Genomic DNA, 115,343 nt, shown 5'->3' with positions numbered 1-115,343 from the left:
AGCCCCTGAACAAAACACAATCTGCGGGCAGGAATTAACCGGGTAACGGCATTTTCAGGCAGGTGACAGAAGTGCGGAAGAACCAGAAAGGGAGAACGGACAGGACAGCGCCTGCCCGTTTTAGGCGATTGAGATTAGCGACGCGCCAGCAGCAGGCCTAATACCAGCCCTGCAGTAGCACCGATGCCAATGCCCTGCCACGGTTTTTCATGGACGTAATCATCAGCACGGTACGCGGCCTGTTTGGCACGGTAGTAATAGCTATCTGAGGCCTGGCTGACACGTGATTTAACATCTTCCAGCGCGCGTTCAGCTTTGGTTTTCAGTTCGATATATTTCTGATCGGCCGGATCACCTGATGACTTCAGCACTTCTTCCAGCGTTTCAGTCAGCAGTGCGATATCGTCGTCATAGCCCGTGTCGAAAGATTCAGTCTGTTTTACCATCATTTCCTCCATGTGAATTGCAATGCACCTGGTTAACTATAGCCATAAATGAGGGCTTTGCGCGGCCCCTTACCAGGAATCACCTGAAAATCGGCGCAAGGAAAGCGCACGCGCGTCAACTTATGGCAGGCTGTGATTACGCAAAGAAGTGTAAGAGATGACTTGCTTACAGCAATTTCGCTTCGTTTATTTGATTTATCTGATAAATTTTCAGCGAACTGAATTTTTCTCTAAGCCGACTGTCGTACCCTGCTGTTGCCTGTAATAATCAGGCTCTGTGCTTCGACACGACAGTCACAACAAACTCGAAAAGCTAAGGAATGATCTCCGGCATGAATCGAAGAATGTTTATGAAAGCGTCAATGGCCTTCTCCGCGGTGAGCGGTATGACAGGCTTATCAACGCTATTCGCGCAATCCGCCTGGGCAGATGATGGCATTGCTGACGGAATCGCAGTGCGCTTCGATTTCGACGAGTTAAAAAAGAACGCGGCCGCACTGGCCAAAAAGCCGTGGGGTGGTCCACCGGGCCCGCTGCCGCAAACGCTGGCTAACCTGACGCCGCAGGCTTACAACGATATTCAGTACGATGCTAATCACTCGCTGTGGAACAACATTCCGAATCGCGAGCTTGATGTGCAGTTTTTCCACGTCGGCATGGGCTTTAAACGCCGCATCCGCATGTTTTCCGTCGACAGTGCCAGCCGTGAGGCACGCGAAATCCACTTCCGCACCGAGCTGTTTAACTACAACGATGCGAAAGTCGACACTAAGCAGCTGGAAGGCAAAACCGATCTGGGGTTTGCGGGCTTCCGTGCCTTTAAAAAACCCGAACTGGCCCGCCGCGATATCGTCTCCTTTCTCGGTGCCAGCTACTTCCGTGCTGTCGATGATACTTACCAGTACGGGCTGTCCGCGCGTGGCGTCGCCATTAACACCTTCAGTAATGGCCAGGAAGAGTTTCCGGACTTTACGGCGTTCTGGTTTGAAACGCCGAAAGCCGAAGACACGACCTTCACCTGCTATGCCTTACTGGATGGGGCCAGCATCACCGGCGCATACAAGTTTGTGATTCACTGCGAAGCCGAACGCGTGGTGATGGACATTGAGAATCATCTCTTTGCCCGCAAGGATATTCGTCAGTTAGGCATTTCGCCGATGACCAGTATGTTCAGCTGCGGCACCAACGAGCGTCGGATGTGTAACACCTACCATCCCCAGATTCACGACTCCGATCGTCTGGCAATGTGGAGCGGGAAAGGGGAATGGATTGCCCGTCCGCTGAATAACCCTCAGCGCCTGCAGTTCAACGCCTACGAAGATGAAAACCCGCGTGGTTTTGGTCTGCTTCAGCTTGATCATGACTTTGAGAATTATCAGGACGTGATTGGCTGGTATAACAAGCGGCCAAGCCTGTGGGTGGAACCGGTTGGTAAGTGGGGTAAAGGTGCCATCAACCTGATGGAAATCCCCACGACCGGTGAAACGCTCGATAACATCGTCTGCTTCTGGCAGCCCGCCGAACCGATCAAAGCGGGCAACGCGTTCAGCTTTTCGTACAAACTCTACTGGAGCGCACTGCCGCCCGTACAGAGCCAACTGGCGCGTGTGGATGCAACCCGCACCGGCATCGGTGGCTTCCCCGAAGGCTGGGCGCCAGGCGAGCACTTCCCGGATGTGTGGTGCCGTCGTTTTGCTGTCGACTTTATCGGCGGCGATTTGCAGGCCGCCGCACCAAAGGGCATTGAACCGGTGATTACCGTGTCCTCCGGCACCTTTAAGCAGGTTGAGATTCTGTATGTTGAGCCGATCAAAGGGTACCGTATCCTCTTTGACTGGTATCCTGACAGCGACAGCGTACAGCCCGTTGAGATGCGTCTGTTCCTGCGCACCAAAGACGAAACGCTGAGCGAAACGTGGCTCTATCAGTATGTGCCGCCCCCGCCAGACCAGCGTAAATACGTTGACGATCGCCAGATGACCGTCAGCTAACACGGCCATCTCACGACATAATGCATCTCAGGCCTGGCGCCGGGATGCATTTTTTTTGCGTACGTGAAAAGAACACGCGACAGGCTGAGGGAGGAATAAAACCGTCAGGCCGTTAGCGCGGTTTATTTCCCCCTGCTCTGCGCATATCAATATGGGGAATACCGTCCTCAAGGTAGCTGTCGCTGACCGCCAAAAAACCGTGACGCTGATAAAACCCCGCAAGATGCGCCTGGGCAGAAAGAAACTGTGCATGCCCTGGCCAGTGCTGTTCACAGCTGGCTATCGCCTGCATCATCAACTGGTTACCTAAATTCAGGCCACGGGCTTTGCTGGAGATGATGACGCGCCCAATTTTTACCTCTGTCTCGGCGCGCCGGGGCGACAGGATGCGCGCATAGGCCAGCAGGTCATCCTGCGCCATGCCGAGGAGGTGACGATTCTCGCCCTGCAAATCCTGACCATCCACATCCAGATAGGCGCACTGCTGCTCCACGACGAAGACTTCACAGCGCAACGCCAGTACTGCATAAAGCTGCGGGACGCTTAATGCCTGCTGGTGCAGATCCAGCCAACTGATATGCATGTCTCATCCTCATTCAATAACCGCCCCCTCACTGTAGCCTGCTAGCGGCTTTGCAGCCAGTGTTGATAACGCGCAGGCCAGGCCATGGTGGGTGTGCCGGGTTTCCCCATACCAAAACCGTGCCCGCCGGTTGGGTAGCGGATCATCTCCACATTTACGTGATGTTGCTGACAGGCTCGCGCCATGATCAGCGTGTTGTGGGGATCGGATATCGGGTCATCTTCGGCCTGCACCAGAAAAAAAGGCGGTGATGCTGCTGTCACCGTATTCTGCACCGACCAGGCGGCGTCTTCTGCCGCCGTAGGATGCGCCCCCAGCAAAACGCGGTGAGTGGATGTGTGCGTATAAGGCGCTTCCAGCGTAATGACGGGATAAATCAGCGCGGCACCGTCAACCTGAACAGGTGCGCTGTCCTGTGCCTCTGTCACCGCCCCCATGCGCGCGCCCATCGGGCTGATGGCCATCCCGAGCAAATGCGCACCGGCCGAAAACCCCAGCACCGTTAACCCTGTTGCCTGTGCTTTGACCAGTTGCAGGGCACGCAGCGCATCCTGCAGGGCAACCCGGTTACCATCGCCCCAGTGTTCAGACGGCAGACGATAACGTAATATCGCCGCAGTGTAGCCGCGCGCCGTTAACCAGCGAGCCGCGGGCCAGGCTTCTTTTGCCATTTCTATCCGTTTATAGCCGCCACCGCCGGCGATCAGGACAACATGACCGTTCCCCATGCCCGGTCGTAAGACGGTTAAGGTGGGTACGGCGATATGACGCTCTGCACCACCCGGCGATGTCTCAACCGGCCCCTCTGGCCCGCCACCGCCGGGTGGCGGGCCGGGCCAGAGGGGAATAACGGTTTGGGCGACAGCGGCCTGCGCGGCGAATGACAGTGTGCTTTTTGCCGTCAGCAGCGTTGCGGTACACCCCAGCAGAAAATGTCGGCGATCCATAAGCAATGCTCCCCCTTATCTGTTCGCCCCATTTCAGCACGAAACTGTGGAAACAGAATGAAGATGCAGAATGAAAACGAAGAGAAAAGCGGACGCGACGTGATATTGCGAAGGCTATGCAAAAAACACCTGTGTCGATTTTCAGACAAAAAAAATCAGGCCCGAAGGCCTGATTGATCGCAACAGCGTGACATTACATCAGCGGCTGGGCCATCTGCACCAGTCTGATTAACGGCTGCGGATAAACGCCCAGCACCAACACCAGAATCGCGGAGATCAAGACAACCACGCCACCGGCGGTGAAGGCCCAGTTGGCTGGCGTATCGCGGCTCAGCAATTCAGGCGGGCTGAGATAAAGACTGACGGTAACGCGCAGATAGTAGTAAAGACCAATCGCACTGCCGACCACCACCGCACCGGTCAACCACCACAGGTTGGCGCTCACGCCAGAGGCAATCACGTAGAATTTACCGATAAAGCCCAGCGTCATGGGGATACCCGCCAGCGACAGCATCATCACGGTCATCACGGCCGACAGAATCGGACGGTGCCAGAACAGCCCGCGATAGGAGTAAAGCGAATCGGCATCCGGGCCACGATAAGGACTGGACATCAGGCTTACCACACCAAACGCGCCGAGGCTGCTGAACAGGTAACCGGCCAGGTAAACCCCTGCGGTTTCCAGCGACAGCTGATGATCTTTCACCGCAATCAGCGCGACCAGCAGATACCCCAGATGCGCAATAGAAGAGTAACCCAGCAGGCGCTTGATATTGCTTTGCGAAATCGCCATCAGGTTACCGAACAGGATGGAGACAAAGGCAATCACGGCCAGTACCGTCCGTACGGCTTCGCTGTCGGTCACCGGCGCGTACATAAACAGGCGCATGATAACGCCGAAGATCGCAATTTTGCTGGCGGTGGCAAGGAAAGTAGAAACCGGTGCGGGTGCGCCCTGATAAACGTCCGGCGTCCACAGATGGAATGGCACCAGTGACAGTTTAAAGCCCAGACCGATAATCAACATGCCCAGACCGACCAGCAGCAGCGGCTCCTGAATCATGCTGTCCGTCAGACTTTTCCCCAGGCTGACGAAGCCCAGGTTGCCCGAGTCAGCGTAAATCAGCGCGATACCAAACAGCAGGAAAGACGATGCCGCCGCCGACAGGATGGTGTATTTCAGGGCCGCTTCCAGCGAACGTTTCTGACGGAAGGCGTAACCAATCAAACCAAACAACGGCAGTGACAGCAGTTCAATCCCGATAAACAGTGATGCAAGGTGGTTAGACGCTGACAACACGATACCGCCCAGTGCAGCAATCAGAACCAGCAGATAAAACTCGTCCTTGTTGTCCGGGAACGTGGCCAGCCACGGATAGGCAAAAGTACAGGTTGCCAGGCTGGCGAGCATCACCAGGGCGGTATAGAACATCGAATACGCGTCTACACGCAGCAGCGGCGTGACATCCATCGCGCCAACCTGACCGACAAAATACAGTGACAGCAGTGCCAGGTTCAGGCCAACCACTGTTAGCGTGGCGTTAACAAAGTGGTTGCGTCGCCAGGCAATGGACAGCATCACAACCACCACCGTCAATCCGACGATTAACAGCGGCAGCAACGCGATCAATTGTTGAGGAGTTATTGTCATGGCGAATTACGGCCTTGTAGTTGAAATTGAAGCGGTAAACCACTGCTGAATATTGCTCATTGCAGCATGTGAGGTATCCAGAATCGGCTGAGGATAAACACCCAGCAGCACCAGCAGGACCACGAGCACCCCAATGGTCAGGAATTCACGCGCCGACATGCCCGGCAGCGGATCTTTCGATTTCGCTTCACCGTAGTAGGCACGTTGCATCATCACCAGCGAATAGACCGAGGCGAAAACCAGGCCAAAGGTCGCAATCACGATAATGACCGGAACGATCTGGAAACTGCCGGTCAGGATCATGAATTCCCCGACGAAGTTACCCGTACCTGGCATACCCAGATTGGCGACAGCAAAGAACAGGGATAACCCTGGAATCCATTTGATGCGCGACCACAAACCGCCCATCTGACGCATATCACGGGTATGCAGACGTTCGTACAGCTGTCCGCACAGGATAAACAGCGCCGCTGCTGACAGGCCGTGCGCGATCATCTGTACAACCGCGCCCTGGAAGGCCAACTGGCTACCGGTGTAAATCGCAATCAGGACAAAGCCCATGTGCGAAATCGAGGTGTAAGCAATCAGGCGTTTGATATCCGTCTGCGAGAACGCCATCCAGGCACCGTAGAAAATCCCGATGATCCCTAACCACATCGCGATCGGTGCAAACTCTGCCGAGGCGTTTGGAAACAGCGGCAGGCTGAAGCGCAGTAAGCCGTAGGCGGCGGTTTTCAGCAGGATACCCGCCAGGTCAACTGAACCTGCGGTCGGAGCCTGACTGTGCGCATCAGGCAGCCAGCCATGAAGCGGGACAACCGGCATTTTCACCGCAAACGCGATGAAGAAGCCCAGCATCAGCAGGTACTCCACGGTGTGCGACATTGGCGTCTTCAGCAACTGCTCGTAGTTGAACGTCCAGACGCCCGTGGCGTTGTAGTGAACAAACACCAGCGCCAGAATCGCAATCAACATCACCAGACCGGATGCCTGAGTATAAATAAAGAATTTGGTCGCGGCGGTAATACGGGTTTTACCGTCCGATGCTTTATGTCCCCACAGCGCGATGAGGAAGTACATCGGCACCAGCATCATTTCCCAGAAGAAGAAGAACAGGAACATGTCAATGGCGAGGAACACGCCGATAACGCCGCCCAGGATCCACATCAGGTTCAGATGAAAGAAGCCCTGATACTTTTCAATTTCGTTCCAGGAACACAGCACTGCCATCAGGCCGAGCAGTCCGGTCAGCACCACCATTAACAGCGAAAGGCCATCAAGCGCTAAATGGAAATTAATGCCGAAACGGGGAATCCAGGGTACTGAGAAGCTCGATTGCCACTGCGGAATACCCGCTGCCTGCGTCAGTGAATAGCCCCCCTGCAACCAGAGTTGCAGCGAGAGCGCCAACGTCAGCCCCATGGTGATCAGTGCGATCCAGCGAGGCACCTTCGCGCCGAAGCGCTCGGTGAGCCAGCAGACGAAACCACCGAAGAAGGGTATGAAAATTAGCCAAGGTAATAACACGGCATACTTCCCTTTTTTTTGTCCTGGCTCGGGCTATCTCACTTGCCCGTTTCGCCCCCGGCAGTGCTCGCAATCCTCACGTACTTCAGTACGCTCCGGTTGCTGTGCGCTGGCGGTGGCAAAACGGACTGCGCCGATTACGCCCTTACATCAGACAATCTTTGACATTCTTAATGGGTAAGTTTTCACACCTACCCGCTCATCAATCTTTAAATTACCAGCAGCAGCGCCAGCACAACGACGGCACCAACGCTCATCGACGCGACATACCAGCGCAAATACCCGTTTTCACTGACCACCAGACCTTTATTGGCGATACGTGAAAGCAACGCAGGCAGGTTCATCAGGCCGTTAAGAGGATCGCGTTTTAACAACCACGCAATGCCCAGATACGGTTTGACAAAGACTTTGTCGTAGAGCCAGTCAAAGCCCCAGGCGGCGAACCACCAGGTGCCGAAGAAACGGCCCGGCGCACTGTTGGCCACGCTGCTGACCAGCTGACGCTTGCCCAGCCAGAGGGCAGCGGCGATAACGATGCCCGCAACCGCGACCAGGCCGGACGCGATCTCCAGCGTGACTTTACCGTTCTCACCAAACTCATTGGCCGGTAAAACGCCCGCCAGCGGTGGGGTAATTAATGCCCCCACAAACGTTGAGAGCACCAGCAACACAATCAGTGGCAGATGATGGGTAATGCCTTTGCCCGCGTGTGCATGGATTTTCTCTTCGCCGTGGAAGACGATAAAGATCATGCGGAAGGTGTAGATTGAGGTCAGGAACGCCCCTACCAGACCCGCGACCATCAGGTTCAAATGGCCGTTCGCCAGTGCACCAAACAGGATTTCATCTTTACTGTAGAAACCGGCGGTAATCAGCGGCAATGCGGCCAGGGCAGCACCGCCGACCAGGAAGCAGGTGTACACCAGTGGGATGCTTTTACGCAGTCCGCCCATCTTAAAGATGTTCTGCTCGTGGTGGCAGGCCAGGATAACCGAACCTGAGGACAGGAACAGCAAGGCTTTAAAGAAGGCATGGGTCATCAGGTGGAAAATGGCGGCATCCCACGCCTGCACACCCAGCGCCAGGAACATGTAGCCGATCTGACTCATGGTGGAGTAAGCCAGTACACGTTTGATATCCGTCTGGACCAGAGCAGCAAAACCCGCCAGTACCAGCGTAATCGCACCGATAATGCCGACCAGATGCAGCACTTCAGGCGTCAACAGGAACAGGCCGTGGGTGCGGGCAATCAGGTAAACCCCTGCCGTCACCATGGTGGCGGCGTGAATCAGCGCGGAAACCGGCGTCGGACCTGCCATCGCATCGGCCAGCCAGGTCTGAAGCGGCAGCTGCGCAGACTTACCTACTGCGCCACCCAACAGCATCAGCGTGGCCCATTGCAGCATGTGGTTGTCCGCCGCAAAGTGTGCCGGAGCCAGCTCCGCCATTTCGCGGAAGTTGAGCGTACCCAGTTCGTTGTAAAGGATGAACAACGCAAATGCCAGGAAGACATCACCGACGCGCGTGATGATGAATGCCTTCATCGCCGCCTTGCCGTTTTCCGGATTGCTGTAATAGAAGCCGATCAGAAGATAGGAGCACAGCCCTACCCCTTCCCAACCCAGATACATCAGCATCAGGTTATCCGCCAGAACCAGAACAACCATGCTGGCGATAAACAGGTTGGTATAAGCGAAGAAGCGTGAATATCCCTCTTCTCCACGCATATACCACGAGGCGAACATATGGATCAGGAAGCCGACACCGGTCACCACCGACAGCATGGTGAGCGACAGGCCATCCAGCGTCAGATTGACCTGAATATTAAAATTGCCGACATGAATCCAGGTCCACAGCGCCTGAGTGAAGACCTGCTGCCCGTGGGCAAAGAAGTCGAAACCCACAAACACCGTGGTGAGCGCAGCCAGCCCGACCGATCCCATGCCCACGGTCGCGGACAAGTTTTCTGACCAGCGGCCACGGGAGAACGCTAACAGCAGAAAGCCGATTAGCGGAAATAAGACAGTTAAATAGAGAAGGTTCATCCGCGCATCTCGCTCACAGTATCAATGTTCAGCGTCTGACGACGACGATAGAGCTGAAGCAGCAGGGCCAGCCCAATACTGGCTTCCGCTGCGGCGAGACTGATAGCCAGAATATACATCACCTGACCGTCAGCCTGTCCCCAGTAGCTGCCTGCAACAACCAGCGCCAGCGCCGCGGCATTGATCATGATTTCCAGGCTTATCAGCATAAACAGCAGATTACGGCGCAACACCAGCGAGGTCAGCCCCAGCACAAACAGCACCGCCGCCAGAATCAATCCATGTTGTAAGGGAATCATGCTTGCTCCTTATTCGCCTGCGCGGCATCGTTTGAACGGTTGCTCAGGACTTCGCCCTGGCGCTCTTCGCGGCCGAGGTGGAAAGCCACAACCAGGCCGGCCAGCAGCAGCATTGATGCCAGTTCAACCGCCAGCACATACGGGCCAAACAGACTGATGCCCACCGCTTTCGCATCGATAATTTTGCCGTCAATGCCCTGGTCATGTGCCGTCATGATGGCGTAGATCATCACTGCCAGCAGCAGCAACGAAACCAGGCCCGGACCAATCCACAACGACGGACTTAACCATTCACGCTCCTGTTTCTGTGTGGCTTTGCCCAGGTTAAGCATCATCACAACGAACACGAACAGCACCATGATGGCACCGGCATACACAATAATTTCCAGCGCACCTGCAAAGTAGGCACCCAGAGAGAAGAAGACGCCAGCCACCGATAACAGCGAAACGATCAGGTACAGCAACGCATGTACCGGATTAGTGTGGGTGATCACGCGCAACGTCGTCACCACCGCCACCAGTCCGCAAAGATAAAACGCAAATTCCATGCCCTGCTCCTTAAGGTAGTAAGCCTTTGACGTCGATAGGTTTCGCTTCGTTCTCTGCGTCACCCTTATCTTTACCGTCAATTGCCATACCTGCCATACGGTAGAAGTTGTACTCCGGATATTTACCCGGCCCCGAGATCAACAGGTCTTCTTTTTCGTATACCAGATCCTGACGCTTGAACTCGCCCAGTTCGAAATCCGGCGTCAGCTGGATAGCGGTGGTTGGGCAGGCCTCTTCGCACAGGCCGCAGAAAATGCAGCGTGAGAAGTTGATACGGAAGAACTCTGGATACCAGCGGCCGTCTTTGGTTTCCGCTTTTTGCAGCGAAATACAGCCTACCGGACAGGCTACCGCACACAGGTTACAGGCAACACAACGCTCTGCACCATCAGGATCGCGGGTCAACACAATACGGCCACGGTAACGCGGTGGCAGGTAGACCGGCTCTTCTGGATACATCTGGGTTTCGCGTTTCGCGAAGGCGTGCATGCCAATCATCCAGATACTGCGCACTGTCGTGCCGAAGCCTACGACAATATCTTTTAACGTCATTTGTTACCCCTTACTGCGCTGTATAAAGAATCACTGCGGCGGTCGCCAGCAGGTTCAACAGCGTCAACGGCAGACACACTTTCCAGCCGAACGACAGCACCTGGTCATAGCGTGGACGCGGAAGCGCAGCACGAATCAGGATGAACATCATCATAAAGAACGCCGTTTTCAGGGCGAACCAGATGAACGGCGGCAGGAAAGGCCCGTGCCAGCCACCAAAGAACAGCGTCACAATCAGCGCTGAAACGGTGGTAATCGCGACATATTCGCCGACAAAGAACAGACCAAATTTCATACCGGCATATTCAATGTGGTAACCGTCAGCCAGTTCCTGCTCGGCTTCGGGCTGGTCAAACGGATGGCGGTGACAAACGGCCACGCCCGCGATACAGAAGGTCACAAACCCAAAGAACTGCGGGATGATGTTCCACAGATGCGTCTGACTGTTGACGATATCGGTCATGTTGAACGAGCCCGCCTGCGCTACCACGCCCATCAGTGACAGACCCAGGAACACTTCGTAACTCAAGGTCTGCGCAGAGGCACGCATCGCACCTAACAGCGAGTATTTGTTATTACTCGACCAGCCCGCAAACAGCACGGCATACACAGCCAGGCCCGCCATCATCAGGAAGAACAGCAACCCGATATTGAGATCGGTCACCACCCAGGTCGGTGAAACCGGGACGATAGCAAAGGCCAGCAGCAGGGAAACAAACGCGATGACCGGCGCCAGCGTAAAGATAAAGCGATCGGTGAACGGGGGAACCCAGTCCTCTTTAAAGAACATCTTGATCATGTCAGCAACCAGCTGCAACGATCCGCCCCAGCCCACACGGTTTGGCCCATAGCGGTTCTGAAACAGGCCGAGCAAACGACGCTCGGCGAAGCTCATAAACGCACCGCAGGCCACCACGACCAGCAAAATCACCAGCGCTTTACCAATGGCGATCAGAATGTCGATAACATCCGGTGTTAACCAGCTCATTGCGCCGCCTCCTGCAGAGAATCAATTTTTGCATTCGCCAGGAAGGGCGGGACACCCGGCATACCGAGTGGAAGCCCAACCTGCCCTGCCTGCAAAGAAGCCGAGAAACGCACTGGCAAACGTACGGTTTCACCTGCACAGGTTAATTCCACTGCTGCACCGTTATTCACGCCCAGCTTCGCGGCATCTTCCGGGTTCAGAACCAGGGTTGGTGCCGACATGCGCTGCTGGATAACCGGCGCACGCTGCGTCATTTCTTCACTTCCGAATAACTGGTAGTAAGGCGCGACGCGGAACTGACCTTGCGTGGCATAGGCTTCTGGCACGCTGCTGAACCAGGCAAGCTGCGCATCGCTGGCTTCGAACAAACGCACACCGGGATCGCCATGACGCAGTTTCCCGCCCACTTCATCCTGGAATTTGTTCCACGCCTGCGGTGAGTTCCAGCCTGGTGCCCACGCAAACGGAATTTGCGAACGCGGTGCGCTCGGCTGGTTGTTCCCTTCCATCGAGAAGGCAAACATGGTGTCCTGATCCTGCGGCTGACGCGGCTCATGCACGCTGATATTCGCGCGCGCAGCAGTACGCCCACTGGCACGATGCGGAGAACGCGCCAGCTTCTGACCACGAATACGGAAGCTGGCATCCGGCGCCGCATCCTTGATCCCTTTCAGCTGTGGCAGACTTGCCACAACGGCATCAATGACATGGTCCAGTTGCGTCCAGTCAACGTGACGGCTTTCCAGCGCGCTGTGCAGCGAGTGCAACCAGCGCCAGCTTTCCAGCATCACAATGCTGTTATCGTAGTAGGCAGGATCGTACACCTGGAAGAAGCGCTGTGCGCGGCCCTCATGGTTAATTGACGTACCGTCGCTTTCGGCAAAACTGGCGGCGGAAAGCACCAGTCCGGCTTTTTCCACCGTGGCGGTGCGCTGATGATCGACCACAATCACGTTAGCCGCATGGTTCAGCGCCGCATCGACCTGCGCTTTTGGCGCATGGCGATACAAATCGTTTTCCAGCACCACGACCGCATCGGCTTCGCCGTTCTGCAGTTGTTCCAGTGCCTGATCCAGCGTATTGCCACCCATCAGGCCCAGGCCCATGCTGTTAGCATGACCAGCCAGCAGGGTGATACCGACGTCTGCACCGCGCGCTTTCAGGGCTTTGGCCACGTTCGCGGCCGCTTCGATCATGGCACTGCTGCCTGAATGCACACCGGAAATGATTAGCGGTTTTTTGGCACCGGCCAGCGCCTGTACCACCACATCCAGCTTACCGTTCAGCGCACTGTCGAAATCGCTGACGGCTGGCGCACTGTCGTCCAGCGCGTGGGCAATCGCAAAGCCAAGACGCGCCTGTTCTTCAACCGGGGCACGGTAGCTCCACGCCGCGATGTCGTCCAGACGGGTTTCATCGACGTTGGTGACAAATAACGGATGCTTAGCGTGCTGACCGATATTGAGGATCGCGGCGATCTGCCAGTCTGCGACTTTCTGCGCAGCGGCCATTTCGCGGGCTTTGCCTTTTACTGCCTGACGCACTGACAGGGCCACGCGTGCGCCAACCTGTGTCAGGTCTTCGCCTAACACCAGCACCGCGTCGTAGCTCTCGATCTCGCGCAGTGAAGGCGTATAAATGCCGCCTTCACGCAGCACTTTCAGCAGCAGTTCAAGACGCGCCTGTTCGCCCGCGGGCATACCGGTAGAGAAGTTTTCCGCACCGACCAGTTCGCGCAGAGCAAAGTTACTTTCGATGCTGGCACGCGGCGAACCAATACCAATGACGCGCTTCGCCTGACGCAGGACATCGGCTCCGGCGTTAACGGCCTGCTCGGCATTCAGTTTCACGCTGTCGTTGCCACGCAACTGGACCGGATGGCGAGGACGATCTTTCAGATTGACATAACCGTAGCCAAAGCGACCACGATCGCACAGGAAGTAGTGGTTAACGCTGCCGTTATAGCGGTTTTCGATACGACGCAGTTCGCCGTAGCGCTCACCGGGGCTGGTGTTACAGCCTACGCTGCACTGCTGACAGATGCTTGGCGCGAACTGCATATCCCATTTACGGTTATAGCGTTCGGAGTGGGTTTTATCGGTGAACACGCCGGTCGGGCAGATTTCGACCAGGTTACCGGAAAACTCGCTTTCCAGCGTGCCGTCTTCCGGACGACCAAAATACACGTTGTCGTGCGCACCATACACGCCCAGATCTTTACCGTCGGCATAATCTTTGTAGTAACGCACGCAGCGGTAGCAGGCGATACAGCGGTTCATTTCGTGCGAGATGAACGGACCGAGATCCTGATTGCGGTGAGTACGTTTGGTGAAGCGATAGCGGCGGAAGCTGTGGCCTGTCATGACCGTCATATCCTGAAGATGACAGTTACCGCCCTCTTCACATACCGGACAGTCATGCGGGTGGTTAGTCATTAACCACTCCACCACGCTTTCACGGAACTCTTTCGCTTCGCCATCATCAATTGAGATGAAGGTGCCATCGGACGCCGGTGTCATACAGGACATGACAAGGCGGCCGCGGGTGTCTTCAGCGTTCTGGAATTGCTTCACCGCACACTGGCGGCAGGCACCCACGCTTCCCAGCGCCGGATGCCAGCAAAAATAAGGAATATCAAGGCCCAGAGACAGACATGCCTGTAGCAGGTTGTCCGCTCCGTTCACATCATATTCTTTACCGTCTACATGGATTGTAGCCATAGTGACATGCTTCCGTCAGGCTCGTCAGAAACGAGCGTTAATCAAATTCTTGCCCCTGCACACTGCAACAGGGACGGCGGCACAGGGCCAGCTCCCGTGGATAACGGCGAATTACCAGCGCGCTTTCAGCAGGTTTGGCTGAATACCGCCGATAGATCGGGTATTGCCAAACACCTGCGGCGCAATGCCGGCTTCAAACTCTTCACGGAAATATTTAATGGCGCTCTGCAGCGGCTCGACCGCACCCGGCGCGTGGGCACAGAAGGTTTTGCCCGGGCCAAGCTGGCGGCAAAGCTGCTCCAGGGTCTCAATGTCCCCCGGCTGGCCTTTTTTCTGCTCCAGCGCGCGCAGAATCTTCACGCTCCACGGCAGGCCATCACGGCATGGCGTACACCAACCGCAGGATTCGCGGGCAAAGAACTCTTCCAGGTTACGCACCAGTGAAACCATGTTGATTTCATGGTCCACGGCCATTGCCAGAGCGGTACCCAGACGGCTGCCGGCTTTACCAATGCTGGCAAATTCCATGGGCAGATCGAGGTGCTGCTCCGTTAAAAAGTCGGTCCCCGCGCCGCCCGGCTGCCAGGCTTTAAAACGCAGGCCGTCGCGCATACCGCCGGCATAATCCTCAAGGATTTCGCGTGCGGTGATACCAAATGGCAGTTCCCACACGCCAGGGTTTTTCACCCGGCCGGAGAAGCCCATCAGTTTCGTACCGGCGTCGTCGCTTTTTGACAGACCTTTGTACCACTCGACGCCGTTGGCCAGAATAGCCGGCACGTTCGACAGCGTTTCAACGTTGTTCACGCAGGTCGGCTTGCCCCACACGCCCGCGCTTGCCGGGAAAGGCGGCTTGGAACGTGGGTTGGCACGGCGACCTTCCAGGGAGTTAATCAGTGCCGTTTCTTCACCGCAGATATAACGTCCCGCACCGGTGTGGACGAACAGTTCAAAATCAAAACCGGTACCCAGAATGTTTTTGCCCAACAGGCCTGCTTCAGTGGCTTCCGCAATCGCACGACGCAGATGCACTGCGGCTTCAATGTATTCGCCGCGCAAAAAGATGTAGCCCCGGTAAGCTTTCAGGGCAAACGCACTGATTAGCATGCCTTCCACCAGCTGATGCGGCATCTGTTCCATCAACAGGCGGTCTTTATACGTGCCAGGCTCCATTTCATCGGCGTTACACAGCAGGTAACGGATGTTCATGGATTCATCTTTCGGCATCAGGCTCCACTTCAGGCCCGTCGAGAACCCGGCACCGCCGCGCCCTTTCAGGCCGGAATCTTTTACCAGTGAGACGATTTCGTCAGGTGCCATCCCTTTCAGGGCTTTTTCCGCACCGGCATAGCCGTTTTTGCTGCGATACTCATCAAGCCATACCGGCTGCTGATCCTCGCGCATGCGCCAGGTCAGGGGATGGGTTTCAGCAGTACGAATGATCTGTTTGATTGTCATTGATACTGCTCCAGCAAAGAGGCGATGCCTTCCGGCGTCAGATGAACGTGGGTATCTTCATCCACCATCATGGTTGGACCTTTATCACAGTTACCCAGGCAACAGGTCGGCAGTAAGGTAAAGCGACCGTCGGTTGTCGTCTGGCCAGGCTTAATATTCAGGTTTTCTTCCAGTGCCGCCTGAATCCCCTGAAAACCGGTGATGTGGCACACCACGCTGTCGCAGTAGCGAATCACGTGACGGCCAACAGGCTGACGGAAAATCTGACTATAGAACGTTGCCACGCCTTCTACGTCGCTTGCAGGAATCCCTAACACTTCTGCAATCGCATGGATCGCACCGTCAGGCACCCAGCCGCGCTGCTTCTGCACAATTTTCAGTGCTTCAATGGAAGCAGCGCGCGCATCTTCGTAATGGTGTTTTTCGTGCTCAATCGCATGGTGCTCTTCCGCACTCAGCACGAAGACCTCGTTAGGGTCGATCGTTTTAATAGCAATGTGTTGATCGTGCATAATTAGCGGTCCACGTCTGACATAACAAAGTCGATACTACCGAGGTATACGATCAGGTCGGATACCAGGCTGCCACGGATTACCGATGGAATCTGCTGCAGGTGCGGGAAGCTCGGTGTACGCACACGCGTGCGGTAACTCATCGTGCTGCCGTCGCTGGTCAGGTAGTAACTGTTGATCCCTTTGGTCGCCTCAATCATCTGGAAAGATTCGTTGGCCGGCATGACCGGGCCCCAGGAAACCTGCAGGAAGTGGGTGATCAGGGTTTCAATGTGCTGCAGCGTACGCTCTTTCGGTGGCGGCGTGGTTAACGGATGATCCGCCTTAAACGGCCCTTCCGGCATGTTGTTCAGGCACTGCTCCAGGATACGCAGCGACTGCCACATCTCTTCCATTTTCAGTTGTACGCGCGTATAGGCATCACTGATGCCGGCGCCCACAGGAACCTCAAAATCGAAGTTTTCATAGCCTGAATAGGGGCGCCATTTACGCACGTCAAAATCGAGACCCGTTGCACGTAGTGCGGCACCGGTTGTGCCCCAGGCCAGCGCTTCTTCCATGTTATAGGCAGCTACGCCCTGCGAACGGCCCATCAGTACGGTGTTGCGCAGCGCCGCTTTGTCATACTCTTTCAGACGTTTTGGCATCCAGTCCAGGAAGTCACGCAGCAGGCGTTCCCAGCCTTTCGGCAGGTCATGTGCGACGCCGCCAATACGGAACCAGGCCGGATGCATACGGAAACCAGTAATCGCCTCCACCACGTCATAAATTTTCTGACGGTCGGTAAAGGCAAAGAACACCGGCGTCATGGCCCCGACGTCCTGAATAAAGGTGGAGATGTACAGCAGGTGACTGTTGATGCGGAACAGCTCTGAAAGCATCACGCGGATTACGTTAACGCGATCGGGCACCACGATGCCGGCCAGTTTCTCTACCGCCAGCACATAAGGCATTTCGTTGACGCAGCCACCGAGGTATTCGATGCGGTCAGTGTAGGGAATATAGCTGTGCCAGGACTGACGCTCGCCCATCTTCTCGGCACCACGGTGGTGATAACCAATATCCGGAACGCAGTCGACAATCTCTTCACCATCCAGCTGCAAAATGATGCGGAACGCACCGTGCGCGGAGGGGTGGTTAGGACCCAGGTTAAGGAACATGAAGTCTTCACTGGCAGTACTGCGTTTCATGCCCCAGTCTTCTGGCTTGAACGTCAGCGCTTCCATTTCCAGATCTTCTTTCTGTTTGGTCAGCGTGAAAGGATCGAATTCGGTGGCGCGCGCAGGGTAATCCTTACGCAGCGGGTGCCCTTCCCACGTCTGCGGCATCATGATGCGGGTCAGGTGCGGGTGACCGTCAAAAGTGATGCCGAACATCTCCCAGGTTTCGCGCTCATACCAGTTCGCATTGGCGAAAATTTTCGTGATGGTCGGCACGTGCATATCGTTTTCAGACAATGCCACCTTGAGCATGATGTCGCGATTGCGTTCAATCGAAAGCAGGTGGTAGAAAACGGAAAAATCCGCGGCAGGTAACCCGGCGCGGTGGGTGCGTAAACGTTCGTCCATACCATGCAGGTCATAGAGCATGACGTAAGGCTTGGGTAATTTACGCAGGAAAGTGATGATTTCCAGTAGCTGTTCACGCTTAACCCATACCACCGGAATCCCGGTACGTGTTGCCTGAACAGTAAAGGCATCCGGCCCAAAACGATTACGCAATTCGCCAATTACCGGGTCATCCAGATGATCCCGGGTTTGCCATAGCGGCTGAGCGAGATCTTGCGTGGTCAAATCTGTCATACGTTACTCACCATTCCGGCCTGCTAACAGGCGCTCAAATGAAGGCGTCAGGATGGTGCCATGCATTAATTTGTGTATTGTCGCTGCAGGCACTGATTCCATCCATACGGTTAACTTAAACTTCGTCTGGTGTACGCAGGTTGGTTACTGCAATACGCTCGCCACGCTTACGTTCACGCTCAGACTGCATATTGGCACGGTAAACGCCCTGATCGCCGACCACCCAGGACAGAGGACGACGCTCTTTACCAATCGACTCCTGCAGTAACAGCAGAGCCTGCATGTAGGCTTCAGGACGCGGTGGGCAACCTGGAATGTAAACGTCAACCGGCAGGAATTTATCCACGCCCTGCACGACAGAATAGATATCGTACATGCCGCCTGAGTTAGCACAGGCCCCCATGGAAATGACCCATTTCGGCTCCAGCATCTGATCGTACAAACGCTGAATCACCGGGGCCATTTTAGTGAACGGCGTACCGGCAATAACCATAAAGTCGGCCTGACGCGGTGAGGCACGCATAACCTCAGCACCAAAACGCGCCACATCGTGCACGGCGGTGAAGGAGGTGGTCATCTCAACGTAGCAGCAGGAAAGACCAAAGTTGTAGGGCCACAGGGAATTTTTACGTCCCCAGTTCACCATGTCGTGCAGGGCATGTTCGAGCTTGCCCATGTAAACGCTGCGATGAACGTGCTGCTCCAGCGGATCGCTGACGATTTCCTGCTTTTGCAGAGGGTAACGGTCGTTCTCACCACCGTTCGGGTCTATGCGGGTGAGCGTATAGTCCATCTTATTGCCTCTCTTTTACTGCTTGTGAGGATTGGTGTGACTTACCGTGGGAGTTTTAACCACGATTCGGCGGCGTGCAGGAGTCCAGTCCAACGCGCCAATGCGCACCAGATAAACCAGGCCCGCCAGGAGCACCAAAATGAAAATTGCGGCTTCCACAAAGCCGACCCATCCACTTTCACGGATTGAGGTCGCCCATGCGTATAAAAAGAGAGCTTCGACGTCGAAAATAACGAAGAACATCGCCACCAGGTAGAATTTGGCGGATAAGCGGATGTGAGTATCACCCACGGATTCAATGCCGGATTCGAAAGGCGTGTCTTTATGACGGGCACGAGCTCTGCCGCCTAACAGCCATCCTCCGGTCAACATAAACGCACAGAGGCCAAATGCGATGACGATAAAAACGATGAATGCCCAATGCTGAGCGATGATTTCGGTGGTAGTTGACATACTCATTGCTTACTCATCAAAAGTGGCGCTGGCATCCTGCTCTGGTTCTGGCAGCAAACTCACCACATCGATTCAAAGGGAAGGATAAAAACCTTACAAATTTTGCTGTTACTGTGCAATAAGCAGCAATTTTATGTGGTTTTTTACTCCTTTCTATAACCTTTTGTCAACTTTGACAAAAGTATCCAAACATTATTTTACACCTGCATCATATTATTAACATATGACGCGCGTGTTTCCAGCTAAATCGCTTCAGTCTGTAGGGGTAATTTCAGTGTAGCGGGTATTTCAACGTGTGGATCGCGTTATCAACGCGCATAGTTTGACAGGATTCGGCGGGATTGCCTTGCTTTTAGAAGGGCTATTTTGTTGATCCAGAACACAGAATTATCATTTTTGTGTTAAATTTAATCAGTTATCAGCCTGATTCGCATCAACAAATCTCCACTTCGTGCTTTCCCTTCCCCACTCGCCCTGTTGACCAGAGTATGAACAGGTAATTGACAGAACAGGACTGAAAAAGAAAACCACGGGTCAGAAAAGCAGCAAAAAAAAGCCTCTTGTTCCGGTTACAGAACAAAAGGCGCATTTACTCAGATTAACGTGCCGGCAGATTTCGCATTTTTTGCGAAAGAAGACGGGATTTACTCTTCGTCGTCCAGCAGTAAGGCACCATCGGCATTGCCGATCATGTTGTAGGGATCGTGGGTAGACTGCATGGCGTTGAAAATGGCCAGCGCCAGTTCGTTGTCGTTGTCCGCGTTGCGGCACAGCAGATACTGAGTATCTGGCAGCACCGGTAATCCTTCTGCTGCACCCATTACGCGCAGTTCAGGGCTCATCATCTCCACCGGACGCGCGGTCACGCCTAAACCAGCTTTAACGGCAGCACGCACCGCTGCCAGCGTTGAAGCGACGTAAGAGATGCGCCAGGGAATGCCTGCTTCGTTCAGATGGTCAATCGCCATATCACGATAAGGGCTGGGTTCATCCAGCAATACCAGAGGGATCGCTTCCCCACGCTGGAACACATAGTCCGCTGCGCAATACCACAGGGTTGGCGATGTCCGCAGTACCTGATGTGTAAAGTTACCCGGACTGGAGGTGGTAACAACCAGATCGACTTCGCCCTGATTCAGCATTTCCATCATAAATGGATTGCGTTTCACACGAACGTCAATGGCCAGTTTGGGATAAACAGAGGTAACGCGGTTTAACAGGAACGGCAGAATGGTATCGGACGTATCGTCTGACGCACCGATTGTCAGAACGCCCTGAATATTGCTGTACATCAGCGATGTGCAGGCTTCATCGTTAAAACGCAGAATTTTTCTGGCATAACCCAGAAGCTGAATGCCATGTTCTGTTAATAATTTGTTGCGGCCATGCCTGGCAAACAACTCTTTACCGACCAGTTGTTCCAGACGCTGCATCTGCTGACTTACTGCCGATTGCGTTCTGCATACCGCAGCAGCCGCGGCTGCAAAGGTGTTTAAATCCGCAACAGCAACAAAAGTTCGAAGCAGATCGAGATCGAGATTAAGTATCGGACGATTTGCATTAGTCATGTTTTTCTTCACTTATTAGAGTTTTAAGAACTACTATCCTGGTGTTATTACAAGCTTATCAAAGCGATAAGCGGTAATGATGCTTCATGCCGTCCCAACACAGGGCCGACATAAAATTTACTTACGAAGGCGCACGGCACGTTCCTGTAAAACACGGAAGCCGTGACCTGAAGACAGAGACAACTTCTGTACCGAAGGCACTGGATGCAAAATTGCGGGAAGCTGTGTAGTTGTCTTTTTCAACCCCAAAAAAGTCATTACGCCGGGGTAAATGGGTCTGTCATACACACACGCTGTATCGCGTTTAATCACATCAAATAGTAAATTATACTTAATCATTTTTGACCGCAAAATGGAAATGTTTTTATGAAAAGCATTGCAAATTTTGATCGGATCGCATTTTCCAACACATCCCGCACGTCCTGTGCGCATTCAACCCGCCCAAAAACAGTGAATAAGACTTTTAGACAGGTAAACCTGTACTAAAGATGCTCTCTGTTTTTTAGCCTGGCTTCAAAAAACGAAAAAAAGTCCTTAGAGATAAAATAGTTAACCGTATTAACGATTAATGCACGGCTGTCACACCCTACTTACGCTATGCACTATCGTGCAAAATTTATGCATCAATAAAGCATAATTAAACTATTTCATTTATGACGCATTAGGCCTGTTCTGATTTCACTATGTCGATTACGTTCCCTGTCGGCATAAAAAAAACAGCAACGCGCCAAACAAAGCCTTTTTATCAGGCAGCATAAAAAACCATTAATGATGACTCAAGCAGACTTTTAAACCATACAGGGTCATAAGCAATATGCATTACGTCGTCTGGACGGAGACAAAGATGCTGAAGACGCCAAAACCACCTCGCGCCCTTCTTTTGTGTTCGTGAGGAGAGTACATTGTGCAGGTTTGTTTTCAGCGGCAGGCAAAAGGATTCTGCATATTAAGGCGGCCAAAAATGACTTTTCAAATTGATAAATCCGGCAAACTGGACAATGTGTGTTATGACATTCGTGGGCCGGTTTTAAAAGAGGCCAAGCGCCTGGAAGAAGAAGGTAATAAAGTTCTCAAGTTGAACATCGGTAACCCCGCGCCGTTTGGCTTTGAAGCGCCCGATGAAATTCTGGTGGATGTGATCCGTAACCTGCCCAGTGCACAAGGTTATTGCGATTCCAAAGGGCTCTATTCCGCCCGAAAGGCCATCATGCAGCATTATCAGGCGCGGGATATGCGCGATGTCACAGTAGAAGATATCTACATTGGAAACGGTGTCTCAGAACTGATCGTTCAGGCGATGCAGGCGCTGCTGAACAGCGGAGATGAAATGCTGGTTCCGGCACCGGACTATCCGCTCTGGACGGCAGCCGTGTCGCTGTCGAGCGGAAAAGCCGTGCACTATTTGTGTGATGAGTCCGCTGGCTGGTTCCCGGATCTGGATGATATTCGTAGCAAAATTACGCCACGCACTCGCGGCATTGTTATCATCAACCCCAACAACCCCACCGGTGCGGTTTACAGCAAAGAGCTGCTGATGGACGTGGTTGAGATAGCCCGTCAGCATAACCTGATTATATTTGCTGACGAGATCTACGATAAGATTCTCTACGATGCCGCACAGCACCACTCTATTGCCGCACTGGCACCGGACTTGTTAACGGTCACGTTTAACGGCCTGTCAAAAACCTACCGCGTGGCGGGCTTCCGTCAGGGCTGGATGGTGCTGAATGGCCCGAAAAAGCACGCAAAAGGCTATATAGAAGGGCTGGAAATGCTGGCTTCCATGCGCCTGTGCGCCAACGTTCCGGCGCAGCACGCAATTCAGACCGCCCTGGGGGGATATCAGAGCATCAGTGAGTTCATCGCACCGGGTGGTCGTCTCTACGAACAGCGTCAGCGTGCCTGGGAACTGATCAACGATATTCCCGGCGTCAGCTGTGTGAAGCCGGAGGGAGCGCTGTACATGTTCCCGAAAATTGATGCCAAAAAATTCAATATTCAGGACGACCAGAAGATGGTGCTGGACTTCCTGTTACAGGAAAAAGTGCTGCTGGTGCAGGGCACCGCGTTTAACTGGCCGTGGCCCGATCATCTGCGTATCGTAACCCTGCCGCGCGTCGATGACCTGGAAATGGCCATCAATAAGTTTGGCCGTTTCCTGCAAGGCTACCGCCAGTAGTCCTGTTGCATCTATACTGATGTCATTTTGGGGAGAGTTAACCTCTCCCCTGTCGTAAACAGGAATGACCATGACTCAAAGCCATTTCTTCGCCCACCTCTCACGCCTCAAACTGATTAACCGCTGGCCACTGATGCGTAACGTGCGGACCGAAAACGTCTCTGAACACAGTTTACAGGTGGCGATGGTCGCCCATGCGCTGGCCATCATCAAGAACAAAAAGTTTAACGGTAACCTGAATGCCGAGCGCATCGCGATGATGGCGCTGTACCATGATGCCAGTGAAGTGCTCACGGGCGATTTGCCTACCCCGGTGAAGTATTACAACGCGCAAATTGCCCATGAATACAAAAAGATTGAGAAAATCGCGCAGCAGAAGTTGATTGAGATGCTGCCCGAGGAGTTGCAGGACGTTTATCGCCCGCTGATTGATGAACATCTGCACAGTGAAGATGAGAAAGCGGTAGTGAAGCAGGCCGACGCACTCTGCGCCTACGTTAAATGCCTGGAAGAGTTGTCGGCAGGCAACAATGAATTCTTACTCGCCAAGGCGCGGCTGGAAAAAACCCTGACTCAGCGTCGCTCGCCTGAAATGAGCTATTTTGTTGAGGTGTTTATCCCAAGCTTTAGCCTGTCTCTGGACGAAATCTCGCAAGATACACCGCTCTGATTCGGGCGGCCCGATGCCGCCACTCTGCACTTAAGGCTGGCTGTGAAAGGCAAACTTACCCGCTGGCTGTCTGGTAATGATTAGTGACGTCAGTGAAGTCAGGCGCAGCGCCACGTCATCCAGTCGCGGTGTCTCGTCTGGCGCATTGACAGCAATGACGGCACAGCCCGCCGACAGCCCGGCGATCACGCCAGCAGGCGCATCTTCAACCACAACACAGTCGGCTGGAGACAGTTTCAGCCTTTCGGCACCCAGCAGGTAGGGATCGGGTTCAGGCTTACCCTTTGCTACCTGCTCAGCCGTAATGAAGACCGCAGGCAGAGGCAGGCCCGCCGCTTTGTGGCGGGCATGAGCCACTGGCACAGAACCTGAAGTAACAATCGCCCAGGGGATCTGCAGTTCATTAAGCTGAGTGAGCAGCGCCAGAGCACCTGGTAACGCCTTCACACCGTCCGTATCTTCCGCTTCCGTTTTTTCCAGTGCCAGGAACTCGGCCTGAATCGCGGCCTCTGACTGGCCGGCCATAAAATGACGCAGTGAGGTGATTGCCTGTTTACCGTGAATGAAGTCCAGAATTTCATCAGCCGCAATGCCATGACGTGCGCCCCAGTTAGACCAGGCACGTTCAACCGCCGGTAATGAATCCACTAAGGTGCCGTCTAAATCAAACAAAAAACCACTGTACTCCACACGTCACTCCTCATCAGGCGTTAATGATTTGCGCAATCTCGTTTACGCTTAAATGGTACTGGCGGGGACAAGTCTGCCATAAAGCCAGCATGCGTTGATACTTTTCCCACATCGGTGTTTGTGCATTGAAGCCGTGCGTGCCGGAATCAAAATGCGTGTAGCGCCCTTCCGTATTCACCATAAAGCGCACATAGCCAAGGTAGCGGGATTCCGTAGCCGCATCAAATCCCAGAAACGCCAGGCGCCGGGTATCGATCTCTCCTTCGGTTTTCAGATTAGACCAGGAAATCTGTAGCGCATGGTGCATTTCCATGATGTCGATGAGCGTACGGCAGGTGGCTTCAGAGAGTTCGCCGAACTCTTTATCCAGTTCACGCATCTGCAGGCTGTAGCCGCGCTCAATAATGGTCTGATAACGCCGAAAGCGCTCCGCATTCTCAGGCTCCAGCATCGCCATCATTTTGTACTGGTTCGCCAGAATTAAGCGTTGTGCGTGGGTCATTTCCATCTTTCTCTCCCTCAGCCCAGAGGCTGTTCAGGTTTTATACGATGGAAGGATGATGACACAGGGGGAGCGATGCGGAGGTTGCCACATCGCTTTTCATTGATTTAACCACAGATTCACATGCAATATTTCGGCACGCTGCAGGTTAGAGATCGTCCAGAAAAGTCCGGTCCAGTTGCTTAAAGGCGCGCTTCAGCAGATCGGCAAGCGCCTGATAGGTTGGCGTGCCTTCAACCGGCGCAATCGCCTGCCCTGCGGCTTCCAGTTTGGTGCGCACGTCATGAAACCAGCGCAGAAGCGTCGGCGGCAGCGGCGTGACCGAACGTTTGCCCAGCCACCACAATCCCTGCATCGGTAAACTGCAGGCGAAAAGCGCTGTCGCGACGGCAGGGCCCAGTTGCCCACCCATCGCGATCTGCCAGGTCAGTGTAAACACCGCCAGCGGGGGCATAAAGCGAATGGCAAAGCGCGTGGCCGTTGATACCCGGTTTTCGGGAAAGACCGGTGCCAGACGTTTATCATTGGGCCACGTCTTCATATAATGCTGTCCGCGCTGAAACATCCGGAACCAGCCCGTGTTAGATTGATTCGCCATGGCTCGCCTCAACTAATGCTGTATTTTTTGAAAAATAACTATAACGACACAACTTTACGCAACATCCTTCAAATCTTTTTGTCTTTAAAGGTGACTCCGGCTATTCTGACGCCGTTTTAGTCGCGTCAGTGTCGCAACCTTCTTTGTCACAGAGGCGATAAGACCCGTTTTAAGCGTGATTTAAAATTTATGCGTAAAAACTCAACTTTTTTTGCGTATAACGCATTATTTTGACCCGGGTATGACTTTAGTCATTAATCTGGCAGCTTCAATAGGCTACGCTGTATGTCTGATTGCGTTTTTTTTAGCCACTTTTAACAAATAGGTACTTCCATGTCGAGTAAGTTAGTACTGGTCCTGAACTGCGGCAGCTCATCCCTTAAGTTTGCCATTCTGAATCCCACCACCGGAGACGAATTTCTGTCAGGTCTGGCTGAATGTTTTCACCTGCCCGAAGCGCGGATCAAGTGGAAGCTTGACGGCCAAAAACAGGAAGCACCTTTAGGTGCTGGCGCTGCCCACAGCGAAGCACTGAATTTCATTGTTAAAACAATTCTGGCACAAAAACCAGAGCTTTCGGCACAAATCGCTGCAATAGGTCATCGCATCGTCCACGGCGGTGAAAAATTGACGCAATCGGTCGTGATCTCTGACGCTGTCGTTCAGGGTATCAAAGATGCCGCTTCTTTTGCACCGCTGCATAATCCTGCTGGCCTGATCGGCATTGATGAAGCGATGAAAAACTTCCCCCATTTGTCTGACAAGAATGTGGCGGTTTTTGACACCGCTTTCCATCAGACAATGCCGGAAGAATCCTATCTCTATGCGCTGCCCTATGCGCTCTATAAAGATCACGGCGTGCGTCGCTACGGTGCGCACGGTACCAGCCACTACTATGTGACCCACGAAGCGGCAAAAATGCTGAATAAGCCGCTGGAAACCCTGAATATCATCACCTGTCACCTCGGTAACGGTGGATCGGTTTCTGCCATCCGTAACGGCGAATGTGTGGATACCTCCATGGGGCTGACGCCGCTGGAAGGCCTGGTGATGGGCACCCGCAGCGGTGATATTGATCCGGCCATCATCTTCTTCCTGCACGATACATTGGGCATGAACGTGGATGCTATCAACAAGATGCTGACCAAAGAGTCCGGTCTGTTAGGGCTGACCGAAGTCACCAGCGACTGCCGCTACGTTGAAGATAATTACGCCACGAAAGACGATGCCAAACGCGCAATGGACGTATTCTGCCATCGCCTCGCCAAATACATCGGCAGCTATACTGCGCTGATGGACGGCCGTCTTGATGGCGTGATCTTCACCGGTGGTATCGGTGAAAATGCGGCGATGGTCCGCGAGTTAACGCTGAAGAAACTGGCTCTGCTGGGCTTTGAACTCGATCATGACCGCAACCTGGCCGCGCGTTTTGGTAAAGCGGGCTTCATCAACAAAGAGGGCACGCGTCCGGCACTGGTTATCCCAACGAATGAAGAGTTAGTCATCGCCAGGGACGCCGCGCGTCTTACCGCCTGATATCCTTTCTCCGTCAGCTCAGGCTGACGGTGTTATTTTGACACCCAGTGAACTCTGAGAGGTGCAATCGTGTCACGTACAATTATGCTCATTCCGACCGGCACCAGCGTCGGCTTGACCAGCGTTAGCCTTGGCGTTATTCGCGCCATGGAACGTAAAGGCGTTCGACTGAGCGTTTTCAAACCCATTGCTCAACCACGCGCCGGTGGCAATGCGCCCGACCAAACCACCAGCATCGTACGCAAAAATTCCGGTATTCCTGCGGCAGAACCGCTGCCCATGTCACGCGTTGAATCCTTGCTGGGATCCAATCAGCAGGACGTGCTGATGGAAGAAATCATTGCCCGCTATCATGCAAATACGCAGGATGCAGAAGTGGTGCTGGTGGAGGGCCTGGTGCCCACGCGCAAACATCAGTTTGCCAGCGCCCTTAACTACGAAATTGCTAAAACGCTGAACGCTGAAATTGTGTTTGTGACCGCGCTGGGTAATGACTCGCCGGCCCAGCTTAAAGAACGTATCGAACTGACGCAAAGCAGCTTTGGCGGTGCGAAGAATAAAAACATCACCGGCGTCATTATTAACAAGCTGAACGCGCCGGTCGACGAACAGGGCCGGACGCGTCCCGACCTGTCTGAAATCTTCGATGATTCCACGAAGGCCAGCATTGCCAATATCAATCCCGACCAATTGTTTGCCAACAGCCCGTTGCCCATCCTGGGTTGCGTGCCGTGGAGCTTTGATCTGATCGCGACCCGCGCGATTGATATGTGCCGCCACCTGAACGCGCGCATCATTAATGAAGGTGAAATTCAGACGCGCCGCGTGAAGTCGGTAACCTTCTGTGCCCGCAGCATTCCTCATATGCTTGAGCACTTCCGTCCAGGCTCGCTGCTGGTCACCTCCGCAGATCGTCCGGATGTACTGGTTGCCGCCTGTCTGGCCGCCATGAACGGCGTAGAGATTGGGGCTATTCTGTTAACCGGTAACTACGAGATCGACGAGCGGATCGCCAAACTGTGCGAACGCGCGTTCCAGACCGGTCTGCCGGTCTTTATGGTCAAAACCAATACCTGGCAGACATCACTGAGTCTGCAAAGCTTCAATCTGGAAGTGCCGGTAGACGACACACAGCGCATTGAGAAAGTGCAGGAATATGTCGCAGGCTACATCAATGCAGACTGGATTGAGTCGCTGACCGCCACCTCTGAACGCAGCCGTCGTCTGTCCCCGCCGGCATTCCGTTATCAGTTGACCGAGCTGGCACGTAAAGCCGGTAAACGCATCGTCCTGCCAGAAGGTGATGAGCCTCGCACCGTGAAAGCGGCCGCGATCTGTGCCGATCGCGGCATTGCGACCTGCGTGCTGTTAGGTAACCCGGATGAAATTCAGCGCGTGGCCGCAGTACAGGGCGTTGAGCTGGGTAAAGGCATTGAGATTGTTGACCCTGAAGTGGTTCGCCAGAACTACGTTCCGCGTCTGGTTGAACTGCGTAAAAACAAAGGTATGACCGAAGTGGTGGCGCAGGAACAGCTGGAAGACAACGTGGTGCTCGGTACCATGATGCTGGAGCGTGGCGAGGTAGACGGCCTGGTTTCAGGTGCGGTGCATACCACGGCCAATACCATTCGTCCGCCGTTACAGCTGATTAAAACCGCCCCGAACAGCTCTCTGGTCTCGTCGGTATTCTTTATGCTGCTGCCGGAGCAGGTGCTGGTCTATGGCGACTGCGCGATTAACCCGGATCCTACCGCTGAACAGCTGGCTGAAATTGCTATCCAGTCTGCCGATTCCGCCAAAGCCTTCGGTATTGATCCGCGCGTGGCGATGATCTCCTACTCGACCGGTAACTCCGGGGCAGGAAGCGACGTCGAAAAAGTGCGCGAAGCTACCCGTCTGGCACAGGAAAAACGCCCGGATTTGGTCATTGACGGTCCGCTGCAGTATGACGCGGCGATTATGGAAGACGTCGCGAAATCGAAAGCGCCAAACTCGCAGGTCGCGGGTCGCGCAACGGTATTTATCTTCCCGGATCTGAATACCGGTAACACCACCTATAAAGCGGTGCAGCGCTCAGCCGATCTGATTTCTATCGGGCCGATGCTGCAAGGGATGCGTAAACCCGTTAACGACTTGTCGCGCGGTGCGCTGGTGGACGACATCGTCTATACCATTGCCCTGACAGCAATTCAGTCACTCCAGGCGGAAGGCCAGTAACAAACCGCCTGACCGGTAGTGAGAACAAAGAGCATGCAGCCCGCATGCTCTTTTTTATTGCAATGTCACATCCAGCGCACGTAAATGCTGTGGCTGCCAGGAAAGCATAACCTCGCTCCCCGGTTTCCACTCAGGCGCGACATCGGATGAGGCCAGTTTCACCATAAAATTCCCCTGCCCGGCCACGTCGGTCAGCATGCGGACATGATCACCCAGATAGATAAACTGTTGAATGGTAGCCTGCACAGACTGGTCGCCCGGTTTTGGTGCGTTCACGTTGATGCGTTCGGGCCGGATGCTGAGCTGGATACGTTTGCCAGGCGAACTGGGTCGGACTTTCAGCGCGTCCAGATGAACGCCATTATCCAGTGCCACCTGATAATACTCGCCCTTTTGACCCGATTGTGTGGCTAACAGGCAGTTATTTTCGCCGATAAACTGTGCAACAAAGGCATTATCTGGCTGCTCATAAAGCTTACTCGGGCTGTCCATCTGCTGAATCATGCCATCATTAAACACCGCGACCCGGTCTGACATGGTCATTGCTTCGCTCTGGTCATGCGTGACGTAAACGATGGTCAGCCCAAGCAGGTTGTGCAGTTGCTTGATTTCCATCTGCATATGCTCACGCAGCTGTTTATCCAGTGCCCCTAACGGTTCATCCATCAGGATCAGCCTGGGTTCAAAAACCAGTGCCCGCGCCAGCGCTACACGTTGCTGCTGACCACCCGACATCTGGGCAGGATAGCGATCGGCCAGCGACGTCAGTTTAATCATATCCAGCACGCGCTTAACCCGTACTTTGATATCCGCTTTGCTCAGGCGACGTATGGATAGGGGAAATGCCAGATTCTCCGCCACGGTCATATGGGGAAACAGCGCATAATTCTGAAACACCATCCCGATATCACGCTGATGGGGCGGCAGCGTGTGCAGGGGTTTATCACGCAGCAGAATCTCGCCATCGGTGGGCGTTTCAAAGCCCGCCAGCATCATCAGGCTGGTGGTTTTCCCCGATCCTGAGGGCCCTAACAGCGTCAAAAACTCCCCTTCTGCCACGTCCAGATTAAGGTTGCGCACCACCAGCTTGTCGCCGTCGTAACTCTTTTTGATATTCCTGAAACTGACAAAATTTCTCATGGCGTATTCTCGAAAACAGGATGGAAAGGGTTTCGGCACGATTCATGCATCATCCGTTTGACATGCGAATCCTGGCGGGCCTTTTTTTAGCACTACCATAACGCCGCTGATTCGCACAAGCAGAATTTTACAAAATAAAACGAACGGGCTTGCAAAGCCTTCTTGCAGGCCATTGTATTCTATTGTCTTTTTAAATTTAACATTACCTTAACGTGAATGAGATCACAGAATCAGGCAAGATAAGAGGTTGCACACTTGTGGTGCCTCAGGGAGAAACTGAGGCGATTTGCAGGTGATGTTCCAGACGGGCAAGGACAGGCGCGAACGCATTGGGGATATCCGCTTCGTCAACGCAGGCATAGCCCAAAAGTAACCCACGCTGCGGCGTGCCTTGCAGGTAGTAGGAAGACAGCGGGCGCGTCAGCACACCGCACTGTTCAAGCTCAGCGCTGAACGCCACATCGTCGATGCTGTCGGGCAGTCTGAGCACCAGATGCAGCCCCGCATTGCTGTGATGCACAATCCAGTCGGCCCCCAGCGACTGGCTGATCACGGCGACCAGCGCCGCGCGGCGACGACTGTAGATCTGCCGCATCCGCCGTACATGAGCCGCATAGTGCCCTTCGCGGATAAACGCGGCCAGCGTGAGCTGCACCAGCCCATAACCGCCGCGATAGAGCTCGGAGTGCGCCATTTTCATACGCGTAGCCATGGATTTAGGCACCACCATGTAACTGAGTCGAATGCCGGGATACAACGTTTTGCTGAACGTCCCCAGGTATATGACAGGCGCATCCGCCGCCAGCCCTTGCAGCGCGGGTATCGGGCTGCCGGAAAAACGGAACTCGCCATCGTAGTCATCTTCCACCACCCAACTGCCGCTGCGCTTCGCACGCTCCAGTAACTCATGCCGCCGTTGCAGGCTCATCACCGCACCCAGTGGATACTGATGGGAAGGCGTCACGCAGATTAAACGCGGCGCAGGGCTGTCAGGCTGCTCCGGGGGCAGCACCAGCCCCTGCTCGTCAACCGGCGTAGGGATCAGCGTAACGCCGTTCACCGCCAGCACGTTACGAATGCCCCAGTAGCCAGGTTCCTCTACCAGCGCCCGGTCACCCGGATCGCACAGCATCTTTGCCAGCAGATCCAGCGACTGATGCGTGCCTGCGGTCACCAGTACCTGCTCGGGGCTGCAGTTGACGGAACGAATCACCCGCAGGTAATCGGCCAGCGCCTGTTGCAGCTCGGTGCAGCCGCCGTGGCTGGCATAGCTCAGGTTCTCAACGGGCAGGCGTCGGCTCAGACGAAGCTGGATTTTGCGCCAGATGTCGTGCGGCATGTGACTGACATCCGGTACGCCGGGCATAAACGCCCCCCACTGATGACTTCCGGCACCGCTGTTTGCCAGTAATCGCGATCCCCGACGGGACAGCCTGACGGGCTTCATTGGCGCCGAAACCGGCCTGACCAGCGGCCCGCCTGGCACCTCTTCAGGCAGCACCGCACTGACAAACGTGCCGCTGCCTGTGCGGGTTTGTAAGTACCCCTCTGACTGCAACTGTTCATACACGGCCAGTACGGTATTGCGTGAGACCGCGAGTTCGCGAGCAAGGTCGCGGCTGGCGGGCAGCCGTGTTGCGGTGGCAATGGATCCATCCTGAATCGCCGCCTGCAGCGCGTCATACAGTCGCTTATTCAGCGTACCGCCGGACAGCGCGGCCAGCCGTTGTGCAAGCAGGTCACCGAGTAAGCTTCGCAAAATTGGTACCTCAAAATAAAAAAAACTGGCTCTGGATTATAAAACCCTGAAAACGCTAAAACCAAGAAGGCAAATTCCACTGTAACAATATGGAAACAAACACCACGAGGTCGCGTTATGAGTAACAGTGAAGTGCAGGTCCGTCGTCTCAATGCCACGCCACGCGGCGTGGGCGTCATGTGCGATTTCTATGCGGTGAAAGCTGAAAACGCCACGCTGTGGGATCACGAGGGCCGCGAAATCATCGATTTCAGTGCCGGCATTGCCGTACTGAACACCGGACACCGTCATCCTAAGGTCATCGCCGCCATCAAAGAACAGCTCGACTGTTTTACCCATACTGCATTTCAGATCGTGCCCTATGAAAATTACATCGCCCTTGCGGAAAAACTGAATGCGCGGGTGCCCGTCAACGGCCCTGCTAAAACCACCTTTTTCTCCACCGGCGCGGAAGCGGTTGAGAACGCGGTAAAAATTGCCCGCGCGGCGACCGGCCGTCCCGGCATCATCGCGTTTACCGGCGCGTTTCACGGGCGCACCAACATGACGATGTCGCTGACCGGCAAAGTGACCCCGTACAAAACCGGTTTCGGTCCTTTTGCTGGCTCAGTATTTCATGCCCGCTACCCGAATGCACTGCATGGCTGTAGCGTCGAGGACGCGCTGGAGAGTGTACAAACGATTTTTCGCTGCGATATCAGCCCGCAGCAGGTCGCAGCGATCATTTATGAGCCGATCCAGGGTGAAGGCGGTTTCAATGTCGCACCGGCGGCCTTCGTCACCGCGCTGCGTAAGCTGTGCGATGAACACGGCATCCTGCTGATTGCCGATGAGATTCAAAGTGGTTTTGCCCGCACCGGGAAACTGTTTGCCAGTGAGTACTATTCCGATGTGCAGCCTGACCTGATTACCATGGCGAAAAGCCTGGCCGGCGGGATGCCGTTGTCGGCCGTGTCCGGACGGGCTGAGATTATGGATGCCCCGTTACCCGGCGGGCTGGGTGGCACCTATGCGGGAAGTCCTCCTGCCATTGCAGCCGCACTGGCCGTACTGGAGGTGATTCGTGAGGAGAACCTGTGCGAGCGCGCCCTGCAACTGGGCGGGCAGCTGGCCGAAACGCTGAAAGGCGCGGGTTGTAACGCGCTGGCGGACGTGCGTGGGCGGGGTTCGATGATTGCGGCTGAGTTCTGCGACAGCACAGGAAAACCGCGCGCGGACATCGCCAAAGCCATCCAGCAGGCGGCACTGGACGAAGGCTTACTTCTGCTCACCTGCGGTGTCCACGGTAACGTGATTCGCTTCCTTTATCCGCTGACCATCCCGGATGCACAGTTCCGGACGGCATTAAATCTGCTGAATCGCATTCTCGGTCAACACTAAGTTGAGCTGGCTGGCTGCCCGTTCCGCAGTCAGCTGAGCTGATGGCATCAGGATTGCAACGCAAACACCAGGCAGTGAGTTCTGCCTGACAAGAATAATTCAGGAGTTCGGGGATGATGAAAAAAATAGCGGCAATGGTGCTGGCAGCCGTGGCGCTGCAGGCACAGGCGGAAACCCTCACGGTAGTGTCCTTCGGCGGGACGAATAAAGACGCACAGGATAAAGCGTTCTATAAGCCGTTCATGGCCGCGGGAAAAGACAGCATCGAAGCAGGCGAATATAACGGTGAGATGGCCCGCATCCGCGCCATGGTCGAAACCAAACAGATCGGCTGGGACGTCGTCGAACTGGAAACTCCGGAACTGGAGCGCGGTTGTGAAGAAGGTCTGTTTGAAACCCTGGACTGGAGCAAAATTGGCAATAAAGCGGACTTTGCCAAAGGCAGCGTCAGCGAATGTGGCGCCGGTTTCTTCGTCTGGTCAACGGTACTGACCTACGATGGCAACAAACTGAAAACCGCCCCCACGAGTTGGGCCGATTTTTGGGATGTAGAAAAATTCCCGGGCAAACGTGCGCTGCGTAAGAGCGCAAAATATACCCTGGAAATCGCGCTGATGGCGGATGGCGTGAAGCGTGAAGATGTCTATAAGGTGCTGGCCACACCTGCGGGCGTGGATCGCGCCTTTAAGAAGCTTGATGTACTCAAGCCCCATATTCAGTGGTGGGAATCCGGGGCACAGCCGCTGCAGTGGCTGGTATCAGGCGACGTGACGCTGGCCTCGGCCTATAACGGCCGTATCGGCACCGCCCAGGCAGAAGGCCATAACTTTAAAATCGTCTGGGATGGCAACCTGTATGACTTCGATAACTGGGCGATTGTGAAAGGCTCAAAACATAAAGCGCTGGCAGAGAAATTCATCGCCTTCTCGCTGCAGCCTGAGAACCAAAAGGTCTATGCCGAAAATATTCCTTATGGCCCCGCCAATATCAAAGCAGGCAAACTGCTGGCGGCGGATCGTCTGGCTCAACTGCCAACAGCGCCCGAAAACATGGCCAAAGCCGTACAGGTTAACGCCACGTTCTGGCTGGAGCATGGTGAAGAACTGGAACAGCGTTTTAACGCCTGGGCCGCGAAATAACCTGCTGCCGGACGCGATCCGGCAGCCCCTTTTCAGGAGGTCGGCATGAGTCAAAACCCCGTGATGGATTCAGCGCCCGTCAGACGTACAGAACGCGCGTTCAGCCTGCGCCACTCGTTCAACCGGGCAGGTTGGTTAAAAACACAACGCTCTCTGTTTTTAGTGGCCCCGTTACTGATTTTCGTCGTGGTGTGCTTTTTATTCCCTATCGGCTCTATCCTCAGCATGAGCGTGAGCAATCCTGAGCTTAATGACGCCTTACCCCAAACCAGCCAGGCCCTGGCGAAATGGGACGGTAAAGCGCTACCGGATGAGAGCCTGTATGCACTGCTTGCAAAAGAAGTCAGCGCGGCACGCGAACAGGGGCAGATTTCGGGGATTGCGAAGCGGTTAAGTTATGAAGATAACGCGTTTCGCCGCCTGATCCTGGCCGTACCGCGCCAGGCGCCCGAGGATGGCCTTAACGTCAAAGCCACCCTTATCGACAAACAGCCCCTGTGGGGCGAGTTATCCACCTGGCAAACCCTGAAGCGCGTAGCAAAGCCTTATACCAGCTATTACCTGCTGTCGGTGTTTGACCATAAAGTCGATGCCAGAACGGGTGAAATCACCGCGCAGTCGCCGGATCAGGCGCTGTATGTCAACGTCCTGCTGCGCACCTTATGGATGGCCACCGTCGTGACGTTATTGTGCGTGGGGCTGGGTTATCCGCTGGCCTACTGGCTGGCGAAACAGCCTTCTAACCGGGCCAATCTGTTGATGATTATGGTGCTGCTGCCCTTCTGGACCTCACTGATTGTGCGGACGGCCAGCTGGATTGTGCTGTTACAGTCCGGCGGATTAATCAACCGCACGCTGATGGGCACCGGGCTTATCGACAGCCCGCTCACCCTGGTGTTTAACCGGGTGGGGGTTTACATCTCCATGACCCATATATTGCTGCCTTTTATCGTGCTGCCGCTGTATGCCGTAATGAAAGGCATATCCCCCAGCTATGTCCGCGCGGCGGTGTCGCTGGGCGCGCATCCGTTTGTCGCCTTCTGGCGCGTCTATGTGCCGCAGACCTTTGCCGGGATCACCGCAGGTGCGTTGCTGGTGTTTATGATGGCGATTGGCTACTACGTGACGCCAGCCCTGCTGGGCGGCCCGGACGACCAGATGGTCAGCTACTTTGTCGCCTTCTTTACTAACAGCACGATGAACTGGGGCATGGCCGCCGCCCTGGGCAGCCAGTTACTGATCATTGTCACGTTACTGTATGTGGTCTATTCGCGCGTTACCCGCACTTCTTCTGAAGCCGCGGTGCGTTAAGGAGCAAATGATGAGACAACAAGGTTCCACGCTGCTGCGGGTCTGGCGTTACCTGTTTAATTTTTACGGTGCCGCCGCCCTGCTGTTTTTAATAGTGCCGGTGCTGGTGATCGTGCCGTTGTCGTTTAACGCCAGTTCGTTTTTAAGCTATCCCCTCAGTGGCTTTTCATTGCGCTGGTACGACGCGTTTTTCCATTCTAACGAATGGCTGGGCGCGCTGATGAACAGCCTGCTGGTGGCTCCGCTGGCCACCCTGCTGGCCACCGTGCTGGGCGTACTGGCCGCGATGGGCCTGGTACGGGGCGACTTTCGCGGTAAAGCGCTGGTGATGGCAGTCATCATTTCACCGATGGTGGCACCGGTGGTGATCATCGCGGTGGGCATGTTTTTCTTCTTTGCCAAACTGTCCCTGCTAAACAGCTATCTCGGGCTGGTTCTGGCTCATGCGCTGCTGGGCGTCCCGTTTGTGGTGATCACGGTTGTGGCCGTCCTGAAAAGTTACGACACCAACCTGACGCGCGCCGCCGTCAGTCTCGGCGCCTCACCACTGCTGGCGTTTTGTAAAGTCACCCTGCCGCTGATTGCACCGGGCGTGTTTTCCGGGGCGTTATTTGCCTTCGCGACCTCCTTTGATGAAGTGGTCGTCACGCTGTTTCTTGCCAGCCCTACGCAGCGGACGCTACCGATTCAGATGTTTGCCGGTATCCGCGAGAACCTCGATCCCACCATTGCAGCGGCGGCCACCATTATGATTGCGGCCTCTCTGTTGCTCCTGATCGTGATGGAAGTGCTGCGCCGCCGTGGCGAAAAAATGCGTCAGCCGCAGCCGGTCTGACGCTCGTTACTTGCTTTCCGCACGCACCACACCGCCCTTTCCACTGAGAGGGCGATTTTTTATTGCTCCCGGGCACAGGCGCGTGATGTCAGCCACGATCCTCACAATGGGTTAACGATCAAACGTCTTAATGCAATACCTGACTGAGACATCGTCAAGACAGACTGGCGCGGTGGCGGAAAAGCGAAAGCCGACGCCCGAGGAAGAATGACGCTGCCCGCCAGGAAAAGACTGCCGTCAATCATCTTGTGGAACGCGTTGCCGCAAAAGAAGGAAGGATGCTTTGCGAACGGCAAGGCGTTCGCAAAGCAGAAAACTCAGTTGCTGTTTTCGTTATTGCGGCTCAGCCACAACGACAGCGCTTTGAGTGAATCATCGGTAAACTCGTCGCAACGGGCGGTGATTTCATCCGGCGTCATCCAGAAGATTTCATCGACCTCTTCTTCCTGCATCGCAAACGGGCCGTGAGAAACGCAACTGAACAATCCGCCCCAGACGCGGCAGTGCTCATCTTCGAAATAGAACTTGCCATGCTCCGCAAAGGGCACGTCGGCAATACCCAGCTCTTCTTCCGCTTCACGTCGGGCAGATTCCAGCATATCCTCACCGCTCTGCACCACGCCGCCTGCCGTCGCATCCAGTTTACCCGGCATAAAATCTTTGATTTCAGTACGGCGCTGAACTAGTATTTTCCCCATACCATCGTGAACCACGATATAGGTCGCGCGGTGACGTAAGCATTGTGCACGCATCTGCGCGCGCGTAGCCTGCGCAACGACTTCATTCTCTTCGCTTACGATATCGACCCACTCGATCTCGCCACCAGCAGTTTGATCCACCATCCGTAACCCTTTCCTGTTTAGCGTGTCTTCATGCACGCGCTGTTTGCCACATCTATATCATAGTGTGTCGTAAGGTAATCACTTATGACAACTTGAGCAAGCGCCGATCGTTAGCGATGTTTACCGCTCTCCGTCAACCACAACTGCACCGATGCACGCTGCCACTGAAACTCAGCATAATGCTGTAAACGGGTTGGCAGGGGATCACCGTGAAGCGCCAGTCGATTAAGCATGACAGCCAAATCGGTATCTGCAATCGACCACTCACCAAAAAGGTTTTGCTGCCCTTCCGGTAACAGCCGCTGTACGGCACTTATCAGCTTATCGGCCGCCTGAAGCGCAGCGGGCGAAAGCGGCGCAAAGCGCTCTGCGGCGAACAGCACTTCTGTGGGACGCTCCTGTCTGATCGGCAGCAAATCACTGCGTAGCCAGGCCTGAATCTCCCGGGCGCGCGCGCGTTTCTCGCGATCTTTAGGATAGAGCCGTTCAAATTCTGGCGCGGCAAAGCGCTCTTCAAGGTATTCACAAATGGCTGAGGACTCACTCAGCATAAACTCATCAACCTGTAACGTTGGCACACGGCAGGTCAGTGACAGGCTACGGTAGGTGTCGTCAAGCTGCTGGTTTTGGGATAAATCAATGCGCCTGACGCTAAAAGGGATCCCCTTTTCCGTCAGCGCAACGTAAACCGACATCACATAAGGACTGAAAAACGATGAATCTGACCACAGGGTAATGGAGGGGTAATTCATCTGCTACCTCGATATCGCTGACAGGGGTGCATCATGTTTACCGATTTTTATTTCTGAAAACAACCCGGTGCTGGTCCGATGTTTGCCGCCACCGCACGAAATTACGAAGCGGCTCACGCCAGCCGGTAACGACTCTTCTATGATGAAGTAAGCAAAAAATAAAAAATCAGACGGAGCCGCACTATGCATATCTTAATGACCGGTGGAACCGGGCTTATTGGCCGCCATCTTATTCCGCAGTTACAGGCGCGTGGTCACACGATCAGCGTGGTGACCCGCGATGTCGTAGCCGCACGGGAAACGCTGGGCGAAAATATCGCCTTCTGGTCTGGCCTCGCACAGCAGCATTCGCTGGATGGGGTGGATGCCGTGATCAACCTGGCCGGTGAACCGATTGCCGATAAACGCTGGACCGAGCCGCATAAGCAGCAACTGTGCGAGAGCCGCTGGCAAATCACAGAACGTATTGCCTCACTCATCAATGCCAGCACCACGCCGCCGCGCGTGTTGATTTCGGGGTCGGCGACCGGCTTTTACGGCAACAGTGGTGAAGTGGTCCTGACCGAAGAGGATCCCGGCCAGAATGAATTTACGCATACGCTCTGTGCCCGTTGGGAACAGCTGGCACTGACGGCACAAAGTGACCGGACGCGCGTCTGCCTGCTGCGCACCGGCGTGGTGCTGGCGCGTGAGGGCGGCGCCCTGAGCAAAATGAAACTGCCGTTCAGGCTCGGCGTCGGTGGCCCGCTCGGCAGCGGTAAACAGTATATGCCGTGGATCCACATCGATGACATGGTCAACGGCATCCTGTGGCTTCTGGATCATGACGACTGCCAGGGCCCGTATAACATGGTCGCGCCCTATGCGGTGCGCAACGAGCAGTTTGCCGCCACGCTGGGCGAGGTCATGCACCGCCCGGCTTTCATGCGCACGCCCGCCAGCGCCATTAAGCTGATGATGGGCGAATCCTCGGTGCTGGTGCTCGGTGGACAACATGTGCTGCCTAAACGGCTGGAGGCCGCAGGGTTTCGCTTCCGCTGGTATGACCTGCATGATGCCTTAAAGGACGTGGTTAAGGGGTAATGCCGGGGGAGCCTGTGGCTCCCCTTCTTCTATTGCGATGTTACTGCGGACCCTGACTTGCGCGCTGTACGTTGCGCGCCATGATGAGGCTGCGGCACACGGATAATAAACGTCAGCACCCCGGCAAACAGATACAAGCCGGTATAAGCCCACACCACCCCGACGATATCAAAAAACGGCAACAGCATAGAGGCGATGGCCGGCGCGACAAAATTGCTCATCCCCGCTGACAGGTTATAAACCGAGACCGCCGCGCCCTGATGATGCGGCTCCAGCGTGGGAAAGACGGCCGTCATCGGCACAAACGCCGCGACGAAAATCCCCAACATGACGGCCGGAATAAGGGCGACCATGAAGTTATGACCGGCATAAACGGGCAGATAGTAGAATGCCAGACTGGAGAGCGCCATGCCCAGACAGCCAAACCAGCGCACCTGACGGATCCAGCCAATCCGCTCGCCCATGATGCCCCAGAAAATATTGGTAAAGATGGTGACAAAGAAAAACACCGCCCAGATTTGTAACCACTCCGACAAGGTGAAACCCAGCCGATCCACAAACAGCAGCGGCATGATGATGGCAAAACCAAACAGCGACAGCGTATTAATAATGCGGATCAGGCAGGCGTAAAACACATGCTGATTAGTAAACAGGATGGTCACCGCCCGGGACATTTCCGTCATTTTCTCGCGCATCGGTAAGTGCACGCGTGAGCGGTCGACCGGCACATGGCGCAGGCTAAAAAACGCCAGTACGCCACCGCAGGCCACCCAGGCAATCGCCAGCCATAATGTCCCGGTTTCACCAAGAGAGGGAATAATCAGGCTGGGCAGATAGCTTCCGACCACACCAATCCCTACCGAATACATTGCCCAGAACCAGCCCGTCGCCGCCGCGAGGCGTTCACGCGGTAACACCTGGACCAGCAGCATCATAAAAGAATAGATAAACAGCGGATAAGCCAGGCCGCGAATGCCGTAGAACAGCAGCATAAGGGGATAATTACGCAGTCCCAGCCCCAGGCTCATGAACAGGGCATGCATGACAATCCACAAGACAAAACCGATTAACATGGCGCGCTGAGGCGTAATCAGTTCCGCCACCACGCCGGAGGCCCAGGCGGCCAGCGCGACCGCTAAACCGTAACAGGTAAACACCAGCGCCGACTGGCCCGGCGTGAAGCCCATATCGGTGATATGGCGTGACAGAAATGCCATTTCGAAACCGTCTCCTGCCATAAAAATCGCAATGGCGACGAATCCCCAGATCAGCTGTTTGGGCAAGCCAAACCAGTACGCAGTTGCATGCATAACGATGGTCCTTCTCTGTTCGGTTACAGGTTAATCAGGCCAGTGAACGGGTCTGAACTTGTTGGTGATATAGCGCGCGGAATCGTGCCAGACGTTGTTGCAGCACCGCGCGAACTTCGGGGTCTGGCAGGTAGCGGGCCTGCACGGACGGTTTGCGGCATACGGTCGCTTCATCCCCGCCCGTCGCCAGCCAGGCCAGTCGCGCCGCGCCCAGCGCGCCGGACGCGCTGGCCGGATGCGTCACCACCGGAGAGTCCAGCACATCGGCAATCAGCTGCGCCCACAGGCTGCTGCGCGCGCCGCCACCGGTCAGGCTGAACTGCGTGATGTCCTGCCGTCCGTCGCCCAGAACGGCCAGACCGTCGGCCAGGCCAAACGCGACACCTTCCAGCACCGCGTATCCCAGGAGGGCGCGCTGAGTTTCGTGGCGCAGGTCATAAAACGCGCCCGTGGCATCAGGGTCGTTATGCGGCGTGCGCTCGCCAGAGAGATAGGGCAGGAAAAGTGGGGCCCGCTGTTTCTGTGTTGGGCTCAGCTCAGCCACGTCCTCAAGCAGTTGATTTTCACTGACCGACAGCAGCTGACATACCCAGCGCAGGCAGCTTGCAGCACTGAGCATGACGCTCATCTGGTGCCAGCGACCAGGCAGCGCATGGCAGAACGCATGCACACCGGACTGCGGATCGGCCCGTAGCCGATCGTTGACCACAAAAATCACGCCGGAGGTCCCAAGGGAAATAAACGCATCGCCAGGGTGGATGGCACCGACGCCGACCGCTGACGTGGCGTTATCGCCACCGCCGCCGGCAACGATCACCGCTGTCGACAGGCCCCATTCGCGGGCAAGGTCAGGTCGCAACGTGCCGCTGACCGCATTGCCCTCCACGATTTCAGGCAGCTGCTCGCGACGCAGCCCTGTCGCGGCCAGTAGCGCGTCTGACCAGTCGCGCGTCGCCACGTCCAGCCATAATGTCCCGGCGGCATCGGAGGGATCCGTCACCCATCGTCCGGTTAACCGCCAGCGCAGGTAATCTTTCGGCAACAACACTTTGCTGATGCGGCTAAAGCAGGCGGGCTCGTGCTGCGCAACCCAGCGCAGTTTGGGTGCCGTAAAACCCGGCATGATCATGTTGCCGCTGATTTGCATCATCTCGGGATGGTGCTGATGTAGCCAGTTACATTCCGCCGCGCTGCGCGTGTCGTTCCACAAAATACAGGGCCGCAAAATGTCGCCCTGTTCATCCAGCAGCACCGCACCGTGCATCTGGCCGGACAGGCCTATCGCCGTGACAGCCGACCAGGCCTGAGGCGCCTGCTGACGCAGACGCGCCATCACCTGTTGGCAGGCGTGCCACCAGTCATGCGGATGCTGCTCTGCCCAGTGCGGATGCGGCCGCTGCACCTGCAAGGTGGCATGTTCAGATGCCACAATGTCGCCCTGCGCATTCAGAATCAGCGCTTTCAGCTCGGATGTGCCAATATCGATACCCAGGTACATGTCGTTCCCCTATGCCACAGCCAGTTTCTGTTCCGGCTGGGCCAGCCATGTCGTGAGCCCGGCCACGGTAGCGGTGAGGCGTGCATGAAAATCGGCGGAAGTCGCCAGCGCCCCAAACAGGGAAGGCTGCGTCATATAGGTCCGCAACGGATCGGGCTGGGTGAACCACTGCTGAATCACGTCGGGTTGCAGAACACCATCCTGATAGTCGTAAGGCAGTTCGCCCAGCGCCCAGCGCTGCAAAAACAGATAAAACAGGGCCGGTAACACCACGCTGGCCGCAGGTGGCGTTCCGCGCTGATAGCACGCCTGCAAAGTGGGCGTGACCATCGCCGGGATTTTCGACAGGCCATCCGCCGCCACACGCTGGTTGGTGTCTTTGATCCAGGGGTTACTGAAGCGCGACAGTACGACATCGCGGTATTCAGCCAGATTTAAGGGACTGGGGGACAACGACGGGATGACATCCTGCGAAACATACTCCCGGGCCATCTGATGAATCGCTTTCTGCCGGGTACTTTCGTCGATGTAGCGCAAGCCGATCAGCGTGCCCGCCCAGGCAATCGCGCTATGGGTGGCGTTGAGGATGCGGATCTTGGCTTCTTCCCAGGGCAACACCGACTCCACCAGCTCAACGCCGACCTGCTCCAGCGCCGGACGCCCGGCAATAAAGTCATCCTCAATCACCCACTGGATAAAGGATTCCGCCATCACCGGCACCGCGTCATCTTTACCCGTGGCCGCCAGCACACGTCCGGCAATATCCGCCGTAGGACGCGGTGTGATCCTGTCCACCATGGTATTCGGCGAGGTGGTGTGAGTCCGCACCCAGTCAGCCAGCGCCTCGTTCCCTTGTGCGTTAAGAAACGCCAAAAAGCCCTGGCGGAAACGCTCACCGTTATGGCGCAGATTATCGCAGTTCAGCAAGGTAACGGGGCCGCCGCCGTTCGCGACGCGCGCCGCCAGGATCCGCGCCAGCGCACCATAAAGGGTGCGCGCCTCGCCCTGCAGATCCGCGCGAATATCGGGCTGCTGTAGATCCAGCGCATGTTCCGTCGTCAGGTAGTAACCGGCTTCCGTCACGGTAAAAGAAAGGATCCGGGTGGCAGGATCGGCGCCCTGATGCACCAGAGCGCGAAGCGCCTTATCCCAGGGCAGAATCTTGCGAATCGAGGTAATCGTTTCATAGTCGCGTTCGCCCTGCGGCGTGACCGTTTCCAGCACATACTCGCCGTGCTGCGCAGCCAACTGGGTCAACAGCGGTGACGCATCCTCACGGATGTTCCCCAGCGCAATGTGCCACCGACTGTCCCCTTGCTGCATCAGCCGGTGCAGATACCATGCCTGATGAGCGCGATGAAAAGAGCCTGCCCCAATATGCATCCACACGGATGTTGTCATAGTCACCTCAATAAGCATTTGTCATAACAGAGGGCAATTGCCCGAACACTGTATGTTAATCAGAGGTTACGAGTATTATCTGTGACAGATCTCACGATACAATCAATTGCCCAACATATGAGCTTTTGCCCTGATAGGTTTTTTCCAGCTGTACGCGATAAACTAGCGATTCGCTGAGAAGGGAATGCCGTGATGAACAAAGAAGAGAAAAAGCAGGAACTGGCTGCACGCGCCGCCTGGATGTATTACGTGGCCGGGTTAACACAGCAAGAGATTGCCCGGGCGCTGGGACTCTCCAGGCAGGTTGCCCAGCGCCTGATTTCAGGCGCACGCGAAATGGGTATGGTCAGCGTCAAGATTGACCATCCTGTCACGCACTGCCTGCGCCTGGCACACGCGGTGCAGGAAGCCTTTGGCCTGCAGCACTGTCGTGTCGTCCCTTCTGCCGGGCTGGATGACCACGCTATTCAGCAAATGCTGGCGGTCGAAGGCGCAGAGGTTATGTCGCAGTTTATCAACGATGACCAGCCGCAGGTGTTTGGTATCGGTTCGGGTAAAACTCTGCGGGCGATTATTGATGCCCTGCCCTGGGTGGAGCGGCCCCAGCACCAGTGTGTTTCCATGATTGGTGCTATTGCGCGAGACGACTCCGGCACCCGCTATGACGTGCCGCTCAAGCTGTCTGAAAAAATGCAGGGCAAGTATTTCTTTATTCCTGCGCCGCTGTATGCCGACAGCCCGGAAGATAAACAGATGTGGTGCCAGCATCAGGTCTATCAACGCGTGGTCAGTCGGGCCTTACAGGCCAGTATGACCTTTCTCGGCATCGGCGAAGTCACACCCGGCTGTCCGCTCCATGCTGAAGGGTTTATCACCGACAGCCAGGTTCAGGCACTCAACGCGCGCGGCGTCGTTGGCGAAATGCTTGGCCACTTTTTCAATCAACAGGGTGAACGTGTGATGGGCGAGACCGATGCGCTGCTCACCAGCGTCACGCTGGAAAGCCGGACAACGCGTCCGATCATCGGTTTTGCAGGCGGCGAGCGCAAATTTGCCGCCATTCGGGCGGCATTAACAGGCGGCTGGATCTCGGGTCTGGTCACGGACGAATCTACCGCCACGCGCCTGTTAAGCGATGGCTCAACAGGCGCGGATCGGCTTACTTAAGAGAACCTTTCAGGAACTGCTGAAGGCGCGGGCTTTTGGGATTGCCGAACAACTCTGTCGGCGGCCCCTGCTCTTCAATCTTACCCTGATGCAGGAAAATCACATGGCTGGAAACGTGACGGGCAAACTCCATTTCATGCGTCACCACCACCATGGTTTTGCCCTCTTCGGCCAGCTTCTGCATGATGCGCAGCACTTCCCCGACCAGTTCCGGGTCAAGGGCAGAAGTTGGCTCATCAAACAACAGCACCTCGGGCTCCATCGCCAGCGCGCGGGCAATCGACACACGTTGCTGCTGGCCGCCTGACAGGTGCACCGGATACTTTGACTGCGCACGCTCATCAATGCCGACTTTATTCAAATAGGTGACAGCGCGTTCGCGCGCCTGGGCTTTGCTCAGGCCCAGCACCTGAATCGGCGCTTCCATGACATTCTCCAGCACCGTCATGTGGCTCCATAAATTAAAGTGCTGAAACACCATCGTCAGGCGGGTGCGCAGCAGGCGCAACTGCTCTTTGTCGGCCACCTTTAGCTGACCGTCGGTATCACGGACCAGCGAAATGGCGGTGTTATTGACCGTAATGGTGCCTTCGCTCGGTTTTTCGAGGAAGTTAATACAGCGCAAAAAGGTACTTTTCCCTGAGCCGGACGATCCAATAATACTGATGACATCGCCCGCATTAGCATGTAAAGACACGCCTTTTAATACTTCATGTTCACCGTAACGTTTATGCAGTTCGGTGACGCTTAATTTGTTATCAGCCATAGTCTTACTCAATGCGATGAAGAAGGTTTCACATGGGCCAGCCAGCGACGCTCCGCCAGGCGGAACAGGCTAATCAGTGTGTAGGAAATAATCAGGTACAGGACGGCCGCAATGCCAAACGCGGTAAAGGGCTGATACGTTGCCGCGTTGATGTCCCGGGCGATTTTGAGCAAATCAGGCACGGTTGCCGTAAAGGCCAGCGCGGTCGAGTGCAGCATCAATATCACCTCATTGCTGTAAACCGGCAAGGCGGTGCGCAGCGCAGAAGGCAAAATAATACAGCGATACAGTTTAAACGTTGAGAAACCATACGCGCGCGCGGCTTCAATTTCCCCGTGAGGCACAGCACGAATCGCACCGGCGAAAATCTCCGTCGTATAGGCGCAGGTATTCAGGGTAAACGCCAGTAAGGTACAGTTCAGTCCGCTGCGGAAAAACGCATTCAGCAACTCGGTGCCTTTCACGATCTCCAACGTATACATGCCGGAATAGAATACCAGCAGTTGAACATACAGCGGCGTACCGCGAAAAACATAGGTAAAGAGCCAGACCGGCAGGCTGATAAAGCGATTCGGCGACACGCGTGCAATCGCCAGCAGTACCGCCATACAGCCGCCCAGCACCACCGAAACAATCAGCAGCCATAGCGTAATCGCCACGCCGGTGAAGCGGTAACCGTCAGTCCAGAGCAGTGATTTCCAGTACTCGTGGATAATCTCAATCATAGCTCTGCCCTCTTCACGCCAACCGTGTAGCGGCGATTGAGCCACCACAGCACGCCGTTAGACAGCGTGGTAAACACCAGATAGATCACACCCGCGACGATGGCGAAATAAAACGGCTGCCAGGTGCTCTTGCCCGCCAGCTGCGTGGCTTTAACCACATCTTCCAGCCCCAGCAGCGAGACCAGCGCGGTCGCTTTCAGGATCACCTGCCAGTTATTACCAATCCCGGGCAGCGCATAACGCATCATCGCCGGAAAGAGGATGCGACGGAAAACCTGGGAACCGGTAAAACCAAACGCGGTCGCGGCTTCGATTTGCCCTTTGGGCACGGCCATAAAGGCCCCGCGAAACGTCTCGGTAAAATAGGCCCCGTAGATGAAGCCCAGGGTGATAATGCCCGCGACCATAGGATCGATATCGAACTGCGCCAGACCCAGCGCATCGGTGATGTGGTTCAGCACTATCTGCAGACCGTAGAAGATCAGGAGCATCAGGACGAGATCGGGCACGCCACGAATCAGCGTCGTGTAGCCCTCAAAAATAAGCGACAGCAGGCGATGACGTGACAGCTTCGCGCCTGCGCCAATCAGCCCGAGAATCACCGCCAGCAGCACGGAACTCAGTGCCAGCTCCAGCGTGACCAACGTGCCTTTTAAAATGACATCAGAATAGCCATACAACATGGAAAAGATCCTGTCGTGGGGTGGAAACGGCGCTGAACCCGCCACGTGGGCGGGCAGCGTTGCTTCTGGTAAGGCATCAACCACAACGCAGAGGTTGCCGGGGCCAGTGCGGCCAGGGCAACCAGGCGTTATCCGGTCAGGCGATTACCAGAGGCAAAGTCGACAGGTTAGTCACCGTACACGTTGAAATTAAAGTATTTATTCGCAATTTTGTCGTACGTACCGTCTTTGCGCATGGATTCAAACGCTTTATCAATGGCCGCTTTCAGCTCGGTGTCATCTTTACGTAATCCTATACCGGTACCGACGCCAAAAATCTTGTCATCTTTCACGGCCGGACCGGCAAAAGCGTAGTCTTTACCGACAGGCTGCTTCAGGAAGCCTTCAGCCGCCTGCACTTCATCCTGGAATGCGGCATCAATACGGCCCGCAGTCAGATCCTGGTACACCAGATCCTGGTTCGCATAAGGCGTGACGGTCACACCTTTTGGACGCCAGTACTGGTTAGCATAGGTTTCCTGCGTGGTGCCTTGCAGCACACCGACGTTTTTGCCTTTCAGCGATTCAACCGTCGGCAGAATTTTCGAACCTTTAGGCGCGACTAAACGGGCATTGGCCGCATAGAGTTTGTCAGAGAAAGCAATCTCTTCCTGACGTTTCGCGGTGATAGAGAGCGAGGAGATAATAGCGTCGATTTTTTTAGCTTTCAGCGACGGAATCAGCGCGTCAAAGTCGCTTTCCACATAGGTACATTTGGTCTGAATACGTTTACAGATTTCGTTAGCCAGATCGATATCAAAACCGACTAACTGTCCTTGCGCGTTTTTTGACTCAAACGGCGGGTATGTTGGGTCAGTGCCGACACGAATCGAGGCCGGTACGGCTGCAAATACGCTGGCCACACTGGACAGGCCCAACATTAAAGAAAGAGCCAGAACACGCTTCTTCATAGATTACCCTCAGCAAATTATTGTTATGTGATGCATGATGTGTGTTTGCAACGAACACTGCCAGTAACCTGTGCACGTTTCGTGCCAGTTATGCAGGTCTGCCGCGCACCCAGCCCGCCGTTTTTGCCACATAAAGGCTGGGTTTGTGAAAGGAATATATCAGTGAAGTCACAGAGAAAAAGCGATGTTGTGAACTTTTAGTTCACCAAATGCAGGAACAGTGATCGCTCCCGCGCTTTTGCACTAAATAAGTGCACAAGCTGAACCTTATGCACCTTGCCAGCGCACAAACAAATCCTGAGGCAGTTCAATGTCGAACTGATCGATAACCCGGTTAATTGTTTGATCGACCAGTTCGTCAATGGTTGTCGGACGATGATAAAACGCCGGTACCGGCGGCATGATAATCGCCCCTAATTCAGCGGCAGTCGTCATCATCCGCAGGTGGCCAATATGCAGCGGCGTTTCACGCACGCAGAGTACCAGCTTGCGCTGCTCTTTAAGCACCACGTCCGCCGCGCGCGTCAGCAGGGAATCGCTGTAGCTGTGCACAATGCCCGACAGGGTTTTCATTGAACACGGTAAAATCACCATGCCCAGGGTTTTAAACGACCCGGAGGAAATGCTGGCGGCAATGTCGCGCACATCATGAACCACATCGGCCAGCGCCTGAACATCGCGCAGACTGTAGTCACTTTCCAGGCTCAGCGTCTGACGCGCCGCGTGACTGATGACCAGATGGGTTTCCACGTCGCTGACCTGCTGCAAGACCTGCAGTAACCGCACGCCGTAAATCACACCGCTTGCGCCGGAAATACCAATAATGAGTCGTTTCATCGTTCAACCTTGCAGTGGCAAAGTGCACCATAATAGCGCAGCGCGACAAAAAACACAGAGGGCGGGATAAGTCCCGCCCTCTTTTTTTGCATCAGGCCTGATCAGCCTTCGTTATGCAGTTCAAGATTTTCGACTTCGTTCTGCCGCGCAATGGCTTTCGCGTCGTCGTTACGCAGGGATTCCAGATATTCAAGGTAGCCCTGATCCACATCTTTAGTAACGTAAACCCCGTTAAAAACGGAGCACTCGAACTGAACGATATCGGGATTCTCTTCGCGTACGGCTTCGATGAGGTCATTGAGATCCTGGAAAATCAGCGCATCTGCTTTGATAATCTGACGAATCTCTTCGACTTCGCGGCCATGGGCAATCAGCTCAGTGGCGCTCGGCATATCAATGCCGTAGACGTTAGGGAAGCGCACTTCCGGAGCCGCAGAGGCGAGATAAACCTTTTTAGCCCCTGCTTCGCGTGCCATTTCAATAATCTGTTCAGACGTGGTGCCACGCACGATAGAGTCATCGATCAGCAAGACGTTTTTATCGCGGAATTCGGCGCGGTTAGCATTGAGTTTGCGGCGCACGGCGCTGCGGCGCAGCTGCTGACCCGGCATGATAAAGGTACGACCGACATAGCGGTTTTTCACAAATCCCTGGCGGTAAGGCTTATCAAGGATGCGGGCGATTTCCAGTGCCGTATCCATGGAGGTTTCCGGAATCGGAATCACCACATCGATATCCAGATCTTCCCATTCACGGGCAATTTTCTGGCCCAGCTTGGTGCCCATGCGGACGCGCGCGCTGTAGACCGAAATTTTGTCCAGGAAGGAGTCTGGTCGGGCAAAATAGACGTATTCGAACAGGCACGGATTGTTCTTGGGGTTCTCGGCACACTGACGGGTCGAAAGCTGGCCCTGCTCCGTGATGTACACCGCTTCACCCGGCGCGACGTCACGGATGAATTCAAAACCCAGTGTATCCAGCGCGACGCTCTCTGAGGCCACCATATACTCGGTACGGCCATCCGCAATGACGCGTTTGCCCAGCACCAGCGGACGAATCCCGTTAGGATCGCGGAAGGCGACCATGCCGTGGCCGATAATCATCGAGACCACCGCATACGCGCCGCGAACCTGCTGATGCACGGCGGCGATAGCGGCAAAAATGTTGTCGGCTTCCAGCGGATAGTGCTGAAAACGATCCAGTTCCTGCGCAAAGATATTCAGCAGGATCTCTGAGTCTGACGTGGTGTTCACATGACGGCGGCCTTTTTCGAACAGCTGCTTACGCAGCTCATGTGCGTTGGTCAGGTTACCGTTGTGTGCAAGAGAAATCCCGTACGGCGAGTTGACGTAGAACGGTTGCGCTTCAGAAGCGCTGGAGCTGCCCGCTGTAGGATAGCGTGCATGACCAATCCCCATGTTGCCTTGTAAACGCTGCATATGACGGGCTTCGAAAACATCGCTGACCAGGCCGTTGGCCTTACGCAGGCGAAAGCAGTTGAGCGCATCAATCGTACAAATGCCTGCGGCATCCTGCCCACGATGCTGGAGCACCGTTAACGCGTCATAGATCGACTGGTTTACCGGCATGAAACCGGTGATACCGACAATACCGCACATGTTGTCATTTCCTCATTAAGCCGTACGCCCGATGGTCTCACCGGGGCAAAAAACTCGACGTGCTTTTCAGGTAGTCAAAAAACCACCTGATTATAGAACTGAACTCGGGAATAAGTTGAGACTGCTGCCAGTCCGGGCTTTTTGAAAAACCCGTGAATGTATCCAGGAAGAACAGCAAAGCGGCTACAATAAGCACACCACGCAAGGCCCCGAAACAAACGCCTAATACCCGATCGGTTCCCGACAGGCCGGTTTTTTCTACCAGCGAGCCGATAACGTAGTTCACTATCGCCCCCACAATCAGGGTCGCAATGAACAGCACCGCAATGGCGATTCCGTTCCGAACCAGTTCGTCGTCAAAACCTGTAAACCAGACAGCAAGGTAGGCATAGTAATGACTGGCGACAAAAAACGCGCATCCCCAGGTAACAAGAGATAAGGCTTCGCGGACAAACCCTCGAACCAGGCTGACCAAAGCCGAAAAACCAACTACCGCAATAATGACGTAATCAATCCAGATCATGAACTCTTCCAGCGCCAGTGCCATTGCACCCCTGCATCCAGTTCGGGGCGCATTCTAACAGAAAAAGAAAACGTTTGCGTAGGGGTTTTCAGGTTCTGCATCCATAAAAAAGGCGAAGAAAAAAACGAACTTCGCCTGTGAGATTGTTATCCGGTTAACCCGTTGAAAAGCCAGGCTAACCGTTGCCCGCCCCGCTTAGCCAGAGCTGATTGCCGCTGCCTGTTATTCTTATCGGCAGCGCCAATCACGGATTTAACGCGCGCTGTAGGGCTTAACCACGCCGCTTAGACCCGAGACGTTTTTCAGCTCGCCCACTGCCGCCTGCATTTTCGCTTTAGACGCATCCGGTCCCACATAAATGCGGGTGATTTGTCCCTGCACCGGCGTTGACGGCACCGTATAGGCCCGGTAACCCGACAGGCGCAGCTTCGCGACAATCTCGTTGACCTTGCTGGCGTTCTTCAATGCGCCCAACTGGACAACATACGCCTGTCCCGAGGGTTGCGTCTCTTTCGGTTGCTCTGCCGGGGCCACTTCCTCGGTGCGCGCTGCCTGCTCGGCCGGCCTGGTTTTTTCAACGGGCTTCGCTTGCTCAACCGGTTTGGTTTTCTCGACCGGTTTGCTCTGCGTCTGTTCTACCGGCTTCGGTTTAGCCTGCTCGGTATGTTTCGGTTTTGTCGTCTCAGCTGGTTTTTCTTTCGCTGTCGTCGAATGTACAGGCGGCGGTGATACGACACTCGGCGCACTGTTTTGCTCGGGCTGCGTGCTGCCCTCTTGCGCCTGTGAGTTGCCCCCGTCAGGATGACTTACCGCACTGCCCGCGCCGGCAGGCGGATGGGCTGGCAGCGACTGGGTGACCGGCGGCACCATTTCGCTGTCCTGCTGGTCGTCCGGTTTCGGGACCAGTGGAATCGCCGCAAACTCTTCTTTATAGTGTTTTTTCTTACCATCCAGCAGCCCCGGCAACACAATCACGCCGATGGCCACCAGAATAACGGTACCGACTAAACGGTTTTGAAACTTACTCGCCACGTCCTCTCTCCGTTTCAATCGATTCCATCACCTGCGCGACGGTCAGGAAAGAGCCGCATACCAGGATGATGTCCTGCGGTTCAGCCTGCTGCCGCGCCTGTTGCCAGGCCTGTTCGACATCTGCGAATGCCCGGGCAGACGTTACGTGTGCCATGAGTTGTTCTGCACTGGCACCGCGCGGGCCGGACAGCGGCGCGCAGTACCAGAAGTCGACCTGCGGGGCCAGCGCGGACAGCGTCCCGGCGATATCCTTATCATGCAGCATCCCGACCACGGCGTGAACGTGCCCCCGCGTCGGCAAGGCAGCCAGGCGCGATGCCAGGTAGCCTGCTGCATGCGGGTTATGCGCCACATCCAGAATCACGCGAGGCGACTCACTGACGGTCTGAAAGCGCCCGGGTAGCACCGCCAGCGGCAGGCTGGCGCGGATATGTGCGTCGCTGACGTTGAGCCCCGAGGCACGCAGCGCCACCAGCGCCGTTGCCGCATTCGGCAGGGGCACCTGCGGCAGCGGTAGATCGCTCAGTTCACCGTGCGCATCGCGCAGAGACCAGCTTTCTGCCTGCGCATGATAGTGCCAGTCACGGCCAAGCTGAATGAGCTGAGCGCCCTTTTCCCTGGCGACATCGGCAATCGTCACCGGCATAGCAGGCTCACCCACCACCGCAGGTTTACCCTGACGGAATACGCCCGCTTTTTCCCGACCAATGCTGTCGCGATCCGGGCCAAGCCAGTCGGTATGGTCCAGCGCAATACTGGTCACCACCGCGACATCGGCATCCACAATATTCGTTGCGTCCAGCCGCCCACCCAGCCCGACTTCCAGAATGACCACGTCAAGTTTCGCCTGCTGGAACAGGTTAAGCGCCGACAGCGTGCCGAATTCAAAATAGGTCAGGGAGATAGTACCGCGTCCCGCTTCAATGTCAGCGAAACTGGCGCTGTGTTGCGCTTCACTCAACTCCTGTCCCTGCACCCGGACACGCTCTGTGTAACGTACCAGATGCGGCGAGCTGTAAACGCCCACGCGATAGCCCGCGGCCATCAACAGGGTTTCAAGCGTCCGACAGGTAGTGCCTTTACCATTGGTACCGGCAACGGTGAAAACAAAAGGGGCAGGCTTCAGCAGGTTCAGACGTTGCGCCACCTGGCGAATACGGTCCAGGCCCAGTTCAATTGCCTGAGTGTGGAGATGCTCAAGATAATAAAGCCACGTGGCCAAAGGCGACGTGGCTTGAGGGAGGTGAAGATTGTCCATATGTCCCGTTTTGCAAATTTATACCTGGTGAAAGCAACAAGGTATAGGGTGCATGGGTGGAAGGCGCGACCGGCGCGCCTTCTGTCTCCTGTCAGGCCTCGTTACTCTCCGGGTGGGACGTCGCAGGTGCGAACTCTTCACCATCGTGCAACGGTGCCGGCAGGTTCATCATTTTTGCCAGCAGACTTGCCAGTTTAAAGCGCATTTCCGGACGACGAATGATCATGTCAATCGCGCCTTTTTCAATCAGAAATTCACTTCGCTGGAAGCCCGGTGGCAGTTTTTCACGCACGGTCTGCTCAATAACGCGTGGACCCGCAAAGCCAATCAGCGCTTTCGGTTCGGCCACGTTCAGATCGCCCAGCATCGCGAAGCTGGCGGAAACACCGCCCATGGTTGGGTCAGTCAGCACCGAAATATACGGCAGACCGCGTTCCTGCATTTTCGCCAGCGCCGCAGAAGTTTTCGCCATCTGCATCAGTGACATTAACGCTTCCTGCATACGGGCACCGCCGCTGGCGGAGAAGCAGATAAGCGGACAGTTGTCTTCCAGCGCCTGCTCGACCGCGCGAACAAAACGCGCCCCGACAACAGAGCCCATTGAACCGCCCATAAACGCGAACTCAAAGGCTGCCGCGACAACCGGCATACCGTGCAGTTGGCCTTTCATGACGATCAGCGCATCTTTTTCATCTGTCGCTTTTTGTGCCGCAACCAGACGATCTTTGTACTTTTTGGAATCCCTGAACTTCAGCAGATCTTTGGGTTCCAGCTCACTGCCCAGTTCAACCAGCGTGCCCTGATCGAGCAGGCTCGCCAGACGCTCACGGGCGTGCATGCGCATGTGGTGGTCGCACTTCGGGCAGACCTCAAGATTACGCTCCAGCTCGGCACGGTAAAGTACCTGGCCACAGCTGTCGCATTTCGTCCACACTCCTTCCGGAATGTTGGCACGACGTGCAGGCGTAATATTGCTTTTATTAAGAATGCGTTCAATCCAGCTCATTGATGACCTTTCTGTTAAAAACTGACCTGGTCCAGTCGTCTTGATGCTGCTGAAAACCGCTTCAGCAGACGGTAAATGTCGCTCATTAAACCACAACCAGTTAAGACTGTGGATAAAAATCTGGTCTTACCCCTGAGCGGTAAGCCTGCTCAGGGTTAATTTTGCTGCTTAGCCTGGCGGCGATGACGCCAGATTTCGATAATGCCCGGCAGAACCGATACCACGATAATGCCCAGGATGAGCAGCTTAAGATTTTCCTGCACCACTGGCAAATCGCCAAACAGATAGCCTGCATAGGAAAACAGCAGCACCCATGCCAGCGCACCGGTAACGTTAAACAGGGCAAAATGCCGATAGGACATGTGGCCCATGCCAGCGACAAAAGGGGCAAAGGTACGCACAATCGGCACGAAACGGGCAAGAATAATGGTTTTTCCACCATGACGGGCATAAAACGCATGGGTTTTATCCAGATAGCTGCGGCGGAAAATTTTCGAATTCGGGTTGCTGAACAGGCGTTCACCGAACAGTTTACCGATGGTGTAGTTCACCGCATCACCCAGGATCGCCGCGATAACCAGCAGCGCGACCATCAGGTGGACGTTCAGATCGTTACCGGGCAATGCCGCCAGTGCCCCCGCGACAAACAGCAGCGAGTCGCCTGGCAAAAACGGCGTGACCACTAAGCCGGTTTCGCAGAATAAAATCAGGAACAAAATGGCGTAAATCCAGATGCCATACTGCGCGACTAATTCGGCCAGATGCACATCAATGTGCAAAATAAAATCGACCACAAAATGGATGAACTCCATAACGATCCCTTTAGCTAAGGTTGATTAATCCGCGAGGAACAACGGCCCCATCGGCGGCTGAGGTAAAGCAAAGTGCGCGGGATAATCCACCGCCACCAGGTAAAGCCCTTCGGCTTTTGCCGTGGCCGCCGCCAGCGTGCGATCTTTGGCGGCCAGCAGTTCTGCCATCCAGGATTCTGGCTGATTACCACAGCCAATTTCCATCAGACTACCGACAATGTTGCGCACCATATGGTGCACAAAAGCGTTGGCTTTAATGTCCACAATGACATAGGGCCCGTGACGACTGACGTTCAGGTGCATCACGTTGCGCCATGGCGTACGCGACTGGCACTGTACGGCGCGAAACGAGGTGAAATCGTTCTCGCCCAGCAGGCTCTGCCCGGCGCGCTGCATCTTTTCCACATCCAGAGGATAGTAAAAGTGCGTCACGCCCTTGCCCAGGATAGCCGGACGTAAGCGCTGGTTGTAAATCAGGTAACGGTAACGCCGGGCTGTGGCGCTGAACCGTGCATGAAACTCGTCCGGCACGGCTTTCACCCAACGTACAGCGATATCGTCCGGCAGATTGGCATTGACACCCAATGTCCAGGCGGCATCCGCTCGCTGCGCCACGGTCTCAAAATGCACCACCTGTCCGGTGCCGTGCACGCCAGCATCGGTACGCCCGGCGCAAAATACGCTCACCGGATGGTCCGCGACCTTCGACAGCGCCCGCTCCAGCTTTTCCTGCACGCTGCGCACTTCCTGCTGCCGTTGCCAGCCGTAGTATCGGCTGCCGTCGTACTCAATGCCCAGTGCCAGCTTTCTTGTCTGACCTTCCGACATCAGTACATATACTCCTGCACCAGCTTCTCTGCGGTTTTCACCGCCATCAGCGCGCCACCGAAACGAACGTTGTCCGCCACGGACCAGAACTGCAACAGCTCCGGAATACCGTAGTCATTACGTACACTGCCGATACTCAGCGCATCGCTACCTGAGGCATCCGTTACCGGCGTGGGAACGTCCTCTTCGTCGCTCAGGCGAATATCGGCGGCCAGGGCCAGCTCTGCTCTGGCTTCGTCTGCCGACAGCGGGCGCAGATTTTCAATGTGGACGATCTGGGCATTGCCATAAAACACCGGTGCCTGAACGCTGCTGACCGCCACGGGCAAACCGTCGTCCTGCAACACTTTGCGCACCTGATCAACCAGGCGACGCTCGCTCTCCACGCTGCCCTCTGCATCGGCCTGTTGTGGCAGCAGGTTAAAAGCCAGCTGACGACCAAAATGGTGGTCATCCGCCGGTACGCCGTTCAGCAGGCGGGCGCTCTCCCCGGCCAGCGCATCCACAGCCACTTTGCCGTGCGTGGAGACGGAGATCAGATTGGTGACCTGCAAACGGCCTAAACCGGCGGCATCGACCAGCGGTTTGATAGCCGTCAGCAGTTGGCTCACCAGATTATCGGCCACGCTGATGATATTGCGATTACGGTAATCGGCCAGCACCTGCGGATTCACATCCGGCACCACCAGCGGCACATCCGGCGACAGGGCAAACAGCTCACTGCTGTCGATAACCAGGCAACCCGCACTCGCCGCCTCTTCCGCATAACGGGCCGAGGCGTCACGACCGGCAACAAAGAAGGCCAGCTGCGCCTGTGACCAGTCAAACTCCGCGGCGTTTTCAACCCGCAAAGAGCGGCCTTCAAAACGTTTACTTTCACCGGCGCTGTTATCGCTTGCCAGCAAATACAATTCACCAACCGGGAACTGGCGTTGAGCCAGCAGTTCCAGTACAGCGTTCCCTACTGCGCCTGTTGCGCCAAGAAGCGCAATATTCCAGCCGTCAGACATGTTGGTTTACCTCAGACAATGACATAAAAACAGAAGGCGGTGATGTCACCGCCCAGGGATTCAGATTTATCCCTGCACCTGTGCCCGCGTTTTACGCAGGCTGACAATCAGGTGGAGGATAATACGGCGTTAAAGCCCAACTGAGTGAGCATTTCTGCGGTCGCGGCCTCATCGCAGTTCACCTGCAATGATGACCACTCGCGACGCTCTTCATACTGCTTGCGCAGGCGGTCAAATTCACCCGGTTTTGCCGCCACTTTTCGCAGGGGCGCATCATCGCGGCGCACATCATACACCAGATGCACAAGACGTTTCAGCGTTGACTGATCGAGCGGCCCATTCAGGCTGATCTGGCTGAACTCTGGCGTAGGCAACAGGCTGCTCAGGGGCACCTGCTGCGGCTGACCAATAAAGTCGCACCAGGCTTCGAACACTTGGGTGGTGCCGCGCGCCTTGCCCTCAAGGGTGTAACCGGCAATGTGCGCCGTGGCGATATCAACCCGATCCAGCAACGCGAGGGAGAGATCCGGCTCCGGTTCCCAGACGTCCAGCACCACGCTCAGATCGTGACGCAGGTTCAGCACCTCAAGCAGTGCGGCATTGTCGACCACCGGGCCACGGCAGGCGTTAATCAAAATCGTCTTCGGTTTCAGAGCCATCAGCAGCGCGGCATCGGCCAGATGCCAGCTTTTATAAGGGCCCGATTTAAACAGCGGCGTGTGAAAGGTCAGAATATCGGCCTGCTGCACCAGCGCATCAAGCGAGAGAAACTCGCCGTCGTCACCCCGATCGGCACGCGGGGGATCGCATAACAGGGTTTTCACGCCCCAGGCTTCCAGCCGCTTCTGCAGGCGTCCGCCCACATTTCCCACGCCCACGATGCCAACAGTACGATCGCGCAACTGGAAACCGTCCCGCTCTGCCAGCAGCAGCAAGGCAGAAAACACGTATTCAACCACCGCAATCGCGTTACAGCCGGGGGCCGCAGAGAAGGCGATGCCCACCTGCTGCAGCCACGCTTCGTCAATATGATCCGTGCCCGCCGTGGCAGTGCCGACAAACTTAACGGGTTTGTCCTGCAACAACGCGGCGTTGACCTGGGTGACGGAACGCACCATCAGACCATCGGCATCCGCCAGCTCGGCTTCAGGAAGCGGTCGGCCAGGTACGGCGACCACATCGCCCGTACGACTAAAGAGTTCACGGGCATACGGCATATTTTCATCGACGAGAATTTTCACCACGGCTTTCCTGTCTGTGTATTGAAGGCCGCTATTCTGGCACAAAAGCCTGACATTCGCCTAACCACGCAGTGCAGGGGCGGGTAAGGCTGGCAGAAAGGGGCATCACAGGCGTACACTGCCGCGGGTCTGAGACGGGAGCCTTGTTATGGTCTTTTTATTTCCGCTGTTTGCGGTGTTGATTTGGTCGGTTAACGCTATCGTGAATAAATTATCGGCAGGTGCCATTGAGCCTGCCGCAATTTCGTTCTATCGCTGGCTGCTGGCGTTGCTGGTGCTGACGCCTTTTGTCCTGCCGGGCGTGCTGCGGCAATGGCAGACGATCCGGCCGCATCTGGGACGACTGATGATTCTGGGCCTGCTGGGCATGGCGCTGTATCAGAGTCTGGCCTATTACGCCGCCCATAGCGTGAGTGCCCTGTTTATGGGCATTATCGCCGCGCTCATCCCGCTACTCACCGTGCTGCTCAGTGTCCTTATTCTGCGGATTGCCCCGACCGTGGGGATTCTGGCCGGCAGTCTGATCTCCTTCTGTGGCTTAATCTGGCTGGTCAGTGAAGGCAATCCTGACCAGCTGCTGCATCACGGCATCGGTACGGGCGAAGCCCTGATGCTGGCGGCCTCAGCCTGCTATGCGCTTTACGGCGTGATGACAAAACGCTGGTCGATTCCCCTGCCCGTCTGGCAGAGTCTGTATGTGCAAATTGCCGCTGGCGTGATGCTGTTGCTGCCCGGTTTTCTGATGACACCGGATGTCTCGCTCACGCCACGGAATCTTCCCCTGGTGGCCTTTGCCGGCCTGTTCGCCTCCATTCTGGCCCCCTGGCTGTGGATTCATGGCGTACAAAAGTTGGGGGCCAGCATCACCAGTATTTTTATGAATCTGACACCGCTCTTTACCGCCCTGATTGCGGTGCTGTTTTTGCATGAACATCTGCACAGCTATCACTGGATTGGCGGCGGTCTGACGCTGGCAGGCGTTCTGCTGGCACAGCGTCTGCGCAGGCCGTTAACGCGACGGGAATCGCTTAAGGCCGATCCGCATTAAACCGGATAGTGACACGCAGCCCACCGAGTGACGGGCTGCTATCCAGCGTGACGGTTGCGCCATGCCAGGCGCAAATATCGTGCACCAGCGCCAGCCCGATACCTGCTCCCGTCTGCATCGCGGCGTTATCCAGCCGGATAAATGGCCGTAAAGCGCTTTGCTGCTCTTCCGGGCGAATGCCCGGCCCTGAATCCTCAATGTATAATCTGCCGCTCTCCAGGCGCGCCGTCACCGTACCCTGCACCGGCGTATAGGTAATAGCGTTATCCAGTAGGTTGGCGCACAGCTCGCCCAGCAGCAGCGCATCGCCTTTGACGTCGCCGTGCGCATCACCTTCGTAACCCAGGTCAATCTGTTTCGCACGCGCAGCCGCATAGCGGCTCAGGCACGCCTCGCGAACCACCGTCGCCAGATCCACTTTCACCATGGGTTTATCTTCGCCGTGTCGGGCTTTGATACGCGCCAGTTGCAGCAGCCGGTCGGTAAGCAGGATGGTGTCATCCAGCGTGTAGCGCATGCTCTGCAGGCTTTCCCGCCACTGTTCGGGCTGATGGCTGTCCAGCGCCGTGCCGATCTGGGTTTTCAGAATGGTGAGCGGCGTGCGAAGCTGATGAGCGGCGTCGGCGCTGAACCGATCCTGACGCGCCAGCAATCCCCGCAGCCGTTCCAGATAGCGATTAAATGCCACGATAAGCGGCTGTAGCTCCGACCACGGCAGGGACGGCAGCGGCGTCAGTTCAGCACCATCGCGACGCAGCACAATGCGGGACAGACGGCGTAAAGGCCGCAACACCCGGCGTAGCATCAGGCTTGCCAGCAACACGGCAATTAACACCAGCGCGCTCTGGCTGAGCAAAGCCGTGCGCATCAGCCCTTTCGCGAAAGCCTCACGGGAATGGATGGTTTCCGCGACCAGCACCAGCGCCATACCTTCCGCGCCCGTCTCGCTGACGGGCTGCCACAAGGCCGCCACCCGGATGCGCTGCTTTTGATAATAGCCGTCATAGAAATGGACCAGCGCGGGATAGGTCTCTGACATCGCGCTGGTGACGGGGATCGGGGGAAGCCCGTCATAGCCGGACAGCGTTTTCCCCTGCGGCGAAATCACCTGATAAAACAGGCGATCATTCATGTTGCGCTCAAAGCTGTCGAGCACCACCCAGGGCACGTCGACCTCCAGGTGTTGGTTACGCACCACCAGCCGTTCAGCGACTGTGCGCGCAGAGGCCAGCAGAGAGCGATCATAGGCCTGATTCGCCGCCGCCAGTCCGCTCTGATAGTGCGTGTAAACAGAAAGCACCCACAGCAGGGAAAGCGGCAGCCCCAGCCAGGCCAGTAACTCGCCCCGTAGCGAGGTGATCAGTCGCATGCCAGGGTTTCCAGGCTGTAGCCCAGTCCGCGCAGCGTCACAATGCCCACGTTACTGCCCGCCAGCTTTTTGCGTACCCGGTGTACATACAGCTCGATGCTTTCCGGGCTGGCGTCATCCGCCAGGGTGAAGGTTTGTTCATACAAATGCTGCCGCGAGACCGGGCGGCCCCGACGCTGCATCAGCGTGGTCAGTACGCTGGATTCACGCGGTGTCAGCGCCAGCGGTTTCTCTGCCAGCAAAAAGTAGCCTTCACCGTTCAGCACCAACTGGCCCAGGGTCTGGTGCCGGGCCGAGTGTCCCTGCGCACGACGCAGCAACGCACGCAGGCGCGCATCCAGTTCATCCAGTTCGAAGGGTTTGGTCAGATAGTCATCCGCGCCGGTATTCAGGCCGCGCACGCGGTCGTCCAGCGTTGTGCGTGCGGTCAGCAGCAACACCGGGACATTTTGTCCACGCCGACGTAACCGGGTTAACACCTCAATGCCGTCCAGACGCGGCAGGGAAACATCCAGTACGACCAGCGCATAATCTTCACTTTGCAGGCTGTGATCCGCCGAAACGCCGTCCGCGACCCAGTCCACAGCAAACCCTTTTTGCGTTAACGCCTTCTGTAACCATCGCGCCAGCTCGGCCGTGTCTTCCACCAGTAAGAGACGCATATCACATCCTTTCACTAAACCTGATGGCTGAAAGGTAAATGAAAGGTTACCGATTTAACAATTCAATAACGCCGAATTGTCGGTAGTAATCACACTCTGAAAGAAAGATGGAGCGCACGATGAAAAAAATAATCCACACCGCCCTCGCCTCTGCCCTGTTGGCTCTCATATTGCCGTCGCCAGGTAATGCCGCTGCCCCCGACAGGACCGAATGCATTGCCCCCGCCAAACCGGGTGGCGGTTTCGATCTGACCTGTAAGCTGATTCAGGTTTCACTCATGGAAACCAAACAGATCGAAAAACCGATGCGCATTACCTACATGCCTGGCGGCGTGGGTGCTGTGGCCTATAACGCTATTGTGGCTCAGCGCCCGGCTGAAGCAGGCACTGTGGTCGCCTTTTCGGGCGGCTCACTGCTGAATCTGTCGCAGGGAAAATTTGGTCGTTACTCGGTCGATGATGTGAAGTGGTTAGCGGCCATCGGCACAGATTACGGCATGATCGCCGTGCGGGAAGACGCGCCGTGGAAAAATCTGGGCGAATTAATGGCGGCCATGAAAGCAGATCCGACCAAGGTGGTGGTCGGTGCGGGTGCCTCCATCGGCAGTCAGGACTGGATGAAAACCGCGCTGGTGGCGAAAGAAGCCGGTATCGATCCGCGTAAAATGCGCTATGTCGCCTTTGAAGGCGGGGGCGAAGTCGTCACCGCGTTGTTGGGCAATCATATTCAGGTGATGTCGGGCGATCTCAGCGAAATGGTGCCGCACCTGCAAGGCGGTAAACTGCGCGTCCTGGCGGTGATGGCCGACAAGCGTCTGCCCGATCAGCTGGCCACGATTCCGACGGCGAAAGAGCAAGGGTTTAACGTGGAATGGCCCATTATTCGTGGCTTCTATCTGGGGCCGAAGGTCAGCGACGCGGATTACCAGTGGTGGCAGAACGCGTTCGAAAAAATGGTGCAAACGCCCGAATTCAGGCAACAGCGCGAACTGCGTGGCCTGTTTGAGTTCAATCTCTTTGGCGCAGAACTGGATAAATACGTGAAGAATCAGGTGGCCGCTTACCGTGAGCAGGCGAAATCCTTTGGTCTGGCTAAGTAACCGGAGCGCATCATGAGCGATCGTATTTTTGCCACGCTGTGGCTGGTGTTATGTCTGGCAGGGTTAGTTGTCGCCTGGCAAATCCAGAGTGAATACAGTTATGAACCCGTCGGCCCGCGGCCTTTTCCGCTGGCGCTGCTCACCCTGATGGCGCTGTGTGCCGTCATGCTGCTACTGAGAAAGCCCGATGCCATCCAGTGGCCCGCACCGCAGACGATGAAACGTCTGGTGGCGCTGGCCGTCATGCTGTTCGTGTATGGCTGGCTGTTTGAACGTCTGGGGTTCCCGTTATCCACCGCGCTCCTGACCTTCGGCATCGGCATGCTGTTTGGCGCGCGCTGGTGGGCCGCCGTCCTGTCCGGCGCGGTTATGGGGTGGGCGCTGTTTTACGCCTTTGACCATCTGCTGGATGTCACCCTGCCGGCTGGCAGCCTGATGAGCTAAGGAGAGAAAAATGGATATCTGGTCTTTTCTCATGCAGGGTTTTGCCGTTGCCATGACACCGCAAAACCTGCTGATTGCCTTAACTGGCTGCTTTATCGGAACGATTGTTGGCCTGCTGCCCGGTCTGGGTCCGATCAACGGCGTGGCCATTCTGATGCCGCTGGCCTTTGCGCTGCACCTGCCTGCGGAGTCTGCCCTGATTTTACTGGCAACGGTGTATCTGGGCTGTGAATACGGCGGACGCATCTCGTCGATACTGCTCAATGTGCCGGGCGACGCTGGCGCGATTATGACCGCGCTGGATGGCTACCCCATGGCACAGCAGGGAAAAGCGGGCGTAGCGCTGTCTGTCTCTGCCGTAAGTTCGTTTGTCGGCTCCACCATTGCGATTATCGGCATCATCCTGTTCGCCCCGCTGCTGGCGCGCTGGTCGCTGGCGTTTGGCCCGGCGGAGTATTTTGCGCTGATGGTGTTTGCCATTGCCTGCCTGGGCAGCATGATGAGCCAGAATCCGCTCAAGTCATTTCTGTCCGCCCTGATTGGCTTAAGCATGGCGACCGTTGGCGTGGATGCCAACACCGGCGTTTATCGCTTTACCTTTGACAGCGTTCACCTCTCCGACGGCATTCAGTTTGTCGTGGTGGTCATTGGCCTGTTCTCGGTGAGCGAAATTTTGCTGATGCTGGAATCCACCCATACGGGACAAAAGGTGGTGCGCGCCAGTGGCCGCATGATGTTCAACATGAAAGAAGCCGCCCAGTCGACCGGGGCGACGCTGCGATCATCATTTATTGGTTTCTTTGTCGGTGTCTTGCCCGGAGCCGGTGCCACCATCGCCAGCGCAATCGCCTACATGACAGAGAAAAAAATCAGCGGCAGCGACCAGTTTGGTAAGGGCGATATTCGTGGTGTTGCTGCGCCGGAAGCCGCCAACAACGCTTCGGCGTGCGGATCGTTTATTCCGATGCTGACGCTGGGCATTCCGGGCTCTGGCACCACCGCGGTGATGGTCGGCGCGTTGACGCTATATAACATCACGCCCGGTCCGGCGATGTTTACCGAACAGCCGGATATCGTCTGGGGGCTCATTGCGGCGCTGTTAATTGGCAACGTGATGCTGCTGATTATGAACATCCCGATGATCAACGTGTTCGCGCGTATGCTGACCATTCCGCTGTGGTTTCTGGTACCGGCCATTGCCGCCATTTCTGCGGTTGGCGTTTACGCCGTACACAGCACCACCTTTGACCTGCTGTTGATGGTCGGGCTTGGTGTTTTTGGCTATATCCTGCGAAAAATGGACTTTCCGATGTCACCGCTGATCTTAGGTTTCGTGTTGGGCGAAATGCTGGAGCAGAACCTGCGCCGTGCGCTGTCTATCAGCAATGGTGAAATGGCGATTTTGTGGGAGAGCCCGATTGCCAAAGTGCTGCTGATCCTGGCCGTGGCGGTATTGATTGTTCCGTTTGTATGGAAACGTCTGCGCCGTAAAGCCACGCCTGCGCATCAGTAAGTAAATCTTTGGTTGAAACACATCAGCCCCGTGGATTTCCAGGGGGCTTTTGTTATCATAGCGTATTCTGTTTCCGGCGCACCCCACGCTAGTCTGTTTTCCAAGGAATCCGCCATGCAACCTGTCAGCGGCCCCGGTGTGCCGGTCGGCGATCGTTCATCTGTTAATCCCCAAACTGACACTTCACGTCCGGGCAGCGTTGCCGGTGAACAACCGCTGTCGCCTGCCCAGCGTACGACGCTTGAGCGTTTGATTGTGCGCATCATGTCCCTCAGCACGTTAAAAGCGCCGGAGCTCTGGGCTGGGCTGCGCCATGAAGTGGGTGTGAAGAGTGAAGCGGAACTGCAGTCGCGCCACTTCCCGGCTGCCGAGCAGTTTCTCAACGCCCGCCTGGCGCAGGTGCAAAATGGCCATGCCACACGTCAGCTAATGACGCAACTGACCGAATTGCTGCCGAAAGGAAACAATCGTCAGGCTGTCAGTGATTTTATCCGTCAGCAGTTTGGTCAGACGGTGCTGAGTGCCCTGACGCAGGACCAGCTGCGTCAGGTGTTAACCATGCTGCAAAATGGTCAGATGGCAATCCCCCAGCCGCAACAGAGTCGCACCAGCGATCGCTCTCTGCTGCCCGCCGAACACCAGGCGCTGAATCAGCAGATCGTCCGCCTGGCGGCCGCCACCGGCGAATCCAGCGGCAAAATCTGGACGGCGGCGCTGAAGCTGGTGAACCTGACCAGTGGCGATCCGATTCCTTCACGCCATTACCCGTTACTGACTCAGTATCTCCAGGTGCGTCAGACGCTGAGCCAGCACAGCGCGCCAACGCTGCAGCTGATTGAAAGCTCACTGAAACATCCTCTGGACAAGCGTGAGCAGCAGATGCTGGAGGATTACAGCCAGCAACGGTTCCAGGCTACCCCGCAAACGGTGTTGACGCCGACCCAGACGCAGGATCTGCTTAACTTCCTGTTTTCACGGCGCGCAGAGCGAGCCCATGAGCAGGCGCTGGCCGACAGTGAGTTGAATCCGCACCCCATCTGGGCACCGATTTCCGCCTCGCTGCCGCCCGCGCTGAAACCGCTGGCTGAGCGCCCCTTACTGGCCGCGGTCGTCGGGCTGATCGTACTGGCCTTTCTGCTCTGGCTGGTGCTGTAAATCAGCAACCACAGGATGCCGCAGCCGTTGTCTGCGGCCATTCGCCCGCCTCATCGCCCCATGCCATGGGGTGACCATCCCGCTTCCAGAAATCCAGCCCGCCAGTCAGCTCTTTCACCTGAAAGCCCAACAAGGCTAACTGATGCGCCGCTTTGGTTGAGCCATTGCAGCCAATCCCATCGCAGTAGGTGACGTACACTTTATTACGATCCAGGCGGGCCGTGCTGGCTTCGTTCATTTCCCGGTGCGGGAAAGAGATCGCGCCACAGATATGACCGCCGCGATATGCCTCTGCCTTTCGCGCATCCACGACCACAATCCCCTGAACCTGACGGGAAAGATCCTCAGCCAGATCCCAGGCATCGGTGTAATACGCCAGTTTAGCCTGCAGATACGCCACGCTTTGCGACGGTGAGGCGGGAGGGAAACGTAAAACGGATGACATCGGCATTTCTCCTGTTGTGTGATGACGGCAGTGTACGGCAAAGTGGATGCCTGACTAAGACCCATCTGAACCTGTTGATAAGACCATTATGTCGTCACCGCTTCTGCAACTGTTTCATCATCAGACCACGGGCGGTCTGCGTGACCGCCTGTGCGCCACGCTGCGTCAGTGGATAGAAACCGCGCACCTTCAGGCCGGACAGAAACTGCCCTCTACACGTCAGCTGGCCACGGATTTAACGCTGTCACGCGTGACGGTGGAAGCGGCTTACGCCCAGCTCGAAAGCGAGGGTTATCTGCGGCGGGAAACAGGCCGGGGCAGTTTTGTTGCCATCACTCTCCCTGACAAAGCTCCCCGCATTCGCGCCAGCCGCATGGCCCGGTTGTCACGACGCGGCCAGCAGGTCCTGGCGACAGGCGGCTGCCAGGACGCGCCGTTTCCCTGTGCGTTTGCAGCGGGTTCTCCGGAGTTGCGGGCGTTTCCTCATGCGGTCTGGCGGCGGTTAACCGCACGTATCCAGCACAGCGAAGGCCAGAGCGTGATGGGCTATGGCGATCCGTCAGGCTATATGCCACTGCGCCACGCGCTGGCTGATTACCTTGCGTTGTCGCGCGGCATTCACTGCCAGCCTGAGCAGGTCGTGATTCTGACCAGCTCGCAGCAGGCCCTTCAGCTACTGGCGCTGATGCTGGTCGACCCTGGCGATAACGTGTGGATGGAGGAGCCGGGTTATGCGGGCGCACGCAACGCCTTTCTGGCTGCGGGTGCCCGCGTGAGCGGAATAAGTGTGGATGGCCAGGGCGCCGTCCCTCAGCCTGGCGCGGCAAAGCTGATGTACCTGACGCCCTCCCATCAGTATCCGACAGGTGTTGCCTTGAGTCTGCCACGTCGTCTCGCCTGGCTCGACTGGGCTCGCCGCAACGGTAGCTGGCTCATCGAAGACGATTATGACAGTGAGTTTCACTATGATGAGCGCCCCGCTCCCGCGCTGCACGCACTCGACAGGGATCAGCGGGTGATAACCTTAGGCACGTTTTCAAAATCCCTGTTCCCGTCCCTGCGCCTGGCATGGATGGTCGTGCCCGAGGCACTGGTGGAACCCTCGGGTCGCGTACGCAGCATTCTGGATGGTCACAGCGCCCTGCTTCCCCAGGCGGTGACCGCCGCGTTTATGCAGCAGGGGCACTTCGCCAGTCATCTGCGCCTGATGCGTCAGCTTTACCAGAGCCGTCGCGATCGCTTACTGGAACAGATTGAACAGCGTCTGACGCCGTGGCTCACCCCCTTTCCCTGTCCGGGCGGACTGCAGCTGGCTGTTAACCTGTTACAGGGGGATGAAGGCGCTTTGACCGTACAGGCGGCAAACGCGGGCTTACTGTTACCCCGGCTCAGCCCGCTGTATAGCGAAAAAACAAACCGGCAAGGCTGGCTATTAGGTTTTGCGGCGCTCACGCCGGATGAAATCGTGGCGGGATGTGACAGGCTGGTCAGGCTGCTGTCACGTAGCGCATCCCGTCAACGTGACTAATGGACCGAAACAAAAAAGGCCGGCAATCGCCGACCTTTTGGATGTGTGTGCGTCATGCTGCGCGCAACATGACGCTTCGCCACACTTATGCCTGGTATTTACGCAGGGTCAGGGTGGCGTTGGTGCCGCCGAAACCAAAGCTGTTAGACATCACGGTGGTAAGGGCTTTTTCCGTCGGCTCTGTCACGATGTTCATGCCTTCTGCCGCGGCGTCCAGCGAGCTGATGTTAATGCTTGGGGCGATAAAGCCGTGCTCCAGCATCAGCAGTGAGTAAATCGCTTCCTGCACACCCGCCGCTCCTAAGGAGTGGCCGGTCATGGCTTTGGTCGCAGAGATGTACGGTGTGTTTTCGCCAAACACTTCACGAATAGCACCCAGCTCTTTGACATCGCCCACTGGCGTAGAGGTACCATGGCTGTTCAGATAGTCGATTGGCGTGTCCACGCCCTGCATCGCCATCTTCATGCAGCGTACAGCGCCTTCACCTGACGGTGCGACCATATCAGCACCATCAGAGGTGGCACCGTAGCCCACGATTTCAGCATAGATGTGCGCGCCACGAGCCAGCGCATGTTCCAGCTCTTCCACCACGACCATACCGCCGCCGCCTGCGATAACGAAGCCGTCGCGCTCGTTGTCATAGGTACGTGACGCTTTTTCTGGCGTGTCGTTGTAACGGGTCGACAGGGCGCCCATCGCATCGAACTCACAGGCCATTTCCCAGCACAGCTCTTCGCCGCCGCCGGCAAAAACGATATCCTGCTTGCCCAGTTGAATCTGCTCAACCGCGTTACCAATACAGTGTGCAGAGGTCGCACAGGCTGAACTGATAGAGTAGTTTACGCCGTGGATTTTAAACGGTGTGGCCAGGCAGGCAGAAACACCGGATGCCATCGCCTTGGTCACCACATAAGGGCCAACGGCTTTCAGGCCGCGTGGGCTGCGCATCGCATCCGCGCCAAAAACCTGAAAACGTGGAGAACCGCCGCCGGAACCTGCAATCAAACCTACGCGAGGGTTGTTCTGGTAGGCTTCGTTGCTCAGGCCAGAATCTTTGATAGCTTCTTCCATTGACAGGTAAGCATAGATGGACGCATCACTCATGAACCGCACAATTTTGCGATCAATGAGGCCGGTGGTATCGAGTTTAACGTTACCCCAGACGTGACTACGCATGCCGGAATCTTTCATCTCCTGGGAAAAAGTGATGCCTGAGCGGCCTTCACGCAGAGATGCCAGCACCTCTTGCTGGTTATTACCAATACTGGAAACGATCCCTAAGCCAGTAATCACAGCACGTTTCATTCAATCTTCCTCAACACTTCTGTTATTTGACGAGCACTCTAGCTTACACTTGTACGCCGAACAAGTCCGATCAGCCAATTCCTTTGTAAATTTGCGTCATCTTCCCCCGGCCGATAAACTCCTGCCATTCCCTGAAAAATGAGCCTTTACTGTGAAACTGTCTCCGGTTGAACATGCCCAACTGAGCTGGAATGAACAGGGTACACCTGTTTCCCGAGCCTTCGGCGACGTCTACTTTTCCAACGACAATGGTCTGGAAGAGACGCGCTACGTGTTTCTGGGTGGCAATGATTTCCCCCAACGATTTCACCACCACCCACGCGACCTGCTGATTGTGGCCGAGAGCGGCTTCGGCACCGGCCTTAACTTTCTTACGCTCTGGCAGGCGTTTGACCAGTTCCAGCGTCATCATCCCGATGCGGCGCTGAAGCGACTGCATTTCATCAGCTTTGAAAAATTTCCGTTGACCCAGGCCGATCTGATGGCGGCCCATCAGCACTGGCCTGAACTTGCGCCCTGGGCCGACCAACTCCAGCGTCAGTGGCCATTGGCCCTGCCCGGCTGCCAGCGGCTGTTATTCGATGCCGGCCGCATCACGCTGGATCTGTGGTTAGGCGATATTAATGCGCTAATTAATAATTTTGATGACAGTCTGCATCGTCAGGTCGACGCGTGGTTTTTAGATGGCTTTGCGCCGTCGAAAAATCCCGATATGTGGACGCCGGAACTGTTTCAGTCGATGGCGGCGCTGGCCCGGCCAGGGGGCACATTTGCCACCTTTACGGCCGCCGGTTTCGTACGTCGTGGCTTGCAGGAAGCGGGCTTTGCGGTCACGCGCCGTAAAGGATTTGGTCCAAAACGGGAAATGCTGTGCGGCTCGCTTGAACAGGCACCAGCACAGTACCCGCGCCAACCCTGGTATGCCCGGCCTGCGCCGTCTGAAAAAGAGGTTGCTCTGGTGGGCGGCGGTATCGCCAGTGCGACGCTGGCCCTGGCTTTACTGCGCCGCGGCTGGCGCGTTACGCTGTATTGCGCCGACGAAGCCCCCGCGCTGGGCGCATCCAGCAATCGTCAGGGCGCACTGTACCCTTTGCTTAATCAGCACGATCCGGCGCTTGCCACCTTTTTCCCCGCCGCCTTCACGTTTGCCCGTCGCCTGTATGACGCGCTGGATCTGCCGTTCGAACACGACTGGAGCGGCGTCCTGCAGCTCGGCTGGGACGATAAAAGTGCCAGCAAGATTGAACAGATGCTGGCGATGGGATTACCTGAAGAGATTGCCCATGGCGTGACGCAACAGGAAGCCGAGGCGCTGGCGAAGGTTGCGCTGCACTGCGGCGGCATCTATTACCCGATGGGCGGCTGGTTAGCCCCGGCCGAACTGACCTCTTCCCTGCTGTCCAGGGGCGAGCAACTGGGATTGCGTGTACACTGGCTGCATCGCGTCACCGCGCTCAGTCAGAATGCGCAGGGCTGGACGTTAACCTTTAGCGAACAGCCCGATGTGCATCACGCTGCCGTGGTGCTGGCGAACGGGCATCACCTCACCGACCTGCCCCAGACCGACGCGCTGCCCGTGTATCCGGTGGCCGGTCAGGTCAGCCATGTTCCCGTATCGCCTGCGCTGTCGGCGCTCAGGACGGTGCTCTGCTACGATGGCTATCTCACGCCCGCCAGTCCCCAGTTTGCGACGCACTGTATCGGGGCCAGCTATCACCGGGGCGAGACCTCCACCGCCTTTCGTGAAGCGGATCAGCAGGAGAATCACCGCCGCCTGCAGCATTGCCTGCCGCACAGCGACTGGGTTAATGCGGTGGATGTCAGTCAGAACGCAGCGCGCAGCGGCGTACGTTGTGCCACGCGGGATCACTTACCGATGGTGGGCTGTGCGCCGGATTACGCAGCGACGCTTGCGCTTTATGCCGATCTGGCGCAGCAGAATGCCCGCGGAGCGGCGATCCCAGCGGCGCCGTACTTTCCCGGCCTTTATCTGTTCGGCGCACTGGGCTCGCGCGGGCTGTGCAGCGCACCGCTGGCGGCAGAAGTCCTGGCGGCACAGCTGAGCGGCGAACCCCAGCCGCTGGATGCCAGCACGCTGGCGGCGCTGAATCCTAATCGTTACTGGGTCAGAAAGCTGCTGAAGGGCAAAAAAGCGGGGAAATAGCACCAGGGCGGCATGCCGCCCTGCTCACTCAGGCAGTCTGCTGACGCGCCTGTAAAAACAGATTATCCCACATGCCAATGACCAGCGCCTGATCCCGTGGCGATAACTCCCCGGCGGCAATGGCATTTTGCAGGCTGCGGGTGACCTGAATCTGCAGCGCCTGCGGCGTGTGGTCATCCAGTTGCTCCACTTCCGCGACTGCCAGGGTTAAATGGCCACGCAGATAACCGCTGGCAAACAGCTCATCGTCACTGGCGTGCTCAACCATATCGTCAATCAGGGCCAGAATACGCGCTTCAAATTCTGCGATCATCTCAATTCCTCTGTTAAATAATCCCTTCTGCATTACACATCTTCCGGCCATGGAAACTGTGATGCGGTCAGAGAAGGCCTGCCATAAAATTCAGCCAGGGCTGAAATAAAGCGTGCGGGACGGGCAGGAATGCCCGACGCCAGGTAGCTCATGACCTGGGCATGAACTTTACGCTGAAAAGCAATGCGATCGGGCTCACAATCGCCATCGAGATTGTCACAACTGACATTGAAGGGAAAGCCTGCGGCAACGCAAAACATCCACTCCAGGGCCTGCGGCTTCACCTCAACCGATTCAAACTGGCTTTGCGTTTGCGCATCCCGCCCGTCCGGGCAATACCAGTAGCCAAAATCGACTAACTTGCGCCGGGCTTCACCGGCAATGCACCAGTGCGAAATTTCATGCAGCGCACTCGCGTAAAAACCATGGGCGAACACCACCCGGTTCCATGGTGATTCGCTGTCTGCAGGAAGATAAATCGGTTCATCATCGCCTTTAATTAGACGGGTCTGAAAGTCTTCGCTAAAGCAGCGGTCAAACAGCGTAATGAGCTGCGGGTAGTCATGTTTTGTCATTCAATGTTCACGTAAAGTATTACAGATTCAGCGCCGCCAGCCAGGCCAGAACCTCACTGCCGTGGCTGTCCCAGAGCAATTTCATGCTCATGACCGCCGAAACGATCACCACCATCGGACGAATCAGCTTTTGCCCACGCGCCAGAACCAGCCTTGCGCCCAGTCGTGCGCCACAGACCGCGCCCAGCATCATGATCAGGCCGGTGCCCCACACCACTTTCCCGCCAAAGATAAAGAACAGCAGGCTGCCGAAATTTGAGGTGAAGTTAAGCAGTTTGGCATGCGCAGTCGCTTTCGCCAGGTTAAAGCCACACAGCGTCACAAAGCCCAGCGCATAAAACGAGCCAGCTCCCGGGCCAAAAAAACCATCATAAAAACCGATACAGCCGCCGCCGATAAGGGCAAAAGGCAGCCCCCTGAGACGATGCACCCGGTCTTCCTCGCCAATGCGCGGCATTAACAAAAACCACATACCGATGGCGATCAGCAGCAGCGGCAGGATTTGCCGCAGGAAATCGGCCTGAAGATGCTGAATCAGCACCGCGCCGCCCACCGCGCCCAGAAAGGTCATGGCGATATTCAGCCGTTGCTCACGCAACGTAATGGCTCCCCGCCGTACAAAATACAGGCTGGCAGAGAAAGAGCCGCCGACCGACTGGAGTTTGTTGGTCGCCAGCGCCTGCGCCGGCGACAGCCCGGCCGCCAGAAGAGAAGGAAGCGTGAGCAGGCCACCGCCGCCCGCAATCGAATCAATAAATCCAGCCAGTAGCGCAATAAAAAACAGCAGGACAACCGCCAGCGGGCTGGCAATGAACCACTCCATGGGAACCCTTACAGTAAATGTTTATCCAGCAGCGCCTGACAGGCAGGCGGCAGCGGCGGGGGTTCACGCTTCACAGGCGCAGAACCCGGCTGCTTTGGCAGGAACCAGCTCTGCAACTCTGCCCCGCAGCCATCCCCGGGAGGCGGGGGAGCCTGCTCCTCACAATCCGGGCTGCCCTGTGGACAGCGCAAACGGACGTGCATATGGGCGCGGTGCGCGAACCAGGGCCGTACTTTATGTAACCAGCTTCGATCTGTACCCGCATCCGCGCAAAGCTGCTTTTTAATCGCCGGATTGACGAAGATGCGCGTGACATCTTCATCTTTCGCCGCCAGTTTAATCAGACTGGCGATTTCAGGCTGCCAGTGACGCGCAACGACGTTCCTGCCATCGGCGGCCACCAGATCCAGCGGCTGAGGTTTCAGTAACTGCTGTGCACTCCAGCGGGTTTTCGGCAGTTGTAGCCAGATATCCACGTCGAGTCCGGTCTGGTGGCTGGCATGGCCGCTGCTGAAGCGTCCGCCGGCAGCCATGCCCATATCGCCAATCAGCACATTGCCCAGTTGCAGATTGTGCGCCTGCATGGCCAGGCGCTGGATAAACAGAATCAGGTCGGGATGACCGAAATAGCGGCGCTGATCCTGACGCATGACCTGATAATCCGGTGAGTTAAGCGGCAGAGCCTGCGCGCCGACAATACAGCCGTTGGCAAAGCCGCCAATCGCATTCGGTGCACCCGCGACAGGGTGCTGAATACGCTGCCACGGCGTCGCCGCCAGGCTTGCCGCGCTGAGTAACAGCGCGCTGAGCATCAGCATCACTTTCATCAGGTTACCAACGTGGGACGGTGGAATTGACATCGCCACACTGCGCACGCTGGCGCAGCAGATGGTCCATCAGCACAATTGCCATCATGGCTTCGGCAATCGGCACCGCACGAATGCCCACGCAGGGATCGTGACGGCCTTTCGTGATCATCTCCACTTCTTCCCCGTCGCGGGTGATGGTTTTGCCTGGCACGGTAATGCTGGAGGTCGGCTTCATCGCCAGATTGGCGCTGATAGTCTGACCGCTGCTGATACCGCCGAGAATGCCGCCTGCGTGGTTACTCTGAAAACCGTTAGCCCGAATTTCATCGCGATGCTGACTGCCGCGCTGATTCACCACGGCAAAGCCGTCGCCAATTTCAACGCCCTTCACGGCGTTAATGCTCATCAGCGCATGCGCGAGATCCGCATCCAGGCGATCAAAGACCGGTTCGCCCAGGCCCGGCGGGACATTTTCCGCCATGACCGTGACTTTGGCACCGACAGAATCGCCCTCTTTTTTCAGCGCGCGCATCAGTTCATCCAGCGCCTCAAGCTTATCGGCGTCCGGGCAGAAGAACGGATTCTCTTCAACGATGGTCCAGTCTTTAAGTTCACAGGCCACGTCGCCGATCTGCGCCAGATAGCCCCGCACCACGATCCCGTGCTGCATGTGCAGGTATTTTTTGGCGATGGCGCCCGCCGCCACGCGCATCGCCGTCTCACGTGCCGATGAACGGCCACCGCCGCGATAGTCGCGCGTACCGTATTTTTGTTCGTAGGTGTAATCCGCATGGCCGGGTCGGAACAGATCTTTAATGGCGCCGTAATCCTGCGAACGTTGATCGGTGTTCTCAATTAGCAAGCCAATCGAGGTCCCTGTGGTGACACCTTCAAACACACCTGACAGAATTTTGACCTGATCCGGTTCACGGCGCTGCGTCGTATAACGCGAAGTGCCCGGACGGCGGCGGTCCAGATCGTGCTGGATATCGGCTTCGGTCAACGGAATGCCGGGCGGCACGCCATCAACAATACATCCCAGAGCAATGCCGTGAGATTCGCCAAAGGTGGTGACGCGAAAGAACTGTCCGATGCTGTTTCCGGCCATTGAGATTCCTTGTTACGGTTTGACGGGCGAACGCTCGCCCCTCTTTTTAGTCTTTATAGAATGAGAAATGGTGCTGTGCATCAACGATTTGCTGACGGGTGAGCATAAAGACACCGTCACCACCGTTGTTAAACTCCAGCCAGGTGAAAGGCACATCGGGATACTGCTCCATCATGTGCACCATACTGTTGCCGACTTCGCAAATCAGCACGCCGTTTTCGCTCAGGTAACCCGGCGCACAGGCCAGAATACGGCGGACCAGCTTCAGGCCATCGCTTCCGGCCGCCAGACCCAGCTCAGGCTCATGGTGATATTCGCCCGGCAGATCGTCCATATCTTCGGCATCCACATAGGGCGGATTGGTCACGATCAGATCGTATTGCACAGGCGGCAATTCGCGGAACAGATCGGCGCGAATCGGCGTGACATGGTGGATCAAACCATGCTCTTCGATATTTTGTTCCGCCACCGCCAGCGCATCGTGGGAGATATCCACCGCGTCAACTTCGGCGTCCGGGAAGGCGTAAGCACAGGCGATGGCAATACAGCCGCTTCCGGTGCACATGTCCAGAATATGACGCGGCTTTTCAGGGATTAAGCCGGCAAAACGGTTTTCAATCAGCTCCCCAATCGGCGAGCGGGGAACCAGAACGCGTTCATCGACATAGAATTCATGGCCGCAGAACCAGGCTTTATTAGTCAGATAGGCAACCGGGATGCGTTCGTTAACGCGACGAATGACGCGTTCGACAATGCGATGACGTTCACTGGCGGTCAGGCGGGCATTGCGCATGTCTTCCGGAATATCAAGCGGTAACCAAAGCGTGGGCAGAACCAGCTGGACGGCTTCGTCCCAGGGATTATCTGTGCCGTGTCCGTACCAGATGCCAGCCGCGGTAAAGCGGCTGACCGACCAGCGCAGCATATCCTGAATGGTGTGCAGTTCGTTCACTGCCTCATCGACGAAAATTTTGTCCACATAGCCCTCCGCAGGCCTTTAACTAAATCGGCCGATAGTTTGCCACGAAGCCGAGCAGAATTCAGCGCAGCAAGGTGAAAAAGCTGACAATTAATGACAGTAAACGGTAAGGTAATGGCTTCTGCTGTTAATCAGCCACCTCAGACATGATTCACGACCCATGCGTAAAAAACCGACCCTGAGCCAGGATGATCAAGCGCTGTTCCGTCAGTTAATGACCGGCACGCGAGAACTGAAACAAGATACTATCGTGCATAAGCCGGTGGTCAAAACCCGCGACGTGCCGGTTAAACGCCTGCTGTCTGAGCAAGCGGACAACAGCCATTATTTTTCCGATGAGTTCCAGCCGCTGCTGTCCACAGAAGGGGCGACGCGCTATGTCCGTGCGGACGTGAGCCATTTCGAGCTGAAAAAGCTGCGTCGGGGCGATTACACGCCAGAAATTTTTCTCGATCTGCATGGGCTCACACAGATGCAGGCCAAACAGGAACTGGGCGCGTTGATTGCCGCCTGCCGTCGCGAACACCTTTTTTGTGCCAGCGTGATGACCGGACATGGTAAACATATTTTAAAGCAACAAACGCCGTTGTGGCTGGCTCAGCATCCCTGGGTAATGGCGTTTCATCAGGCACCCAAAATGTTTGGTGGCGACGCCGCGCTGCTGGTCCTGATTGAAGTCGAAGAGTGGCAACCGCCAGAGCTGCCTTGATATTCCTGCCCTGAGACGTCTTTTTCACCCCGCCGTTCCGCCCCGTTTCTTCCCCCCTTTGCCGGGGGAAACCGGTTTAACCGACGCCCGCTTTCTTTCACTTTTGCGCCTGTTTTTGGTCCTCTGTTCTGCCCGTTTTTGTTCAGACTGACGCAGACTATTTGCTTATGTAATTATTTATACTGAATACAATTTACTCGCTGCCGATAACGTCTAAGCATTTAGGCACATTACGTTTGATTATTTCGGCACATTGACCAAGGGAACTTTTTGAATGAGCGGGTTAAGTCATTTTTTTGAGAATTTGAAAGTGGGCAAAAAGCTGATGCTCGGTTTTGGACTGATTTTACTTTTGAGTCTGGCCGTAGCGATATGCGGGATTAAAAATCTGAACGACATCAGCGTCCGGGCCGAAAAGCTCAGGGAGCTGAAAAGCGTTAATGACCGGTTTTCACAGGCCAAAGATGCCCGACTGCAGTTCGTGAAAACGCATGATGAAAAATTCATCGACGTTAACGAAAATCTGCTGAAAGAGGTGGATCAGAATCTGAAAAACCTGGGCGTTTTTCACTGGGATGACAGTCAGCAGGCGATGATTACGGCGATGCCGTCCGCTATTGCCACTTACCGGCAGAAACGCGCCGATACGGTACAGGCTGTCCGTAACGGGGCACAGGCGCTTCAGAACCTGTCCGTGGCGGATGAGATGCGGGCTATCAGCCAACTGGCCGCAAGCAACAGCAGTGACCCGCAGACGAGCGCGGCGTTACAGGAAATCAATAAACACCTGGGCGGCGTGGCGGTACGTGTCAAACTCTTTGGCCTTGAGCACAAAGAAGAAGATCGCAACGCCCTGAGCAACTTCCTGTCGGAAACCGTGCAGCTGATGGCTCAGGTCAAACCGCGCCTTAACGCCGCAGACAGTGCTGCGCTTGAAAAAGTCAGCGCACAGCTTGAGACCAAACAGGGCGATATCAATGCGCTGATGGCGTCGGTGGCGGCTGGTGACGCAGCCACTGTGCAACTGGCGGCTGCGGGCAAAATCCTGACCGACATGAGCAACGCCTTGTTTACCCAACAGTTAGATGCGACCAATCACGACGCGAATCAGGCCGTCTGGCTGATGACGGTGATTATCATCGCCGCTATCGTAGCAGGCATTCTTATCGCCCTGTTTATTACCCGCCAGTTGACGCGTCCTCTCGCTGAACTGCTGCACGTCGCTAATCAGATGGCGCGTGGCAACCTCAGCACCGTGCTGAAATCGTCCCGTCGGGATGAGCTGGGCGAACTGATGCATGCAGTCGGTGAAATGAGCGATGAGCTGCGTCGCATTATCAGCGGTATCCGCAGTGGCGTGACCAGCGTCAGTCAGGCTTCAGCGGAGATTGCCTCCGGCAATAATGATCTGTCAGCCCGCACAGAAAGCCAGGCCGCCGCCCTTGCGCAGACCGCAGCCAGCATGGAGCAACTGACCGCAACGGTTAAGCAGAACGCAGACAACATTCATCATTCCAGTCGACTGGCGCAGCAAACCTTCGACACCGCCAGCCGCGGTGGGCAGCTGGTTACGGATGTGGTCAGCACCATGAATGAGATCACCACCAGCTCTGGCAAAATCTCAGAAATCACCTCCGTGATAAACAGTATCGCGTTTCAGACTAATATCCTGGCACTCAATGCCGCCGTAGAAGCGGCACGGGCCGGAGAACAAGGTCGGGGCTTTGCCGTGGTAGCCAGCGAAGTGCGTAATCTGGCACAACGCAGTGCGCAGGCGGCGAAGGAGATTGAAGCGCTGATTCATGATTCTGTGGCGCGTATTAATGCCGGTTCGCAACTCGTGAGTCAGACGGGGAACACCATGGGGGAGATCGTCAACTCGGTCAGTAACGTGACGGATCTGTTGAACGAAATTTCTCATGCGTCGGAAGAGCAGAATCGCGGCATTGCGCAGGTAGGCGTCGCGATTGTTGAGATGGATAACGTGACGCAGCAGAACGCCGCGCTGGTGGAGCAGTCGTCCGCTGCCGCCAGTGCGCTGCACGATCAGGCGCAAACGCTGGCAGGATCGGTGTCGCGTTTTGTGATTGCGTAACGTGTGGAAAGAAAACGGGTGAAGTGAGTCAAACGTTTTCAGTGTCGGGCCAGAGGATGGCCCGACAGCGTTTACATCGCTTTTGCCAGTTTTTTAGGACTGACCTGCCAGAGCAGCTTGCCCTGGCTTTCCGCCGGGTCAAAATCCACGCAGGCAATGGCCGAAGTAGCGAACATCGGTGGCGTTTCCTGAGGGCACAGCTCCGACACCAGATAACCGACCAGCGGCAGGTGAGAGATCACCAGCACCGATTTCACCCCTTCGTTTGCCAGCGTCTGCAAATAGCAGCCCACCAGCCCCGGATCGCCGCCAGGCGTTAACTCCGGCAGGATATCCGCCCCGTCTGGTAAGGGCAGCGCCTCACGAACTGTCGCGAGCGTTTGTTGCGCACGCAGATAAGGGCTGACCAGGACACGTTCAATGTCAACACCCTGATCTTTTAACCAGTTCGCCATCTGGCGTGATTCATCACATCCACAAAGCGTTAAGGGCCGGACTGAATCACTGGCAGCGTCGAGCGCCGCATCGCCGTGACGCATGATAAAAACTTGCATAAAGCACCGCTGTTGTTTGTCGACATCGCCTGATACCTTCGCGTCAGGCGCTTCATTCTGCGAATGAACGTCGTGTTTTACCCTAATGGCTTCAGTATAGTCAACCGGTTGTTTATTAAATAAGCACCTGCCCGATTACGGCGTCGCATCATGATGGTGCGACACACGACTAACCCCCTGAATCAGGATGGATATTCATATTTATGAAGAAGTGTAAAACTTTGTCTGCTGTTGCGCTGCCCGCTGCAGTCTTTCACAAGGTGCAAAGCGGTCACCATATTGCTGCTCAAGCCGCGTTAATCTGTTGACGATTTCCCCAGCACCAAGGCGATCAATATAGTGAAATGGCCCACCCAGAAACGGGGGAAAGCCAATACCAAACACCGCACCAATATCACCGTCACGGGGCGAGCGGATAACCTGCTCATCCAGACAGCGCACCGCCTCATTTAACATCATCATCACGCAGCGCTCTGCGATGTGTGCCCCACTCTGCACGCTTGCGGGTTTAATCTGCAATACGTCGTACACGGTGGGATCCGGCTTTTTACGTTGCAAACGTGACGATCCATACAGATAGAACCCCTTATGATTTTTTCGCCCTTTGCGTCCGTCGTTGATCACGGCCGCCAGAGCAGGCGGTGCCGCAAACCGTTCACCGTAAGCCTGCTGCAACCCGGGCGAGATTTTACTGCCGACATCGATGCCCACCTCATCCAGCAGTTGAACCGGCCCAACCGGAAAGCCAAACGTCACCAGTGCGCGGTCAATATGTTCAACAGGTTCGCCCTCCAGCAGACAGCGCATCGCTTCGTTGATGTAGGGCGTCAGAATACGGTTGACGTAAAAGCCCGGTCTGTCAGCGACCACAATCGGCGTTTTGCCCTGTTTACGTGCCAGCGTGACGGTGCTGGCGAGCGTTTCAGGCGAGGTCGCCGCATGCGGGATAACTTCAACCAGCGGCATTTTCTCCACCGGACTGAAGTAGTGCAGGCCAATAATATTCTCAGGACGCGCGGCCTTCGCCGCAATGTCGGCAATCGGGAGGGAAGAGGTATTGGACGCAAAAATCGTCTGGGGCTGACAGTGCGTTTCCACCTCTGCCACCATTTGCTGTTTCAGCGCCAGATCTTCAAACACCGCCTCGATGACGATGTCACGTTGGGTAAACCCCTGATAGTCGGTACCGCCGCTGATGCGCGCCATCTGCTGCTGGCGCTGCGCCGGGGTGAGCTGACGACGCTGCACTTTTTTACTCAGCAGCGCCCAACTGGTCTGCAGCGCATGATTAATGCCGTTCAGGCTGATGTCTTTGATGCGCACGGGCAGACCGGCATGAATGGCGCTGACGCAGGCAATGCCGCCGCCCATCAACCCGCCGCCCAGCACACCAACACGTTCGACTGGCCGGGGCTGCGCCTCAGTTCCGTTCTCTTTTTTCAGCGCGGTGGAGGCAAAAAACAGGCTGCGTAGCGCCGCCGATTCCGGCGTCATGGCCAGCTCGCCAAAGGCGCGCGCCTCGGCGGCATAACCTGCCTGACTGCTTTGCTCAAGCCCAATGCGCACCACATCGATGATACGTTGCGCGGCCGGATAGTTCCCCTGGGTTTTGCGTTCCGTTTCCCGCCTGACCAGCGCAAACAAGGCCTGGCGGGCGATCGGCCCCTGCAGCAGACGGTCGCGCAGCGGAAGCGGTGCGCGGCGGCGTTTGCCTTTTTTAACGCTTTCGATAGCGGTATCCAGCAGGATCGCCTGCGGCACCGCGTCATCGACAATCCCCAGTTTTTTCGCCTGCTTCGCGCGCAGGCTTTTCCCCGTCAGGATGAGAGGTAAAGCCTTTTGCACACCAATCAGATGCGGCAGACGCTGCGTGCCACCCGAACCGGGCAGTAATCCCAGTTGCACTTCCGGCAGTCCCAGACGGGTTTTATCATCCAGCGTACAGATGCGTGAATGACAGGCCAGCGCCAGCTCAAGACCGCCGCCTAAGCAGGCCCCGTGAATGGCGGCCACCACGGGAAACGGCAAGGCGGCAATCGCGGCCATTACCTCCTGCCCTTGCCTTGCCAGAGCTTCGGCTTCATCCGCACGCTGACAGCGATCAATCATGGTGATATCGGCACCTGCTACAAAGTTGTCAGGCTTGCCGGAAATCAGTACCAGCCCGAGCAGCTGCGGATGCTGGCGTGCCTCGCTAATCAGGCTGGCAATCTGGACCGCAAATTCCGCCTTCAGCGTATTCATTTTTTCATTGGGCACATCAATGGTGATCACGCCAACATGATCGTCCCGCATCTGCAAAGTAAACGCGCGCTGTTCCATTATTCGGCCTCCAGAACCATGGCTGCACCTAATCCTCCGGCGGCACAGGCCGTGACCAGTCCCAGCCCGCCTCCGCGCCGACGCAATTCATTTAAGGTCTGCGTGATCATGCGCGCGCCGGTCGCCGCAAAAGGATGACCATAGGCGATGGAGCCGCCCAGGACGTTAAAACGTGCATCGTCGATTTCACCCAGCGCGTGCGAGCGGTTTAATACCTCGCGGGCAAAACGTTCGTCACGAAACAGCTTGATATTACTCAAGGTCTGCGCCGCGAACGCTTCATGCATATCAATAAGCGTCAGATCAGCCAGCGTGATGCCAGCACGATCAAGCGCCAGCGGCGAGGCGTAAGCGGGCCCGAGCAGCATGTCCTGCCAGACATCAATGGCGGTAAAGGCGTAGCTGCGCAGATAGCCCAGCGGCTGTAATCCCAGCGCTTTGGCCTGGCCTTCACGCATCAATATCACCGCCGCCGCCCCGTCCGTTAACGGCGTGCTGTTGGCTGCCGTTACCGTGCCGTGCTGGCGATCAAACGCCGGACGTAAACGGGCATAGTCAGCCGCTTTCGCATCCATTCGCACGTTATTATCCTGGTCTATGGGGGCCTTAAAGGGCGGGACGAAGGCGGCCATGACTTCCTGATTCAGCACGCCCGACTGCCAGGCCTGCGCTGCGCGCAGATGCGAACGCAGAGCCAGCGCATCCTGTTCTTCCCGGCTGATGCCGTGCGTTTTCGCCATCTGTTCTGCGGTATCGCCCATGCGTAATCCTGTGGAGTATTCGGCCACGGCAGGCGGCACCGGTAACAGATCGCCGGGACGCAGGCGGCGCAGAATCTGAAACTTTTGGGAAAGGCTTTTTGCTTTGTTCATATCCACCAGCGCACGAGCCAGCGTTTTACTGACGCCAATCGGCAGGACGGAAGAGGAATCCGCGCCGCCCGCAATACCGACCGAAATCGTGCCTGCCAGCAGGCTTTCCGTGACGTTAGCCACCGCCTGGAAGCTGGTCGCACAGGCTCGGCTGACGCTGTACGCATCGGTACTGACGCTGAGACCACTGCTCAGCACAATTTCCCGCGCGATGTTGGGCGCCTCTGGCATCTGCACCACCTGACCAAACACCAGTTGCTCAATCATCCCGACCGGTAACTCACTCCGGGCCACCATTTCACTGACCACCATCCGGCCCAACTCTACGGCGGGAATGCCATGAAATCCTGTCGCCTGACGGAGAAAAGGCGTACGTAATCCATGAGTGATAGCGATGCGCTCGCCCGTACGCGTCAACAGTGACTGCGCTTTGCTCATTGTATCCACCTGTGCATCGTGACCGGGGCATCATTGCCAAAAGAGGTCTGACCTGATCCACAGTGTTAACCACAAGCGGCTACGCCGCCAACATCAGGAAGAGAAAAGTGAGATGAGAAACACGAAAATGACAAACGCCGCCGGGCAGCGGCGTTAAGCGGTTCAGCGTAAACCTAACTGAAAAATCAGGGTTTCTGCCTGACAGCTAAAAGTAAAAGCAACATCAAGCCGCACGCCGCCCGTCTCTTCTGTGAATCGCGCATCTATGACACAGGGATCGGACTCGACCTGACGCGCCCTTTCGCTCAGTTCAGCCAGTTTGCTGTCGGCTTCCGCGCGCTGGCCAAACCACGCTGACCAACTGGCGGTACAATCGGTGTTGTCCATTACGGTACCGACATCCACACAACAGCATGCCGCCGTTTCGGTCGCGCGACATTTTTTCAGAGCATCCGTCATGGTAATCTCCTGGTTTCACAACTAAAGGGAAAAGCCTTCGCTGCGAAAAATTCTACGCTGTGGATTTCTCCCCCGCTATGCACGCGACGCTAAGTGACGAATATCACAATATAATTTGATCTGAATCAGTTTTGCGCCTGCTGCCTGCCTCGTTTCCCGCAGAGAAGTGTTAAGCAGATCGAATTTTCATCTATCAAATTGGAAATAATTTAAAAACAATATTGCAACATGTGTACAGGTCGGACCTATACTCTCCGCACTGGTCTGATATGTCCGACCGTCATCAGTCCATACAATCCGCCGTTCCTTGTTACACGACGTCACAACGTTAAATAATAATTCACATGAGGTTGTGGTCATGAACCATAAAAACCTGTTCGCAAAGTCAGCCGTGGCAGCTGCGGTAGCGCTTATTTCCTCTAACGTTTACGCAGCCGGATTTCAGTTAAATGAATTTTCTTCCATTGGTTTAGGTCGTGCTTATTCAGGCGAAGGCGCAATGGGTGATACGGCGGCCTCAGCCAGCCGTAACCCGGCGACCATGGCGCTGATGGATCGCCCTGAATTTTCACTCGGTGCGGTTTATATCGATCCTCAAGTGGATATCAGCGGCCAGAGTCCAACAGGACGGAGCCTGGATGCGAAAAACATCGCGCCTAATCAGTGGATCCCTGATCTGCACTATGTCCAGCCGATTAATGACCAATGGTGGGTAGGTGCCTCTGCCACCTCAAACTACGGTCTGGCGACAGAATTTAATAACGGTTATACCGCAGGCGGATTCGGCGGTAAAACAGACCTGACGACCGTTAATCTTAACCTCAGCACCGCCTACCGCCTGAATGAACACTTCAGCTTTGGTGTGGGTTTTGATGCCGTTTATGCTAAAGCGAAAATTGAGCGTTATGCCGGAGAGTCGTTCTCCGCGCTGGGCATTCCTGCGGATACCCAAATTACCCGACTAAAGGGGAACGAATGGGGTTATGGCTGGAACGCCGGTGTACTTTATGAGGTTGATGATAATAACCGTTTTGGTTTCACCTACCGCTCTGAGGTGAAAGTTGACTTTGATGGGGATTACAAAAGTAATCTTCCTGCGGCCATCAACGCATTTAACATCCCCGGCGCACCTTTTGGCACAAGCGGAAACACGATTCCGGGTTCATTAACCCTGAATCTGCCAGAAATGTGGGAAGTTTCAGGCTGGCATAAAGTCGCGCCACAATGGGCCGTTCACTATAGCCTGGCCTATACCAGCTGGAGCCAGTTCCAGGAGCTGAAAGCGACCGGTTCGAATGGTCAGACGCTGTTCTATAAAGATGAAGGCTTCCATGATGCCTACCGTATCGCCCTGGGTACCACTTACCAGTACGATAAAAACTGGACCTTCCGCAGCGGTATCGCCTTTGATGACAGCCCGGTTCCGGCTGACAAGCGTTCCATCTCCATCCCGGATCAGGATCGCTTGTGGCTGAGTGCGGGTGCCTCCTATGCATTCAATGACGATGCTTCCGTCGATGTCGGCGTCTCTTATATGCATGGTCAGAAAGTTACCATTCAGGAAGGCCCTTATACCTTTAATTCCAGTGGTAAAGCCTGGCTGTACGGTGCGAGCTTCAACTACAAATTCTGATATGTTGACCGCATAAAAAAAGCGACACACTGTGTCGCTTTTTTTTTGCTCCGCCTGGCGAGCCCTGACAGAACATTCGTATAAATCACTTCAGCCTGAAGCCGCCCTTTTCCGGGCGGCCTCACATTACTGAGAATCGATATCTTTGAGATCGTCCTGAATTGCCGCTGCGTTCGGATTATCTTCGGGCTTCAGCTTGCCACCACGCGCCAGGAAGTCATAGCGCTCAAAATAGGCGTTACGCATAAAGGCGTAAGGATCGCGCTGCTGTTTCAGGATAGCATCGGAGTCCAGCAGTTGCGCACGCGTTTCCACCCCTTCAAGTGCCCATTTACCCACGGACATCGGCCAGGTCAACCAGCCCAGCACCGGATAAAGCGTATCCACATAATCGCCGCCGTCCTGACGCACCGTAAAGCTGCCATAGCCAGGCAACTGCACGTAAGGACCGTAGCCCACGCCATAGTGCCCCAGCGTGGTACCGAAGCGTTGCGGCCCCTGGCGCGCCAGCTCAGGGTTCGCTTTGCCTGCAACGTCGATAAAGCCGCCCAGGCCCAGCACGGTATTCAGGAAGAAACGCGTGAAGTGAATACCGGCATTGCGCGGCTCACCAACCAGAATAGCGTTCACCATACTGGCGGGTTCGCTCAGGTTGCCCAGGAAGTTGCTCAGGCCAGCACGTGCCGGGACGGGCACATAGTCGCGCCAGGCCACAGCCACCGGACGCACCACATACGGGTCCAGCACATTGTAGTTAAAGTTAAACATTGTGCGGTTAAAGCCTTCAAACGGATCGCTACGCCCGGCTGGCGCATCGGTCTCCGGCTTTGAACTGGCACAACCCACCAGAAGCACACTGGCCAAGGCCAGGCTGGTCAGGCGGTGATCCATTTTTTTCTCCCTGTGCATATAAGTGATGTATACCCTGCCGCCTTTCTCGGGTAGATCAGCGCGTTAAGCAAGCATAGCTGATATCCACGGTGCGGTTTACAGATTCAGACAGAGCCAGAGAATATCGGTCTAAGGCTGCTGCGCATTAATCTCAACGGTCACATGCTGATGACCGTCCCAGGGCACGACGGCGCTGACACCGAACCAGTCACCCGGCTCAGGGTTCGCGCGGCCATTACGTGAAATCCTGACGCGAACCTGGATCTGTTTCTGCGCCGAAAGACGGCGCCCCTGCATCATGGCATTACTGTCATCCAGCGTCAGCGACACGGGAAAATGCCCGGCAGCAAGACGCTTCACGGCCACCGGCACGGGCGACATACCGTCAGTAACCGAAATATACATGACTCCGCCCGGCGGTAACATGTTTTCTGCCTGGGGAGAAAGCGTCACATCTACCGTCAACTGGCTCGCTTGTTGTCCGGCGTCCGTTCTGGCTTGCTCAATACTGCGCGCAATGTTGTCGCGCCGGGGATCGTCCGCCGGCAGCGCGTTCAGTAAGGTTTGCCAGGCCGCAATCGCCTGAGCATAGTGTTGCTGTTCAAAGGCAGCGTAAGCCAGCAGGCTCAGCGTCCGGGCATTGTGCGGATCCTGTTTACGCAGATCCTGCAACACAAGTTCTGCCTGACGGTTTTCCTGTGGATCGCCCGACCGGGCCAGAACCTCGGCGTAATCCTGTTTTAATACCTGATTATTCGGTGCCAACTGCAGCGCGTGCTCGAACGCCTGACGGGCGGTCGTCGCGTTATTCAGCACCATACCAAGACGGCCAAGCATTGCCCAGTCGCTAAGGTTATCAGGCTCGGTTTGCAGATGGCTGCGCAAACCGAGCTGTAAGCGTGAAAGCTGTTCCGGCGTCAGCGGCTTCGCGTGAGGATCCAGCACCTGCGCACGCAGCGCAGGATATGCTTTCTGCACCTGCAGCCAGCCGCTGAACGGCACAAAACCGCCGGTGTTGAGATAGCACACCAGCGGCACGACCAGTAAGACAATAATGCCCGGTAACAATACCCAACGGCGACTGCTGCGCGACTGTGCATCCGGTGCAGGCGGAATATCACTCAACAGTGACTGCTGTAGCTCGCGCGCCATCACGTCCCGCTCGGCGATCACGCCCTGATCCTCATCCTGCGTCAGTTCGGCCAGCCGTTGGTGATAAAAATCTTTATTAAGGCTGTCACGCGTGACTATGTGGGACGCGCGCGGACGCCAGCCTGCGGCCAGGAACAGCACACAGGCCGCGAACAGCAGTACCAATATCGCGATTAAAAAGGCTGCCATTATGCTTCCCTGTCCGATTTCAAAATGGCTTCAAGCCGCTGTTGCTCTTCATCACTCAGTTCGCTACAGGTCTTACGCTGGCGACTGCGCCAGACGATTACGCCCGCGCCGCCTGCGACAAACAGCGCAGGTCCCAGCCACAGAATCACGGTGGACGGCGTGACGGGCGGTTGGTAGCTGACGAAATAGCCGTAGCGCGCCACCATATAGTCGAGGATCTGCTGACGCGTTTGTCCCTGTTTCATCAGCTGATAAACTTTCAACCGCATATCCGCCGCAATCATGGCGTTGGAATCCGCAATGCTGTTGTTCTGACATTTGGGGCAGCGCAGGGAGGCGGTGATATCACGGTACTGTTCTTCCTGCGCGACGGAGTCAAATGCATAGGTATCAATGGCCGCCCACAGGCTGGCGCTAAACAGCAAGCCGCAAAGCATCATCACCAGCGCTTTCATGAGCCGCTCTCCGTATTGTATTTATCCCATAAAGGCTTTACTTCCTGCTGCCAGACGCGCGGATTCAGATCTCCGGCATGGCGATAGCGAATAATGCCGTTGCCATCGATCAGAAAGGTTTCCGGTGCGCCATATACGCCAAGATCCAGGCCCAGCATACCGTCGCCATCATACAGGCTGAGCGCATAAGGATTACCCAGCGTGTTTAACCAGGTCACCGCCTTTTGCCGATCGTCTTTATAATTGAGCCCGACTACCCGCACGCCCTGCTCTGCCAGCGTATTCAGATAGTGATGTTCTGCCCGACAGGTCGGGCACCATGTTGCCCAGACGTTGAGTAAAAGCGGTTTGCCGGTGATAAGCGTTTGCTGGTTGTAGGTTTTACCGGGCGTTTCCAGGGCTTCGAGCCGGAACACCGGCAACGGTTTACCAATTAACGCCGACTCCAGCCGCGTAGGATCGTCGCCCGCCGCATTGCGTGACAGTTGCCAAAGCAGCGCGGCGGCCAGCAGTAAAAACAGGATCAGGGGAATAAACAGAATCTTTTTCATGCCCGCACCTCGCGCTCGCCTTTTTTACGCGCACGATAACGCGGATCCAGTAAACAGAGCAGACCGCCGGCAGCCATAAACAGTCCACCGAACCAAATCCAGCGCACAAAGGGTTTATAGTAAATGCGCACCGCCCAACTGCCGTCATCGAGTTCCTCACCCAGCGCCGCATAGAGATCGCGGGTAAAGCCACCATCAATTGCCGCCTCGGTCATCATGGTGCGCGCCGCTGAATAAAAGCGTTTTTCCGCATACAACATCGCTTCAGGCTGCCCGTCCCGCGTCACATCAATCACCGCCACGCCGCCGCTGTAGTTGGGCCCTTGCAGATCCTGAACATCGCGGAAGACAAAGTGGTAGTGATGGATATCAACACTGTCGCCCGCTTTCATGCGCACATCCCGTTCAACGCTGTATTGCGTGCTAAACGCTATCCCAATCACGGTGACGCCGACACCTAAATGGCCGAGCACCATGCCCCAGTGGCTGCGTGACAAGTGGCGCAGTCCGGTGAAAAAAGAATGACGATGCGTCGCACGTTCATGCAGTTCCATCAGGGTTAACACGATGATCCATACCGCCATCAGCAGGCCCACTACCGTCATTGCCTCTACCCGATCCTGTAGCCACCAGGGCAACAGCACGGAGGCCAGCAGCGTGACGACCAGTGCTAACAGCAAACGCCGTACCAGCTTCTGGGGTTCATCACGGCGCCAGCGCACTAACGGCCCAATCCCCAACATTAAGGCCAGCGGTGCCATCAGCCAGCTGAACAGCGTATTAAAAAAGGGCTGGCCCACGGAGATGCTGCCCAGACCGAGTTGTTTATGGACCAGCGGTAACAGCGTACCGAGCAGCACCACCAGCATGGCCGCAATCAACAGGACGTTATTGCCCAGCAGAAAGGATTCGCGCGACCACAAGGCGTTTTGTACCCTGCTGCGGACCTGCCCTCCTTTGAGGGCATAGAGCAGCAGCGAGCTGCCAATAACAATCACCAAAAAGGCCAGAATAAACATGCCCCGCGCCGGATCGGAGGCAAACGCGTGCACCGAGACCAGCACGCCGGATCGCACCAGGAAGGTCCCGAGCAGACTCAGGGAGAACGCGGTAATCGCCAGCAATACGGTCCAGGCTTTAAAGGTGCCGCGCTTTTCGGTCACCGCCAGTGAGTGCATTAACGCCGTGCCAGCCAGCCAGGGCATAAAGGACGCATTTTCAACCGGATCCCAGAACCACCAGCCGCCCCAGCCCAGCTCGTAATAGGCCCATGCAGAGCCCAGCACAATACCTATGGTCAGGAACAGCCAGGCTGCGGCGGTCCAGGGACGCGACCAGCGCGCCCAGGCGGTATCCAGTCTTCCGGCCATCAGGGAGGCAATGGCAAAAGCAAAGGCCACCGAGAAACCGACATAGCCCATGTATAACAAAGGCGGATGGAAGATCAGGCCAATATCCTGCAGCATGGGATTGAGGTCGCGGCCATCAACGGGAAAGTCCGGCAGGGTACGGCTGAACGGATTAGAGGTGAGGATGATAAATAACAGGAAGCCCAGCGTAATCATGCCCATCACCGCCAGCACGCGCGCCAGTGCGTCCTGCGGCATGCCGCGGCTGAAGATCGCCACGGCCAGCGTCCAGCCACTCAGCAGCAGCACCCACAGCAGCAGGGAGCCTTCGTGCGCCCCCCAGGTGGCCGCAATGCGGTAATAGACCGGCAGCAGGGAATTCGAGTTGTTAACGACATAGCTAACGGTAAAGTCGTTAACGATAAACGCCCAGACCAGCAACCCGAAAGCTCCCGCCACACAGCCGAACAGGCCAACGGCCAGGGGACGCGCCATGCCCATCAGGCGCGCATCCTGACGCCAGGCGCCCCACAGCGGATATACGCTGAGCAGCAGCGCCAACGCGACGCCGAGACAGAGTAAAAAACTGCCCAGTTCTGGCATCATGGTGTCTGTCCTGCCGGGTGAGTCGCGGCCTGTTGCACGGGTGGTGCGGGCTTCATCGCGGCGGTGATTTCAGGTGGCGTGTAGTTTTCATCATGTTTCGCCAGCACTTCTTTGGCGTTGATCAGGTTGCCGGGTTCAAGGACGCCTTGTGCAACGACGCCCTGCCCCTCGCGAAACAGATCGGGCAAAATGCCCACAAAGTTTACACTGACCACACCACGGCCATCGTAAAGCTGAAAAGAGACGGCCAGCGTTCGGGGATCTCGCGTGACGCTGCCGGGCATCACCACGCCGCCCACGCGCAGACGCTGTCCGGGTTCCGGCCTGATGTGTGCATCACCTTTCCCCTCCAGGATTTCACCTGGCGTATAAAACAGATCGATATTGGACCGCAGCGCATACATTACCAGCGCGGTAGCCAGTCCAAGTCCGGTAAGTATCGCCACGACGACATACAGGCGATTACGACGGCGGATATTCACTTCGCTTCTCCTGCCGTTTTAGTCCCGGCACGTTTAACACTGGCCGCGCGCAGACGGCGCTCCCGGGCATCACGCTGGCGAATGTCCGCCAGCAAACGTCTGTGTGACCACCAGCTGTGTACAATCAGGCCACAAAGAGGCACCAGCGCCCCTGCCACAGCCAGCCAGACGTAAAAGGCGTAACCGCCCATGGCAATGAAGTCATGCCATGAGGCAAAAGCGGGCGTCATTCTTTGCTCCTTGTCTTTGCCAGGGCAATCGCCCAGGGACGTTTACGTTCCGTCAGCAGAATCAGGTTGCGTAAGCGCATCAGCGTTAACGTGATAAACAACAGCAGGTCACCCAGGATGGCCCAGCGCAGCGGCGTGCGCATCGGCGGCGCGATAGCCTGTTGCAGTAAGCCGGACGATCCCTGATGCAAGGTATTCCACCACTGCACAGAGAAATGAATGATGGGCAGATTGATCACGCCGACCAGAATGAGCACCCCTGCGGCGCGCCCGGCCATGCGACGGTCGTCGAACGCCTGATACAGCGCAATGACGCCCAGATATAAAAACAGCAGCACCAGTTCTGATGTGAGCCTGGCGTCCCATATCCACCAGGTTCCCCACATCGGCTTGCCCCAGGCAGAACCGGTAACCAGCGCAATAAAGGTAAACACCGCACCGATCGGTGCCATCGCCGCTGAGACTAAATCGGCCATTTTCATCTGCCAGACCAGACCAGTAAACGCCGCAACGGCCATCGCGCTGTATATCCCCATCGACCACATGGCCGCCGGAACATGAATATACATAATGCGAAAACTGTCACCCTGCTGGTAGTCTGCCGGTGCATAGCCAAATCCCCATATCCAGGCCAGCAGCAGTACCGCCGCACTGGTCAGGGCGAACCCCGGCACCAGCCGACCGCACAACTGATATAGCCGTTCGGGCTTCGCCAGCTGATGTAATCCTTTCCACATGTTTACTTGCTCACTTTTAAATAAACGCGAATAACACGTCTGATGCGTGCTGATTTAGTGCAGCGTAATCCGCAACGCCGCGGCGGTGGCAAACGGGGCCAGCGTCGCACTCGCGACCAGCATCGCCCCCAGCAACGCCAGGTAACCGCCAATGGCTAACCCCTGACCTGCGGCGTCGATGGCCGCGCTGGCAAAAATCAGTACCGGAATAGCCAGTGGCAGAACCAACAGGCTGAGCAGCACGCCGCCGCGACGCAACCCAACGGTCAGCCCCACGCCAATCGCGCCGAGAAAACTCAGCGTCGGTGTTCCTAACAGCAGCGTCAGTGCCACCGCCCGCCAGCCCGGCATACCCAGGGACAGCAACAGGGCCGCCAGGGGCGAAAGCAGAATTAACGGCAAGCCCGTGACCAGCCAGTGGGCGATGACTTTCCCCAGCACCGTGACCGGCAGCGGTACAGGCGACAATAAAAGTTGCTCCAGCGTGCCGTCGTTAAGGTCATCACGAAACAGCCTTTCCAGCGCGAGCAGCGAAGAGAGCAATGCCGCAACCCAGACAATACCGGGTGCGATCCGTGCCAGCTGATGAGGATCGGGACCGATACCCAACGGGAAGAGCGTGATGACAATCAGGAAAAACCACAGTGGATTCATCACTTCGGCGCCGCGACGACAGGCGATGCGTAATTCGCGCTGAATAAGACGACACAACATTACTGCCACTCCACGGCATGCAGGCGGATAGTATTGATCTGCCCCGTCAGCCCCGGTAGCGCCTGATGGCTGGTCACGATGACAGCCCCCCCCTGCTGCGTGTGCGCCACAAAGCGGCTCATTAACGTCTCCACCCCCGTGTGATCGAGGGCGGTTAAAGGTTCGTCCAGGATCCATAAGGTTGCCCGGGTCAGCCACAGCCGGGCCAGGGCGATGCGCCGCTGTTGTCCGGCAGAGAGCTGCGCGGCCGCGACCTCTTCATAACCTGCCAGGCCGACGCTGGCCAGTGCAGTAAAAAGGTGTTCATCGCGGCAGTCTGGATGATAAAAGCGCAGATTTTCCAGCGCCGATAACGCCGATGAGATCCCCGGCAGATGCCCCAGGTAAAGCATGGCCTGATGCCAGGTGTCGCGTTGCCGGTGAACCGGCTGCGACTGCCAGCGCACCTCACCATGTTCAGGCGTGCTCAGTCCGGCCAGGATACGCAGCAGCGACGTTTTCCCGGCCCCGTTTGGCCCTTCAATTTGTACGATGTCACCTGCCGACACGCGAAACGTAAGCGCCTCAAAGAGCGCGCGCTCATCACGCACACAAAGCAGATTAATGATTTCCAACATGGAGGGGTAAATCGCGCCAGCCAAATAAGGCGCAAATGATAGCACAATGTTACAGCGTGCCGAAGGCTGTGCGCGCTCCCCTTTTGCGCAGGGCTTAGATATTCGTGCTTTTCAGCGCGTCTGGTGGATAAAAAGCGCACCACGGCAGAAGGTTGTCACGTTTGTTCGCTGTCGCAGAAACAGTTTCGTTAGCCAAAAAACGACTACGCTTATAACGCATTTGTACTGTTACCAGGAGAAAACATGAAGCCTTCATCAAGCATAAGTCAGGGACCTAACGATGTAGACAGCGAAGAAAAAGAACAGGGAAAGGAGGATATTGAAGTAGATGAAGACGCCCTGCCCTCGCGTGCCGCCGCTATCCACGAAGAGATTCGACAGGACGGGGAAAAAGAGCTGGAGCGGGATGGCATGGCGCTGCTGTGGTCAGCGATTGCGGCCGGGCTGTCAATGGGGGCTTCTCTGATGGCCAAGGGCATTTTTCAGGTTCATCTGGACGGCGTCCCCGGCGCCTATTTACTGGAAAACCTTGGCTACACCTTTGGCTTTGTGATTGTGATTATGGCACGGCAGCAGCTTTTCACTGAAAACACCGTGACGGCCGTTCTGCCCGTTATGCACAAACCCACCACAAGCAATCTTGGTTTATTGCTTCGCCTGTGGGGCATTGTGCTACTGGGCAACCTTATTGGTACCGCGTTCGCCGCCTTAGCGTTTAACGAAATGCCCATTTTTGATGAAGCCACTCGCCAGGCCTTTACGGATATCAGCATGAAGGTGATGGAACATACGCCGGGCGAGATGTTTGCTAACGCGGTGATCTCCGGCTGGATCATTGCCACAATGGTCTGGATGTTCCCTTATGCGGGAGCGGCCAAACTGTTTGTCATTGTGATGATGACCTGGCTGGTCGCACTGGGCGATCTGGCACATATCGTGGTGGGTTCCGTTGAGGTGCTTTACCTGGTGTTTAACGGCAGCGTGCCCTGGACCGCGTTTCTCTGGCCTTTTGCTGTTCCAACCCTGTTGGGTAACCTGACGGGCGGTACGCTGATTTTCGCCCTGATAAGTCACGCCCAGATTCGCAATGATATGGGCGAAGCTGCTCAGGCAAAGGCGAAGGCAGAACGGCGCAAAGCGGAGAAAAAACGTCAGCAGCAGCAAGAAGAACGCTAAATTGCTGACAGAATGAGCAAACGCGCGGCAGTGTAGTGAATCCTGCCGCTTAACTGCGGTATACTGCGCTGGCGTCTCCTTAGTTAAATGGATATAACGAGCCCCTCCTAAGGGCTAGTTGCAGGTTCGATTCCTGCAGGGGACACCATATGTTAGTCTCTCAACGTATCTCTGAGTCTACTTCACCCATCTCATTCAGTCACTTAACTCATCTTAATAGTCCACCTGCGTCTCTAGCAGACTCACAAAGTCCATAGTGTCATGTTGGTACAATTGTTGGTATGTCTGGTTCGATAATGCAGATACCATCAGCCGAAGATTTTTACTATGCCGCTCACTGAGTTAAAGGTAAGGAATGCGAAAGCTGCTGCGAAACCCGTCAAAATGACAGAAGGTAATGGTATGCATCTTTTGATCGCCCCATATGGTTCCAAATACTGGCGTTTTCAGTATCGCTTTGGTAGCAAATAAAAGATTCTTGCACTTGGTGTTTATCCTGAGATCACGTTATCAGAAGCCAGACGCAGAAGAGACGAAGCAAGGCAACTCGTTGCAAAGGGCGTTGATCCAAGCGAGAAACGCAAAGCTGATAAGGTCGAGATCAAAGGGCTGCTGACATTTGAAAAGGTTGCACGAGACTGGCATTCCAGTAACAAGACCTGTTCGGAAAGCCACAGAACGAATGTGTTAAGCAGTCTTGAGAGTCATTTATTCCCCATTACTGGCAATCGTAATATCACAGAACTCAAAACCCGTGACTTACTGGTTCCAATAAAAAAGCTGAAGCAAAAGGGCACCTCTGACCTCCTCACCCGATATAGCTAACAATGAAGTATTGGCACTTTTGACTCCCATACAGCTTCGTCATGTAACCCAACACTTTTTGCCTTAGCCATTAGGCGTATTTACAATATCCAACACGATTGATTAAAGTATCTATGGAAGAAAACAGGCTTGGCTTTTACCTAAGCAACTGTTTCATTGGAGGAAATCAAATGCCGCGCAATCTGGCCCCCGCATACTGTGTAGTTCAACAACCTGGTAACCTCGGATACCAAGCAAGAATGCTTTTTAATGACAGTAATTCCGAAGCTGCTCGTCTCTTTATGCAGACCAATGCAGACACGCCGTGGCTGAATCCGGGTCAGATAGTTATCGTGGCAGACCCGGATTCTTCACAAACCATGCAAATGTTGGGTGCTTTAAGGCAGGCTAAACAGAAAACCAATACAGCGTTTGTTGGCGTGACTTCTGACGAAGCGAGTTTCATGCAGCAGCATTACAGTTTGATCGCTGCACTGACCACTGCGGGAGATAAAGTATTTGGGGCTATTGGTGACGTTGGTGAAAGATACTTTTCAGAGATCGAGAATACCCTTAAAAAGATAGAGGTAAGTTACCAAAACCAGTTTCGTAGTCAGGGAACACTGATTAGTCAGCAATTCTTCGCAGAGCGTAACCAACTCTTTAATCAGCTAAAAGAACTTGTGAACAAACCGCTACTGAAATCATTGATACGAAATGCGGTTAAGTTCAGGCCTTACGAGGACATGCGTAGAGCACTAAATCTATCCAGCCGCTCCATAGTACATGAATGGTCTACAGTGGGACTGGCAGGGATACCAGGTTATTCAAGTTATGTAGGCAATGCTGCGAAAGCTGCAAAATTCTTAAAATCAGGTGGTTACATAGGAATGGGTTTTGCATTTGCCGGAACCACGAATGACGTAGTCAATGCCTGCGTTAAAGGTCGTGAGAGCGAATGTAAAAGAACTGCGTTCAAAGAGTACGGTAAGTTTGGAGCGTCGACTTTAGCAGGTATGGGAGGAGGTGCAGCAGGTTCTTTAGCAGGATTAGGTGTATGCGCAGCAATAGGGATCGCTACAGCAGGAACCGGCGCGATAGTATGCGCAGCAGTTGGCTCAATCGCTGGGGGTTATGTAGGTGGCAAAGCGAGCGACTCTGTAATGGATACTATCTATGAATACATGGGAATTTAAAAAATGAAATCGGCCCTAATGGTTTTGATTATGCTTCCTTTGGTTAGCTTAGTCGTAAGTGTTCTTTTGTACCTAATGAACAGGTCTCGCTACCAGAAATTGATCTCGGACTTCCAACAAAAGCATACACTCCCCACCCCTTACTTGTTGCACTGCAATATGGGATATATAGGTTCACCTCTAATGACCTATTTTTTTATGCGATTAAAACAAAACAAAAAGATCTTCTTTTTAAACAGGAACAACAATGCTTACAGCTTTGCACATGAAGGTCAAAATCTAAAAAAGATAAATACTCTCAAACCACTCTATTATACTTTTGCATTTGGTTTATCATGCTGTTTGCTCCTTGGATTTATCGCAATTTTGATCCGACTTCATATTATTTGACTTTTCCAGGCAACAACAATAGATATAGAGCGCGTCCTGGCTGAGTGAAGACTAACCTACTGGTTTTATTTTTCTGCCTGCTGTTTCAGTTCGGCATAGCGGGCTGTCAGTTGTTTCAGGTGCATTTCCAGCTGAGATTGGGCAGCAGCAGGTAACGGTTTGCCCGCTGGATGTTGCGACAGTAAGCGCAGCTGTTCTTCAGCCGGTATGGACTGATTAAAGAACTGCATCGTGGCAAAAACCACTGATTTCAGCTCACTGACCGTTATGTATTTACCCTTCTGTTCATCAAGGCCATTTAATCTGTCGCTCAGTTTTTGTAGTGTCATCATTCCCTGAGACCAGCCATTAAGCTGCTCTGCCGGTAATGCGACAGCACTGCGTTGTTGTTGCCATTGCTGTGCCAGAGACTTTGCCTGCTCCGGCCAGAGCGCCTGAGCCTGCTCTACAAGTTGTCGACTGTAGTCAATGCTCCAGCCCGGCGGAAGCTTATCCAGACGGTTCAGCTGTTGCTGTGTCTGGGCGATCACGTTCTGCGGCAAAGCAGTCTGCTGACGCAATAGATCCACCTGTTCTGGCGTGAGCGTTGCAGGTAAAGGTGCCAGAGATGCCGCCAACTGAGCCTGCAGCGGATTTGGCCGGTTTACATATTGCCAGCTTCCCACTGCGGCCACGCTTATCACCAGCATGGCACCCATACCGGCAACGAAAGATTTCCACTTTTTTACCGGCGCGGGAAGAGTCGCCAGTACTTCCACATTCGCCTGATATTCAGGGCGGGCAACATACACCCATTTCATCGCGCTGGCGGTTTCTTCTGCACCGTCGGCTGCGAAGGCGGCTGCATCGTTGATCACACTAGCTGGCAGCACAGCTGCCCCTGCCTGGGTTGTGTCGTCACTGTTTTCCAGCCGGACAGCGCTGTTATGCATCAGGATACGTAACGTATCGAGCTGGCTCAGATGTTTAAGTTCCAGGCGCTGCAGCACTTCACCCATAGTAGTAAGACGTTGCTCTGCCTTGTACAGCTGACCAAGGTCGCTGTAATTCAGCGGGAGCGCGCGCATCCGTTGCTGCAGACGCTGGCTCAGACTGCTGAGGATTTCCATGCGGGCATGTACCGGCTGCGGCCAGAGCGTGCCCCACTGATGGCTTATCAGCGCATCCAGTATCGCCAGACCTTCATTGAGGCCGAACAAGCCGGCCAGCTGCGTTCGGGCAAGCGTATACCAGGCCGCCGTCTGCAGTTCCACACCATTCTGCTCAAACAGTGAGAGACAGCGTTTTTCGACATACGGCCAGTTCACATCCGGGCGCGCAGGATGCTTCAGCTTACTTAGCTCATCGCGCAGAGCGGCATAATCCGGTAGCGTGCGCGGGTCGCCGCCGGTTTTGATTTTACGCGGGGTGATGTCATTCATGACCAGTTGTCCATTTGACGAATAAGGAGCTATTGAAAGTTATTGCTTATGCGGCTTCGTTTTCTGCATATTCGAGACTCTGCAGATACTGTAGCGCCACCGGGTCAGCAATATATTCGACCTTCCCGTGGTGACGTTCCACTTCATCGATAATCCGGCTGAGCTCGACCCGGAAGAATTCCTTACGCAGGTTAACCCGGTTAATCCGGTAGTTTTCCAGATGGTCATGCAGTGTCTTTTCAAGCGCAGGGGCGTCATCGCAGGAAATCATGGCGTGGACGTCAAAATCAAACGGCACGGCTGCCCCGCTCAGTTCTTTCACACGCTCCATAGGCTCCAGGCGTCGGGTCATACCGATTTTAAATACGTTTTCACCGAAGGAGCCAATATTCGAAATCACATATACATGTCCCTGTTTCGTGAGCTGTGCCATAGATTTGGCGCGTTCATACTGCTGATGCACGTCCTGGATTTTCTGCTCCAGCGCCAGACGCTGTCTTTCCAGCTCTTCCCTGTGAGCACCTTCAGCGGCGAGCAGGGCTTCCTCCAGTAAACGCTGCTGCTCAGCAAGGCGTTGCTCCTCCTCTTCCGCTTCGCGCTGCTGCTGCTCGAGCTCATCCTGACGCTGTTTTTCTTCCCTCATCTGACGCTTGAGCTCTGCCTGATACTCTTTTTCTTCCTGCGCTTTTTCCAGCAGGGCGACCTTATCCAGAAACTGCTGTTTTACGCCTTCCCAGTCGGCATTATCTTCAAGTTCCAGAAAGGTGATTTTCTCGCTAATGGCCGCGTAAGCGTCTCTCTCCTTCCTGAGCTGGTCATACTTGCTTTGCCAGTTATTCACCGTGGTGCCGGAAAGCAGGGTTTTGACTTTGAATTTATACGCGGAGTCCACAATACGTTGCATTGCCCGGGAGGCTTTATTTCTGGCATTGTGAAAGTGATCCCACTGGCCGGAAAGCTGTTTCTTCTCCTGATACAAGCCGCGAGCCACTTCAGTACTGACAGTTTCTTCAAAGGCTTTCTCTTTCTGTGCAAGGTCCGACATGGCCTGTTCAAGCTCCGCCGTTTTCTTCCGGAACCCCCGGTAAACGAAAACACGTATTATCAATGCAACGGCTGTCAGTAAACCAAAAAACAGACCGATGATTCCGGCCGGATTCGACACCGATTCAATAAATCGCTCATTAAGATTGATTAATGCCCTTACCGCGACATAAATACCCCAGGCAATGAAACCAATAACAACCAGAATAATACCCGCAGCATTGTCATCTTTTTTTCTTCGTGCCATGTTTTATTTCTTTCCTTTCTTATTTTCATCCTGAAGATTTAATCTGAATAATGGGAATAGAATTTTTCCATATCAAATTAATACTGTTTCCCTGAGCAAATTGGTAAATGAGTGTATCCGGGCTTGCTGGCCATATAGAGGGGAGCGCATGTGGGCTGTCGGGGCTGGGTACTGACCGGTTCGTCGTTTTCTGCAACACTTTGCGGCTCCAGCTTTTTCGCCGTTGTCACTTTTTTCGACTTAGCTTTGCGAGTGGAAGTAGACTGTTTTACCGAATTGCTGGTTGCTGAGGAACCATACCCGGAACAAAATCGTTTCGACTGGCTCAGACTCCCGTCATTACAGGCAAAGCGGCCATCCGATGTGCAGTGCGCTATACCGCCTTTTGAACCTGAGCAGGGCTGCCTTCCACGCGCAGCATCGGCTTGTGCCGTAAACAATATTCCTGAGACCAGAAGAAAGATTAATTTTCTCATTTCCATATCCGTGATTTATTTCGTTATGTTGTGGCTCTGTTCTCCGTCAGCTATTAACTGTTTCGCCAGGTAATTATGCAATGACAGACAGGTAAACAAACTATTACTCATTCCGGCTCCGCTATGGAAGGAGTGCCAGAATCAAACCAAAAAATGTGCTCTCATCAAAAGCCTGCCCGGAGGGGGATAAAGCGCCAGGCGGAACAAAGGTCCAGTTTTTCACCGTGACTGACCGCATAAATAATCGCCCCAGAGGCGTCACGAGTCCTCCATTATGGAAGGTCGCCTCCACGCACCCGGTTACACCCTGGCCGTACAAATATACCGGTATAAATTTTACTGACCGTTCGTCGTAACGCAGCACCGCAGCGGATATATCAAACGCCCCGCCCACCAGCAGGTCTGTCACGGATACTGGTAACGTTTCCACATTCAGTCCGGTATCGGCCAGCCACGTGTCCATCTGCTCCTGCAGCTGTGTCATTCGCAGGCGAAATTCTGCTATATCGGCCTGTGTCTTGCTGGTAAACGTAACCGGGGCGGGTTGCCTGGCCTGAAGTTTTTTCAGGAACTGTGTTTTTACTGACATGATGTTAACAGGCCTTACAGACGGGTTGTTGTATCGAGATACTGTTGTTGCTTCAAATGCCTCAGCAGGACCCGACCTTCGGGCATAAACGCGGTGCCGTAGCGCACGAGGCCAATGCCCCTGAGTTCGGCGTCAATCGCATAACGCAGCTCACCCGGAACATTCTGCTCCTGCAGGACAACCGCTATCTTTTTCAGCCGGGGTTCATATTTGAGCAGAACGGCAGATAAGGTGCCCATCAGCTCATGAGCCGTTCCCGGCATTCCCTGAAGGATTCGGGTCATATCCGGCAGACCGTAATCCGGCAGGTGCGCCAGTGTGCCGGCGCGACAATTGAGGATACGCTGCATATTGTCCAGTACTGACAGAATGGCCTGGTTCTGCTCGCTGACCTGATGAAGGTCGAGGCCGCCGGTGAAGTTGCCATAAAGAGCTTCATACAGTGAAGGTCGGGATGACTCACTCATCTTTTATTGCCTTCAGGGTGAGGCGGTTGTTACCGGCCTCAATCACCCGGGCTTTATCCGGATCGAGATCATCACGGCTCAGCACCACCCGCCAGGTGTTGTTCACCTGGTCCGGCGACATGAACATCCCGGCCACCGCCACATACTGCGCACTCTCTTCCATCGGCACATCAACCGTCACTGCCCCGCCCGGCTGCAGGCGGATATCTTTCTCAGCTACCAGATCTGCTTTAATGGCCTGGCTGTCTGCCCTAAACAGTGACGGATAGTCCGTGCTGTCGAAGGTGTTACGATCTTTAAGCTGGTAAATACGCACCACCGTAGACAATGCCACTCCGCCTGCATTACTGTTGATGGCTTCACGGGCGCGGATATCCAGATGCAGAGTCTTTATCTGCTTATAAAAGATCGATTTGGTCACAGCAACGGTGCCGTCTGTCACTTTTTGCGTCAGCCCGCAGCCCGCCAGCATCAAGGTGATACCAGCGGCCAGCGCAGCCAGGGGAAATTTACCAGCGGTAATCGCCATGTTCATCGGTCTCCCTGTGGTGAATATTTTCCTGTACCCGCTCATAGCGGCCCAGATTAATGGTGATTGTTTTTGGGTGTGATGCGGTCTTAGCCGCATTCAGCGATCGCATCACGGCAGTGCGGCCCAGTTGCACCGCCCCGGCATTGGGTTTACTGCTCATTGTCGCGCCCGGCAGCAGGCTACGGTCGACGCACAACTGCAGGCGGACATCGAGGCGGGAGCCAAGGTAGACATGCAGCAGCGCCATTAAATCCGTGTGAAGCTCTCCGCCCGGTAACCAGCCCTGCACTTCTGCCGGGTCAGTGGTGGTCAGACGCATCAGCACCTGGCTGTTCACGTCGGTGGCATAGTTGCCCATTACCGGACGGCTGGTCAGGGTGACGGGTTGCCTGACACTCATGATCAGCGGCTTCTTTAGCGGTACACGGCGTTTATCGTGGTGCCAGATTTTTGCCTGTGTGTTGGGTGCCAGCAAGCGCACCAGCGAAGCCATGCCTTCTGCGGTACGCCCCGGCAGCAACATGACCGGCAGTAGTGCCAGAAAGCGCGAAGCCGGGGTCGCGATGCTGTTCGTGCAGCCGTCAATCCCAAGTCCGGCTAGCCCCAGCAGATACTGCGAGGTTTTGTCCTTACCGCCTTCTTCAAAAGTCGCCGGATAGGAATATTTACGCCAGATACGGTAGTACTGGGCAATCAGCCGGTGGTTGAAGATATCGAGAAAACCGGCGGTGGCTTCAAACCCTTCACGCCGCTGGGTAATGTCATCAATGTAGTGCGTCGGCAGCGGCGATTCCACGCCGTAGAGCCCCATAAAGGTGATGCGCACAGTCGGCGGCAGATGCGGATGCTCTGGCGGCTCAATCCCTTTGATTTCAGATGCAGGAAAGCCCATTCCCGGATCGGGCCGGAAGCGCACCGGCTCATGTCGTACCTGCCAGGTGCTGCCCGTGACCGGTTTATCCGGCTGGCTCTGTTCCAGTATCTGGCAGAAGCGATAAAAGTTCATGTACGGCAAGTTCTGCCGCAAATGCTCCATCAGCCGGGCAGGCGTGGACTGTGATTCTCTTTCCACCGGATGCATTTTCCTTCTGGCTGTACGATGAGGGTGAGCTGGTTGAACTGGTTCATATCGGCATACAACGCAAAAAACCGGTTAAGCATTTCACCGAACAGATGAATATCACCCTCACCGGTGAAGCCGTTGCTGTCGATGGTCACTTCGATATCCAGCCCCCGAAGCAGGTAGCCCTGCTCAAAACGTTGCAGGCGGTGGTGTCCGACATGCTGAATTGCTTCCAGACGACGGGTGTTCAACTCGTCCTCCTGCCAGTTATAGAGCGCCAGCGTCCCACGCAACACTTCGGCGGTGCTCATCATGTTCAGGAATCCGGAGCCCAGGTGGCTCAAAACCCGCCAGTGGAAGCGGTCTTCAGAAGGCGGATAGACTGGCAGCGTTGGTTTGCAGAGGTTGCGTACTGAAAGTTGTGTACTGACCACCTGCTCACAGCGGTCAAGCAGCGTACTCTGTAGCGCACGGCGCGGCAGCTGGCCGTTGGTGCCGGTGATTTGCAGCGACACGGCTTCACGTTCAAACAGGCGGTCCTCTTCCCACTGTTGCCCCCCAAGGATAAGCCAGGTGTCATATAACCCGGTCACGCTGCGCTTCACGCGGGTGTGGTAGTAACGGGGTGGTGCATAACGGCGCATCATCCCGCCCTTGTGCCTGAAGCTGCTGAACGGCACATACTCTGCATCACTGGTCCGGTTTGAGCCAGTGACCGAATCCACCGAATAAATCTCGGTATGTCCGTCCTGCAGACGTTTAGGACGCAGCAGGTACTCGCTTTCAAGCCAGGTAATGGTGAGCGGGTCGGCTTCCAGCGTGAACAGGTTGATCACCGGCACACAGTGCAGGCGAACCGCGTCTTCGGTGACCGGCAGGTCTGATGGCCACGGCGTGCTGAACACGACTTCAATGTCGAAATACTCTGCCCCGGCAGGCGGCGTAATGCCGTTCAGGCCGTTGAGATGGACAAACATAAACTTGTCGCGGAAGGTGAAGTACTCCAGCAGCAGCTGGTAGCCGCTGAATGCCGTATCCCCTTTCGGCCACAGCCCGTCTTCTTCCGCAAAGCCCCCCGGCGAGAAGTAGCCGTCAAGACGAATACGGTCAGTCAGGCCCGGCAGGCGCATATAGAGGGCTGCCTGGCGTTTGGTCAGCATCAGGTGCAGCTGGCTGCTGACCGGCGCATCCGCTCCGAGATACAGGCTGAGGCGACTGAGGTCGGCACCGGACCAGTCGGCCTGCCTGCTGCAGGCAAAACGCATCCGCAACAGCGAACGCCCGTCAGGCTCAGTGGTCATGGTCACTCCTGAGATATTCAGCGGATTCAGCATAACATCGCGGGTGGTACGATAGCGGCAGACCGTGTTTTTCGGTCCCACCGGGCGGGAGTACACTTCCAGGCCCGCGGGCATCACTTCCGCCATCTTTACGGCCTGAAGCGCAGGCGTGAATGCCACTACCGAGAGTGACGGTATGGTACGCAGGTAATGTGGCCAGAGCATACTGACCAGCCCTTCGGTCAGTTCCGGCAGATCATCGTCAATCTTCTCCCGCAGCCGCCCCATCGAAAAGGCAAATCCTTCGAACAGGCGCTCTACATACGGATCAGGCGTACCGGCCTTATCGAGGTCGAGCATCGCCGCCCGGTCCGGGTAGGTCTGTGCAAACTCTTTGGCGGCTTCACGCAGGTAGCGTATTTCCGCGTCGTAATAACGCAGGGTCAAATCTTCCATTTATTTCTGTTCCTGTGGATTTAACCGCAAAGCACGGCGGCACGAGCAGGATCGACTGCAATCAGCCCGGCAAGTAACTGGTCCATTACTGGTGTAAGACGGACCTTATCAGCCTCGCTGCGGCCAGCTTTCAGGCGCAGGAGTTTCAGATGGCGGGCCTGGACTTCAAACAACAGCTCAGGCTCCCAGTCACTGAGGGTCACTATACGGGCACGCTCACCCAGTTCTGCAAACAGGTGCACCGCCAGGTCATTTTTACCGTACTGCTCAGCAATACGGCCCATCAGCAGGCGCAACAGCCACTTCTGACGATGGGTGGTCATGCCCGGCCGGGTCTGCAACCAGCCCAGCGCGGCATCCGGGCCTTCGCTGTCGGCCAGTGCCGCGGCTTCCGGTTCCAGCGCCAGGATGTCATCGTTACCGGCGGTGATCGGAGCGGCAGGGGTCTCATTGCCCCACCCGCCGACGGTGTCCAGCACACTCTGCCGGATCCAGTTCAGGGTCACTTCGTCCGCAAACGGGGTACCGTCACTGAACGCCAGCGTCTCCAGCCCGGACAGGCGCGACAACAACCCTCTCAGGTCGGCAGCAATAATGTCAGCCAGGGTGTCCTGACCTGATTTCATCAGCGCCTGGTGGATATACCACTGCAAATCCAGCCACAGGTGATTGGCACCGCGGGAAAATGTGCTGTCGGCCGTTTCCAGCATTTCTGCCCAGTTCTGCTGCAGGTAGAGGCGTTTGAGTAACGCACGCTGATCCGCCCGTGGCGGTTCGATGCGGGTACGCCCCTGTGCATCCGGGGCCGGGATGGCTTGCAGGGTGTCGTGACGCAGGCTCTTCATCAGATGGTGTGCTGACAGCCAGCCGTCCGGCTGCTCGCGCAGATATTCAGTGAGGGTGCGGGCCTGGGCCAGCAAATCCTGACCGGAGGTGATCCGCCCGATAGCCGGGGCATCGCTGCGGCAGGCAGCCGAAGGGGTTTCACTGGTGCTGGCGTTCTGCGGCACCACCGCATTAACGCCGCCCGCTTTCTGCAGACGACTTTCCAGCGCGCCGTATAGCGCATTGAGTTCAGGACGGGTTTCATCCGGATCGTTTTCGGTAAGTTGTGCTATCAGCAGCAGCGCACCGGTGGTCCGCATCGCATCGATCCTGACCACTTCCGGATACAGGGAAAGCGAGTCGGTCATACGCGGCCCGGCCAGCCATTCCATCGCTGCCTTACGGCTGCGGTCACGCTGCGGGTGCAACTGCGGTCCAAAGCGCTCCAGCAGACCAGCCAGCAACTCGAGTCCTTCGGCCAGCCCCTGCTCACCTTCGCGGTGCAGTTTCGCCCAGCAGTAGTAGGTCGCCACACGGATATCTTTGGCGGTCGTGGTCAGCAGCTTCTCTGCCAGCCGGCAGATGAGTTCGGTATCCGCTCCGGAGAGTTTGTTGACCTCTTCGCGCATCTGCTGGAAGTCATCGTCATAGCCCGGATCTTCGCCAGCGGGCGATTGCCCGGACAGCGGCTGCAGCCATCTGTCCCACTGCGCCACACGCTCACGGGTTGCTACAAGTAATGCTTCCTGTTCTGTCTGGCAGGCACTGAGTAAGGCATTGAGCGTGCTCATCAGTAGACCTCCTCTGCATCACTGTTCGTACTGGCGACCTGGTCTGACGTTGCAACTTCGGTGGTGCTGAAGATGGTTTCCGGCAGACGGAAATTACGCAGCTTCAGCAGCGCCAGCGGACCTTCTCCCGCTTCGGTACGCAGGGTGTAATTGAGCGTACGACCGTCCTGTGCCTTCCAGCTCAGGCTGTAGCTGCTGCCCACGCCCGGATAAGCCTTGACCGCAGCCTTATCGAGCAGGCGTATCCAGCCCCAGGCACCCGGAATATCGGCGTACTGGCGGGTGCCCGCCTGCGTACTAATCCAGCTAAGATTGGCCCCCGGGGCTTCAGTATCAGCAGGCCAGGTGAAGCGCTTCCATGCCGGCATCTGGTTCACGTAGGTCAGTTTCTGGCTGTCGATAATCATGTCGGTCTGCATCACGCCATCCGCCGTGCCCGGACGCAGCTCAAAGTTCATCCTGGCATTGCCTTCCGTGAAGGCCACATCCGAGATATGACTCAGGGTGTTGATGGCCTTGAGGAATACCGGGTTAAAGGAGAGGCCTTGCGAGTTAATGCTGTCCGGTACCCAATGGTTGCCCTCTTTGTGCAGGACGCCTTTGAGGCGGATCTGCAGGAACCGGGCGATACGTCCGGAATCCGCATTGAGGTATTTGGCCAGCAATGGCAGGGACACATCGCTGCTGGAGTTATTGAACGGATAGCGTCCGCCAAAGACACTGTTCCATTCACTTACCACTGTCTGCTGCCACTGGGCGTTGAGGCTGCCGGCGGCCGGGATCAGAACTTGCTGCCAGGCCTGCTCCATCGGAGTTACAAACACCGTTCGGCCAAAGCCGCTCCACTCCTGCCCCAGACCGGCGGCAATCAGGCTGCCGTAGTCGCGGGTTTCGGTCAGGTCAACGGCTTTACCTTGGAATACGGTCTGGGCGATGGTCTGGGTCATGGCCTGCGGGTCAGCGGCATTGGTCACCTGCTGCAGGCGCAGACGCACCTGGGTGACGCGGGTCAGGTACGACTGCAAACTCTGGGCCTGCGTGCCGGTACGGCTTTTGTCCATCAGTGCCAGCACCGGGCCAAAGGTCGCATCCAGCGGACCGTAAACGCCGGCGTTCTGGTCAATGACATCTTTGTTGTCACCACCGAGCAGATTTTTGGCTGATTTCACCAGCGAATCCGAAATGGCTTCACCGGTCTGACCGGTACGCCCCTGCACATTGAGAGTGTTCATCAGCGCCACCAGCGGTGACTGGCGCACGTCGGCCATCAAGGTTAACTGGTCAATGGAATCGGATAATGTCGTGGCACGGTTCCACCGCAGGCTGTTGAGAAACGACAGCCAGGCCCTGCCAAAGTCAGCAAAGTAACGCGCGGTCAGTTGTTTCTTCAGCGCCTCCGGCGAAGTCTCATCCTGCGCCTTCACCGACTGCTTACTGTCCGTGAGTACCCAGTCAAGCTCATCCCGGCGGGCCTTTACAACTTTATCAATGGCGGGCTGTACGGCCTGCTCCCAGGCCTGACGGGTGAACATCCCCGGGACTATTTCGCTGGTAGCGAACAGGCGGGCCACATCGGTATCGCCGGTCATGTCTTCGAGGCGCATATCCACATACAAATTCGCCACCTGCGAGAGCATCTTCTGGTACAGGGTCGATTCACTGTTACGCACGCCCATCAGGCGAACCAGCAGGGAACGCGCCTGGCTGACCATGTTTTCATCAGCTCGCAGTTTCCACTCAGGATGTGTGACCAGTTGTGCACCATAAAACGACAGCAGTGACGGAGCCACGCCTAGCCAGTTACCGTCTTTCACGCCGTCACGCTTCGGCCAGTCCTGAAGCAGCACCGTGCTAAACCAGTCACCATCCATATGCTCAGGACGCGCCAGCATCAGGTAAAGTTTCAGCTGGTCATAGGTTGCTTTTGCCCTCTGCTCGCGCAGCGGGCTATCCGAAGGCAACGCGTTAAAGGCACTGACCTGCTTCTGCAGATGGTCTGCAGCCGCATCGCGTAACAGCGGCAACGCGCTGTCCTGATAGCGTGGCCAGAGTGCGGCCAGCAGGGCGTTACTCTGGCTCAGCCCGGCCTTTTCGTACCAAGGCACACCATGCTCAGAACGGTACTGCAGACGGGCCAGCGTTTTCTGGAGTTCAGACAGCGCGTGCAGGCGCAGCTCCAGCGGCTGATTCTGTCTGGCGGCAAGTGCGGCCTGGGCATTCGCACCAACAATCTGGCTGCGGTTGGTGACATACGCGATGCTCATCCACATAGCCCAGCTCACCATCGTAAGCGCAGCAGCAGATGCCATTACCTTGCGCCATGGAATACCGGGCTTGCGAGGACGCAGCCCGGCAGGAAGCGTCCGGACTGATTCAGGCAGAACATCCCAGCGCTTATCCATGCCCCAGTGGTGCGGCACAGCGCGTTCTGCACCGGCTGAAGGCTGACTGAACACCACACCGGCCAGCGGCAGCGGGCGATACGGATTGAGCATCACCGACAGCGGTGCGGTCACGCTTTCCGGCTCACGAATAAGCTGCTCGGCAAGGGACAGTAGGAAGTTGTGTTCCACATAATTACAGGTCTGCTGCACTCCTTGCGAGATCAACTCCGGCGTCAGGGCTGCAAGCTGTTCTGTTAACCCCTCAGTACGGCACCCGGCGGGCAGCATGCAGCCTGTCGCCTGCACAATGCGACCTTCCGGTTTACCGGCGCGCGGATGCAGGGACCAGACGTAAATGGGAAGTTTCCAGCCAAGCTCATTCATGCGGCTACTGATAGCATGAGACAGGGAATCCATGCTGCTTTCAGAGGGAACCGGTAGCGGTTGCTCCAGCCCCGGCGCTGAAAGCCTATCAAAGGCTGAGGTGACCCATACCAGACCATCCACCGGACGACGGCGCAGCTTACGCAGTGCGCTCAGCCAAGCGCTGTCGGCTGAGGTATTGAGGTCTCCGCCCCACAGCAGTAATGTTCCGCGATCTTCCTGCCAGAGCTGGGTGGTGAGGCGAGGGGTCAGCAGTTCCACCTCTGGGGCGGTGCCGGTTATCACCAGGATCCGAATTCTACGAAACCACAAAAAACCGTAAGTGGATCTAAGCTGCTGTCGCAAATCCCTGAGTGACAAAACGCTGGAGGAGACAGCTTCTTTCTTGATAGAATAATTATCTTTACGATAATTAATATTCTCAGGGCTATAAATGAGCTGAGCCTTTCTCTGCTTTCTCTGCAACCAGAATGGTGAAGCAATGGCACACAGCAATAACGCTGAAAATACGCATCCCCAAATAAACCATGCTTTGCGTACTGTGATTCCATTAGCAATAACGCGATCCTGATTCAGAAATAACAATAATGCACATATCCCAGCAAGGCCAATAATCAATATGACATACCCAGTAATGCTGTAATGTACTTCAACTTCAGGCGTGGGTTTTCCTTCCATCATTAAAATAGCTCCCGGGTGATCAGACAAAGTGAATATACACCTTCCTTTTGCTGAAAAATAAGCAGTTGCATTTCACCTGTATGGACTGCTGCATCTACCATCAATGCGATATAGACGGGAAACGACAATGGCCCGTTAGGACCGAATGTATGGTCGAGTGAATAACAGGGCTGTTTTGGTGGCAATTTCCACTGTTGCGCATCAGCATACTGGGCAATTTTTGTCCGGTTTTTACCATCTATGCCCGCCAGCCATACATGAAACAAATCATTATAATCTACCGAGTTATATTCAAACAAAATGTCCAGTTCTTTCATTACATCATTCGAAGACAAGACCCTCCCTAGCCCGGCTAGTACCGTCAACTTACATTGCTCAACCAAGGAAGGAGGGGCAATCAGTTGCCCGGAAATGAACTCACTAAATTTTTCCGCTTCCCCTTCTTGCCAATCTTGCAGACAAAGCAAAAGAACTATACCATTCTGTTGAACGGCAGATTGTATTTCCTCAAATGAGTCTACATATTCGGGATAAAGATCCCATTGTTCATTGACAGCCAGACTTATCTGTTCCTCACGGCGTCGGTCTGTAATCAATACTTTCACTGAATACAGACTATTCCTGTAACCAGAACATTGTTTCTCTAGCTGTTCATCGACATACTTTAATCGGTTGGGTAAATCAGAAATTGCATAAGAAAGCGGACGTGCTTTTTTTGGAAATGCAGGTATATCAGCATAGTTTCCCAGAAGAACCTTTACCCCTTGCTCTTCGGGTGCCATCACAATATTACCCACAATGAGCCATTGTTTCATGCACCAACGTTTCCAGTGTGATTTTGTTCGTTCAGTTTCATTATTCCATAGTAGAGCATTGTTAATGGATTGTTCATAACGATGCCAAGCGCTCCCAAAAAGACATAACCACAGAAAAAATGCAGGTAGCGCACCATAAAGAAAGACATGCTCGTAACGGGTTTCTCTACCAATAAACAGATTCAAGGCTATCCCTGCCACCAGCATCATTAAAAATCCCCTCCCCCATTTTTTAAAATCAGGACGAGGTAGAGATTGTTTTTTCTTAATATCAGGGACAGGCCATGACATAATTATGACTCAATACTGTTTTCAATGTGAGAACTGATAACCCGACAACCGCATTCACAAAGACAGCCATCTACAACAATGGATATTCCTTCTTCGGTTGCCGTGGGTTCGCCTTCTATAATACGATTTGTGCCATGCCCTGGTATTGGACAGGATATGAGATCATCGACAAGCGCCACCTGAATCCCATTAATAAACATCGAAGAAGAAGCCGAAATGACTTTACCGCCATGAGTGGTGGCATCGCCAAGGCAAATTAATGCTGGCATAATATACCTCTGTCATTTACTTTAAATCTCAGCCATTCGATAGCAAAATGGCATCTCCGTTTACTGAATCAGATAGTCTTCTGTTTCTTCACTATCTTCAGTCAGTCAAATATACCCTATCAATAAACAGACTATAGAAATCACGAAAATTAGAAGCACGGCAAAAAGGAAGCAGAAACGAGCGGGTTTATAAAGCACCAAATAATAGATTGAACACAAAGATAAAAAGGAAATAAAAAAAGCAACCCAGCCAATTTTTCGTAACAACTCAGCCACACCCTCATGCAATAAAAAAACACCAGCCACACGCCCCATATATAAAAATCAACACAAACTACTATAAATCACTTTTGAAACGCTCCCGGGCGCAACCTCAGCGTACTAGTAATTTTCTCCCAAGCGCTTACCGCTTCATTTTCCGATAATTGGTTATTACCTGACAGGCCTCGTTGTAAAAAACTGATGTACATCCATGGAGAATTATCCTGAATGACATTCTCATTTGCATGAAAAACAAAACGCAGTCCTTTTTCATCATTATCCATACTTCCGAAAACCAGCCATTCCTCCGTATAAAGACTATTTATTTCCCGCTTTCCCTTTTGAATGGTTCGGCCTTCTGCTGCTTTTATGTCTTTATTCACCTCAGCACTTCTGTCCAGCATAGTGTCATCTGTTTTATTAAAATTATCCGTCGAAAAGTCAAAATCAGCACGAGGATATTTATCTGATGTGTATGTTACATCAATCTCTTCTTTATTCTTTACAGCACCGTCAGCAATAAATATTTCCGGAAGACAAAACCCTGCTTGCTGTGGTATTTCCGTATCTTTTTTACCTGATATCCTTTTCAGCAACCGAGTCAACTCAGCCAGTCTATTTGGAACAGAGTTCCTATAAACATCTGGAGTTTGCTTTCGAAATTTATCATATCTTGGCGACAAACCGTTTTCAGCTTCCATAGCCACCTCTACAGCAATACCATTTGTGTATAAATGGGCTTCGAGTATGCGAGCAGCATCAGGCACTGAGCCACTTTCGTTTCTTTCAAAAATAACCCCGACCATCCCTGCCGGTAATGGATAGACCTGTTTAAGATAAGGCATATCCTGCGGATCAACTGTTTTCTCCTGCATTAAGGCCTCTTCCCTGAGCCGGATTTTCTGCTCGAATGCCGGGCGATAAACCCTTTTTGTTTTTACAGATGCATTATTGATAAAAGCCAGAACATTATCACTCGTGACCGAATATGATTTAGGCATATCAATCAGATAGCGGCCGACACAGCGGGTCGTCATCTCATCCAGAAACGCATTCACCATATCATTCTCCTGCGCTGTTAGGTTTATTTTTGGTGGATAACCACCGAATGAGTAATAGCCAGATAAACCTGCGGCCACCACAAATATCATCACGAAGTATTTTTTTAGTTTCATGAATAAGCCAGCGTCGTTTGTTTCACATTCTGGATAATTTTCACCAACGCCCGAAGTGTGAATTGCTGTGCCAGCGTGTTTTGATAAGCGGGTTCGTGCGGTACAGAAACAGGATAACGTGCCTGCAGATAATGTTCTGCAATTCTACCTGAACGCTCCGGCACAGTACCATCGCCCGCTTCTTTGGGGGGGAGCAGTTTCCAGGTCTGATATATTCCCTGTGCCCATCCTTTTCCGTCCAGTGGGGTTGAGGCACTACGACTGGTTGAGTTTTCGGTTTTATCCAGCCCCCGTCCCTCCTCCGGTCTCCTGCTGCGCCCATGGTTCATCCACTGTTCTATCACGGGTGTTTTTGACTGCCAGACGATCTCACCGTACGAGAGAAATGATGGCTCAGCACTGTAAAAGGCATAGGTATTTGAATGGTATTTTCCTGAAAGCCCTTCGATGAATGGCCTTACATCCCCTTGAATAATTTTCGTATAACTGAACCATTCCTTATCATAACCCATATTCGCTGATTTATTTCCCGGATTAATAAATTGCTCTTCACATAACCCCCACCATTTATCCCTCTGCAGATAAATTTCGCCATAAGGCTCTTCCTTGGGATAGAAATGCACATCCTTCCCATCAATTATCTTTAGCCATCGCATACCGTAATCCAGCCCTGGTAGAAGCTGCATCGGACCAGGGGCCTGTGATAGCACGGCAGTCATGGCTTCCGCATCTCCTCCCAGAACCTGCGAAGTTGCCCATCCCTCAAGGCTTCCTTCCGGGTATTCCGTCCCTGCTTTCATCCTGCGGTAGGTGGCTGCGGCTCCCAGCGCGGGCATCACTCCGTGTATTACGCCCAGCACTTTCGTTTCACCTCCCAAGTTCTGAGTGTAATGGCGGGCAACAAGTCCTCCCATTGAATGCGTAATCAGAACCACTTTTTCACATTTTCGCCCTTTCCCTTGGTAAAACTGAATTATCTCTTTGTCTATTTCAGTTGCCAGAGCTTTGGCTGAATCCGCATTCGACTGAAGCCAGTTATATCCCACCGCAAAGACTGGATAAACATATCGGTAAGTTAAATCAATCTCTTCCTGTTGCAGAGAAATATCTCCCGCATCCATAGCTTGTATGCTGGTCAGAAGTTTACTGCGTTCTCCCTTTGCTGAGGCCTCAAAATCATTCAGTTCATCCTGCAACCAGGAAAGAAAAGGGGCATAGCTGGTGTATGCCACGCTCCCCCAGCCCCGCTCCCGGCGGGTTTTCAGCAGAAAGGTTTCGTCTTTTTCATCAACCTTACCGCTATTATCTACTTTGGTTACTAACGGATCGAGTTTCTTTTTTCGAGTATTAGCATTTACGCCAAACCATGTGCGAGCAATGCCGGCCATGCTGTCAAGGCTCCAGATTTTCTTGCCATTTTTGCGATTGCTTTTAAGGTTACTCCCCATTACCCCAGGAATAAAAATAACCGGTATTATCCGATCCGGATACACAACACACTGCTGAACAAGATCGCTCCCTTTCGGCTGGCTATGCAGATCATAATGCGCATTTCCCGCCTTATCATATGTTGGGTAAATTTTTATTACATTGTCAGCATTCATCATGATTAACTCTCCTTATTCACGGTGAGACGAACATTACTGACTGCATTGAAATTCTGTTTGGATGTATTGCCTGCAGAGGTTGTATTTTCAGCAGTTGTCCCCATGTCGCTGTTCAATACCGCCCGGCGATTAGCTACCGCCGCCCCTGTTCCGCTCCATACCAGAGCTGGCTGCAACTCATAATTACCTTGTTGATATTGATTCAACATTTGGTTGGTGCTTTGCCCCGTAAATTTTTGCCACACGGCCGCTCGTTCAATAATCTTATCTGGTGCCCCGCTTTCGACTACCCCATCGCCAATTCTGATATAGGCTCCACCGCTACCACTCAGAATTATTTCCTGTTTCGCACTAATGACAATTTTTCCTTCGCTGCTGCTGATACGGATATCTTTCAGCGCATCCAGCGTCATTTCATCACTCTGTGCCTGAATTTCCACTTTTCCTTTACCAGCAAAAAATTTGATCCCCAATTTTTGGGCATACAGACTAATTCTTTCACCCGCAGCTACTGTCAGTTTCTTCAAGACACTCAAATCGGTATTACCACCACTGGTCGCAGTGATATTTTCTCCTGCAGATAATTGCAAGGTTTTCGGAGTCACCTGCGCAATACCTTCTGGGGCAGATAGTAGTAAAGCTGATTTTTTGAGTTCCCTCAGCGCTTCATTTAACAAGGCTTTCTGCGTTTGTAAATCTGCAAGTTCTGCCCTAGCCGTCTCAGCTGCGCTGTTTAACGACTCAGCCAGACTCTGAGCCCGTTCCAACTGGCTCAGAGCTGCGGCCATATCCAGCATCATTCCATTCGCTGAAGATTGCGTATCCGCCGTGATAAACACCCCGGCCCCTCCCCGGACGGAAACATGCCGGTCGGTACGCAGTTCCGCACCTTCGCCGCGAAGTTTCCTGCAAGCGTCAACATTGTGACCTAAATTAAGCTGCGTCTTGCCCCCGTACTCCGTGCTGAGCTTAACGTGCTCCTCACCCCGCTTGTCCTCCATCCGCAACTTGTTCAGGCCGGCTGTACGGATGACATTGCGCGTGCTGTTGGCCTCAGTGACGTGGTCGACGTGGCGGGAATCGTGGAGGGCATGGGCTATATACGGGCGATCCGGATCGCCTTCGTGGAATGCGATGGCCACTTCCGTGCCCTGTATCAGCGGGAAGTGGAAGCCGTATTTATCGCCGCCGTAAGGTTTGGCAAAGCGCACTGGCATGCTTTCCATGCCCTGCTTTTTATCATCACGGTCGGCATCAAACTTCACCCGGTACATGCCGGATGCATCCTGCCAGGCGTAGATGTCGTTATCTTTGGCACTGGTCACACGCGCCATCAGGGTGCCGCTGACCACCGGACGCTTTTTCGCGGCTGGACGCCAGCATCGGTTCTCGTAGTACGGCATCGCTACCCATGTCACTTTCAAGGCATTCTTACGGCTGCCGTAGTAGCCAGTGCGGATAATAACAACACCATTCTCCGTTTCACGGGGTAGTGTCGGCGAGATAGCGGTTTCGGTAATGGTAAGAACCTGCGCCGGGCCCAGGGTATGGTCCGTACTGCTGCCGGTCACTGTAGTCTGGGCGGACAAAAAACGTTCATGCTCCAGACGAGCCCAGAAGTTACCGGTTTCGGTTGCAGGGGTAATTTTGTCACCCCGCTCGAGGTGACGCGGACGATAGTGATACACATCACCATAAGTGATACCGTCACCGTCGCCCTGGGTCATGTCTGCCGGGACGGACGTCAGAATATTCTGCGCTTCGCGATGGTTATAGTCGCTGGCGGTGACCGAACGTTCCACCACGTTGTGCCAGACGTGGATATCCCACACCGAGTCAACGGCATTGTCATTGGTGCCCGAAGGGCTATTAAGTGGCAGTTTTTTACCGAATGTCCAGGCGCTCTGCTTATCCGCAAAGTGCACCACTTCAGTCTGGGTATCCGGGTGCAGGGTGAAGAAGTAAAAAATCCCCACCTCAGCCAGCAGACGCTCAATAAACCCGAGGTCACTTTCCTGGTATTGATTTATCTGCTCCCGTTTTGGGTAGGTTTGTTTAAGCTTGAATTCATATTCCCACCCCTTCAAACCATGCTCGCCAAGAATTTGCTCTACCACTTCCGGCACTGATTTGTTGACGA

The 115,343-nt window shown here is 55.3% G+C and carries 103 protein-coding genes, 1 tRNA gene and 1 pseudogene (1 of these 105 cut by a window edge); 25 read left to right on the top strand and 80 right to left on the bottom strand.

The annotated features are described in order from the left end of the window. Nucleotides 1–134: 134 nt before the first annotated feature. Nucleotides 135–446 carry a stress response protein ElaB gene (gene elaB, locus C7433_RS11475; protein ID WP_033740963.1) on the bottom strand — a complete coding sequence of 104 codons (312 nt, stop codon included), beginning with the start codon at nt 444–446 and terminating at the stop codon, nt 135–137. A 332-nt stretch (nt 447–778) separates the two neighbouring features. Between elaB and C7433_RS11470 the strand changes: the two genes are divergently transcribed. Beyond that, the gene (locus C7433_RS11470; protein ID WP_006120012.1) at nt 779–2,437 is read left to right on the top strand and encodes a glucan biosynthesis protein D; all 1,659 of its coding nucleotides are present in this window, start codon (nt 779–781) and stop codon (nt 2,435–2,437) included. Between the two features lie 112 nt (nt 2,438–2,549). On the opposite strand, the gene C7433_RS11465 is transcribed toward C7433_RS11470, so the two are convergent. The 16 genes from C7433_RS11465 to lrhA all read right to left on the bottom strand — a co-directional run bounded on the left by C7433_RS11465 (nt 2,550) and on the right by lrhA (nt 20,884). After that, nucleotides 2,550–3,020, bottom strand: a complete 471-nt coding sequence (locus tag C7433_RS11465; RefSeq protein WP_110268197.1) for a GNAT family N-acetyltransferase — start codon at nt 3,018–3,020, stop codon at nt 2,550–2,552. A gap of 41 nt (nt 3,021–3,061) precedes the next feature. Beyond that, the gene (locus tag C7433_RS11460; RefSeq protein ID WP_110268196.1) at nt 3,062–3,967 is read right to left on the bottom strand and encodes an alpha/beta hydrolase; all 906 of its coding nucleotides are present in this window, start codon (nt 3,965–3,967) and stop codon (nt 3,062–3,064) included. A 193-nt stretch (nt 3,968–4,160) separates the two neighbouring features. Further along, nucleotides 4,161–5,618 (bottom strand): NADH-quinone oxidoreductase subunit NuoN, encoded by a 1,458-nt coding sequence (nuoN, locus tag C7433_RS11455; protein ID WP_006120015.1) that lies wholly within the window; start codon nt 5,616–5,618, stop codon nt 4,161–4,163. 6 nt (nt 5,619–5,624) lie between these two features. Then, nucleotides 5,625–7,145, bottom strand: coding sequence for an NADH-quinone oxidoreductase subunit M (gene nuoM, locus C7433_RS11450; RefSeq protein ID WP_033740623.1), 1,521 nt, complete (start codon nt 7,143–7,145; stop codon nt 5,625–5,627). A 209-nt stretch (nt 7,146–7,354) separates the two neighbouring features. Further along, complete coding sequence (gene nuoL, locus C7433_RS11445; protein WP_033740625.1) at nt 7,355–9,190, bottom strand: NADH-quinone oxidoreductase subunit L; 1,836 nt, start codon at nt 9,188–9,190, stop codon at nt 7,355–7,357. Beyond that, nucleotides 9,187–9,489 (bottom strand): NADH-quinone oxidoreductase subunit NuoK, encoded by a 303-nt coding sequence (gene nuoK, locus C7433_RS11440; protein WP_028724970.1) that lies wholly within the window; start codon nt 9,487–9,489, stop codon nt 9,187–9,189. The genes nuoL and nuoK overlap by 4 nt, the downstream gene beginning before the upstream one ends. Further along, nucleotides 9,486–10,037, bottom strand: coding sequence for an NADH-quinone oxidoreductase subunit J (gene nuoJ / locus C7433_RS11435; protein WP_006120019.1), 552 nt, complete (start codon nt 10,035–10,037; stop codon nt 9,486–9,488). Before nuoJ ends, nuoK begins: the two co-directional genes overlap by 4 nt. Nucleotides 10,038–10,047: 10 nt before the next feature. Continuing rightward, nucleotides 10,048–10,590 (bottom strand): NADH-quinone oxidoreductase subunit NuoI, encoded by a 543-nt coding sequence (gene nuoI / locus C7433_RS11430; protein ID WP_006120020.1) that lies wholly within the window; start codon nt 10,588–10,590, stop codon nt 10,048–10,050. A gap of 10 nt (nt 10,591–10,600) precedes the next feature. Next, nucleotides 10,601–11,578: an NADH-quinone oxidoreductase subunit NuoH gene (gene nuoH, locus C7433_RS11425; protein WP_033740629.1), complete on the bottom strand. Its 978-nt coding sequence runs from the start codon at nt 11,576–11,578 to the stop codon at nt 10,601–10,603. Further along, the gene (gene nuoG / locus C7433_RS11420) at nt 11,575–14,298 is read right to left on the bottom strand and encodes an NADH-quinone oxidoreductase subunit NuoG (protein WP_054633420.1); all 2,724 of its coding nucleotides are present in this window, start codon (nt 14,296–14,298) and stop codon (nt 11,575–11,577) included. The genes nuoH and nuoG overlap by 4 nt, the downstream gene beginning before the upstream one ends. Before the next feature lie 111 nt (nt 14,299–14,409). Next, nucleotides 14,410–15,750, bottom strand: a complete 1,341-nt coding sequence (gene nuoF, locus C7433_RS11415) for an NADH-quinone oxidoreductase subunit NuoF (protein ID WP_170317973.1) — start codon at nt 15,748–15,750, stop codon at nt 14,410–14,412. A gap of 2 nt (nt 15,751–15,752) precedes the next feature. Further along, on the bottom strand, nt 15,753–16,268 hold the full coding sequence (gene nuoE, locus C7433_RS11410) for an NADH-quinone oxidoreductase subunit NuoE (RefSeq protein ID WP_006120024.1): 516 nt from the start codon (nt 16,266–16,268) through the stop codon (nt 15,753–15,755). Nucleotides 16,269–16,270: 2 nt separating this feature from the next. After that, nucleotides 16,271–18,070: an NADH-quinone oxidoreductase subunit C/D gene (nuoC, locus tag C7433_RS11405; protein ID WP_006120025.1), complete on the bottom strand. Its 1,800-nt coding sequence runs from the start codon at nt 18,068–18,070 to the stop codon at nt 16,271–16,273. 115 nt (nt 18,071–18,185) lie between these two features. Continuing rightward, nucleotides 18,186–18,863, bottom strand: coding sequence for an NADH-quinone oxidoreductase subunit B family protein (locus C7433_RS11400; RefSeq protein ID WP_006120026.1), 678 nt, complete (start codon nt 18,861–18,863; stop codon nt 18,186–18,188). 15 nt (nt 18,864–18,878) lie between these two features. Further along, nucleotides 18,879–19,322 (bottom strand): NADH-quinone oxidoreductase subunit A, encoded by a 444-nt coding sequence (locus tag C7433_RS11395; RefSeq protein ID WP_006120027.1) that lies wholly within the window; start codon nt 19,320–19,322, stop codon nt 18,879–18,881. A 638-nt stretch (nt 19,323–19,960) separates the two neighbouring features. Further along, the gene (gene lrhA / locus C7433_RS11390) at nt 19,961–20,884 is read right to left on the bottom strand and encodes a transcriptional regulator LrhA (RefSeq protein WP_033740635.1); all 924 of its coding nucleotides are present in this window, start codon (nt 20,882–20,884) and stop codon (nt 19,961–19,963) included. Between the two features lie 961 nt (nt 20,885–21,845). Here lrhA and C7433_RS11385 point away from each other — a divergent pair. Both C7433_RS11385 and yfbR read left to right on the top strand, forming a co-directional pair. Then, nucleotides 21,846–23,063: a pyridoxal phosphate-dependent aminotransferase gene (locus tag C7433_RS11385; protein ID WP_033740636.1), complete on the top strand. Its 1,218-nt coding sequence runs from the start codon at nt 21,846–21,848 to the stop codon at nt 23,061–23,063. 70 nt (nt 23,064–23,133) lie between these two features. Further along, a complete protein-coding gene (gene yfbR, locus C7433_RS11380) occupies nt 23,134–23,733 on the top strand; it encodes a 5'-deoxynucleotidase (RefSeq protein WP_058701323.1) in 600 nt (199 codons plus the stop codon). A 30-nt stretch (nt 23,734–23,763) separates the two neighbouring features. On the opposite strand, the gene C7433_RS11375 is transcribed toward yfbR, so the two are convergent. The 3 genes from C7433_RS11375 to yfbV form a co-directional block, all read right to left on the bottom strand. Continuing rightward, on the bottom strand, nt 23,764–24,423 hold the full coding sequence (locus C7433_RS11375) for a sugar phosphatase (RefSeq protein WP_058701322.1): 660 nt from the start codon (nt 24,421–24,423) through the stop codon (nt 23,764–23,766). Between the two features lie 13 nt (nt 24,424–24,436). Beyond that, entirely contained in the window at nt 24,437–24,931 is a 495-nt protein-coding gene (locus tag C7433_RS11370; protein ID WP_006120032.1) for a YfbU family protein, read from the bottom strand. A gap of 142 nt (nt 24,932–25,073) precedes the next feature. Then, the gene (gene yfbV / locus C7433_RS11365) at nt 25,074–25,523 is read right to left on the bottom strand and encodes a terminus macrodomain insulation protein YfbV (protein ID WP_006120033.1); all 450 of its coding nucleotides are present in this window, start codon (nt 25,521–25,523) and stop codon (nt 25,074–25,076) included. 333 nt (nt 25,524–25,856) lie between these two features. On the opposite strand from yfbV, the gene ackA reads away from it, so the two are divergent. Both ackA and pta read left to right on the top strand, forming a co-directional pair. Then, the gene (gene ackA / locus C7433_RS11360; protein WP_033740641.1) at nt 25,857–27,059 is read left to right on the top strand and encodes an acetate kinase; all 1,203 of its coding nucleotides are present in this window, start codon (nt 25,857–25,859) and stop codon (nt 27,057–27,059) included. Between the two features lie 69 nt (nt 27,060–27,128). Beyond that, nucleotides 27,129–29,276, top strand: coding sequence for a phosphate acetyltransferase (gene pta, locus C7433_RS11355; protein WP_006120035.1), 2,148 nt, complete (start codon nt 27,129–27,131; stop codon nt 29,274–29,276). 54 nt (nt 29,277–29,330) lie between these two features. Here pta and C7433_RS11350 read toward each other — a convergent pair whose 3' ends face one another. Both C7433_RS11350 and C7433_RS11345 read right to left on the bottom strand, forming a co-directional pair. Next, nucleotides 29,331–30,416, bottom strand: a complete 1,086-nt coding sequence (locus C7433_RS11350) for an ABC transporter ATP-binding protein (protein ID WP_039339690.1) — start codon at nt 30,414–30,416, stop codon at nt 29,331–29,333. Between the two features lie 265 nt (nt 30,417–30,681). Further along, nucleotides 30,682–32,175 (bottom strand): PLP-dependent aminotransferase family protein, encoded by a 1,494-nt coding sequence (locus tag C7433_RS11345; RefSeq protein ID WP_110268195.1) that lies wholly within the window; start codon nt 32,173–32,175, stop codon nt 30,682–30,684. A gap of 117 nt (nt 32,176–32,292) precedes the next feature. Between C7433_RS11345 and C7433_RS11340 the strand changes: the two genes are divergently transcribed. The 4 genes from C7433_RS11340 to C7433_RS11325 all read left to right on the top strand — a co-directional run bounded on the left by C7433_RS11340 (nt 32,293) and on the right by C7433_RS11325 (nt 36,840). Further along, nucleotides 32,293–33,555, top strand: a complete 1,263-nt coding sequence (locus C7433_RS11340; protein ID WP_110268194.1) for a 4-aminobutyrate--2-oxoglutarate transaminase — start codon at nt 32,293–32,295, stop codon at nt 33,553–33,555. Nucleotides 33,556–33,668: 113 nt separating this feature from the next. Next, the gene (locus C7433_RS11335; RefSeq protein ID WP_033740647.1) at nt 33,669–34,694 is read left to right on the top strand and encodes an ABC transporter substrate-binding protein; all 1,026 of its coding nucleotides are present in this window, start codon (nt 33,669–33,671) and stop codon (nt 34,692–34,694) included. A gap of 45 nt (nt 34,695–34,739) precedes the next feature. Then, on the top strand, nt 34,740–36,005 hold the full coding sequence (locus tag C7433_RS11330; protein ID WP_006120039.1) for an ABC transporter permease: 1,266 nt from the start codon (nt 34,740–34,742) through the stop codon (nt 36,003–36,005). Nucleotides 36,006–36,015: 10 nt separating this feature from the next. Beyond that, nucleotides 36,016–36,840, top strand: a complete 825-nt coding sequence (locus C7433_RS11325) for an ABC transporter permease (RefSeq protein WP_033740651.1) — start codon at nt 36,016–36,018, stop codon at nt 36,838–36,840. A 317-nt stretch (nt 36,841–37,157) separates the two neighbouring features. Here the strand turns inward: C7433_RS11325 and yfcD are convergent, their stop codons facing one another. After that, complete coding sequence (yfcD, locus tag C7433_RS11320; protein WP_033740653.1) at nt 37,158–37,682, bottom strand: NUDIX hydrolase YfcD; 525 nt, start codon at nt 37,680–37,682, stop codon at nt 37,158–37,160. A gap of 110 nt (nt 37,683–37,792) precedes the next feature. Further along, entirely contained in the window at nt 37,793–38,434 is a 642-nt protein-coding gene (gene yfcF / locus C7433_RS11315) for a glutathione transferase (protein WP_033740655.1), read from the bottom strand. A 183-nt stretch (nt 38,435–38,617) separates the two neighbouring features. Here yfcF and C7433_RS11310 point away from each other — a divergent pair, with 183 nt between their 5' ends. Next, nucleotides 38,618–39,517, top strand: coding sequence for a TIGR01777 family oxidoreductase (locus C7433_RS11310; RefSeq protein ID WP_033740657.1), 900 nt, complete (start codon nt 38,618–38,620; stop codon nt 39,515–39,517). Between the two features lie 29 nt (nt 39,518–39,546). Here the strand turns inward: C7433_RS11310 and C7433_RS11305 are convergent, their stop codons facing one another. Genes C7433_RS11305 through dalD form a run of 3 tightly spaced genes read right to left on the bottom strand, consistent with a single transcriptional unit; the run spans nt 39,547 to nt 43,726 of the window. Then, nucleotides 39,547–40,827, bottom strand: coding sequence for an MFS transporter (locus tag C7433_RS11305; protein WP_039339700.1), 1,281 nt, complete (start codon nt 40,825–40,827; stop codon nt 39,547–39,549). A gap of 34 nt (nt 40,828–40,861) precedes the next feature. After that, complete coding sequence (xylB, locus tag C7433_RS11300) at nt 40,862–42,325, bottom strand: xylulokinase (RefSeq protein WP_058707791.1); 1,464 nt, start codon at nt 42,323–42,325, stop codon at nt 40,862–40,864. A 9-nt stretch (nt 42,326–42,334) separates the two neighbouring features. After that, complete coding sequence (dalD, locus tag C7433_RS11295) at nt 42,335–43,726, bottom strand: D-arabinitol 4-dehydrogenase (RefSeq protein WP_110268193.1); 1,392 nt, start codon at nt 43,724–43,726, stop codon at nt 42,335–42,337. A 192-nt stretch (nt 43,727–43,918) separates the two neighbouring features. On the opposite strand from dalD, the gene C7433_RS11290 reads away from it, so the two are divergent. Then, nucleotides 43,919–44,893, top strand: coding sequence for a sugar-binding transcriptional regulator (locus C7433_RS11290; RefSeq protein ID WP_006120048.1), 975 nt, complete (start codon nt 43,919–43,921; stop codon nt 44,891–44,893). Here the strand turns inward: C7433_RS11290 and hisP are convergent. The 14 genes from hisP to pdxB form a co-directional block, all read right to left on the bottom strand. Then, nucleotides 44,886–45,659: a histidine ABC transporter ATP-binding protein HisP gene (hisP, locus tag C7433_RS11285; RefSeq protein ID WP_033740666.1), complete on the bottom strand. Its 774-nt coding sequence runs from the start codon at nt 45,657–45,659 to the stop codon at nt 44,886–44,888. The genes C7433_RS11290 and hisP overlap by 8 nt on opposite strands. Nucleotides 45,660–45,667: 8 nt before the next feature. After that, on the bottom strand, nt 45,668–46,384 hold the full coding sequence (locus tag C7433_RS11280) for an ABC transporter permease (RefSeq protein WP_033740667.1): 717 nt from the start codon (nt 46,382–46,384) through the stop codon (nt 45,668–45,670). Beyond that, nucleotides 46,381–47,067, bottom strand: a complete 687-nt coding sequence (locus C7433_RS11275) for a histidine ABC transporter permease HisQ (protein ID WP_033740669.1) — start codon at nt 47,065–47,067, stop codon at nt 46,381–46,383. The genes C7433_RS11280 and C7433_RS11275 overlap by 4 nt, the downstream gene beginning before the upstream one ends. 167 nt (nt 47,068–47,234) lie before the next feature. Next, nucleotides 47,235–48,017, bottom strand: a complete 783-nt coding sequence (gene argT, locus C7433_RS11270; protein ID WP_110268192.1) for a lysine/arginine/ornithine ABC transporter substrate-binding protein ArgT — start codon at nt 48,015–48,017, stop codon at nt 47,235–47,237. A gap of 267 nt (nt 48,018–48,284) precedes the next feature. Next, nucleotides 48,285–48,854: a UbiX family flavin prenyltransferase gene (locus C7433_RS11265; RefSeq protein WP_006120055.1), complete on the bottom strand. Its 570-nt coding sequence runs from the start codon at nt 48,852–48,854 to the stop codon at nt 48,285–48,287. A gap of 101 nt (nt 48,855–48,955) precedes the next feature. Then, complete coding sequence (gene purF, locus C7433_RS11260) at nt 48,956–50,473, bottom strand: amidophosphoribosyltransferase (protein WP_033740671.1); 1,518 nt, start codon at nt 50,471–50,473, stop codon at nt 48,956–48,958. A 37-nt stretch (nt 50,474–50,510) separates the two neighbouring features. Further along, nucleotides 50,511–50,996, bottom strand: coding sequence for a colicin V production protein (cvpA, locus tag C7433_RS11255; RefSeq protein ID WP_026021019.1), 486 nt, complete (start codon nt 50,994–50,996; stop codon nt 50,511–50,513). Between the two features lie 252 nt (nt 50,997–51,248). Further along, nucleotides 51,249–52,028 carry a cell division protein DedD gene (dedD, locus tag C7433_RS11250; RefSeq protein ID WP_110268191.1) on the bottom strand — a complete coding sequence of 260 codons (780 nt, stop codon included), beginning with the start codon at nt 52,026–52,028 and terminating at the stop codon, nt 51,249–51,251. Continuing rightward, complete coding sequence (folC, locus tag C7433_RS11245) at nt 52,018–53,286, bottom strand: bifunctional tetrahydrofolate synthase/dihydrofolate synthase (RefSeq protein WP_110268190.1); 1,269 nt, start codon at nt 53,284–53,286, stop codon at nt 52,018–52,020. The genes dedD and folC overlap by 11 nt, the downstream gene beginning before the upstream one ends. Before the next feature lie 91 nt (nt 53,287–53,377). Beyond that, complete coding sequence (accD, locus tag C7433_RS11240) at nt 53,378–54,292, bottom strand: acetyl-CoA carboxylase, carboxyltransferase subunit beta (RefSeq protein ID WP_033740674.1); 915 nt, start codon at nt 54,290–54,292, stop codon at nt 53,378–53,380. Nucleotides 54,293–54,447: 155 nt separating this feature from the next. Next, a complete protein-coding gene (locus C7433_RS11235; RefSeq protein WP_033740676.1) occupies nt 54,448–55,104 on the bottom strand; it encodes a DedA family protein in 657 nt (218 codons plus the stop codon). A 24-nt stretch (nt 55,105–55,128) separates the two neighbouring features. Then, nucleotides 55,129–55,932, bottom strand: a complete 804-nt coding sequence (gene truA, locus C7433_RS11230; RefSeq protein WP_006120062.1) for a tRNA pseudouridine(38-40) synthase TruA — start codon at nt 55,930–55,932, stop codon at nt 55,129–55,131. Then, the gene (locus C7433_RS11225) at nt 55,932–56,942 is read right to left on the bottom strand and encodes an aspartate-semialdehyde dehydrogenase (RefSeq protein ID WP_039339710.1); all 1,011 of its coding nucleotides are present in this window, start codon (nt 56,940–56,942) and stop codon (nt 55,932–55,934) included. Before C7433_RS11225 ends, truA begins: the two co-directional genes overlap by 1 nt. A gap of 107 nt (nt 56,943–57,049) precedes the next feature. After that, on the bottom strand, nt 57,050–58,183 hold the full coding sequence (pdxB, locus tag C7433_RS11220) for a 4-phosphoerythronate dehydrogenase PdxB (RefSeq protein WP_110268189.1): 1,134 nt from the start codon (nt 58,181–58,183) through the stop codon (nt 57,050–57,052). 148 nt (nt 58,184–58,331) lie between these two features. On the opposite strand from pdxB, the gene C7433_RS11215 reads away from it, so the two are divergent. Continuing rightward, complete coding sequence (locus tag C7433_RS11215) at nt 58,332–59,231, top strand: DMT family transporter (RefSeq protein WP_033740681.1); 900 nt, start codon at nt 58,332–58,334, stop codon at nt 59,229–59,231. Here C7433_RS11215 and C7433_RS11210 read toward each other — a convergent pair. Both C7433_RS11210 and tctD read right to left on the bottom strand, forming a co-directional pair. Continuing rightward, nucleotides 59,212–60,600 carry a sensor histidine kinase gene (locus C7433_RS11210; RefSeq protein ID WP_033740683.1) on the bottom strand — a complete coding sequence of 463 codons (1,389 nt, stop codon included), beginning with the start codon at nt 60,598–60,600 and terminating at the stop codon, nt 59,212–59,214. The two genes, C7433_RS11215 and C7433_RS11210, sit on opposite strands and share 20 nt — an antisense overlap. Then, nucleotides 60,591–61,262, bottom strand: a complete 672-nt coding sequence (tctD, locus tag C7433_RS11205) for a transcriptional regulator TctD (RefSeq protein ID WP_033740685.1) — start codon at nt 61,260–61,262, stop codon at nt 60,591–60,593. Before tctD ends, C7433_RS11210 begins: the two co-directional genes overlap by 10 nt. 119 nt (nt 61,263–61,381) lie before the next feature. On the opposite strand from tctD, the gene C7433_RS11200 reads away from it, so the two are divergent. The 4 genes from C7433_RS11200 (at nt 61,382) to flk (ending at nt 65,474) form a co-directional block, all read left to right on the top strand. Continuing rightward, complete coding sequence (locus C7433_RS11200) at nt 61,382–62,362, top strand: tripartite tricarboxylate transporter substrate binding protein (protein ID WP_058701311.1); 981 nt, start codon at nt 61,382–61,384, stop codon at nt 62,360–62,362. A gap of 12 nt (nt 62,363–62,374) precedes the next feature. Continuing rightward, nucleotides 62,375–62,806: a tripartite tricarboxylate transporter TctB family protein gene (locus tag C7433_RS11195; protein WP_033740687.1), complete on the top strand. Its 432-nt coding sequence runs from the start codon at nt 62,375–62,377 to the stop codon at nt 62,804–62,806. A gap of 10 nt (nt 62,807–62,816) precedes the next feature. Then, on the top strand, nt 62,817–64,319 hold the full coding sequence (locus C7433_RS11190; RefSeq protein ID WP_033740688.1) for a tripartite tricarboxylate transporter permease: 1,503 nt from the start codon (nt 62,817–62,819) through the stop codon (nt 64,317–64,319). A 114-nt stretch (nt 64,320–64,433) separates the two neighbouring features. Then, on the top strand, nt 64,434–65,474 hold the full coding sequence (gene flk, locus C7433_RS11185) for a flagella biosynthesis regulator Flk (protein WP_033740689.1): 1,041 nt from the start codon (nt 64,434–64,436) through the stop codon (nt 65,472–65,474). Nucleotide 65,475: 1 nt separating this feature from the next. Here the strand turns inward: flk and C7433_RS11180 are convergent, their stop codons facing one another. Further along, entirely contained in the window at nt 65,476–65,919 is a 444-nt protein-coding gene (locus C7433_RS11180; protein WP_110268188.1) for a rhodanese-like domain-containing protein, read from the bottom strand. A gap of 88 nt (nt 65,920–66,007) precedes the next feature. Here C7433_RS11180 and C7433_RS11175 point away from each other — a divergent pair, with 88 nt between their 5' ends. Then, nucleotides 66,008–67,447 (top strand): PLP-dependent aminotransferase family protein, encoded by a 1,440-nt coding sequence (locus C7433_RS11175; protein WP_110268187.1) that lies wholly within the window; start codon nt 66,008–66,010, stop codon nt 67,445–67,447. A gap of 85 nt (nt 67,448–67,532) precedes the next feature. Here the strand turns inward: C7433_RS11175 and fabB are convergent, their stop codons facing one another. After that, a complete protein-coding gene (gene fabB, locus C7433_RS11170) occupies nt 67,533–68,753 on the bottom strand; it encodes a beta-ketoacyl-ACP synthase I (protein WP_033740697.1) in 1,221 nt (406 codons plus the stop codon). 151 nt (nt 68,754–68,904) lie between these two features. Here fabB and mnmC point away from each other — a divergent pair, with 151 nt between their 5' ends. Beyond that, complete coding sequence (gene mnmC / locus C7433_RS11165) at nt 68,905–70,917, top strand: bifunctional tRNA (5-methylaminomethyl-2-thiouridine)(34)-methyltransferase MnmD/FAD-dependent 5-carboxymethylaminomethyl-2-thiouridine(34) oxidoreductase MnmC (RefSeq protein ID WP_110268186.1); 2,013 nt, start codon at nt 68,905–68,907, stop codon at nt 70,915–70,917. Nucleotides 70,918–70,945: 28 nt separating this feature from the next. Here mnmC and C7433_RS11160 read toward each other — a convergent pair whose 3' ends face one another. From C7433_RS11160 to prmB, 6 genes are read right to left on the bottom strand one after another with little or no spacing between them, the layout of a single operon-like run. Beyond that, complete coding sequence (locus C7433_RS11160; protein WP_006120077.1) at nt 70,946–71,230, bottom strand: YfcL family protein; 285 nt, start codon at nt 71,228–71,230, stop codon at nt 70,946–70,948. 32 nt (nt 71,231–71,262) lie between these two features. Beyond that, nucleotides 71,263–71,805 carry an elongation factor P hydroxylase gene (locus C7433_RS11155; RefSeq protein ID WP_110268185.1) on the bottom strand — a complete coding sequence of 181 codons (543 nt, stop codon included), beginning with the start codon at nt 71,803–71,805 and terminating at the stop codon, nt 71,263–71,265. 19 nt (nt 71,806–71,824) lie between these two features. Then, a complete protein-coding gene (locus tag C7433_RS11150; protein WP_006120080.1) occupies nt 71,825–72,628 on the bottom strand; it encodes a sulfite exporter TauE/SafE family protein in 804 nt (267 codons plus the stop codon). Between the two features lie 8 nt (nt 72,629–72,636). Then, nucleotides 72,637–73,455, bottom strand: coding sequence for a penicillin-insensitive murein endopeptidase (gene mepA, locus C7433_RS11145; protein WP_172912996.1), 819 nt, complete (start codon nt 73,453–73,455; stop codon nt 72,637–72,639). Between the two features lie 4 nt (nt 73,456–73,459). Further along, on the bottom strand, nt 73,460–74,545 hold the full coding sequence (aroC, locus tag C7433_RS11140) for a chorismate synthase (protein ID WP_033740703.1): 1,086 nt from the start codon (nt 74,543–74,545) through the stop codon (nt 73,460–73,462). 46 nt (nt 74,546–74,591) lie between these two features. Then, nucleotides 74,592–75,524, bottom strand: a complete 933-nt coding sequence (gene prmB / locus C7433_RS11135; RefSeq protein WP_006120083.1) for a 50S ribosomal protein L3 N(5)-glutamine methyltransferase — start codon at nt 75,522–75,524, stop codon at nt 74,592–74,594. Between the two features lie 160 nt (nt 75,525–75,684). Here prmB and smrB point away from each other — a divergent pair, with 160 nt between their 5' ends. Further along, nucleotides 75,685–76,233: an endonuclease SmrB gene (gene smrB, locus C7433_RS11130; RefSeq protein ID WP_039339724.1), complete on the top strand. Its 549-nt coding sequence runs from the start codon at nt 75,685–75,687 to the stop codon at nt 76,231–76,233. A gap of 274 nt (nt 76,234–76,507) precedes the next feature. Next, entirely contained in the window at nt 76,508–78,328 is a 1,821-nt protein-coding gene (locus tag C7433_RS11125) for a methyl-accepting chemotaxis protein (RefSeq protein WP_039339725.1), read from the top strand. Between the two features lie 71 nt (nt 78,329–78,399). Here the strand turns inward: C7433_RS11125 and sixA are convergent, their stop codons facing one another. From sixA to C7433_RS11105, 4 genes are all read right to left on the bottom strand, one after another. Then, nucleotides 78,400–78,882 carry a phosphohistidine phosphatase SixA gene (gene sixA, locus C7433_RS11120; RefSeq protein ID WP_110268184.1) on the bottom strand — a complete coding sequence of 161 codons (483 nt, stop codon included), beginning with the start codon at nt 78,880–78,882 and terminating at the stop codon, nt 78,400–78,402. Between the two features lie 201 nt (nt 78,883–79,083). Then, nucleotides 79,084–81,204, bottom strand: a complete 2,121-nt coding sequence (gene fadJ, locus C7433_RS11115; protein ID WP_039339730.1) for a fatty acid oxidation complex subunit alpha FadJ — start codon at nt 81,202–81,204, stop codon at nt 79,084–79,086. Then, the gene (gene fadI / locus C7433_RS11110; RefSeq protein WP_039339733.1) at nt 81,204–82,514 is read right to left on the bottom strand and encodes an acetyl-CoA C-acyltransferase FadI; all 1,311 of its coding nucleotides are present in this window, start codon (nt 82,512–82,514) and stop codon (nt 81,204–81,206) included. Before fadI ends, fadJ begins: the two co-directional genes overlap by 1 nt. Nucleotides 82,515–82,676: 162 nt before the next feature. Next, nucleotides 82,677–82,973, bottom strand: coding sequence for a YfcZ/YiiS family protein (locus C7433_RS11105; RefSeq protein WP_006120091.1), 297 nt, complete (start codon nt 82,971–82,973; stop codon nt 82,677–82,679). Nucleotides 82,974–83,331: 358 nt separating this feature from the next. On the opposite strand from C7433_RS11105, the gene fadL reads away from it, so the two are divergent. Beyond that, nucleotides 83,332–84,606 carry a long-chain fatty acid transporter FadL gene (fadL, locus tag C7433_RS11100; protein ID WP_110268183.1) on the top strand — a complete coding sequence of 425 codons (1,275 nt, stop codon included), beginning with the start codon at nt 83,332–83,334 and terminating at the stop codon, nt 84,604–84,606. 126 nt (nt 84,607–84,732) lie between these two features. Here fadL and mlaA read toward each other — a convergent pair whose 3' ends face one another. The 10 genes from mlaA to ccmA all read right to left on the bottom strand — a co-directional run bounded on the left by mlaA (nt 84,733) and on the right by ccmA (nt 92,579). Continuing rightward, nucleotides 84,733–85,497: a phospholipid-binding lipoprotein MlaA gene (mlaA, locus tag C7433_RS11095; RefSeq protein WP_033740717.1), complete on the bottom strand. Its 765-nt coding sequence runs from the start codon at nt 85,495–85,497 to the stop codon at nt 84,733–84,735. A gap of 129 nt (nt 85,498–85,626) precedes the next feature. After that, nucleotides 85,627–86,838 (bottom strand): c-type cytochrome biogenesis protein CcmI, encoded by a 1,212-nt coding sequence (gene ccmI, locus C7433_RS11090; RefSeq protein WP_033740720.1) that lies wholly within the window; start codon nt 86,836–86,838, stop codon nt 85,627–85,629. Then, nucleotides 86,838–87,293 (bottom strand): cytochrome c-type biogenesis protein, encoded by a 456-nt coding sequence (locus tag C7433_RS11085; RefSeq protein ID WP_110268182.1) that lies wholly within the window; start codon nt 87,291–87,293, stop codon nt 86,838–86,840. The genes ccmI and C7433_RS11085 overlap by 1 nt, the downstream gene beginning before the upstream one ends. Then, entirely contained in the window at nt 87,290–87,844 is a 555-nt protein-coding gene (locus C7433_RS11080; RefSeq protein WP_006120096.1) for a DsbE family thiol:disulfide interchange protein, read from the bottom strand. The genes C7433_RS11085 and C7433_RS11080 overlap by 4 nt, the downstream gene beginning before the upstream one ends. After that, a complete protein-coding gene (locus C7433_RS11075; RefSeq protein WP_110268181.1) occupies nt 87,841–89,799 on the bottom strand; it encodes a heme lyase CcmF/NrfE family subunit in 1,959 nt (652 codons plus the stop codon). Before C7433_RS11075 ends, C7433_RS11080 begins: the two co-directional genes overlap by 4 nt. Continuing rightward, entirely contained in the window at nt 89,796–90,281 is a 486-nt protein-coding gene (ccmE, locus tag C7433_RS11070; RefSeq protein ID WP_033740729.1) for a cytochrome c maturation protein CcmE, read from the bottom strand. The genes C7433_RS11075 and ccmE overlap by 4 nt, the downstream gene beginning before the upstream one ends. Further along, a complete protein-coding gene (gene ccmD / locus C7433_RS11065) occupies nt 90,278–90,511 on the bottom strand; it encodes a heme exporter protein CcmD (protein ID WP_006120099.1) in 234 nt (77 codons plus the stop codon). Before ccmD ends, ccmE begins: the two co-directional genes overlap by 4 nt. Further along, complete coding sequence (locus C7433_RS11060; RefSeq protein WP_110268180.1) at nt 90,508–91,248, bottom strand: heme ABC transporter permease; 741 nt, start codon at nt 91,246–91,248, stop codon at nt 90,508–90,510. Before C7433_RS11060 ends, ccmD begins: the two co-directional genes overlap by 4 nt. A gap of 54 nt (nt 91,249–91,302) precedes the next feature. Continuing rightward, nucleotides 91,303–91,962: a heme exporter protein CcmB gene (gene ccmB / locus C7433_RS11055; RefSeq protein ID WP_110268179.1), complete on the bottom strand. Its 660-nt coding sequence runs from the start codon at nt 91,960–91,962 to the stop codon at nt 91,303–91,305. Beyond that, entirely contained in the window at nt 91,962–92,579 is a 618-nt protein-coding gene (ccmA, locus tag C7433_RS11050; RefSeq protein ID WP_110268327.1) for a cytochrome c biogenesis heme-transporting ATPase CcmA, read from the bottom strand. Before ccmA ends, ccmB begins: the two co-directional genes overlap by 1 nt. A 243-nt stretch (nt 92,580–92,822) precedes the next feature. On the opposite strand from ccmA, the gene C7433_RS11040 reads away from it, so the two are divergent. From C7433_RS11040 to C7433_RS11025, 4 genes and pseudogenes are all read left to right on the top strand, one after another. Beyond that, complete coding sequence (locus C7433_RS11040; RefSeq protein WP_039339756.1) at nt 92,823–93,755, top strand: formate/nitrite transporter family protein; 933 nt, start codon at nt 92,823–92,825, stop codon at nt 93,753–93,755. Nucleotides 93,756–93,828: 73 nt separating this feature from the next. Beyond that, nucleotides 93,829–93,903 (top strand) — tRNA-Arg (locus tag C7433_RS11035). Between the two features lie 179 nt (nt 93,904–94,082). Further along, nucleotides 94,083–94,571: pseudogene (locus C7433_RS11030) on the top strand (tyrosine-type recombinase/integrase); the annotation flags it as partial. 179 nt (nt 94,572–94,750) lie between these two features. Continuing rightward, on the top strand, nt 94,751–95,755 hold the full coding sequence (locus C7433_RS11025) for a hypothetical protein (RefSeq protein ID WP_110268178.1): 1,005 nt from the start codon (nt 94,751–94,753) through the stop codon (nt 95,753–95,755). A 455-nt stretch (nt 95,756–96,210) separates the two neighbouring features. Here the strand turns inward: C7433_RS11025 and C7433_RS11015 are convergent, their stop codons facing one another. The 15 genes from C7433_RS11015 to C7433_RS10945 all read right to left on the bottom strand — a co-directional run. Next, nucleotides 96,211–97,566 carry a VasL domain-containing protein gene (locus C7433_RS11015; protein WP_110268176.1) on the bottom strand — a complete coding sequence of 452 codons (1,356 nt, stop codon included), beginning with the start codon at nt 97,564–97,566 and terminating at the stop codon, nt 96,211–96,213. Nucleotides 97,567–97,612: 46 nt separating this feature from the next. Then, on the bottom strand, nt 97,613–98,857 hold the full coding sequence (locus C7433_RS11010) for a GIY-YIG nuclease family protein (RefSeq protein WP_110268175.1): 1,245 nt from the start codon (nt 98,855–98,857) through the stop codon (nt 97,613–97,615). A gap of 77 nt (nt 98,858–98,934) precedes the next feature. Then, nucleotides 98,935–99,333, bottom strand: coding sequence for a hypothetical protein (locus C7433_RS24125; protein ID WP_110268174.1), 399 nt, complete (start codon nt 99,331–99,333; stop codon nt 98,935–98,937). Between the two features lie 121 nt (nt 99,334–99,454). Next, complete coding sequence (locus tag C7433_RS11000; protein ID WP_110268173.1) at nt 99,455–99,922, bottom strand: hypothetical protein; 468 nt, start codon at nt 99,920–99,922, stop codon at nt 99,455–99,457. A gap of 14 nt (nt 99,923–99,936) precedes the next feature. Continuing rightward, on the bottom strand, nt 99,937–100,389 hold the full coding sequence (gene tssE, locus C7433_RS10995) for a type VI secretion system baseplate subunit TssE (RefSeq protein WP_039339773.1): 453 nt from the start codon (nt 100,387–100,389) through the stop codon (nt 99,937–99,939). Then, nucleotides 100,382–100,918: a type VI secretion system lipoprotein TssJ gene (tssJ, locus tag C7433_RS10990; protein WP_110268326.1), complete on the bottom strand. Its 537-nt coding sequence runs from the start codon at nt 100,916–100,918 to the stop codon at nt 100,382–100,384. The genes tssE and tssJ overlap by 8 nt, the downstream gene beginning before the upstream one ends. Continuing rightward, nucleotides 100,899–102,002, bottom strand: a complete 1,104-nt coding sequence (tssG, locus tag C7433_RS10985; protein ID WP_110268172.1) for a type VI secretion system baseplate subunit TssG — start codon at nt 102,000–102,002, stop codon at nt 100,899–100,901. Before tssG ends, tssJ begins: the two co-directional genes overlap by 20 nt. After that, a complete protein-coding gene (gene tssF, locus C7433_RS10980; protein WP_110268171.1) occupies nt 101,957–103,720 on the bottom strand; it encodes a type VI secretion system baseplate subunit TssF in 1,764 nt (587 codons plus the stop codon). Before tssF ends, tssG begins: the two co-directional genes overlap by 46 nt. 20 nt (nt 103,721–103,740) lie before the next feature. Next, nucleotides 103,741–105,336 carry a type VI secretion system protein TssA gene (gene tssA / locus C7433_RS10975; protein WP_110268170.1) on the bottom strand — a complete coding sequence of 532 codons (1,596 nt, stop codon included), beginning with the start codon at nt 105,334–105,336 and terminating at the stop codon, nt 103,741–103,743. Further along, on the bottom strand, nt 105,336–108,782 hold the full coding sequence (locus C7433_RS10970; RefSeq protein ID WP_233255782.1) for an ImcF-related family protein: 3,447 nt from the start codon (nt 108,780–108,782) through the stop codon (nt 105,336–105,338). Before C7433_RS10970 ends, tssA begins: the two co-directional genes overlap by 1 nt. 2 nt (nt 108,783–108,784) lie before the next feature. Then, complete coding sequence (locus C7433_RS10965; protein ID WP_146212560.1) at nt 108,785–109,891, bottom strand: hypothetical protein; 1,107 nt, start codon at nt 109,889–109,891, stop codon at nt 108,785–108,787. Nucleotides 109,892–109,893: 2 nt separating this feature from the next. After that, entirely contained in the window at nt 109,894–110,163 is a 270-nt protein-coding gene (locus tag C7433_RS10960; RefSeq protein WP_369974381.1) for a PAAR domain-containing protein, read from the bottom strand. Between the two features lie 341 nt (nt 110,164–110,504). Then, nucleotides 110,505–111,596: a T6SS immunity protein Tli4 family protein gene (locus tag C7433_RS10955; protein WP_039339783.1), complete on the bottom strand. Its 1,092-nt coding sequence runs from the start codon at nt 111,594–111,596 to the stop codon at nt 110,505–110,507. Next, on the bottom strand, nt 111,593–113,203 hold the full coding sequence (locus C7433_RS10950; RefSeq protein ID WP_110268168.1) for a triacylglycerol lipase: 1,611 nt from the start codon (nt 113,201–113,203) through the stop codon (nt 111,593–111,595). Before C7433_RS10950 ends, C7433_RS10955 begins: the two co-directional genes overlap by 4 nt. Before the next feature lie 2 nt (nt 113,204–113,205). Next, nucleotides 113,206–115,343 carry the 3' portion of a type VI secretion system Vgr family protein gene (locus tag C7433_RS10945; RefSeq protein ID WP_110268167.1) on the bottom strand. 364 nt of this gene lie beyond the right edge of the window, so only the last 2,138 of its 2,502 coding nucleotides appear in the window; its start codon lies beyond the right edge, outside the window — the gene reads right to left on this strand; the stop codon is at nt 113,206–113,208.

Origin of the sequence: Pantoea sp. PNA 03-3, from assembly GCF_003201175.1 — a bacterium.
Taxonomy (GTDB): domain Bacteria; phylum Pseudomonadota; class Gammaproteobacteria; order Enterobacterales; family Enterobacteriaceae; genus Pantoea; species Pantoea stewartii.
Note: the sequence above shows the minus strand (reverse complement) of the source record. Positions and strands in the feature narration are given on the sequence as shown.

What these genes read in the sequence shown, in the direction of transcription:
- elaB (WP_033740963.1), bottom strand. Translation starts at nt 446, where the DNA reads ATGGTAAAACAGACTGAATCTTTCGACACGGGCTATGACGACGATATC.
- C7433_RS11470 (WP_006120012.1), top strand. Translation starts at nt 779, where the DNA reads ATGAATCGAAGAATGTTTATGAAAGCGTCAATGGCCTTCTCCGCGGTG.
- C7433_RS11465 (WP_110268197.1), bottom strand. Translation starts at nt 3,020, where the DNA reads ATGCATATCAGTTGGCTGGATCTGCACCAGCAGGCATTAAGCGTCCCG.
- C7433_RS11460 (WP_110268196.1), bottom strand. Translation starts at nt 3,967, where the DNA reads ATGGATCGCCGACATTTTCTGCTGGGGTGTACCGCAACGCTGCTGACG.
- nuoN (WP_006120015.1), bottom strand. Translation starts at nt 5,618, where the DNA reads ATGACAATAACTCCTCAACAATTGATCGCGTTGCTGCCGCTGTTAATC.
- nuoL (WP_033740625.1), bottom strand. Translation starts at nt 9,190, where the DNA reads ATGAACCTTCTCTATTTAACTGTCTTATTTCCGCTAATCGGCTTTCTG.
- nuoK (WP_028724970.1), bottom strand. Translation starts at nt 9,489, where the DNA reads ATGATTCCCTTACAACATGGATTGATTCTGGCGGCGGTGCTGTTTGTG.
- nuoJ (WP_006120019.1), bottom strand. Translation starts at nt 10,037, where the DNA reads ATGGAATTTGCGTTTTATCTTTGCGGACTGGTGGCGGTGGTGACGACG.
- nuoI (WP_006120020.1), bottom strand. Translation starts at nt 10,590, where the DNA reads ATGACGTTAAAAGATATTGTCGTAGGCTTCGGCACGACAGTGCGCAGT.
- nuoH (WP_033740629.1), bottom strand. Translation starts at nt 11,578, where the DNA reads ATGAGCTGGTTAACACCGGATGTTATCGACATTCTGATCGCCATTGGT.
- nuoG (WP_054633420.1), bottom strand. Translation starts at nt 14,298, where the DNA reads ATGGCTACAATCCATGTAGACGGTAAAGAATATGATGTGAACGGAGCG.
- nuoE (WP_006120024.1), bottom strand. Translation starts at nt 16,268, where the DNA reads ATGCACGATCAACACATTGCTATTAAAACGATCGACCCTAACGAGGTC.
- nuoC (WP_006120025.1), bottom strand. Translation starts at nt 18,070, where the DNA reads ATGACAGATTTGACCACGCAAGATCTCGCTCAGCCGCTATGGCAAACC.
- C7433_RS11400 (WP_006120026.1), bottom strand. Translation starts at nt 18,863, where the DNA reads ATGGACTATACGCTCACCCGCATAGACCCGAACGGTGGTGAGAACGAC.
- C7433_RS11395 (WP_006120027.1), bottom strand. Translation starts at nt 19,322, where the DNA reads ATGAGTATGTCAACTACCACCGAAATCATCGCTCAGCATTGGGCATTC.
- lrhA (WP_033740635.1), bottom strand. Translation starts at nt 20,884, where the DNA reads ATGACTAATGCAAATCGTCCGATACTTAATCTCGATCTCGATCTGCTT.
- C7433_RS11385 (WP_033740636.1), top strand. Translation starts at nt 21,846, where the DNA reads ATGACTTTTCAAATTGATAAATCCGGCAAACTGGACAATGTGTGTTAT.
- yfbR (WP_058701323.1), top strand. Translation starts at nt 23,134, where the DNA reads ATGACTCAAAGCCATTTCTTCGCCCACCTCTCACGCCTCAAACTGATT.
- C7433_RS11370 (WP_006120032.1), bottom strand. Translation starts at nt 24,931, where the DNA reads ATGGAAATGACCCACGCACAACGCTTAATTCTGGCGAACCAGTACAAA.
- yfbV (WP_006120033.1), bottom strand. Translation starts at nt 25,523, where the DNA reads ATGGCGAATCAATCTAACACGGGCTGGTTCCGGATGTTTCAGCGCGGA.
- ackA (WP_033740641.1), top strand. Translation starts at nt 25,857, where the DNA reads ATGTCGAGTAAGTTAGTACTGGTCCTGAACTGCGGCAGCTCATCCCTT.
- C7433_RS11350 (WP_039339690.1), bottom strand. Translation starts at nt 30,416, where the DNA reads ATGAGAAATTTTGTCAGTTTCAGGAATATCAAAAAGAGTTACGACGGC.
- C7433_RS11340 (WP_110268194.1), top strand. Translation starts at nt 32,293, where the DNA reads ATGAGTAACAGTGAAGTGCAGGTCCGTCGTCTCAATGCCACGCCACGC.
- C7433_RS11335 (WP_033740647.1), top strand. Translation starts at nt 33,669, where the DNA reads ATGATGAAAAAAATAGCGGCAATGGTGCTGGCAGCCGTGGCGCTGCAG.
- C7433_RS11330 (WP_006120039.1), top strand. Translation starts at nt 34,740, where the DNA reads ATGAGTCAAAACCCCGTGATGGATTCAGCGCCCGTCAGACGTACAGAA.
- C7433_RS11325 (WP_033740651.1), top strand. Translation starts at nt 36,016, where the DNA reads ATGAGACAACAAGGTTCCACGCTGCTGCGGGTCTGGCGTTACCTGTTT.
- yfcD (WP_033740653.1), bottom strand. Translation starts at nt 37,682, where the DNA reads ATGGTGGATCAAACTGCTGGTGGCGAGATCGAGTGGGTCGATATCGTA.
- yfcF (WP_033740655.1), bottom strand. Translation starts at nt 38,434, where the DNA reads ATGAATTACCCCTCCATTACCCTGTGGTCAGATTCATCGTTTTTCAGT.
- C7433_RS11310 (WP_033740657.1), top strand. Translation starts at nt 38,618, where the DNA reads ATGCATATCTTAATGACCGGTGGAACCGGGCTTATTGGCCGCCATCTT.
- C7433_RS11305 (WP_039339700.1), bottom strand. Translation starts at nt 40,827, where the DNA reads ATGCATGCAACTGCGTACTGGTTTGGCTTGCCCAAACAGCTGATCTGG.
- xylB (WP_058707791.1), bottom strand. Translation starts at nt 42,325, where the DNA reads ATGTACCTGGGTATCGATATTGGCACATCCGAGCTGAAAGCGCTGATT.
- dalD (WP_110268193.1), bottom strand. Translation starts at nt 43,726, where the DNA reads ATGACAACATCCGTGTGGATGCATATTGGGGCAGGCTCTTTTCATCGC.
- C7433_RS11290 (WP_006120048.1), top strand. Translation starts at nt 43,919, where the DNA reads ATGAACAAAGAAGAGAAAAAGCAGGAACTGGCTGCACGCGCCGCCTGG.
- hisP (WP_033740666.1), bottom strand. Translation starts at nt 45,659, where the DNA reads ATGGCTGATAACAAATTAAGCGTCACCGAACTGCATAAACGTTACGGT.
- C7433_RS11280 (WP_033740667.1), bottom strand. Translation starts at nt 46,384, where the DNA reads ATGATTGAGATTATCCACGAGTACTGGAAATCACTGCTCTGGACTGAC.
- C7433_RS11275 (WP_033740669.1), bottom strand. Translation starts at nt 47,067, where the DNA reads ATGTTGTATGGCTATTCTGATGTCATTTTAAAAGGCACGTTGGTCACG.
- argT (WP_110268192.1), bottom strand. Translation starts at nt 48,017, where the DNA reads ATGAAGAAGCGTGTTCTGGCTCTTTCTTTAATGTTGGGCCTGTCCAGT.
- C7433_RS11265 (WP_006120055.1), bottom strand. Translation starts at nt 48,854, where the DNA reads ATGAAACGACTCATTATTGGTATTTCCGGCGCAAGCGGTGTGATTTAC.
- purF (WP_033740671.1), bottom strand. Translation starts at nt 50,473, where the DNA reads ATGTGCGGTATTGTCGGTATCACCGGTTTCATGCCGGTAAACCAGTCG.
- cvpA (WP_026021019.1), bottom strand. Translation starts at nt 50,996, where the DNA reads ATGATCTGGATTGATTACGTCATTATTGCGGTAGTTGGTTTTTCGGCT.
- folC (WP_110268190.1), bottom strand. Translation starts at nt 53,286, where the DNA reads ATGGACAATCTTCACCTCCCTCAAGCCACGTCGCCTTTGGCCACGTGG.
- accD (WP_033740674.1), bottom strand. Translation starts at nt 54,292, where the DNA reads ATGAGCTGGATTGAACGCATTCTTAATAAAAGCAATATTACGCCTGCA.
- C7433_RS11235 (WP_033740676.1), bottom strand. Translation starts at nt 55,104, where the DNA reads ATGGAGTTCATCCATTTTGTGGTCGATTTTATTTTGCACATTGATGTG.
- truA (WP_006120062.1), bottom strand. Translation starts at nt 55,932, where the DNA reads ATGTCGGAAGGTCAGACAAGAAAGCTGGCACTGGGCATTGAGTACGAC.
- C7433_RS11225 (WP_039339710.1), bottom strand. Translation starts at nt 56,942, where the DNA reads ATGTCTGACGGCTGGAATATTGCGCTTCTTGGCGCAACAGGCGCAGTA.
- C7433_RS11215 (WP_033740681.1), top strand. Translation starts at nt 58,332, where the DNA reads ATGGTCTTTTTATTTCCGCTGTTTGCGGTGTTGATTTGGTCGGTTAAC.
- C7433_RS11210 (WP_033740683.1), bottom strand. Translation starts at nt 60,600, where the DNA reads ATGCGACTGATCACCTCGCTACGGGGCGAGTTACTGGCCTGGCTGGGG.
- tctD (WP_033740685.1), bottom strand. Translation starts at nt 61,262, where the DNA reads ATGCGTCTCTTACTGGTGGAAGACACGGCCGAGCTGGCGCGATGGTTA.
- C7433_RS11200 (WP_058701311.1), top strand. Translation starts at nt 61,382, where the DNA reads ATGAAAAAAATAATCCACACCGCCCTCGCCTCTGCCCTGTTGGCTCTC.
- C7433_RS11195 (WP_033740687.1), top strand. Translation starts at nt 62,375, where the DNA reads ATGAGCGATCGTATTTTTGCCACGCTGTGGCTGGTGTTATGTCTGGCA.
- C7433_RS11190 (WP_033740688.1), top strand. Translation starts at nt 62,817, where the DNA reads ATGGATATCTGGTCTTTTCTCATGCAGGGTTTTGCCGTTGCCATGACA.
- flk (WP_033740689.1), top strand. Translation starts at nt 64,434, where the DNA reads ATGCAACCTGTCAGCGGCCCCGGTGTGCCGGTCGGCGATCGTTCATCT.
- C7433_RS11180 (WP_110268188.1), bottom strand. Translation starts at nt 65,919, where the DNA reads ATGTCATCCGTTTTACGTTTCCCTCCCGCCTCACCGTCGCAAAGCGTG.
- C7433_RS11175 (WP_110268187.1), top strand. Translation starts at nt 66,008, where the DNA reads ATGTCGTCACCGCTTCTGCAACTGTTTCATCATCAGACCACGGGCGGT.
- fabB (WP_033740697.1), bottom strand. Translation starts at nt 68,753, where the DNA reads ATGAAACGTGCTGTGATTACTGGCTTAGGGATCGTTTCCAGTATTGGT.
- C7433_RS11160 (WP_006120077.1), bottom strand. Translation starts at nt 71,230, where the DNA reads ATGATCGCAGAATTTGAAGCGCGTATTCTGGCCCTGATTGACGATATG.
- C7433_RS11155 (WP_110268185.1), bottom strand. Translation starts at nt 71,805, where the DNA reads ATGACAAAACATGACTACCCGCAGCTCATTACGCTGTTTGACCGCTGC.
- C7433_RS11150 (WP_006120080.1), bottom strand. Translation starts at nt 72,628, where the DNA reads ATGGAGTGGTTCATTGCCAGCCCGCTGGCGGTTGTCCTGCTGTTTTTT.
- mepA (WP_172912996.1), bottom strand. Translation starts at nt 73,455, where the DNA reads ATGAAAGTGATGCTGATGCTCAGCGCGCTGTTACTCAGCGCGGCAAGC.
- aroC (WP_033740703.1), bottom strand. Translation starts at nt 74,545, where the DNA reads ATGGCCGGAAACAGCATCGGACAGTTCTTTCGCGTCACCACCTTTGGC.
- smrB (WP_039339724.1), top strand. Translation starts at nt 75,685, where the DNA reads ATGCGTAAAAAACCGACCCTGAGCCAGGATGATCAAGCGCTGTTCCGT.
- C7433_RS11125 (WP_039339725.1), top strand. Translation starts at nt 76,508, where the DNA reads ATGAGCGGGTTAAGTCATTTTTTTGAGAATTTGAAAGTGGGCAAAAAG.
- sixA (WP_110268184.1), bottom strand. Translation starts at nt 78,882, where the DNA reads ATGCAAGTTTTTATCATGCGTCACGGCGATGCGGCGCTCGACGCTGCC.
- fadJ (WP_039339730.1), bottom strand. Translation starts at nt 81,204, where the DNA reads ATGGAACAGCGCGCGTTTACTTTGCAGATGCGGGACGATCATGTTGGC.
- fadI (WP_039339733.1), bottom strand. Translation starts at nt 82,514, where the DNA reads ATGAGCAAAGCGCAGTCACTGTTGACGCGTACGGGCGAGCGCATCGCT.
- C7433_RS11105 (WP_006120091.1), bottom strand. Translation starts at nt 82,973, where the DNA reads ATGACGGATGCTCTGAAAAAATGTCGCGCGACCGAAACGGCGGCATGC.
- fadL (WP_110268183.1), top strand. Translation starts at nt 83,332, where the DNA reads ATGAACCATAAAAACCTGTTCGCAAAGTCAGCCGTGGCAGCTGCGGTA.
- mlaA (WP_033740717.1), bottom strand. Translation starts at nt 85,497, where the DNA reads ATGGATCACCGCCTGACCAGCCTGGCCTTGGCCAGTGTGCTTCTGGTG.
- ccmI (WP_033740720.1), bottom strand. Translation starts at nt 86,838, where the DNA reads ATGGCAGCCTTTTTAATCGCGATATTGGTACTGCTGTTCGCGGCCTGT.
- C7433_RS11085 (WP_110268182.1), bottom strand. Translation starts at nt 87,293, where the DNA reads ATGAAAGCGCTGGTGATGATGCTTTGCGGCTTGCTGTTTAGCGCCAGC.
- C7433_RS11080 (WP_006120096.1), bottom strand. Translation starts at nt 87,844, where the DNA reads ATGAAAAAGATTCTGTTTATTCCCCTGATCCTGTTTTTACTGCTGGCC.
- C7433_RS11075 (WP_110268181.1), bottom strand. Translation starts at nt 89,799, where the DNA reads ATGATGCCAGAACTGGGCAGTTTTTTACTCTGTCTCGGCGTCGCGTTG.
- ccmD (WP_006120099.1), bottom strand. Translation starts at nt 90,511, where the DNA reads ATGACGCCCGCTTTTGCCTCATGGCATGACTTCATTGCCATGGGCGGT.
- C7433_RS11060 (WP_110268180.1), bottom strand. Translation starts at nt 91,248, where the DNA reads ATGTGGAAAGGATTACATCAGCTGGCGAAGCCCGAACGGCTATATCAG.
- ccmB (WP_110268179.1), bottom strand. Translation starts at nt 91,962, where the DNA reads ATGTTGTGTCGTCTTATTCAGCGCGAATTACGCATCGCCTGTCGTCGC.
- ccmA (WP_110268327.1), bottom strand. Translation starts at nt 92,579, where the DNA reads ATGTTGGAAATCATTAATCTGCTTTGTGTGCGTGATGAGCGCGCGCTC.
- C7433_RS11040 (WP_039339756.1), top strand. Translation starts at nt 92,823, where the DNA reads ATGAAGCCTTCATCAAGCATAAGTCAGGGACCTAACGATGTAGACAGC.
- C7433_RS11025 (WP_110268178.1), top strand. Translation starts at nt 94,751, where the DNA reads ATGCCGCGCAATCTGGCCCCCGCATACTGTGTAGTTCAACAACCTGGT.
- C7433_RS11015 (WP_110268176.1), bottom strand. Translation starts at nt 97,566, where the DNA reads ATGAATGACATCACCCCGCGTAAAATCAAAACCGGCGGCGACCCGCGC.
- C7433_RS11010 (WP_110268175.1), bottom strand. Translation starts at nt 98,857, where the DNA reads ATGGCACGAAGAAAAAAAGATGACAATGCTGCGGGTATTATTCTGGTT.
- C7433_RS24125 (WP_110268174.1), bottom strand. Translation starts at nt 99,333, where the DNA reads ATGAGAAAATTAATCTTTCTTCTGGTCTCAGGAATATTGTTTACGGCA.
- C7433_RS11000 (WP_110268173.1), bottom strand. Translation starts at nt 99,922, where the DNA reads ATGTCAGTAAAAACACAGTTCCTGAAAAAACTTCAGGCCAGGCAACCC.
- tssE (WP_039339773.1), bottom strand. Translation starts at nt 100,389, where the DNA reads ATGAGTGAGTCATCCCGACCTTCACTGTATGAAGCTCTTTATGGCAAC.
- tssJ (WP_110268326.1), bottom strand. Translation starts at nt 100,918, where the DNA reads ATGGCGATTACCGCTGGTAAATTTCCCCTGGCTGCGCTGGCCGCTGGT.
- tssG (WP_110268172.1), bottom strand. Translation starts at nt 102,002, where the DNA reads ATGCATCCGGTGGAAAGAGAATCACAGTCCACGCCTGCCCGGCTGATG.
- tssF (WP_110268171.1), bottom strand. Translation starts at nt 103,720, where the DNA reads ATGGAAGATTTGACCCTGCGTTATTACGACGCGGAAATACGCTACCTG.
- tssA (WP_110268170.1), bottom strand. Translation starts at nt 105,336, where the DNA reads ATGAGCACGCTCAATGCCTTACTCAGTGCCTGCCAGACAGAACAGGAA.
- C7433_RS10970 (WP_233255782.1), bottom strand. Translation starts at nt 108,782, where the DNA reads ATGGAAGGAAAACCCACGCCTGAAGTTGAAGTACATTACAGCATTACT.
- C7433_RS10965 (WP_146212560.1), bottom strand. Translation starts at nt 109,891, where the DNA reads ATGTCATGGCCTGTCCCTGATATTAAGAAAAAACAATCTCTACCTCGT.
- C7433_RS10955 (WP_039339783.1), bottom strand. Translation starts at nt 111,596, where the DNA reads ATGAAACTAAAAAAATACTTCGTGATGATATTTGTGGTGGCCGCAGGT.
- C7433_RS10950 (WP_110268168.1), bottom strand. Translation starts at nt 113,203, where the DNA reads ATGATGAATGCTGACAATGTAATAAAAATTTACCCAACATATGATAAG.